This window comes from Sulfitobacter sp. 1A13368, from assembly GCF_043557275.1.
GTDB classification, from domain to species: domain Bacteria; phylum Pseudomonadota; class Alphaproteobacteria; order Rhodobacterales; family Rhodobacteraceae; genus Sulfitobacter; species Sulfitobacter faviae.
Genome location: NZ_JBIFFR010000009.1, coordinates 54,696 through 151,908, shown reverse-complemented (window position 1 = coordinate 151,908; position 97,213 = coordinate 54,696). Strand labels below are relative to the sequence as shown.

The 97,213-nt window shown below is 57.9% G+C and carries 96 protein-coding genes and 8 pseudogenes (1 of these 104 running past the window's edge); 52 read left to right on the top strand and 52 right to left on the bottom strand.

From position 1 onward, the window contains the following. Both ACGYK4_RS16885 and ACGYK4_RS16880 read left to right on the top strand, forming a co-directional pair. The coding region (locus ACGYK4_RS16885) for a hypothetical protein (protein WP_394377333.1) at window positions 1–210 on the top strand (210 nt) is incomplete at its 5' end. A gap of 81 nt (window positions 211–291) precedes the next feature. Further along, entirely contained in the window at window positions 292–2,382 is a 2,091-nt protein-coding gene (locus tag ACGYK4_RS16880; RefSeq protein ID WP_394457485.1) for a protein-disulfide reductase DsbD family protein, read from the top strand. A 2-nt stretch (window positions 2,383–2,384) separates the two neighbouring features. Here the strand turns inward: ACGYK4_RS16880 and ACGYK4_RS16875 are convergent. From ACGYK4_RS16875 to ACGYK4_RS16860, 4 genes and pseudogenes are all read right to left on the bottom strand, one after another. Further along, window positions 2,385–3,105, bottom strand: a pseudogene (locus ACGYK4_RS16875) (MauE/DoxX family redox-associated membrane protein). A gap of 68 nt (window positions 3,106–3,173) precedes the next feature. After that, window positions 3,174–4,124, bottom strand: a complete 951-nt coding sequence (locus ACGYK4_RS16870; RefSeq protein WP_050686576.1) for a DUF305 domain-containing protein — start codon at window positions 4,122–4,124, stop codon at window positions 3,174–3,176. A gap of 119 nt (window positions 4,125–4,243) precedes the next feature. Beyond that, the gene (gene cueR / locus ACGYK4_RS16865) at window positions 4,244–4,633 is read right to left on the bottom strand and encodes a Cu(I)-responsive transcriptional regulator (protein WP_005619161.1); all 390 of its coding nucleotides are present in this window, start codon (window positions 4,631–4,633) and stop codon (window positions 4,244–4,246) included. 9 nt (window positions 4,634–4,642) lie between these two features. Beyond that, on the bottom strand, window positions 4,643–7,153 hold the full coding sequence (locus tag ACGYK4_RS16860) for a heavy metal translocating P-type ATPase (protein WP_043847201.1): 2,511 nt from the start codon (window positions 7,151–7,153) through the stop codon (window positions 4,643–4,645). A 134-nt stretch (window positions 7,154–7,287) separates the two neighbouring features. On the opposite strand from ACGYK4_RS16860, the gene ACGYK4_RS16855 reads away from it, so the two are divergent. Beyond that, window positions 7,288–7,494 (top strand): heavy-metal-associated domain-containing protein, encoded by a 207-nt coding sequence (locus ACGYK4_RS16855; protein ID WP_081285560.1) that lies wholly within the window; start codon window positions 7,288–7,290, stop codon window positions 7,492–7,494. 8 nt (window positions 7,495–7,502) lie between these two features. Here the strand turns inward: ACGYK4_RS16855 and ACGYK4_RS16850 are convergent, their stop codons facing one another. The 10 genes from ACGYK4_RS16850 to ACGYK4_RS16805 form a co-directional block, all read right to left on the bottom strand. After that, window positions 7,503–8,222, bottom strand: a complete 720-nt coding sequence (locus ACGYK4_RS16850) for a DsbA family protein (protein ID WP_043847202.1) — start codon at window positions 8,220–8,222, stop codon at window positions 7,503–7,505. Then, window positions 8,222–8,716 carry a cytochrome c gene (locus tag ACGYK4_RS16845; RefSeq protein WP_005619169.1) on the bottom strand — a complete coding sequence of 165 codons (495 nt, stop codon included), beginning with the start codon at window positions 8,714–8,716 and terminating at the stop codon, window positions 8,222–8,224. Before ACGYK4_RS16845 ends, ACGYK4_RS16850 begins: the two co-directional genes overlap by 1 nt. After that, window positions 8,713–10,101 carry a multicopper oxidase family protein gene (locus ACGYK4_RS16840; protein WP_050686572.1) on the bottom strand — a complete coding sequence of 463 codons (1,389 nt, stop codon included), beginning with the start codon at window positions 10,099–10,101 and terminating at the stop codon, window positions 8,713–8,715. Before ACGYK4_RS16840 ends, ACGYK4_RS16845 begins: the two co-directional genes overlap by 4 nt. 16 nt (window positions 10,102–10,117) lie before the next feature. After that, window positions 10,118–11,008 carry a cytochrome c gene (locus ACGYK4_RS16835; protein ID WP_009824485.1) on the bottom strand — a complete coding sequence of 297 codons (891 nt, stop codon included), beginning with the start codon at window positions 11,006–11,008 and terminating at the stop codon, window positions 10,118–10,120. Window positions 11,009–11,012: 4 nt separating this feature from the next. After that, window positions 11,013–11,612: a cytochrome c gene (locus ACGYK4_RS16830; protein WP_009824484.1), complete on the bottom strand. Its 600-nt coding sequence runs from the start codon at window positions 11,610–11,612 to the stop codon at window positions 11,013–11,015. A gap of 5 nt (window positions 11,613–11,617) precedes the next feature. Continuing rightward, the gene (locus ACGYK4_RS16825; protein ID WP_394457481.1) at window positions 11,618–12,076 is read right to left on the bottom strand and encodes a c-type cytochrome; all 459 of its coding nucleotides are present in this window, start codon (window positions 12,074–12,076) and stop codon (window positions 11,618–11,620) included. Next, window positions 12,076–12,648 (bottom strand): L,D-transpeptidase, encoded by a 573-nt coding sequence (locus ACGYK4_RS16820; protein ID WP_043847205.1) that lies wholly within the window; start codon window positions 12,646–12,648, stop codon window positions 12,076–12,078. Before ACGYK4_RS16820 ends, ACGYK4_RS16825 begins: the two co-directional genes overlap by 1 nt. A 128-nt stretch (window positions 12,649–12,776) precedes the next feature. Next, window positions 12,777–13,370: a L,D-transpeptidase gene (locus ACGYK4_RS16815; protein ID WP_005619183.1), complete on the bottom strand. Its 594-nt coding sequence runs from the start codon at window positions 13,368–13,370 to the stop codon at window positions 12,777–12,779. Window positions 13,371–13,387: 17 nt separating this feature from the next. Further along, window positions 13,388–14,830, bottom strand: a complete 1,443-nt coding sequence (locus ACGYK4_RS16810; RefSeq protein ID WP_050672446.1) for an ATP-binding protein — start codon at window positions 14,828–14,830, stop codon at window positions 13,388–13,390. After that, window positions 14,827–15,546: a response regulator gene (locus ACGYK4_RS16805; protein WP_050672447.1), complete on the bottom strand. Its 720-nt coding sequence runs from the start codon at window positions 15,544–15,546 to the stop codon at window positions 14,827–14,829. Before ACGYK4_RS16805 ends, ACGYK4_RS16810 begins: the two co-directional genes overlap by 4 nt. A gap of 125 nt (window positions 15,547–15,671) precedes the next feature. Between ACGYK4_RS16805 and ACGYK4_RS16800 the strand changes: the two genes are divergently transcribed. From ACGYK4_RS16800 to ACGYK4_RS16790, 3 genes are all read left to right on the top strand, one after another. Continuing rightward, window positions 15,672–16,118 (top strand): DUF411 domain-containing protein, encoded by a 447-nt coding sequence (locus ACGYK4_RS16800; RefSeq protein WP_043847208.1) that lies wholly within the window; start codon window positions 15,672–15,674, stop codon window positions 16,116–16,118. Between the two features lie 97 nt (window positions 16,119–16,215). Beyond that, entirely contained in the window at window positions 16,216–16,758 is a 543-nt protein-coding gene (locus tag ACGYK4_RS16795) for a hypothetical protein (protein WP_050672448.1), read from the top strand. A gap of 119 nt (window positions 16,759–16,877) precedes the next feature. Further along, on the top strand, window positions 16,878–17,189 hold the full coding sequence (locus ACGYK4_RS16790; RefSeq protein WP_037953520.1) for a DUF2933 domain-containing protein: 312 nt from the start codon (window positions 16,878–16,880) through the stop codon (window positions 17,187–17,189). Between the two features lie 280 nt (window positions 17,190–17,469). Here ACGYK4_RS16790 and ccmI read toward each other — a convergent pair whose 3' ends face one another. Genes ccmI through ACGYK4_RS16770 form a run of 4 tightly spaced genes read right to left on the bottom strand, consistent with a single transcriptional unit; the run spans window position 17,470 to window position 21,660 of the window. Continuing rightward, complete coding sequence (gene ccmI / locus ACGYK4_RS16785; RefSeq protein ID WP_043847209.1) at window positions 17,470–18,627, bottom strand: c-type cytochrome biogenesis protein CcmI; 1,158 nt, start codon at window positions 18,625–18,627, stop codon at window positions 17,470–17,472. After that, entirely contained in the window at window positions 18,624–19,094 is a 471-nt protein-coding gene (locus tag ACGYK4_RS16780; RefSeq protein WP_009824475.1) for a cytochrome c-type biogenesis protein, read from the bottom strand. Before ACGYK4_RS16780 ends, ccmI begins: the two co-directional genes overlap by 4 nt. Then, window positions 19,091–19,657, bottom strand: coding sequence for a DsbE family thiol:disulfide interchange protein (locus ACGYK4_RS16775; protein ID WP_009824474.1), 567 nt, complete (start codon window positions 19,655–19,657; stop codon window positions 19,091–19,093). The genes ACGYK4_RS16780 and ACGYK4_RS16775 overlap by 4 nt, the downstream gene beginning before the upstream one ends. 2 nt (window positions 19,658–19,659) lie before the next feature. Next, window positions 19,660–21,660 (bottom strand): heme lyase CcmF/NrfE family subunit, encoded by a 2,001-nt coding sequence (locus ACGYK4_RS16770; protein WP_043847210.1) that lies wholly within the window; start codon window positions 21,658–21,660, stop codon window positions 19,660–19,662. Window positions 21,661–21,856: 196 nt separating this feature from the next. On the opposite strand from ACGYK4_RS16770, the gene ACGYK4_RS16765 reads away from it, so the two are divergent. The 8 genes from ACGYK4_RS16765 (at window position 21,857) to ACGYK4_RS16730 (ending at window position 29,301) form a co-directional block, all read left to right on the top strand. Beyond that, entirely contained in the window at window positions 21,857–22,402 is a 546-nt protein-coding gene (locus tag ACGYK4_RS16765) for a calcium-binding protein (protein ID WP_043847211.1), read from the top strand. Window positions 22,403–22,441: 39 nt separating this feature from the next. Beyond that, complete coding sequence (locus tag ACGYK4_RS16760) at window positions 22,442–22,909, top strand: rhodanese-like domain-containing protein (RefSeq protein WP_043847215.1); 468 nt, start codon at window positions 22,442–22,444, stop codon at window positions 22,907–22,909. Window position 22,910: 1 nt separating this feature from the next. Next, window positions 22,911–24,362, top strand: a complete 1,452-nt coding sequence (locus ACGYK4_RS16755; protein ID WP_043847217.1) for a multicopper oxidase family protein — start codon at window positions 22,911–22,913, stop codon at window positions 24,360–24,362. 70 nt (window positions 24,363–24,432) lie between these two features. Beyond that, window positions 24,433–24,576 (top strand): hypothetical protein, encoded by a 144-nt coding sequence (locus ACGYK4_RS16750; protein WP_009824469.1) that lies wholly within the window; start codon window positions 24,433–24,435, stop codon window positions 24,574–24,576. After that, window positions 24,566–25,240 carry a TVP38/TMEM64 family protein gene (locus ACGYK4_RS16745; protein ID WP_043847219.1) on the top strand — a complete coding sequence of 225 codons (675 nt, stop codon included), beginning with the start codon at window positions 24,566–24,568 and terminating at the stop codon, window positions 25,238–25,240. Before ACGYK4_RS16750 ends, ACGYK4_RS16745 begins: the two co-directional genes overlap by 11 nt. 87 nt (window positions 25,241–25,327) lie before the next feature. After that, complete coding sequence (gene petA, locus ACGYK4_RS16740) at window positions 25,328–25,885, top strand: ubiquinol-cytochrome c reductase iron-sulfur subunit (protein ID WP_009824465.1); 558 nt, start codon at window positions 25,328–25,330, stop codon at window positions 25,883–25,885. A gap of 121 nt (window positions 25,886–26,006) precedes the next feature. Beyond that, window positions 26,007–28,352 carry a heavy metal translocating P-type ATPase gene (locus tag ACGYK4_RS16735; protein WP_394457480.1) on the top strand — a complete coding sequence of 782 codons (2,346 nt, stop codon included), beginning with the start codon at window positions 26,007–26,009 and terminating at the stop codon, window positions 28,350–28,352. Between the two features lie 85 nt (window positions 28,353–28,437). After that, a complete protein-coding gene (locus ACGYK4_RS16730; RefSeq protein ID WP_227512169.1) occupies window positions 28,438–29,301 on the top strand; it encodes a cation diffusion facilitator family transporter in 864 nt (287 codons plus the stop codon). Between the two features lie 117 nt (window positions 29,302–29,418). Here ACGYK4_RS16730 and ACGYK4_RS16725 read toward each other — a convergent pair whose 3' ends face one another. Next, window positions 29,419–30,060, bottom strand: a complete 642-nt coding sequence (locus tag ACGYK4_RS16725; protein ID WP_108895363.1) for a Crp/Fnr family transcriptional regulator — start codon at window positions 30,058–30,060, stop codon at window positions 29,419–29,421. A 137-nt stretch (window positions 30,061–30,197) separates the two neighbouring features. Between ACGYK4_RS16725 and ACGYK4_RS16720 the strand changes: the two genes are divergently transcribed. Next, window positions 30,198–30,581 carry a hypothetical protein gene (locus tag ACGYK4_RS16720; RefSeq protein ID WP_009824461.1) on the top strand — a complete coding sequence of 128 codons (384 nt, stop codon included), beginning with the start codon at window positions 30,198–30,200 and terminating at the stop codon, window positions 30,579–30,581. Window positions 30,582–30,650: 69 nt separating this feature from the next. On the opposite strand, the gene lgt is transcribed toward ACGYK4_RS16720, so the two are convergent. Next, on the bottom strand, window positions 30,651–31,580 hold the full coding sequence (lgt, locus tag ACGYK4_RS16715; protein ID WP_050672452.1) for a prolipoprotein diacylglyceryl transferase: 930 nt from the start codon (window positions 31,578–31,580) through the stop codon (window positions 30,651–30,653). A gap of 357 nt (window positions 31,581–31,937) precedes the next feature. Between lgt and ACGYK4_RS16710 the strand changes: the two genes are divergently transcribed. The 4 genes and pseudogenes from ACGYK4_RS16710 to ACGYK4_RS16695 all read left to right on the top strand — a co-directional run bounded on the left by ACGYK4_RS16710 (window position 31,938) and on the right by ACGYK4_RS16695 (window position 34,427). Next, window positions 31,938–32,705, top strand: a complete 768-nt coding sequence (locus ACGYK4_RS16710; protein ID WP_231886351.1) for a DUF3047 domain-containing protein — start codon at window positions 31,938–31,940, stop codon at window positions 32,703–32,705. A 255-nt stretch (window positions 32,706–32,960) separates the two neighbouring features. Then, window positions 32,961–33,116: pseudogene (locus ACGYK4_RS16705) on the top strand (multicopper oxidase domain-containing protein); the annotation flags it as partial. A gap of 7 nt (window positions 33,117–33,123) precedes the next feature. Further along, window positions 33,124–33,252 (top strand): multicopper oxidase domain-containing protein, encoded by a 129-nt coding sequence (locus ACGYK4_RS16700; protein ID WP_306419543.1) that lies wholly within the window; start codon window positions 33,124–33,126, stop codon window positions 33,250–33,252. 89 nt (window positions 33,253–33,341) lie between these two features. Next, a complete protein-coding gene (locus ACGYK4_RS16695; protein WP_317406871.1) occupies window positions 33,342–34,427 on the top strand; it encodes a multicopper oxidase domain-containing protein in 1,086 nt (361 codons plus the stop codon). Between the two features lie 151 nt (window positions 34,428–34,578). Here the strand turns inward: ACGYK4_RS16695 and ACGYK4_RS16690 are convergent. The 7 genes and pseudogenes from ACGYK4_RS16690 to ACGYK4_RS16660 form a co-directional block, all read right to left on the bottom strand. Next, window positions 34,579–35,535: pseudogene (locus tag ACGYK4_RS16690) on the bottom strand (cation diffusion facilitator family transporter). Further along, window positions 35,525–36,280 (bottom strand): transglutaminase family protein, encoded by a 756-nt coding sequence (locus ACGYK4_RS16685; protein ID WP_100161091.1) that lies wholly within the window; start codon window positions 36,278–36,280, stop codon window positions 35,525–35,527. Before ACGYK4_RS16685 ends, ACGYK4_RS16690 begins: the two are co-directional and overlap by 11 nt. A 51-nt stretch (window positions 36,281–36,331) precedes the next feature. Continuing rightward, window positions 36,332–37,882: an IS66 family transposase gene (gene tnpC / locus ACGYK4_RS16680; RefSeq protein ID WP_271690355.1), complete on the bottom strand. Its 1,551-nt coding sequence runs from the start codon at window positions 37,880–37,882 to the stop codon at window positions 36,332–36,334. Window positions 37,883–37,936: 54 nt separating this feature from the next. Continuing rightward, the gene (tnpB, locus tag ACGYK4_RS16675) at window positions 37,937–38,290 is read right to left on the bottom strand and encodes an IS66 family insertion sequence element accessory protein TnpB (RefSeq protein ID WP_271690354.1); all 354 of its coding nucleotides are present in this window, start codon (window positions 38,288–38,290) and stop codon (window positions 37,937–37,939) included. Window positions 38,291–38,357: 67 nt separating this feature from the next. Beyond that, complete coding sequence (locus tag ACGYK4_RS16670; protein ID WP_271690353.1) at window positions 38,358–38,705, bottom strand: transposase; 348 nt, start codon at window positions 38,703–38,705, stop codon at window positions 38,358–38,360. 153 nt (window positions 38,706–38,858) lie between these two features. Beyond that, entirely contained in the window at window positions 38,859–39,437 is a 579-nt protein-coding gene (locus ACGYK4_RS16665; RefSeq protein WP_271690428.1) for a cation transporter, read from the bottom strand. A 103-nt stretch (window positions 39,438–39,540) separates the two neighbouring features. Continuing rightward, complete coding sequence (locus ACGYK4_RS16660) at window positions 39,541–39,969, bottom strand: helix-turn-helix domain-containing protein (protein WP_013959865.1); 429 nt, start codon at window positions 39,967–39,969, stop codon at window positions 39,541–39,543. 207 nt (window positions 39,970–40,176) lie between these two features. Between ACGYK4_RS16660 and ACGYK4_RS16655 the strand changes: the two genes are divergently transcribed. From ACGYK4_RS16655 to ACGYK4_RS16595, 13 genes are read left to right on the top strand one after another with little or no spacing between them, the layout of a single operon-like run. Further along, entirely contained in the window at window positions 40,177–40,743 is a 567-nt protein-coding gene (locus ACGYK4_RS16655) for an SCO family protein (protein ID WP_088635930.1), read from the top strand. A gap of 5 nt (window positions 40,744–40,748) precedes the next feature. Continuing rightward, entirely contained in the window at window positions 40,749–41,171 is a 423-nt protein-coding gene (locus ACGYK4_RS16650; protein ID WP_088635910.1) for a disulfide bond formation protein B, read from the top strand. Beyond that, entirely contained in the window at window positions 41,168–41,821 is a 654-nt protein-coding gene (locus ACGYK4_RS16645) for a thioredoxin domain-containing protein (protein WP_088635911.1), read from the top strand. The genes ACGYK4_RS16650 and ACGYK4_RS16645 overlap by 4 nt, the downstream gene beginning before the upstream one ends. A gap of 29 nt (window positions 41,822–41,850) precedes the next feature. Continuing rightward, window positions 41,851–42,318 carry a copper chaperone PCu(A)C gene (locus ACGYK4_RS16640; protein ID WP_088635912.1) on the top strand — a complete coding sequence of 156 codons (468 nt, stop codon included), beginning with the start codon at window positions 41,851–41,853 and terminating at the stop codon, window positions 42,316–42,318. Next, window positions 42,318–42,944, top strand: a complete 627-nt coding sequence (locus ACGYK4_RS16635; protein WP_088635913.1) for an SCO family protein — start codon at window positions 42,318–42,320, stop codon at window positions 42,942–42,944. Before ACGYK4_RS16640 ends, ACGYK4_RS16635 begins: the two co-directional genes overlap by 1 nt. Then, window positions 42,941–44,314, top strand: coding sequence for a M23 family metallopeptidase (locus ACGYK4_RS16630; protein WP_271690352.1), 1,374 nt, complete (start codon window positions 42,941–42,943; stop codon window positions 44,312–44,314). Before ACGYK4_RS16635 ends, ACGYK4_RS16630 begins: the two co-directional genes overlap by 4 nt. Before the next feature lie 3 nt (window positions 44,315–44,317). Next, window positions 44,318–44,773: a DUF411 domain-containing protein gene (locus tag ACGYK4_RS16625; RefSeq protein WP_043772538.1), complete on the top strand. Its 456-nt coding sequence runs from the start codon at window positions 44,318–44,320 to the stop codon at window positions 44,771–44,773. A 12-nt stretch (window positions 44,774–44,785) separates the two neighbouring features. Then, window positions 44,786–45,568: a ZIP family metal transporter gene (locus ACGYK4_RS16620; RefSeq protein WP_088635914.1), complete on the top strand. Its 783-nt coding sequence runs from the start codon at window positions 44,786–44,788 to the stop codon at window positions 45,566–45,568. Further along, window positions 45,552–46,055, top strand: coding sequence for a signal peptidase II (lspA, locus tag ACGYK4_RS16615; RefSeq protein WP_369824853.1), 504 nt, complete (start codon window positions 45,552–45,554; stop codon window positions 46,053–46,055). The genes ACGYK4_RS16620 and lspA overlap by 17 nt, the downstream gene beginning before the upstream one ends. Further along, window positions 46,022–47,635, top strand: coding sequence for an apolipoprotein N-acyltransferase (lnt, locus tag ACGYK4_RS16610; RefSeq protein WP_088635916.1), 1,614 nt, complete (start codon window positions 46,022–46,024; stop codon window positions 47,633–47,635). Before lspA ends, lnt begins: the two co-directional genes overlap by 34 nt. Continuing rightward, window positions 47,626–47,793, top strand: coding sequence for a hypothetical protein (locus ACGYK4_RS16605; RefSeq protein WP_009815492.1), 168 nt, complete (start codon window positions 47,626–47,628; stop codon window positions 47,791–47,793). The genes lnt and ACGYK4_RS16605 overlap by 10 nt, the downstream gene beginning before the upstream one ends. Before the next feature lie 24 nt (window positions 47,794–47,817). Then, on the top strand, window positions 47,818–49,755 hold the full coding sequence (locus ACGYK4_RS16600) for a penicillin acylase family protein (RefSeq protein WP_088635917.1): 1,938 nt from the start codon (window positions 47,818–47,820) through the stop codon (window positions 49,753–49,755). Beyond that, window positions 49,752–50,753 carry a cytochrome c oxidase assembly protein gene (locus ACGYK4_RS16595; protein WP_088635918.1) on the top strand — a complete coding sequence of 334 codons (1,002 nt, stop codon included), beginning with the start codon at window positions 49,752–49,754 and terminating at the stop codon, window positions 50,751–50,753. Before ACGYK4_RS16600 ends, ACGYK4_RS16595 begins: the two co-directional genes overlap by 4 nt. A 219-nt stretch (window positions 50,754–50,972) precedes the next feature. Here ACGYK4_RS16595 and ACGYK4_RS16590 read toward each other — a convergent pair whose 3' ends face one another. The 3 genes from ACGYK4_RS16590 to ACGYK4_RS16580 all read right to left on the bottom strand — a co-directional run bounded on the left by ACGYK4_RS16590 (window position 50,973) and on the right by ACGYK4_RS16580 (window position 54,344). Further along, the gene (locus ACGYK4_RS16590; RefSeq protein WP_035367119.1) at window positions 50,973–51,485 is read right to left on the bottom strand and encodes a murein L,D-transpeptidase family protein; all 513 of its coding nucleotides are present in this window, start codon (window positions 51,483–51,485) and stop codon (window positions 50,973–50,975) included. A gap of 182 nt (window positions 51,486–51,667) precedes the next feature. Continuing rightward, window positions 51,668–51,955, bottom strand: coding sequence for a zf-TFIIB domain-containing protein (locus ACGYK4_RS16585; protein ID WP_071974146.1), 288 nt, complete (start codon window positions 51,953–51,955; stop codon window positions 51,668–51,670). Window positions 51,956–51,989: 34 nt separating this feature from the next. Further along, entirely contained in the window at window positions 51,990–54,344 is a 2,355-nt protein-coding gene (locus ACGYK4_RS16580; protein ID WP_271690351.1) for a cation-translocating P-type ATPase, read from the bottom strand. Between the two features lie 182 nt (window positions 54,345–54,526). Here ACGYK4_RS16580 and ACGYK4_RS16575 point away from each other — a divergent pair, with 182 nt between their 5' ends. Beyond that, complete coding sequence (locus ACGYK4_RS16575; protein WP_088635920.1) at window positions 54,527–54,811, top strand: hypothetical protein; 285 nt, start codon at window positions 54,527–54,529, stop codon at window positions 54,809–54,811. Between the two features lie 25 nt (window positions 54,812–54,836). On the opposite strand, the gene ACGYK4_RS16570 is transcribed toward ACGYK4_RS16575, so the two are convergent. From ACGYK4_RS16570 to ACGYK4_RS16550, 5 genes and pseudogenes are all read right to left on the bottom strand, one after another. Next, a complete protein-coding gene (locus ACGYK4_RS16570; RefSeq protein WP_088635921.1) occupies window positions 54,837–55,502 on the bottom strand; it encodes a L,D-transpeptidase in 666 nt (221 codons plus the stop codon). 212 nt (window positions 55,503–55,714) lie between these two features. Beyond that, window positions 55,715–56,472, bottom strand: a protein-coding gene (locus ACGYK4_RS16565) for an IS5 family transposase (protein WP_088635922.1) whose coding sequence is annotated in 2 segments (ribosomal slippage) — window positions 55,715–56,148 and window positions 56,148–56,472 — 759 coding nt in all. Because the reading frame shifts where the segments join, the coding sequence is not laid out codon by codon here. A 63-nt stretch (window positions 56,473–56,535) separates the two neighbouring features. Further along, window positions 56,536–57,114, bottom strand: a complete 579-nt coding sequence (locus ACGYK4_RS16560; RefSeq protein ID WP_009815505.1) for a L,D-transpeptidase — start codon at window positions 57,112–57,114, stop codon at window positions 56,536–56,538. Between the two features lie 83 nt (window positions 57,115–57,197). Continuing rightward, window positions 57,198–57,788, bottom strand: a complete 591-nt coding sequence (locus ACGYK4_RS16555) for a L,D-transpeptidase (RefSeq protein WP_088635923.1) — start codon at window positions 57,786–57,788, stop codon at window positions 57,198–57,200. Window positions 57,789–58,003: 215 nt separating this feature from the next. After that, a pseudogene (locus tag ACGYK4_RS16550) lies at window positions 58,004–58,792 on the bottom strand (hypothetical protein); the annotation flags it as partial. Window positions 58,793–58,955: 163 nt separating this feature from the next. Between ACGYK4_RS16550 and ACGYK4_RS16545 the strand changes: the two are divergent. Genes ACGYK4_RS16545 through ACGYK4_RS16535 form a run of 3 tightly spaced genes read left to right on the top strand, consistent with a single transcriptional unit; the run spans window position 58,956 to window position 62,480 of the window. Beyond that, window positions 58,956–60,590, top strand: coding sequence for a Mu transposase C-terminal domain-containing protein (locus tag ACGYK4_RS16545; protein WP_067627162.1), 1,635 nt, complete (start codon window positions 58,956–58,958; stop codon window positions 60,588–60,590). Window positions 60,591–60,606: 16 nt separating this feature from the next. After that, a complete protein-coding gene (locus ACGYK4_RS16540; protein ID WP_009573528.1) occupies window positions 60,607–61,473 on the top strand; it encodes a TniB family NTP-binding protein in 867 nt (288 codons plus the stop codon). Beyond that, a complete protein-coding gene (locus tag ACGYK4_RS16535) occupies window positions 61,470–62,480 on the top strand; it encodes a TniQ family protein (protein WP_394457478.1) in 1,011 nt (336 codons plus the stop codon). The genes ACGYK4_RS16540 and ACGYK4_RS16535 overlap by 4 nt, the downstream gene beginning before the upstream one ends. A 16-nt stretch (window positions 62,481–62,496) precedes the next feature. Here ACGYK4_RS16535 and ACGYK4_RS16530 read toward each other — a convergent pair whose 3' ends face one another. Beyond that, window positions 62,497–63,108, bottom strand: coding sequence for an SMC-Scp complex subunit ScpB (locus tag ACGYK4_RS16530; RefSeq protein ID WP_148380060.1), 612 nt, complete (start codon window positions 63,106–63,108; stop codon window positions 62,497–62,499). Window positions 63,109–63,155: 47 nt separating this feature from the next. Then, window positions 63,156–64,040, bottom strand: a complete 885-nt coding sequence (locus ACGYK4_RS16525) for a DUF1403 family protein (RefSeq protein WP_394457477.1) — start codon at window positions 64,038–64,040, stop codon at window positions 63,156–63,158. A gap of 126 nt (window positions 64,041–64,166) precedes the next feature. Between ACGYK4_RS16525 and ACGYK4_RS16520 the strand changes: the two genes are divergently transcribed. Continuing rightward, window positions 64,167–65,306 (top strand): tyrosine-type recombinase/integrase, encoded by a 1,140-nt coding sequence (locus tag ACGYK4_RS16520; RefSeq protein WP_231582182.1) that lies wholly within the window; start codon window positions 64,167–64,169, stop codon window positions 65,304–65,306. Between the two features lie 101 nt (window positions 65,307–65,407). On the opposite strand, the pseudogene ACGYK4_RS16515 reads toward ACGYK4_RS16520, so the two are convergent. Continuing rightward, window positions 65,408–65,695: pseudogene (locus tag ACGYK4_RS16515) on the bottom strand (hypothetical protein); the annotation flags it as partial. 381 nt (window positions 65,696–66,076) lie between these two features. Beyond that, window positions 66,077–66,733: pseudogene (locus tag ACGYK4_RS16510) on the bottom strand (IS6 family transposase). A 3-nt stretch (window positions 66,734–66,736) separates the two neighbouring features. Between ACGYK4_RS16510 and ACGYK4_RS16505 the strand changes: the two are divergent. Together ACGYK4_RS16505 and ACGYK4_RS16500 are read left to right on the top strand one after the other, a co-directional pair. Beyond that, window positions 66,737–67,000, top strand: a complete 264-nt coding sequence (locus tag ACGYK4_RS16505; RefSeq protein ID WP_394457476.1) for a LysR family transcriptional regulator — start codon at window positions 66,737–66,739, stop codon at window positions 66,998–67,000. Between the two features lie 45 nt (window positions 67,001–67,045). After that, entirely contained in the window at window positions 67,046–67,450 is a 405-nt protein-coding gene (locus ACGYK4_RS16500) for a LysR family transcriptional regulator substrate-binding protein (protein WP_394457484.1), read from the top strand. 51 nt (window positions 67,451–67,501) lie between these two features. Here the strand turns inward: ACGYK4_RS16500 and ACGYK4_RS16495 are convergent, their stop codons facing one another. Both ACGYK4_RS16495 and ACGYK4_RS16490 read right to left on the bottom strand, forming a co-directional pair. Beyond that, complete coding sequence (locus tag ACGYK4_RS16495) at window positions 67,502–68,629, bottom strand: ParB/RepB/Spo0J family partition protein (protein WP_394457475.1); 1,128 nt, start codon at window positions 68,627–68,629, stop codon at window positions 67,502–67,504. A 3-nt stretch (window positions 68,630–68,632) separates the two neighbouring features. After that, a complete protein-coding gene (locus ACGYK4_RS16490) occupies window positions 68,633–69,928 on the bottom strand; it encodes an AAA family ATPase (protein ID WP_394457474.1) in 1,296 nt (431 codons plus the stop codon). Between the two features lie 514 nt (window positions 69,929–70,442). Between ACGYK4_RS16490 and ACGYK4_RS16485 the strand changes: the two genes are divergently transcribed. After that, a complete protein-coding gene (locus ACGYK4_RS16485; protein ID WP_394457473.1) occupies window positions 70,443–71,123 on the top strand; it encodes a hypothetical protein in 681 nt (226 codons plus the stop codon). 121 nt (window positions 71,124–71,244) lie between these two features. Further along, window positions 71,245–71,651, top strand: a pseudogene (locus tag ACGYK4_RS16480) (IS5 family transposase); the annotation flags it as partial. Window positions 71,652–72,067: 416 nt separating this feature from the next. On the opposite strand, the gene ACGYK4_RS16475 reads toward ACGYK4_RS16480, so the two are convergent. The 3 genes from ACGYK4_RS16475 to ACGYK4_RS16465 all read right to left on the bottom strand — a co-directional run bounded on the left by ACGYK4_RS16475 (window position 72,068) and on the right by ACGYK4_RS16465 (window position 76,119). Beyond that, window positions 72,068–72,316 carry a hypothetical protein gene (locus tag ACGYK4_RS16475; protein ID WP_394457472.1) on the bottom strand — a complete coding sequence of 83 codons (249 nt, stop codon included), beginning with the start codon at window positions 72,314–72,316 and terminating at the stop codon, window positions 72,068–72,070. A gap of 484 nt (window positions 72,317–72,800) precedes the next feature. Continuing rightward, window positions 72,801–73,040 (bottom strand): transposase, encoded by a 240-nt coding sequence (locus tag ACGYK4_RS16470; RefSeq protein WP_394457471.1) that lies wholly within the window; start codon window positions 73,038–73,040, stop codon window positions 72,801–72,803. A 955-nt stretch (window positions 73,041–73,995) separates the two neighbouring features. After that, window positions 73,996–76,119, bottom strand: coding sequence for a GumC family protein (locus ACGYK4_RS16465; protein ID WP_394457469.1), 2,124 nt, complete (start codon window positions 76,117–76,119; stop codon window positions 73,996–73,998). Between the two features lie 592 nt (window positions 76,120–76,711). On the opposite strand from ACGYK4_RS16465, the gene ACGYK4_RS16460 reads away from it, so the two are divergent. Next, the gene (locus ACGYK4_RS16460; RefSeq protein ID WP_394457468.1) at window positions 76,712–78,013 is read left to right on the top strand and encodes a glycosyltransferase family 4 protein; all 1,302 of its coding nucleotides are present in this window, start codon (window positions 76,712–76,714) and stop codon (window positions 78,011–78,013) included. A 15-nt stretch (window positions 78,014–78,028) separates the two neighbouring features. Here ACGYK4_RS16460 and ACGYK4_RS16455 read toward each other — a convergent pair whose 3' ends face one another. From ACGYK4_RS16455 to ACGYK4_RS16440, 4 genes are all read right to left on the bottom strand, one after another. Continuing rightward, window positions 78,029–78,547, bottom strand: a complete 519-nt coding sequence (locus ACGYK4_RS16455; RefSeq protein WP_394457467.1) for a transcription termination/antitermination protein NusG — start codon at window positions 78,545–78,547, stop codon at window positions 78,029–78,031. Window positions 78,548–78,657: 110 nt separating this feature from the next. After that, window positions 78,658–80,007, bottom strand: coding sequence for a polysaccharide biosynthesis/export family protein (locus ACGYK4_RS16450; RefSeq protein WP_394457466.1), 1,350 nt, complete (start codon window positions 80,005–80,007; stop codon window positions 78,658–78,660). Between the two features lie 97 nt (window positions 80,008–80,104). Then, window positions 80,105–80,584: a YjbF family lipoprotein gene (locus ACGYK4_RS16445; RefSeq protein ID WP_394457465.1), complete on the bottom strand. Its 480-nt coding sequence runs from the start codon at window positions 80,582–80,584 to the stop codon at window positions 80,105–80,107. 137 nt (window positions 80,585–80,721) lie between these two features. Next, window positions 80,722–82,860 (bottom strand): YjbH domain-containing protein, encoded by a 2,139-nt coding sequence (locus ACGYK4_RS16440; protein ID WP_394457464.1) that lies wholly within the window; start codon window positions 82,858–82,860, stop codon window positions 80,722–80,724. A gap of 173 nt (window positions 82,861–83,033) precedes the next feature. Here ACGYK4_RS16440 and ACGYK4_RS16435 point away from each other — a divergent pair, with 173 nt between their 5' ends. The 9 genes and pseudogenes from ACGYK4_RS16435 to ACGYK4_RS16395 all read left to right on the top strand — a co-directional run bounded on the left by ACGYK4_RS16435 (window position 83,034) and on the right by ACGYK4_RS16395 (window position 93,829). Next, window positions 83,034–83,813 carry a metallophosphoesterase family protein gene (locus ACGYK4_RS16435; RefSeq protein WP_394457463.1) on the top strand — a complete coding sequence of 260 codons (780 nt, stop codon included), beginning with the start codon at window positions 83,034–83,036 and terminating at the stop codon, window positions 83,811–83,813. A gap of 149 nt (window positions 83,814–83,962) precedes the next feature. Further along, window positions 83,963–84,328: a MarR family EPS-associated transcriptional regulator gene (locus ACGYK4_RS16430; RefSeq protein WP_394457462.1), complete on the top strand. Its 366-nt coding sequence runs from the start codon at window positions 83,963–83,965 to the stop codon at window positions 84,326–84,328. A 115-nt stretch (window positions 84,329–84,443) separates the two neighbouring features. Next, window positions 84,444–86,180, top strand: a complete 1,737-nt coding sequence (locus ACGYK4_RS16425) for a bifunctional sulfate adenylyltransferase/adenylylsulfate kinase (protein WP_394457461.1) — start codon at window positions 84,444–84,446, stop codon at window positions 86,178–86,180. A gap of 259 nt (window positions 86,181–86,439) precedes the next feature. Continuing rightward, window positions 86,440–87,339, top strand: coding sequence for a glycosyltransferase family 4 protein (locus ACGYK4_RS16420; protein WP_394457460.1), 900 nt, complete (start codon window positions 86,440–86,442; stop codon window positions 87,337–87,339). Beyond that, entirely contained in the window at window positions 87,330–87,962 is a 633-nt protein-coding gene (locus tag ACGYK4_RS16415; RefSeq protein WP_394457459.1) for a sulfotransferase domain-containing protein, read from the top strand. Before ACGYK4_RS16420 ends, ACGYK4_RS16415 begins: the two co-directional genes overlap by 10 nt. 542 nt (window positions 87,963–88,504) lie before the next feature. Continuing rightward, window positions 88,505–89,647, top strand: a complete 1,143-nt coding sequence (locus ACGYK4_RS16410; protein ID WP_394457458.1) for a hypothetical protein — start codon at window positions 88,505–88,507, stop codon at window positions 89,645–89,647. 1,700 nt (window positions 89,648–91,347) lie between these two features. After that, window positions 91,348–91,788 carry a glycosyltransferase gene (locus ACGYK4_RS16405; protein WP_394457457.1) on the top strand — a complete coding sequence of 147 codons (441 nt, stop codon included), beginning with the start codon at window positions 91,348–91,350 and terminating at the stop codon, window positions 91,786–91,788. Between the two features lie 279 nt (window positions 91,789–92,067). Continuing rightward, window positions 92,068–92,568: pseudogene (locus ACGYK4_RS16400) on the top strand (cupin domain-containing protein); the annotation flags it as partial. Window positions 92,569–92,653: 85 nt separating this feature from the next. Then, complete coding sequence (locus ACGYK4_RS16395) at window positions 92,654–93,829, top strand: nucleotide sugar dehydrogenase (RefSeq protein ID WP_394457456.1); 1,176 nt, start codon at window positions 92,654–92,656, stop codon at window positions 93,827–93,829. A 126-nt stretch (window positions 93,830–93,955) separates the two neighbouring features. On the opposite strand, the gene ACGYK4_RS16390 is transcribed toward ACGYK4_RS16395, so the two are convergent. Beyond that, window positions 93,956–94,879 carry a tyrosine-type recombinase/integrase gene (locus ACGYK4_RS16390; protein WP_394457455.1) on the bottom strand — a complete coding sequence of 308 codons (924 nt, stop codon included), beginning with the start codon at window positions 94,877–94,879 and terminating at the stop codon, window positions 93,956–93,958. A 280-nt stretch (window positions 94,880–95,159) separates the two neighbouring features. On the opposite strand from ACGYK4_RS16390, the gene ACGYK4_RS16385 reads away from it, so the two are divergent. Beyond that, window positions 95,160–95,573 (top strand): VanZ family protein, encoded by a 414-nt coding sequence (locus tag ACGYK4_RS16385; RefSeq protein ID WP_394457454.1) that lies wholly within the window; start codon window positions 95,160–95,162, stop codon window positions 95,571–95,573. Window positions 95,574–95,684: 111 nt separating this feature from the next. On the opposite strand, the gene ACGYK4_RS16380 is transcribed toward ACGYK4_RS16385, so the two are convergent. From ACGYK4_RS16380 to ACGYK4_RS16370, 3 genes are all read right to left on the bottom strand, one after another. Continuing rightward, window positions 95,685–95,918, bottom strand: a complete 234-nt coding sequence (locus ACGYK4_RS16380) for an HGGxSTG domain-containing protein (RefSeq protein ID WP_394457483.1) — start codon at window positions 95,916–95,918, stop codon at window positions 95,685–95,687. 33 nt (window positions 95,919–95,951) lie between these two features. Beyond that, window positions 95,952–96,542 carry a hypothetical protein gene (locus tag ACGYK4_RS16375; protein ID WP_394457453.1) on the bottom strand — a complete coding sequence of 197 codons (591 nt, stop codon included), beginning with the start codon at window positions 96,540–96,542 and terminating at the stop codon, window positions 95,952–95,954. A gap of 171 nt (window positions 96,543–96,713) precedes the next feature. Further along, window positions 96,714–97,213, bottom strand: a protein-coding gene (locus ACGYK4_RS16370; protein WP_394457451.1) for an IS3 family transposase; it runs 588 nt beyond the window's last position. Within the gene, window positions 96,714–97,213 belong to an annotated coding region that runs on past the window's edge; the region does not span the whole gene.

Genomic DNA, 97,213 nt, shown 5'->3' with positions numbered 1-97,213 from the left:
TCTTCTTCCTTCTCTCAATTGCTAAGCGTTCAACTAAGTCATCCGCATTTGGTTTCAATTTCCAGCGCTGGAAGGTTGGAGGCCGCGGTTGCGATTGAAATGTTCAATGAAGAAAAAAGCTTCTATTGGCCTTCCTGCTACGAACGCGGACTTCGTCGCGTTATTCTCGCAGCGGGATGGCTTCACAAACGACATTGTATCCGTTTGTAAAGTTGACCAACCGGGAGATGCAGCCATAGAGGTGCTTCGGATTTCGATCTCGGGACAAGGGTGGAAGCGAGCCAAAAGATGATGCGAACCACGTTGCGCCTATTCTTCCTTCTCATGGCTTGCCTTTGGGCCTCCATGGGCTTTGCTGCATCGAGCGATACCTACGAGAATTCAACAATCACGGCCCGGCTCATCTCCGTTGAAAATGGGGTCGTGGAAACCTCCAGAACCCTTTCCCTTGGCCTGGATGTCGAGCTGGCCGAGGGCTGGAAAGCCTATTGGCGTTCGCCCGGCGAGGTGGGTCTGCCGCCTGAAATTTCATGGGATGGATCGGAAAATCTGGTGAGCGCACAGATGCTCTGGCCCGCGCCTGAGCGCTTCACGGCATTCGGCATCGAGAATTTTGGCTACAAGACCCGTGTCGTCCTGCCCATTCAGGCAGTTCTCGAAACTGCGGGCCAGTCCGCAACATTGCAGGCGCGTGTTTCATTGCTGGCGTGCTCGACTGTCTGTGTGCCGCATGATTTCGATCTCGCACTGACAATTCCGGCGGGCACCGGGATTGACGCGAAGGCGGCGGGCCTGATTTCGGAGTATGCCCAGCGGGTGCCGCTTGGTCCCGAAGAGAGCGACATCATTGTCGAAACGGCGGTGATCGCGGATGATGCGCTTTATGTGACGGCGCGCAGTGCGAATGCCTTTGTGAAGCCGGATATCTTTCCGGAACTGGGGCCGGAATTCACCTTTGGCAAACCGGACATCCGAACCGATGATGCGGGAACAGCCCTTTGGGCCAAGCTGCCTCTTCTCGCGCAAGGGGAGGATCCGCCGCCCCTGCAACTGACTTTGACCGATGGATCACGCGCGGTGACAGCGCAGCCCGCTTGGTCAGACCGCATCCCGGGTGCACCATTCGAGGTTATGGCGAACCTGCCGGATCTGACGCAAATCCTGGCGATTGCGGCCTTTGCCTTTCTTGGCGGTCTGATCCTGAATGTCATGCCCTGTGTTCTGCCTGTCCTGTCCATCAAGCTGACATCGGTTCTCAATCATGGAAACAAGCCAGCGCACGAGGTCCGGAATGGGTTCCTGATGTCGGCGCTTGGCGTTCTGGTGTTCATGTGGGCCCTCGCCGCAATCATTCTGGTTCTGCAATCCGTCGGCGTCACCGTTGGGTGGGGCCTGCAATTCCAAAGCCCTGTTTTCCTGACCGTCATGTTTCTGGTGCTTGCCGTGTTCTCTGCCAATCTGTTCGGGGTGTTCGAAGTTTCATTGCCCTCCGGGTTGCAGTCACGGCTGGCCAGATCAAGCGGTCGCGACGGGTATGGCGGAGATTTTGCAACAGGCGCCTTCGCGGCGGTGCTGGCCACGCCCTGCTCGGCCCCGTTTTTGGGGACAGCGGTTGCCTTTGCCCTGTCCGGGCGCCCGATTGATGTCATTCTCGTTTTCACGGCTCTGGGGCTTGGGCTCTCCCTGCCCTATCTGGTTCTGGCGGGGAAGCCTGGTCTGGTCCGGTTGTTGCCCAGGCCGGGACGTTGGATGGTTGTCGTCAAATGGGTGCTTGCCGGTCTTCTGGCCGGGACCGCGATCTGGCTGCTCTGGGTACTGATAGGGGTGGCGGGTGGCCGGGTGGCCATGACCGTGCTGCTTATGACGAGCCTTTTCATTCTTCTCGCAACAATACGTTTGCCGGGCAGATTGACGCGCCCGACAGCGCTGGTGGTGGTTGCTGTTCTCAGCCTTCTGGTGCCGACGGCGCTGACAATCCCGCCGCAGACGAGAGCGGTGGGCCAGGACTGGGTCGCGTTCGATCGCTCCGAGATACCGAAACTGGTGTCGCAGGGAAAAACCGTCTTTGTCGACGTGACCGCAGACTGGTGCCTGACGTGCAAGGCCAACAAGACGCTGGTGCTGGACCGTGCGCCCGTGGTCGACCAACTGCGGGGTGATAATGTCGTTGCGATGCGGGCAGACTGGACTAGGTCCAGCACTGACATTTCCCGGTATCTGGAAAGCCACAACAGGTTTGGCATCCCGTTCAACATCGTCTACGGGCCAAACGCGCCAGACGGGATCATCCTGTCCGAGGTTCTGACGTCCGAAGCCGTTCTCGACGCGCTGAGCAGGGCTGCACTTGGCGACCCTGTGACCGCTTTGAAAACGGATGGTTAGGCCTAAAAGAGGCCCATCGCACGCGCCGACATCCAGACGCCCATGAATATCATCATCAGGTTTTCGGTCAGGGACACGAAACCCAGCGGCACGTTTGAACCGCCGCCCACGCAGGCGCACTTGATCTCGCGCTTATCGATGTAGACGGCCTTGAAAACTGAAGCCGCTCCGACCGTACCGATGAACAGTGCAACAGGCGCGCTGATCCAGACCAAGGCACCGGCGACCATGAGAATACCGGCAAGTGCTTCGCCGAAGGGATAGACATAGCCATAGCGCACCCATTTCTGGGCAAGCAGATCGTAGTTCAGAAACATCGTGGAAAACGTCTCGACGTCCTGCAGTTTTTGAACAGCAAGAAAGCTCATCGAGATCGCGATGAACCACTCGAATGCCCGCAGCGTCAGGATCGAACCGTAAAACGCCCAACTGAGACCAAGCGCCATAAGGAATGCGACCGCGAATATCGCAATGACGGGTTGATAAGTCGTCTCGTCGTCATCCTTTACGTCCTGGCCGAAAAATTCCCTCAGCGCGTCATAGCCACCAATTCTTTCATTGCCGATAAAGGTCTGCGGAGTCGTTTCGACACCGTGTTCTTCCATGAAAGCATCCGTTTCCTCGCGGGTGTTCAGAGGCCGGTCCTCAATCGAATACCCCTCCCGCTCAAGCAGGTCCTTCGATTTTCAGCCCATAGGGACAAACATGCTCCTCCATCACCATTCGGTACAAAACCGCCGTCTTCGGGGTGGATTTTGCCTCTCTCGTCATGACGCGTTCCTTTAAATCCTTTAACCGTTGCAGGTCCAATACCCGGTAAATCCGACAGTCAGAGGCGTCTCTCCCGTCAATTCAAACAGCAGGGTGGCGTCTTCACCGTCCGCGTCACCCGGCGCCAGCGTGAATTGGCCACCATCGGCAGACAGGACGCCACCGGACGTCACTGTGTCTTGCGACGTGAAGTTGACCAGCGATCCGGATATCTTGGCGACGCCGTTCCCCGCCCCGTCCGTGACCAGAATGGGATCGGCGTTCACGGCGCGAATGAAACGGCATTGTCCGTCGGACCCCAGTGCGCGTGTTATTTCTTCGGCTTTGAGCGGTGCAGGACGGATTCCGGCAATCACCGGGGTTGCAATCGCTTCTTGAAGCCCCTCCATTTCAGCCGGACCGTCCGCTTCACCAAGTGGCCATTCAGGACCGGCTTCGCCATTTGCCTCAATGTCATCTATGAGGAAACGCATTTCGGAAATTTCGCGGTTTTGCGCCGTCACAATTTCCGAAGCCAGCGCCTCGACCCTTGGATCTGTCAGCTCGGCCCGTTCGCTTGTCATGATCGCAATGGAGTGGTGCGGAATCATCGCGCTCATCCAGCTTTCGTCCTGAATGGTCTCCTGGCTTCTCACGAGCCAGAGCGCGCCGGCGAACATCACGACAGACCCGAGAATGATCGCGGCGTTGACGCCCTTGTTCTTGTACATGTTCAACATGAAAAGGAGCATCACGGTCGCCATCGTCGCGCCCATGATGAACGTCATGTAAAATCGGGTTTCGCTCCAGTAGACATGTTCGAAGGAGTACGAGTTGATGTACATCAGGCCGAACATGATCGCAGTCGATGTGCCGACCATCGCCAGAAACCGGCCATAGGATGAACCTGAATGGCCTCCCGAATGTGCTGCACCTTCACTTGAACGGGTATCGGACCCGCCACGAGATTTCCCGATCGCATCTTCAGACATCTGATCTCTCCATCATGGATTCTATTTGTGGAGGAACAACATTCCAGCGCTGGAGGGTTTCAAGACGATATATCGAAACGGCATGAAACCCCATAAATGTCTGGCCCAGGCATCGTGCGTTACGGGTCTTTGGCCAGATCTTTCAGGATTGGACAATCGGGGCGGTGATCGCCCTGGCAGGCGTCAACGAGGTGAGCCAGGGTCTCTCGCATCGACTTGAGCTGGGCGATTTTTTCGTCAACGGCGGCCAGATGCTCTTGAGCGACAGCCTTGACCTGTGCACTTTCCCGCGTCTCATCTTCATAGAGATCAAGCAGCGTGCGGCAGTCTTCGATCGAGAACCCGAACGTCCTGGCGCGACCGAGAAATGCGAGCTTGTGGATGTCGCTGTCGCGAAAGGCGCGATAGCCGTTGTCGCTGCGCAAAGGCCGGACAAGGCCGATGTCTTCGTAGTAGCGGATTGTCTTCGCTGGCAAACCCGCGCGTTCTGATACTTCTCCGATGTTCACACCTGTCTCCTATTCTGCGGGCTGCGTTGCGAATTTCGTCTCCGCGTCGTGGGGCGGATCCTGTTCCGACATCGTCGCCTTGATCCGTCGCAGCCGCAGCGCGTTGGTCAGAACCGACACGGAGGACAGCGCCATGGCCCCGGCGGCAAACACCGGCGACAGGAGCAATCCAAAGGCCGGGTAAAGCGCGCCCGCCGCCACAGGGATCAGCGCGACGTTATAGCCAAAGGCCCAGATAAGGTTCTGCCGTATGTTGCGCATGGTCTTGCGCGACACGTCGATGGCATTCACCACGCCGCGCAGGTCGCCCGACATCAACACCACGTCGGCGCTTTCGATTGCGACATCCGTGCCGGTTCCGATGGCGATGCCGACATCGGCATGGGCCAGCGCTGGCGCGTCGTTGATGCCGTCTCCGACAAAGGCGATCTTGCTGTTCCCTTGCCGCAATTCGTCCAGGGCGGCGACTTTTCCATCCGGCAACACCCCTGCAATGACATGGTCGATCCCGACCTCGCGGGCGATGGCATCTGCCGTGGCCTTCTTGTCTCCGGTGATCATCGCGACCTTGATCCCTCGATCATGCAGAGCTGCGATCACTTCGGCGCTGGAGGATTTGACCGGGTCTGCCACGGCAATCACGGCCGCCAGGGATCCGTCCACCGCAGCATAAAGCGCGGTGCGTCCCTTTTCGGCCAAGGCCCTTTCGCGGTCTTCCAGCGGGCTGGTGTCAATGCCCTGCTGCACCATGAAGCGATCCGCACCGACATGAACCTTGCGGCCCTGGACAAGCGCCTCGACACCGTAGCCGGTCACGGACCGGAATTCCGTCGCATCGGGCCAGGACAGGCCTTCGCTCTTTGCGGACTGCACAATGGCCTCTGCCACCGGGTGCTCAGACTGCGCCTCGACAGATGCGATGAGGGCGAGTGTCTCTGCCCGGTCAAAGCCGTCGGCCGTGATGAGGTCTGTCAAACTGGGTTGCCCTTGCGTGACCGTCCCGGTCTTGTCCAATGCGACAACGCCAACTTCATCCAGATGTTGCAGCGCATCTCCCTTGCGGAAGAACACCCCCATCTCAGCCGCGCGTCCTGTCCCCACCATGATCGAGGTGGGCGTGGCCAACCCCATGGCGCAGGGGCACGCAATGATCAGAACGGAGACACCCGCCACAAGCGCAAAGGTCAGAGCCGGATCGGGACCGACCAGCAGCCAGACAACCACAGTCGCAAGCGCCAGAACCAGAACGGCAGGCACGAACCACATGGTCACGCGATCCACTAGGCCTTGGATCGGCAGCTTGGCCCCCTGAGCATCTTCGACCATGCGGATAATCTGCGCCAGCGTGGTATCCGCCCCGACTCGCGTCGCCGTTATGGTCAGGCTCCCGGTGCCGTTCACCGTGCCGCCGGTCACCGGTTCGCCAGCAGCCTTTGGCACGGCGAGGGGTTCACCGGTGATCATGCTTTCATCGACGTTGCTTGATCCTTCTGTGACCTCGCCATCGACAGGCAGCCTTTCACCGGGACGCACGAGGATCTGATCGCCGATCCGCAGTTCCTTGATGTCAACCTCGGTCGCCTGCCCGTCACGCAGGACCCTGGCTGTCTTTGCCTGCAGACCAAGAAGGGCCTGAATGGCTGCACCGGTCTTGCCCTTGGCCCGCGCTTCAAGCCAGCGACCCAACAAGATCAGAACGACAATAACCGCCGCTGCTTCGAAATAGACGGCGCGCACACCGTCAGGCAGCACCTGAGGCAGGAAGGTCGCGACTACGGAATAAGTCCACGCCGCCCCGGTTCCCAGTGCGACAAGGCTGTTCATATCCGGGGCACGCTTGATCAACGCCGGAATGCCCTTCGCAAAGAACCCCCAACCCGGTCCGAAAAGAACCACCGTGGCAAGCGCGAATTGGATCAGCCATGACGTTTGAATGCCGATTGTGCTCTCAATCAGGCCCTCAAAGCCGGGTATGGTATGTTTTCCCATTTCCAGAACGAACACCGGCACGGTCAGGATCGCGGCAAGGATGACACGGCGCGCCAGCGCGTCGGCTTCTTCTGCCTTGCGGTCCGATCGGTCCTCGTGCGCATCGCTCTGCGCAATCTCGGCCGGGTACCCCGCCTCCGTACTGATCCGGGCAATCTTTTCCGGGGTGATGGCATCTGGCAGATACTCTACCACAGCCGTTTCGGTTGCCAGATTGACCGCCGCATTCAATACGCCGGGTGTCCGTACAAGCGCCTTTTCAACCCGACCGACACAGGACGCGCAGGACATGGCGTCTACGTTCAATGTTACGCGCCCCGTCCGTGCCGGGTATCCGGCGTTCGAGAGGGCCGTGACCGCCACGCCCGTGGTGGCCGGATTATCCATCTGAAATTGAGCCGTTTCGTTCACAAGGTTGACACTGACGTTCGAAAGGCCCGGAACCTCGTTCAAAGCCTTCTCAACCCTGCCCACACAAGACGCACAGTTCATGCCGGAAACGGATAGACGTATCGTATTGGGGTCGGTCATGAGGGCCTCCTCGGTTGAACTTACCCTGATATAGGGCTTCCAGTTGCTGGAAGCTCAAGAGAGTATCTAATTTTTTTTGATATTTGCTTGACCTTCCTCCCGATGGAACGACCAAGTCTGAGGTTGTACCAAAAATGGAGGCCTTCATGATTTTTTCCGTCCCGAAAATGAGCTGTGGACACTGCACATCCGCTATAGAAAGCGGCATCAAGGCAAAGGATCCATCAGCCGTTGTCACGGCCGATCTGGACCTTCGCCTTGTCACTGTCCAAAGCACATTGGAACAGGCGACCGTGCGGCAAGCCATCGCTGACGCTGGCTACGACGCTTCAGCCGCGTAGGATTGTCCTTATTCGGCGGCCCGTGCCTGATCGACAAGCTCGATCATCTGGTCCGCCTGGATCAGGCCCGGCGCAAGACTGTCGCCGATCACAAATGAAGGTGTGCCACTGAACCCCAGAGATTGCGCAAGCCGCATGGAAGTCTGTATGTGTTCTTCGATTTCCGGTCCGTTCATGTCGCGACGCAACTGTGCAACATCGAGGCCGATGTCTTCCGCAGTGCGGAGAATCGATGCTTCCTCTGCGCGTTCCTTCAGTTGCATCATGGCCCAATGAAACTCTTCATATTTGCCCTGGTTTCGGGACGCCAGCGCCGCGCGGGCGGCAAAAACCGACCCGTCCCCCAGAATGGGCCATTCCCGGTAAACGACCCTGACGTTGGGATCAGCAGCGAGCAGGGCCTCCATTTCAGGTTTAACCCGGCGGCAATAGGGGCAGTTGTAGTCGAAGAATTCGACAACCGTGATATCGCCATCCGGATTGCCCAGAACGGGCGCATTGGGATCATTTTCAAGCGTGGCTTTTTCCGTATCGAAAACCTGCGCTGCGGCTTGCGCCTGCAACGCCTGCTGTTGCTGTTCGAACAACTGCGCGGCCTCGAACACGATGCCCGGATTCTCGCGGATGGCTTCCAGCACCAGTTCCTTGATCCGGTCTTCGTCCATGCCGTCTGCAATCGCAGCGATCGGAAGCATTAACAGTGCGGTGGTAGCCAAGAATCTTTTCATTATCCGTCTCCTTGTGAGGCAATATCCTGGGCCGTGCGCTCGGCTTGCGTGGCGCGTTCACGCTCCGGCCATGTTGACTTGATGTATGCGAGGATGTCCCAGATTTCCCCGTCGCTCAGTTGGTCGCCGAAACCGGGCATGCCGCTGTTGAAGTCAACGCCTTGCGCCGCGAGAACCTCGGCGCCCCCCAGCTTGGTGTAGGCGAACAGCATGCTGTCCGCGTGGTGCCAAGTGTGGCCGCTTGCATCATGCGGCGGTGCGGGCAGGCTTCCGTCATCACGCGGACTGCGCCAGTTTTCTTCACCTTCCAGATTTGCGCCATGGCACGCGGCGCAATTTTCGGCATAGAGGACTTCGCCCGCGGCCACATCGGCTGAGGAGTTGATGAGGTTTTCCGCCGTATGGTCGGTTCCGCCGGACCGGGTCCACAGGAATATGGTAGCCACCGCAACGGTAACTACGCCCAACGCAAGATAGACGGATCGCGGGGTCATCCAACGACGATCTTGGTCATCATGCCCGAAGCCGCATGCGACAGCATGTGGCAATGTAGCAGCCATTGGCCCGGGTTGTCCGCCACAAAGGCAATCTCGCGCGTCTGACCCCGTTCAAGAAGGGTCGTGTCACGCAGCGGTCCGAGGGTGCCGTTTTCGGCGACCTCGTGGAAGTGAATGCCATGCAGGTGCATCGCGTGCGGAAACGCCGTGTCGTTCACGATCTTCAATCGTACATTCTGGCCGCGGTCCAGCCGCGCAAGGGGATCACCGTTGATCCCGTCCACTTTGCCGTTGAACGACCAGAAATACCCGGCCTCGACGATCTCGCCGATCGGCTTGAGTTCGCCCCCAAGGGAAGCGGACCTCATCCGCCCCATGGCACCGCCTTCCATACTCAGGCTGAGCATCGTGGCTTCACTCAAGTCGACCATCCTGTGGTCGTTCGGCGGCAAGGCCAAAGGCGCGTCTCGACGATTTTTCGAGCCCCACTCAACGACCTCGAATGTAACCTGGCTGAAGGCCTCTTCCCGGCCGAACTGAAGAATATGAGCCGTTTCACCAACATCCGCGACCACATCGACGATCAGGTCGATCCGTTGAGCCGGAGCGAGGATCATCGGCTCCGTCACCTTAATGGGTGCAGCCAGGGGCATGCCGTCCAAAGCAACCGCCCAACCGTCAAGGCCTTCCAGCCCCAGTTGGAAATTGCGCGCATTGGCAGCATTGATCAGCCGCAAGCGCAGTCTTTCGTTCTTGCGTGCACTCAGGCCCAGATTGAAGGTTCCATTGGTCGTCAGCAGGTTGCCGATGCGCCCTGCGTGGCTGAGATCATGAGGCGCTCCGAAGTCGTCTTTGATCTGCGCGGTTTCGGGGTCAATAAGCCAATCATCCAGGATCAGGACTTCCTCGCGATCAATGTCGAGAGGCTCGGCCTCTTCCACGATCAGTGCACCGTAAAGCCCTCTGCCCACCTGCTCAAACGACCTATTATGGGCATGGTACCAATAGGTCCCGGCATCCGGGACAGTAAAGTCATAGTCGAATGTTTCCTCCGGCTGGACCACATCCTGTGTCAGGCCGGAAACGCCATCCATCGCATTGTCGATGCGGATGCCGTGCCAATGCGTCGACGTTCCCTGAGAAAACCGGTTGACCAATCTGCGCTGGACACGCCCCCCCTGCGCCACGCGAATCTCCGGACCGGGTGAGCCGCCGTCAAAGCACCAAAGCGATGTCTTGCCATAGTTGCCGGGCAGCAGCTGCACGTCGCTTTGCTGGGCTGTCAGGGTCGCGAATGGCGTGCCCGCAAATCCAGTGCTGGCCGACAGACCACTGAACGCAGCAGATGTTGCCAGAAATTGGCGGCGATTGAGCGTGATCATTCGTGGGTTCCCAAGATTATGATTTGTTGTCCAGCAGGTAGGTGGCCATCGCATTCAGGTCTGCGTCGCTCAGAAAGCCCGTGCCATAGCGCACGACTTCGGCCATTGATCCACCAAATACGTCGCCAGACGGCGTTATGCCAGATCGCAATGCATAAGCCATATCGTCTGTTGTCCAGCCTTCGGACACAAGATCGCGCGTCCGGATCGAAGGTGCTTTGCCACCTCCCGGCAAGGCGTCGTTGCCGGAAAACCTCTTCGATACTATGCGTGCGCCTGCAAAGTTCCGCGTTGTGTGGCAGGCAGCACAATGTGCCGCCCCGTTGACCAGCAGCTTGCCCCTGTTCCAAGCATCGCTTCGGTCCGCCTCTGGTGCGGTGTCAGGCTTTGTCAGAAAAGCCGCCCGCCAAAGTTTCATCCCCCATCGCTGATCGAACGGAAAAGGCACCTCATGGGACGGGGTCGGCACATTCACGGCTGGCACGGTCTGGAACGCGGCCCACAGATCGGCAATGTCCTGATCCGTGTAATTTGCATAAAACGGGTAGGTGAAGGTGGGATAATAGGGGTCTCCGTCCGGGGAAATTCCCTGCCTTACCGCTTTTGCAAACTCTTCTACTGTCCAGCCGCCAATCCCGAATTCGACATCGGTGGTCAGATTTGGCGGATAGAATGTCCCGAAATCGGTCCGGAGTGGCGCTCCTCCTGCCAATGGCGCCCCGCCAGCTTCAAAGTTGGTGTGGCACGCAATGCATCCACTGGCGCGCGCCAGATACGACCCCCGCTGGGCATCGCCTTGCAGGGTCAGGTCCGAGACTGGCGCACCGATCGGCCAGGCTATCGTTGCCGCGACAACGCCGATGCCGCCGACGACCCCCGCACCGATGATCCAACGCCACCACCGCATCTGATCACTTGTCCTCTTTGCGGAACTTCTGGTGGCAGGCCGAACAGGTCTGGGCGACCATCGCGAACGCACGGTCGGTCGGCATGTCCGCAAACATCTCGGTCGTCATGGGAAGGTCCGATCCCATCATGCCCCCTCCCATTGCAGGCGCGGACCCGCCACCCATCATCCCGTCAGTGGCGCCGCCCATCATTGATTCGCTACCGTTGCCCTGTGCTGCGGCCAACCCATTGCCTGCGCTCAACTTCAATCCTTCGGCGGCTGTTCTCAACTCTTGCGCAAGGGCCGCGAACTCTTCGCTGTTTTCCCAGACCGACGGCAACGCCTTGGACACTCCGCCACCCGAGCCTTCAGGAAACAGTCGCGTCATTTGCTCACCGGCATGGCCGATCATCGCGCCAGCTTCCCTGCGGACGACATCGGCGTCATAAGGTACCTGACCCCGCATCATGGGTGATAGCGTCTTGAGTGTTTTGGCCATCGCGGACATGCCCTGCATCCGCTCCAGCACCACGCCGGTTGCTCCGGAATGCGCCAAGGCAGCAACGCCGGTCGTCCCGATCGCAATGGCAGTAATCCATATCTTCATGTTCAAGTTGGTCATTCCTGTCAATTGATCCCGTTGGCGCGCTGAAGTTCCCGCACATATGCAACAACCATCTTCACATCGCCGGGCGTGACGCCTTCAACTGGCGGCATATTGCCAAACTTCCAATGGTGCGCTCTGACACCTTGTTTCGCGGCAAGCAAAAAAGCGGCGTCACCGTGATGGCTCGGTTCATAGATCTTGTGGACAAGCGGCGGTGCCACGCCATTCTGTCCGGCAGCATTCGCACCGTGACAAGCGGCGCAAGCGCCATCGAAAACACGCTTTCCCAATTGGGCATTTGCTGAGAATTCAGCAGGCACAACCACGTCTGCAATCGGCGCGCCCTCTTCCGTCTGCGAAAGATCAGGCGTTGTCATTGTGTGGCCGGGCATCGAAGACGATGGCTTCAATTGCTGCCAGATCACAACCGCGCCACCGACGACAAAAAACGCCGCAATCAGGATGCCGGACTTCGACATCAGATTAATCGTACCTGCGTGCCGACCGGTGTCCTTTCGAACACCTCGATGATTTGCTCGTTGTAGAGACCGATACACCCGCTTGAAGAGCGTCTTCCGATCTTGCGCGTATCATGGGTGCCGTGAATCCTGTAGTACGTCCAACTCAGGTGCAGGGCACGGACGCCCAACGGGTTATCCGGCCCGGGCGGCATATAGGCTGGCAAAGACGGGTCACGTTCGCGCATGGAGGGTGTAGGGGTCCAGTCAGGTTCGGGGTCCTTGAACGTGACTGTCGTGTAGCCGCGCTTTGTCAGCTCGTCAGACAAGGGAACCGATGTCGGATAAATGCGCATTTCGCCATCGGCCGTCCAGTGTTGCATCACGCGGGTAACGGTGTCTGCGATGATGATACCCTTGTCCAAAGCGTCAAAGTGGTCTTGCCAAGCGTGTGTACGAAACGATGAGATATTCCTTCGGACACTGGTTTGATCCACCTGCGCACGCAGGATGGACGGGGCCGCGAAAGCTGCCGATGCGGCACCTGCCGTGAATGCTCGACGCGTTACACGTGTTTGCTTGCGGGTCATCATATGGCCTCATGTTGTTGTCTGCCTATCCACTAGACTACCCGCCTGGTCGCATTTCATGAACAGTCCGGGGCCTGATATTATGTAACGATATGTATCCCGGCCAACGGACACGTCTTCGCGCTGCTGCCTCAAACCTCGATGGGTTTCAGGACAACACGCGTGTCGAGCGGGACCTTCTCATAGAGTTCGATGATCTGATTATTGGTAAGCCTTGCACAGCCGTTTGAGACACGTCGACCAATCGTCTTCGGATCCGTTGTGCCGTGAATTCTCAGGTAGGTGTCCCCACGCCCTGGCTGGTAAAGATACAAGGCGCGGGCACCGAGTGGATTGTTCAGCCCACCGGGCACACCGCCCGCAAAACGAAGATATCGGTCAGGATCTCTGGCTATCATGGCGGGTGTGGGCGTCCACCGCGGCCACTTTTGCTTGCGCGCGACATAGAACTCGCCGGATTCATAGAGCCCCTCCCGGCCAATTCCGACGGTATACCTGATTGCCCGATTGTTCGGCAAAGTCCAAAATAAAGCGAACTGGTTCGGATCGACATGTATTTCTCCCGGTTTGTCTGCCTCGGTGAACGGAACCTGGCGCGGCAACTGCTCCGGGGGCACCACAGATGGCCCGACGCGCCGGTCGTGCTCTGCGTCACTATGCGCGAATGCTGTTTTTCCACTCACCGAAAGAGCTGCAACAGAAGTCAGGAAATATCTTCGTTTCATATACTTGCCTCACTAAACTAGTCGGGTTTGAGGTGACGAACAACCCGCGCCATATGTGGCGAGCCTTCCTCTTTCGGGGCTGACTCGGCGCTTTGTTTGACGGGCAGCGTGATTTCAGCGCGCAGACCCCCATCAGTGCGGTTTTTCAGTTCGATAGAACCACCGTGCTCAAGGATGATGCTGCGCGCAATCGACAGCCCCAGGCCATGACCGCCGGTATCCTGTGATCGCGACGTCTCGAGCCTGACATAGGGTCCGAAAACAGCCTCCAGCTGATTGTCGGGAATACCGGGCCCCTGATCGTCGATGGCGACCACTACCTCACTGCCCATGCGTTGCCACGAAACCCTGGCCTCACTCCCGTAGCGGATCGCGTTCTCAATCAGGTTTCTCAACGCGCGCCCCATCGCGCTTGGTTTCACGGATACGATGAGTGGACCTTGGCTGGTCACCTGAACCTTGTCCAAGCCCATACCAGTGATCAGATCGTGCAAATCAACCGATTGGACCTCTTCATGCTGTCCGACGCCCTTCGCGAAATCGAGGGTCGCATCGACCATCCGTTGCATCTCTTCACTTGACGCCACCAAGGACGTGCGCGTGTCTTCGTCGTCCACCATTTCGGCCCGCACCCTAAGCGCCGTCAAAGGCGAGCGCAGATCATGCGCAAGCGCTGCAAGCATCTGGGTCCGGTCACTGACAAATCGCGTCAGGCGATCCTGCATGATGTTGAATGATCGGGTCAGATCCCGAACTTCCTTCGGCCCTACGACCGGCAGATCGCCCTTGGCGGCGCCGCGACCCAGACGTTCGGACGCAGTCGCGAGATCGTTGAGTGGTCCGGTCAATCGGGACAGGAGAAACCAGAAACTTGCAACCAGCAGAAGTCCCGCAGTCAGTGCAAAGGATATGTTGGACGCCAGCGACCTTTGCAGAGGCGGCCGTTCGAACCGCGTCTCGATGTTGAGCCAATTCCCACCGGACAGCGCAATGGACAGCTCCATCTCGATGGCCGCAAGGCTGCCCTGCATCATTTCGGCGTGCATTTGCGCCATTTCCGGTGACAGGTTCGGAAGGGGCAGCAGACCTCCCTCGATTTCATGAACCTCAACCCGGATATCCCGGCTGTAGCTTTCCTGAAGCAGTGCCCGTATCCGCGCTTCGACCGCTCCACCGTCATCGTGTTGTCCGTGTGCAACCGACGGCTCGTCTGTAAGGTCGAACCGTACGAGCGGAGACGTTGCCGCGCGGACGATCTGGGCATGCAATTCCGGGGGTGCGCCTTCAATCAACTGTGCGACATTTGCGGCCCTTCCGGCGGCTTCGGCACCGATGGCGGCCTGAATGGCTAACGAGCGTTCATCAACGAAAAACCAAAGACTCAGAGCTTGCGCGAGGATCAAGACACCGAGGACCAGAAGGGCAATCTGTGCACGCAACGTCCGCGGAAGCAGCTTCATTCGCAAATCTCGACATCGCAGGAAAGACTATACCCCCCATGCCGGACAGTCGCGATGATCTTCGGGCGCAAAACGTCCTCTTCCATCTTCCGGCGCAACCGGCTCACCTGATTGTCGATGGTTCGGTCCAATGGACCGGCGACCCGGCCGGTGCTCAATTTGAGCAGCTCGTCGCGGCCAATGACCGTCCTTGGCCTTTGCAGGAACAGGGTCAGGAGTTTGAGTTCACCGGATGTAAGTTGCGTACGCGAACCGCCTTGGTCAATCAGTGTGCGGCCATCGAAATCCAGCTTTAGGTGTGCAAACTTCAACGTTTTCCCCGCAAAACCATTCGGTTTTGGGATCAGCTGCGTCCGACGCAATATCGCGTTGATCCGCGCCACCAGTTCCTTGGGATTAAACGGCTTGGCGAGATAATCGTCTGCCCCGCCATCCAGACCCGCGATGCGGTCTTCGTCGTCACCCAATGCGGTCAGCATCAGGATCGGAATATGCCCTTCCTTGCGCAATCGCCTGCACGCGGACAGCCCGTCTTCCCCCGGCATCATCACATCGAGGACAATCAGATCGAAATGCGCTTCCGCCAGCCTTGCGTCCATCTCAACTGCATTTTCCGCCGCTGAAGCACGCATGCCGTTGCGTTCCAGATAACTGGTGACGGATTTCCGAATCTCTGAATGGTCATCGACGACAAGGATGCGTGGCAGATCGCTCATGCCGCCAACATAGTCATTTTCACCAAGGGACGCCCATCCCGTGTTTGTAGCCAAATGTAACAGCGCGGGCAGTCGACTTCGGGATACCGAGCAACTATTTAAGGAAGAACATCGAGGAGTTTTAAGTGAACCGACGTGAATTTGGCCTTACGGCACTCAGCCTGGCCTTGGCCGGGCCTGCTTTGTCGCAAACCGCCGCACCCACGTTGCAGGTGACAAAGACACCGACCTGCGGCTGCTGCGGCGCTTGGGTAAATGAGATGATCGCTGCCGGTTTCAAGGCATCGGTCGAGGACGTGGATTACGACACGCTTCAGGTTCTGAAGCAGAAACACGGCATCGCGCCGGAACTGGCAGGATGTCACACTACGTCCGTGGGCGGATATTTCGTCGAGGGTCACGTGCCTGCGGCTGACATCGGGCGGTTGCTGAGCGAAAAACCTGTCGCGCGCGGACTGACAGCACCGGGAATGCCCATGGGTTCGCCCGGCATGGGCCCCCAAGGTGATCCCTATGATGTGCTGCTTGTACTGATGGATGGGTCGACGCAAGTCTTCGCAACCCACGGCTGACGTGTTTGCCCGCGATACGTTCCGACAAAGTTTTTCGCCGACCTTACCATTCGGCAGATTTTGTTGGAACGTATCCGTTCTGAGCTTGGCAAGCATATTGCCGTTCCTGCTTGTCTACATCCTCGCAACGCCTGGTTTTGCGACGCTGCTGCTGACGAATGGGACCGCGCTCTCGCGCTTCCTCCGGCAGGTCTTTACCAATGGGTTTGTGGTCGTTTTCCTCGTGAATTACTTGGGGTTCGTTTCCGCATCGGTCGCGCTGAAGCAGTACCAGCATCGGCCGATTGTTTACCTGGTTTTAGATGGCCTGCTGCGGAGTGTCGCATTCATTGGGGTTCACATTGCCGTCTATGTGATGTCGGCCGATCTGTTCGGCTCGTTCAACGGCAGCCGTGCAACAGCTTTGAGCGTGGTCGGACCAACGCTCGAGCGGTCGTTCATGTTTGGGAACATCTCGGGCGTATATCTCTATGCCCTGGCGCCCGGCACCTTCATCGCGCTTCTGGTGGTTCTGACAGAACCTTCTGGCGAGGCATCGAAGCCTACCATGTTCAGGACAATGAGCATGGCCTTGCTGTTCAGCCTGACCCCGATCCCCCTCGTCACATTCCTGTCCTATGCGTTGGATCTGGCAACCTGACGGGCCAACTTGGTCAACGACCCGCAGGCTGTCATCTGATCAAATTGTATCCGAATGTACCCTTGACCTTGCCTCACTGGAATGTCGCAGAAGAACACGAGCATATTCTGGAGAGCTACATGTCTGACAATCAAAGTCAAAAATCCACCGGTTCATCGAAACTGATGCAGTATGGTATGATGGCCTGTTGTGCCGTTATGTTGTTTCCAGTCGCCGCATTCTTTATTGCAGGCGGCACGATCGCGGGTCTGTGGGGCAACGTCGGCCTTTTTGCGCCGCTCGCACTTTGTCTTGGTGCGCATGTCGTCATGCACAGGATGATGGGAAAGTCGTGTCACGGGTCAAGAGTTGAACAGGCGAACGAGGCGACTGTGGATGCAGAATTTGAAGATGGCCAAGCTCCCGAACGAGAACTGGTACGCGCCCGCTAGAACGCGGCTGACAATCGGAATTCCGATTGCAGGTATTCTGGCCCTCGGCGGTTGTGCCCAGTCGGCCTCGGGCAAGCTTTGCCCACTTGAGCCCCCTTCCGTGACACGGGATGCGGCACACGACGTCATGCTTCCCGTAGGATGTCGCTTGGTCGGTCAGTCTGAAGGTACTACCCACGAAATAGTCTGTGACGACGGCCGGACCGGATGGGCTTTCGATTAAGCGCCAAACCTTGATCCTGCCTCACATTCACCTGCACAGCGACGGTCGCCCACGCCACTACGGGCGCAACCGTTCCAACGCGCTTTGCACGGCTTGACGGCGCGGGTCATCTCCCGGCACCTCCGACAACAGGATTTCAGCGTGTTCAAACGCCGCGATTGCCGGCGCGGTATCACCCAGAACCGAATAGGCATTGCCAAGCCGCATCCATCCATCAAGATCGTCAGGCTCATCTTCCAGCCGCGTGGCCAGCCGTTCGACCATCGAGCGGATGAAATCCTGTCGTTCCTCCACACTCATGTCCTGCGCGTTTTCGATGTCTTCCTGTGTCGGGCCGGACGCACTGGTCTTCGGGGCATAGTCGGCCAGCGAGATCGGAGCCTTGCCGATCTTCGCGCCAATCCGGTTGGCTTCGCCAACAAAGCTTTCCATCCACGGGAAAAACCTATCCGCATCGTCCAGCCGGGCCACCAGCGTTTCGTGAGCCCGAGCCTCATCGCCCTTCTGCTCGAGCGAGACTGCCTTGAAAAAGGCAGCACCGGGATTGGAAGGATCCAGTTCGTACGCCCGATCAATCGCGGTGTCCGCTTCAGGTGTCACCACACCTTGCTCTGCGTAGATCAGAACCTCGGCCAACATGGAGAAGACGGCGGAATCGGCCTCCGGTCGTTGTGCGACAACTCTATATGCATCGGCTGCATCCGCATACCGGCCCATTTTCGAATAGGTTTGCCCCAGCAGCATCCAGCCTTCCGAAGGCCCGCCTTCGGGGTCTGAACTGAGCCGGACGTACAGACGATCTGTCAATTCGGCGATTTCCGCCGCTTCCTGCCGTTCAGTGGCACGTTCGGCAAAGGCGACACCTGGGATCTCTGGCGAGCCCATTGCGGAGTAATATCCAAAAGCGAAGACCGGCACGAACACTGCGCTCAGAACGACCATCAAGCGGCCCCCTGCCGCCGGTTTCCCATCTGACAGAACGGACCGGCGCGACTGCACGAGGATCCGTCTCTTGATCTCCTGCTCCGCCGCCGTGGCCTCGGTGTCGGAAATGACACCGCGCTCAAGATCCCGCCGAACCTCATCCAACTGATCCATGAGGACCGCATCCGTGGCGTCAGCCGGGACGGGTGTCCGCGACGACCGATGGCGCAGCGGCAGGCCCATGAAAAGCAGACCTACAACGGATAACAGGGCGAAAACCAACCAGATCATGAACCGTCCTTTGAAGCGTTCTCTTCAATGAAACGCGCAATTTCCGCTTTTTCGTCATCGGAAAATCCCGTTGCGGCAGCCCTGCGCCGGCTTCTCGAAATGACGGTCCAGCCGACAAGCAGCGAAACAAGCGCAAACACGAAGGGCGCCATCCAGAGCGCGAGAGTGGCGCGATTCAGGGGCGGGCGCATCAGGACATAATCGCCATACCGGGCGTGGATGTACGCGATGACCTCCTTGTCGCTGTCACCGGCAACAAGCCTTTCGCGCACCAGTATGCGCAGGTCCCGCGCAACCCCGGCGTTGGAGCTGTCGATGTCCTGATTCTGGCAGACAACGCAGCGCAGTTCCCGTGATATTTCACGGGCGCGTTGCTCCAGTACAGGATCCTGCAACATCTCGTCTGGCTCGACCGCCAAGGCCGTCACCGGAAGCAGCAGGAGGAAAGCAAATGCGATATACCTCATCCGTTCTGGCCCCTTGCTAACGCGCCAGCCTGGATCAATGCTTCCCTGAATGTGGAAATCGCCGTTTCGCCCACGACGGGGCCGACATATCTGAACAACACCGTCCCGTCAGAGCCGACAATGAATGTTTCAGGTACGCCCGAAAGGCCCCATTCAATCCCCACTCTGCCGCTCAGATCAGACCCGATCCTTTCGTAGGGATTGCCAAGCTCAGCAAGCCATTTAGTCGCATCCTCCGGCTTGTCCTTGTAATTGATCCCGAACAACGTCAGCCCGTCCTTTTCGACCATCTGGGTCAGAACCCCGTGTTCGGCCCGGCAGGGCACGCACCACGAGGCAAACACGTTCACGATGACCGGTCGCGGGTTCCCGACCAGATCGGCGCGGGAAAGCCCTGGCGTCTCCAACCCGTCGACAGCGGCCAGATCGAATTCGGGTGCCGGCTGCGAGATCAGAACCGAAGGAATGTTGTTCGGGTCCCGGTCCGGGTTCAAGCCCCACAGAAAAAACCCCCCGAAAATGGCCGCGATTGCCAGCGGAATGAATGCCAGTATACGTCCCATGCCTACTCCGCAGGAAGTGCTGCGGGCGCTGTCGCCTTGCGACGGGGTGCCCCGACGCGCAACCGCCGGTCAGACAGCGAAAGACCCCCACCAAGCACAAGCATCGCCGATCCGATCCAGATAAAGTTGACCAGAGGTTCATACAGGATGCGCAGGGTCCAAGCCCCTTGCGTGCTCTCGTCCTCGGCGGCCGGATTTGCGATGGACGCATAGAGATCACCGGCCATTGTCGATCTGATGGCGCTCTCTGTGGTGGTGGTTTGCGCGACCGGATAGGTACGCCGCTCCGGGAAGAGATCGGTGACATAGTTCCCCTCCCGGGCCACACGAAGCGTGCCACGATCCGCGAAGTAATTTGGCCCACGCACACGTTCGGCCCCCTCAAAGGTGACATCGAACCCACCAATGCTGACCTCTGTACCGGGCCGGACAAAGATGATTTCCTCGGATTTCCAGACCGTCGAGCCGATAAATCCGAACATCGCCATCGCGAGCCCCGCATGAGCCAGTGTCATCCCATGAGAGGATCTGGGCAGGTTGCGTGCACGGCGCACCGATTCCGGGAACGGTGCCTCAAACAGCTTTATGCGCATCGCCCATTCCCGCAGGGTTGAGAAAAACAGCCAGAATGCAAGCATCAGCGACAGATACCCCAACACCGGACCGCCCTCGGCGAGATACCAGGTCACCAATGTCGCGAGCACGGCCAGAACGACCACGAAACGCAACCGCTGCAGAACGCCCGCCAGATCGGCACGTTTCCAGGACAGGTAAGGCCCCAGCCCCATCGCAAAGACGAGCGGCAGCATCACGGGAATAAAGGACGCATTGAAGAAGGGCGGCCCCACCGACAGTTTTTCACCGCCCGTCGCGGCTTCGTAGAAGAGCGGGTACAAGGTGCCGAACAGCACAATGCCGGTGGCCGTGGCCAGCAGCAGGTTGTTCACCAATAGCCCCGCTTCCCGGCTGATCGGCTTAAACAGGCCGCCGGGCTCCATTGTCGGCGCGCGCCAGGCAAACAGAGCAAGGGAACCGCCGATCGAAACGGCCAGCAATCCAAGGATATAAAGTCCCCTTTCCGGGTCGACCGCGAATGCATGCACAGAGGTCAGCAGGCCCGATCGGACAATGAACGTGCCCAAGAGCGATAGGGAAAAAGTCAGGATCGCCAGAAGGATTGTCCAGCTTTTGAACGCATCCCGTTTCTCCGTCACGATTGCGGAATGCAGCAGTGCCGTGCCCATCAGCCATGGCATGAAACTGACGTTCTCAACGGGATCCCAGAACCACCAGCCGCCCCAGCCAAGCTCATAATAGGCCCACCAGGATCCCAGCGCGATGCCTGCGGTCAGGCTCATCCAGGCAGCCAGCGTCCACGGACGTACCCACCGTGCCCAGGCCGCGTCCACCCGCCCTTCGATCAGGGCGGCAACCGCGAACGAAAAGACAATCGAGAACCCGACATACCCGAAGTAGAGAAGCGGCGGGTGCATGGCGAGACCGACATCCTGCAATAATGGGTTGAGGTCCTGACCGTCGTCTGCCGGAGGGAAAACGCGGTCGAAGGGATTGGACGTCAGCAGCATGAAAGTCAGGAAACCGACACTGATCCAGGCCTGCACCGACAGCGTTCTTGCCTTCAGCGACAGAGGAATGTTCGATCCGAAGAGGGCGACCGCCGCACCAAACACCGTCAGGATAAGGGTCCACAGCAACAGGGATCCTTCGTGACTGCCCCAGGTGCCTGCCACCTTGAACAGCATCGGTTTGAGTGAATTGGAATTCTCCACCACGTTCTTGACCGTGAAGTCGCTTGTGACGAAGGCTTGCATCAGCGCCAGAAACGCGATGCCGACAAAGAAAACCTGACCGAACGAGGACCATCTGGCAGACTGCATCCACAGGATGTTTCCGCGCCCCGCACCGAGGATGGGCAGCACACTTTGAACAAGCGCCATGGCCAAGGCCAGTGCCAGCGCGAAATGACCGATTTCAGGTGTCAAAGGATCATCAGCCTCTTCAATGAATTCACTGGATCGACGTCTGTCTAGCAAATCGTCCGGCGAACTGTGAGTGGTTGCTTTGTCACCGTTTGTAACAGGATGCTGTGACAAATGATTACAAAACGGCCCGCGCTTGGCCTTTAATCAAAGCGCTATAACGCCAATGTATCTAGGGTAAGTCTGAAAGGAATGAGAAATGAAAAAACAAGAAATTATTGCGCTTGGCGTGGTGATCGCGGTTGGCATGGCGCAAACAGCATTTGCGGAATCCGACGGGGCTGCCGACAGCAAGCCTGACAGCGGGAATATGTCCGGCATGGCGATGGGCGATGGCGACAATCAGATGGGCATGATGGGCGGGGACATGATGCCGATGATGCGAAAAATGATGAAGATGCATGCCGCTATGATGGGTGGCCAGGGCAACATGATGGGAATGATGGATCGGGACATGATGTCGACAATGATGTCCGGTGGACAGCCTCATGAAATGGCCGCGCAGATGTCCGAAAAAATGCGGGAGTTCGATGCGAATTCCGATGGAGCGTTGACACTTGACGAGTTCGAAGCCTTGCATATGGACGCAATGCGCGCGCGCATGGTAGATCGCTTTCAGCATCTCGATGCGGACGGTAACGGCCAGATCTCTCAGGACGAGATGGAAGATGCCGGTACACGGATGAGCAAAATGAACGGTACTTCCACCGGAACGGACATGGAAGGTCATCATGACAGCGAATAAGGGTCAAGCCTGCGGCACTCAGCTTGATGGGGGCAAATTATGGCCTTCTTTCTGACGCGCCGCGGCGCAAGCCTTGCGATGTTGGCCAGTTCCGTTGCACCTTTCTCGGCTGTCGCCCAGACCGCCGAGGTCTGGTCGGCGGACATGGCAGCAGATGCGCTGCAACAGGACCTGATCCGGATGATCGACGTTCGGTCGCGACCGGAATGGACCGACACCGGCGTTGCCGACGGTACCTGGCCCATCAGCCTGCATGAGGACCGTTTCGCCGAGCGGCTTTTTGCCGCCCGGGAACGGGCCGAAGGGCGGCCTGTCGCGCTCATCTGTGCGACAGGCGGGCGGTCTGGCCGCGTCATGCGAAGTCTTCGGCAGGCTGGCTACAGCGGCTTTCTTGACGTATCCGAAGGCATGCTCGGTTCTGCCGCCGGACCGGGCTGGATCGCGGGCGGTTATCCGGTCGTCAGTGTCGATATGGCTCTGGCGGCGCTGCCAGAGGAATTGAGTTGAAGTGAAACTGTTGAACCGTCGAGAACTGTTGGGCCATGCCGCAGGCTTTGGGGCTGCATTTGCCCTGCCATCGGCTGCATTCGCGGCATCGGACAAGAGGCTCGCGTATCCTCCCCTTCTCGATGCGACGACATCCCGGCTTTTTCAGCTGGAAGCCCGCACGGGCGAGACCCGTTTTGACGACGGTGCCGCCAGCGAAACGTTCGGCTACAACCAGGGATACCTTGGCCCGACGATCCGGGTGCAGGCCGGGGTCGAGACACGGGCAGAGGTGCACAACACGCTTGGCGAGCCGATGTCGGCGCATTGGCACGGGTTGGTTGTTGCCGGTGAGTTCGATGGCGGACCACATCAGGCCATCGCACCGGGAGACACCTGGAAGCCGGTGCTGGACCTTGACCAGCCCCCGGCAACGGCCTGGTATCACAGCCACATTCACGGCGCGACGGCACGGCAGGTCATGCTGGGGCTGGCGGGTGTTCTGCAGGTGACGGATGACGCGGATGACGCCCGTGGATTGCCATCCGCCTACGGGGTCGATGATCTGACCCTTGTATTGCAGGACCGTCAGTTCAACTGGCGCGGACGCCTGAAATACGATCCCGGCATGCACCAGTCCATGAACGGGTTTCAGGGCGACACAATGGTTGTGAACGGTCAAATCGGCGCGTCGGCAGCGGTTCCGAAGGGGATCGTGCGGTGCCGTGTCGTCAACGGCTCGAATGCGCGGGTTTACCGCCTGTCCATGTCTGACAGCCGGTCGCTTCATCTCATCGCGACAGATGCCGGATTTCTGGATCGACCGATTGCGCTGAACCGCCTGACCCTTGCACCAGGAGAGCGCGCAGAAGTGCTTGTGGATTTCACAAGCGGGCGGGACAGTGTTTTGAAGTCCGACGATATCATTAATTCGGCCATGGGCGGAATGATGGGCGGCGGCGGTTCCGGCAGTCCATTCACCGTGCTGCCTTTCGCTGTCGACACAACCCTTCCGGTTCGCATCGACGCCCTGCCCGGCTCTCTGGACGGGCAGTTGCCTGATCTTGCGGTCAAGGACGCGCCAGTCCGACGTCTGTCACTGGATATGTCGATGGGCATGGGGATGATGTTCTCGCGGTCCGGTAACCGATTTTCGATCAACGGCGCGTCATACGATTCGGGAACGCTCAATTTTTCCACCAAACTCAACAGCATCGAGCGTTGGATTGTGCGTGGGGCCATGATGATGCACCCGTTCCATGTTCACGGCGTCCGGTTTCAGGTCCTGTCGGAAAACGGTACGGCACCGCGTGCAGAGAACAGGGGTTGGAAGGATACGGTACTGGTGGATGGTGAAGTGGAGCTTGCGATGAAATTCGAAAAACCTGCCTCAGCGGCTGCGCCCTACATGTATCACTGCCACATTCTGGAACACGAAGACGGCGGCATGATGGGGCAATTCAGTGTTGCTTAGCGCAGAAATCCCTTTACCCTCCGCTGACAGGAACCTTTAGGGGAATCCTATTCCTCGATAGAGGTTTGAGATGAAAACCGAATTGCACATCAAGCGGCTGACCCTCGCCGGCGGGCTGTTGATCGTCATCTCTGCGCCTATGCATTTCATCTTGCCCGAGCAAAGGCCAATTGTCTTCGCAGCTCTCTTTCTTTTGGTGCTCCATGCCGCTTAGCAAACCGCGCCTGCATCGGGTTGGGCTATGGTTGGTGGTTGCGCTTGGCGTACTTTTGATAGCCATATGGGCAATGGGATATGGCCCGGCGATAGCCCGCGAGACTATCGAGGTCTGGATAGAGCGGGCCGGCGCTTTGGGACCGTTGCTCATCATCGTGCTCATGATGGTTTCGATCGTGGCAAGCCCCATTCCAAGTGCACCGGTCGCACTGGTGGCAGGCGCGGCGTATGGTCATGTTGCCGGAGCTGTCTATGTCGCCATCGGGTCGGAACTGGGTGCACTCGTGGCATTCATCATCGCCCGCTATATCGGGCGCGACCACGTTGAGCGCTGGCTTGGGGATAAGGCCGGTTTCGGGTTATTGGGCTCTCAAAATCTGTTGATGTTGACGGTGTTCGCGTCTCGCCTCTTGCCCTTCATCTCGTTTGACGCAATGAGCTACGCTGCCGGTCTCAGCCGCCTGCGCCTTTGGCGGTTCCTGATCGCAACTCTGGCAGGCATTCTTCCAGCCAGTTTCCTGCTCGCGCATTTCGGAGCAGAGGCCATGTCGGGAGATTTCGGCACTGCTGAGTGGATCATCATCGGTCTTGGATTGATGACTGCCGCACCGTTGCTGGTCGCAGCGCTCTGGCGAACAAATCGGTCAACCAACGCTTCCTAAGTCTGAGTATGTCAGCAAAAATGAAAACCGTGATTGCCTACTTTACCATTGACCTTCCCCCACAGGAAGCTGCGACCGTGAATCGCTATGGATACACAAACACCACAACTCCGCCGGGATTTCCTGTACTACGCCACCGCCGGAACGGGCGCGGTTGCCGTAGGGGCTGCGGTCTGGCCATTGCTCAATCAGATGAACCCATCCGCCGATGTCCGCGCGCTGTCCCAGATCCGCGTCGATATCTCCGGTGTGGAACCCGGAACGCAATTGACTGTCAGTTTTCTCGGCAAGCCGGTGTTCATCCGGCACAGGACCGACGCGGAAATCGCGCAGGCCCGTTCGGAAGATGTGCTTTCCCTTCCTGATACCGTCGCCAGAAATCCCAACATATCCGGAGATGACCTGGCCACCGATGCAAACAGGGCAGTGGCGGGAAATGAGAATTTCTTGGTCATGATAGGCGTTTGCACGCATCTGGGATGTGTACCACTTGGTGACGGAGCCGGCGATTTTGGTGGTTGGTTCTGTCCCTGTCATGGCTCCCATTATGATACAGCAGGACGCATTCGAAAGGGTCCGGCACCGGAGAACCTGCATATTCCCACGATGTCCGTTTCGGAAGACATGATACTGACCCTGGGCTGACAGGAGCTTCGCGCATCGCGAAGGCCCATAAAATTCATACGCAGCGTTGTCGGAAGAGTCTTGACCCTCCAGTAACTGGAAGGGTTATGTGTTCAATTGTCTTGAAAACGGGAATTAGAAGATGGCCACGGACCAAGAACATCATCACGACATGACGCGCACCTCGACCGCATCAGACCCAGATACAGCGACCGACCCGGTGTGCGGCATGACCGTCGAGATAGACGAAGACACGCGCAGTGCCGAGTATGATGGAGAGGTCTTTCATTTCTGCTCGGAAAACTGCGAAACCAAGTTTGGCAAAGACCCATTTTACTATGCGTCGGGAAACGCCCAAAAGACACCAGCACATGGCGAGGCCGGTACGCAATGGACCTGCCCGATGCATCCGCAAATCCTGAAGGATGAGCCCGGGTCCTGTCCGATCTGCGGCATGGCGCTTGAACCGATGCTTCCATCGGACGAGCCGTCAGAAGAGTTGTCCGATTTCACAACACGCATGTGGATCAGCGCGGCAGCCGCCGTTCCGCTGGTTATCATGACGATGGGTGAACTGGTCGGCCTACCTGTGCGGGAATGGATCGGACATCAGACGGCTGTCTACATCGAATTCGTCCTCGCAACCCCGATCATTCTCTGGGCGGCTCTTCCCTTCTTCAAAAGGGGGTGGGAATCGATCAGGAATATATCGCCGAACATGTGGACCCTGATCGCGCTTGGCGTCGGGGCTGCCTATATCTATTCGCTTGCCGCAACATTCCTGCCCGGCATTTTCCCCGAAGCGTATCGAAACGGCCAAAGCGTCGGGACATATTACGAAGCTGCGGTTGTGATCGTTGCGCTGATCTTTGTCGGTCAGGTGCTCGAGTTGCGCGCCCGCGAACGGACGGGTGATGCCATCCGTGCATTGCTCGATCTCGCACCAAAAACGGCGCGGCGGATCCTGCCGGACGGGACGGAATATGACGCACCTCTCGAACACATTGTTGAGGGTGACAGGTTGCGGGTACGCCCCGGCGACAGCATACCCGTCGATGCCGAGGTCCTCGAAGGGCATTCATCTATCGACGAAAGTATGATCACCGGAGAGCCGTTGCCGGTCGAGAAAACACAAGGCGACCGGGTCACAGGCGGCACGATCAACAAGAACGGCACATTGGCGATCCGGGCCACACAGGTCGGTGCGGACACGGTCCTGTCCCAGATCGTGGACATGGTGGCAGGTGCAAAGCGGTCGCGCGCGCCGATTCAGGATCTGGCGGACCGGGTATCGTCCGTCTTTGTTCCGACGGTTGTCGTCATTGCGATCATATCCTTCGTTGTCTGGCTGTTCTTAGGGCCCGATCCCGCGCTCGCCTTCGCTGTTACTGCAGCCGTATCCGTTCTTATCATTGCTTGCCCCTGTGCCTTGGGCCTTGCGACGCCCATTTCGATCACAACGGCGGCGGGCCGCGGGGCACAGGCTGGCGTTCTGATCAAAGACGCCGAAGCACTGGAACGCATGGCGCGTGTCGATACCGTCATCGTTGACAAGACCGGAACACTCACCGAAGGGCGCCCCAAGCTGACAGACGTGGTGCCCACGGGGGACAAGGCTGAAAATGACCTGCTGACAATGGCTGCGGCCCTCGAACGGGGCTCCGAACATCCGCTGGCCGAAGCAATAGTCGAGGGTGCGCTGGCACGGGGGCTGACGCTTCCGAACGCAACGGAATTCGAAGCCGTGACTGGCAAGGGCGTGAAAGGCATGGTCGATGGCCAGGTCGTGGCACTTGGGAATCCCGCCATGATGGCAGAGATCAACGTTGACGCTTCGATTGCGGAATTTGCTGCGGACGACCTTCGTGAATCTGGAAAGACAGCAATGCTTGTGGCGATAGATGGCACTTTTGCCGGCATTGTCGCTGTTGCCGATCCCATCAAGGAGTCCACGGCAGACGCCATCGATGACCTTCATCGCCTCGGTCTCAGGGTCATAATGGCAACCGGTGACAATCAGAAAACCGCCGAAGCCGTCGCCGCAAAGCTGGGTATTGATGAAGTCCACGCAGGCGTCTTGCCCGAAGACAAGAAGGCATTGGTGGACTCCCTCAGACAAGAAGGGGCCCGGATCGCCATGGCAGGAGACGGCGTGAACGATGCCCCTGCCCTGGCGGCGGCTGATGTGGGCATTGCGATGGGCACCGGTGCCGACGTTGCCGTGGAAAGCGCAGGCATCACCCTTCTGGGTGGTGATCTTGTCGGCATCGTGCGTGCGCGCCGATTGGCAAAGGCAACGGTGCGAAACATCAAGCAGAACCTGTTTTTTGCCTTCGCCTACAATACCGCAGGTGTGCCCATCGCGGCTGGTATTCTCTACCCGTTTTTCGGCCTTCTTCTGTCGCCGATGATCGCCGCCGCCGCGATGAGCCTGTCTTCGGTCTCCGTCATTAGCAATGCACTGCGGCTGCGACGGGTACGGCTTTAGTCGCAAACTAAGGAGATAGATGATGGCAGGCGGACATCAGGGGCATATGCCGTCCGGCGGCAAGGGGCTGGCGATATCAGCCTAGTTGACCGGCATCTATTTTGTGATTGAACTGGCGATTGGCCTATGGACAGGGTCAATCGCGGTCATCTCCGACGCGTTCCATACCTTTTCGGCCGTGGGCGGTGTGCTGGTCGCCATTGTCGCGGCGCGTATGGCGTTGCGTCCGGCGGATGAAGAGCGGAGCTTTGGCTGGGCGCGCGCCGAAATCATCGGCGCCCTTGTGAATGGCGGCTTCTTGCTGGCCATGGCGGTTGTTGTCATCGCGATGGCTGCCATGCGCATGTCTGCGCCAATTGATCTTCCAACGGGTCCGATGCTGATTGCGGCTGCCGGGGGGCTCTTTACGGAGTTCATTTCGCTTGCGCTGATCTGGAAGCAAAGCAAGGAAGATCTGAACACGAAGGGAGCGTTCTGGCATATCATCCAGACCTTTGTTGGCAGTCTGTTGATCATCGTGACCGCCCTCGCAATCGAATTCACCGGGTTTCTGCTGATCGACCCGCTGCTTGGCATGGCGTTCGGGTTTGTCCTGCTATGGGCGAGCTGGGGATTGCTGAAAGAAGCGGCGCATCTTTTGATGGAAGGCACGCCTCCCGAAGTGAGTCTGCCTGAAATCAAACGTACCCTTGAAGAACTGCACGAGGTTTCCGATGTTCACCATATTCATGCCTGGGCGCTGACAAGTGGCAAGCATGTCTTCTCCGCGCATCTGCGTGTCACAGATCAAGAAGAGGTCCTGCAAACCGCCTACGACATGCTGCGTAAGGACTTCGGGTTCTTTTTCGCAACCCTGCAGATCGAAACACGGTGCTTCGACGAAAGCGGCGCTGAGGCAATCGACCTTTCAGCGGCGAGCAGTAAGACAGGGCATAACGGCGATCTTTGAAAACAGGTCATCGTCGCGGGCAGCAATTCTCATTGTTATCGGGCAAGCGAAATACCCGCCAAGCTTTGCTACCGCACCTTTTGTTATCTCGAACCGGGCATGGTCCGGCTGATCCATTCAGGGGCGCAAATGATACGTTCCCCGGGTCGGATTTGCGATCCGGCCATCATTCACAAGCTTTCGCAAGGCCCGATAGGTGGCCTCGTGCGAAAGGTGCAGCGCGCTGGCAAAATCGACAACGGAGCTTTCAAGCAGGCCCGCCACCATACCGGCATAGACCCGTTCTTCTGCGCGGCGGATGCCTACGATCTCAAGCGCCTGACGTTGCGCTTGTATCTGCTGTGCCGCTTGCCGCGCATAGGCGCGTGCAAAATCCGGATCTGCAAAGGCAGACAAGACCGCCGCTTTGTCGATCTGTACAAACGCCCCAGCCTCCGCCACGACCGCATCGCAGTGGTATCTATCCGAAAACACCGATGCTTCGGCAAGGCTCATCCCGGGCTCGGCACGGTAGATGATAAATCGTTCGCCATCCGGGCCGACACGCTCAAGATGAACGCGCCCGCACTTAACAACATAAAGGCCGCAGGTCCGCGCGCCCTGACGAAAGACCGTATCCCCTGCGGCCCTCGTCAGCGGACGCAAGGCGGAGGGCGGTATGAGATTATAGGGTTCAGGCATCATATGATCCAAATCATATTTCAGGGTCCGATCAGGTACTAGGCTGAATCCGAATACACTCAGGAAAGGCTGGTCCATGCGACTGATACCCGTTCTCTTCGCTGTCTTGCTTGCGACACCCGTTACGCCGCAACAAATGCATTCATCCATGGGTCACGCGTCCGACGCCCCAGGAAACCGGCCAGTCCGCCTTCGCCGCATTGGCCGAAATAGTTGTGCTGCTCCAGGCCGATCCCGAAACCGATTGGGGCGCCGTCAATATCGACAAACTGAGGGACCATCTGGTCGATATGGACCTTTTGACACGAAAGGCAGAGGTCACCCGCATTCTGCGGCCCGACGGGGCACGGTTCGAAGTGCGTGGCAGCCCGCGTGTCCTGTCGGCCATCAACACAATGGTTCCCGCCCATGCACCGTTCCTTGCCGGTGAAACAGGCTGGAGTGTTGCGTCAGAAGAAATGGAGGATGGTGTCGCACTGATCGTGGGTGGCGATGGTGAACAAATACAGGGCCTTGGTTTCTTTGGTCTGATGACAATCGGTGTACATCATCAAGAGCACCATCTGATGATTGCGAAAGGACGCAAGCCGCATCATTGAGCACGCGCCCAAGGCTCATATGCGGACCCAGGCCGCAATGGTCACTTCGCCAACACTACGCTCGGATATTCACAAAGAATCTGATGTCGACACCAGATCCGCAGAATTAACCGTCACACGCCTGCGGGACCATACGATCAGGGCCGCGCCAAGGATAATCATCGGCAACGACAGCAGTTGGCCCATTGTCAGCCCATAGCCCGCCCAATGAACCGCATGTCCAATCGGGTTGTCCTGCGTGACGAACTGCATATCAGGCTGCCGGAAGAACTCGACAAGGAACCTTGCGCTTCCGTATCCCGCCAGGAACAGGCCAGTAAGGCTTCCGGGAAAGCGCAGCCAACCGCGTTTCCAGGCCAGAAAGATCAGGACCGAGCCAAGCAGGATACCCTCCAGAAGAGCCTCATAAAGCTGGGACGGATGGCGGCCACACAGGCCCACGACGCCCGCACAGGACTGGGCCGCCTCGCCGGGGAATGCCACCGCCCAGGGCACATCGGTCGGACGGCCCCAAAGCTCGTTATTGGTGAAGTTGGCCAGCCGACCGAGGAAAAGACCCGGTGGTGTTGCAACAGCGAGCAGATCCGCCGTTGATAGAACGGGTGCGCCGTTGCGATAGCAAAAAAGCAAGGTGGCCACGACCACGCCGAAAAAGCCGCCATGAAATGACATACCACCCTGCCAGACCATGAAGATTTCGACGGGGTTCTGAAAATAGTACTGAGGTTGATAGAAAAGCACGAACCCCAGCCTGCCCCCCACGATCACGCCCAGAATGATCCATGTCAGCAGGTCTTCCAGTTGCTTGGGTTGCAGCGGCGGCGCCCCGGCCCCCCAGACTGACGAAGAGCGGACCAATGCGACACAGATGCGCCAGCCGATAAGGAGGCCAACAATATAGGCCAGCGCATACCAACGCAGGGCAAAGCGGAACGATCCGATATCAACGGCAAAAATCTCTGTTCCGATGTCAGGAAATTGGATAATCGAAGTCAGCATTCTTTGTTACCTTTGCCTGTTTCACACAAGGCCACATTTTGTTTCCCGCAACGGACGTTGGCGCGTTCAACCCTGTTGTCCCCAGCCCAAAGCGCTGTGGTGAATGTGCCATCCTTGCGTGCGGGAGTCGGTTCCGTTGAACCAGAGATGACGCACATCGGCACCCGCGTCCATGTGTTCAGGCGCTTGTATCCCATGAGTTTTGTACTTGTTTGTAACGGTTGGAAGCTCCGCCGCCTACTGGATCCGTCCGTCGCGGGAAATCAGCCGATCAAGGTCGCGCTCCATGATCTGAATTCGCTCCCGCGTCCTGCAACGACCATTGCGCAACCACATCTATGATCACGGATATGTTCATTGAAGTTGCGCGCGCCCGGCACAATTCAACGGATCATGACGGCACATAATGGTGATAACCGGGATCAAAGCAGGACCAGCGGCATCGCAAAAGGAGTTCAGATGTTTATACGGTCCCTCGCAGCGACACTTTTCATCGCTTTTGTTGCATTAGCTGCAAACGCCCCGCCCCTCTATGCGCAAGGAAAGACAATTCCATTCGATGGAAGCTGGAAAGAACAGGGCCTCTTGCGGCTCTTTTCGAACGAGTACGGCCTGCAAGGTCGGCGGCTGGACGTGATTTCCGATGGCACGGTTTCGGTTCTCTGGCGTCCGGTCAGCGCAGCCCTTGGCACCGCAAAGGCAGCAATGTGGGAATGGTCCGTCACGCAGGGTGTTAAGGGAACCGACCTCACACGGCGCGGCGGCGATGATCGCAATCTTGCTTTGTACTTCATATTCGTCGATCCGCAGACCGCAAGCACGCTTGGCCGAACAACGGCGCGCAAATTGCTGCGTGATCCCAATACGCGGGCGCTGGTTTATGTCTGGGGTGGCAATCATGCGAAAGGCGCATTGCTGAACAGCCCCTACTCGACGGGTCTCAAATCGAAAATTCTGCAAACGGCACAAACCGGCAACTTCACCGAGAATGTGAACCTGGATCGCGATTTCGTGCGTGCGTTCGGGGACATGCCAAAGGTTCTGGTCGGTCTTGCGGTGACAGCCGACAGCGATGATACCGACGGAAAGATCCTTGCGGCCATTCAGGACCTGCAGATACGTTAGGTGCTCTCCGGTATTCCGCCAAACCTGGGCGCCGATCTGCAATGTATCAATATATCTCGCCGGGACGCCCTTCCGCAACGGTGGGGGATGTGGGTTGCAGGCCCCAGAAACGGAATACACGGAAACCCATGCTTAAGCGTCTTCAGATGATGGTTGCGCTTGGCGCAGCCACGCTCCCCCTGCCCCTGAGTGCGGCTTCGGTGCCTGTCACCCTGACGCCCGGCCTTCACCCGGATCGGGTCGCGGGACATTGCAATGCTTGGATTCAATGGCACCTGTCCCGGCCCCGAAATCAGACAGCGCCAGAACGATATTCTGCGGGCGCGGGTGGAAAACGGGCTGGAGGACGGGACCCTCGTACACTGGCATGGCATTCGGTTGCCCAACGCGATGGACGGCGTAAACGTGCTGACACAGGATGTCATCATCCCGAATGAGGGTTACGAGTACCGGTTTCCGGTTTCCGGTTCCCGATGCCGGAACCTACTGGTATCACTCCCACTACCTTTCCTACGAACAGGTCGCCCGCGGACTGTTCGGCCCCTGATCGTCGAAGAACCTGCCCCGCCAGACGTGGATCAGGACATCACGGCCATCCTCTTCGACATTCGGCTTGATGACACCGGCCAGTTCGACATGGAATTCGACCGCGCTGATTTCATAACAGCAGGTAGGCTGGGGAACTTGATGACCACCTTCCTGTCGTCTGAGCAGGCGCGGCTGGGGGATCACATCCGGTTGCGTCTGATCAATCCGACACCGGATCGCATTTTCGAGATACGTATCGACGGGCTGACGGGCTTTTGTGTGGCCTATGACGGGATGCCGCTGCCCGAGCTGGTTTCGCTGGGCAATCTAAAACTCGCACCGGCGCAGCGCATCGACATCATCGCAGATGTGACGGGTGATGTGATCCTAAGAGAAACCGTGCCTTCGGGTGGCGAGGAACTGGGGGGCATTATGTTGAACGGTCAGCGACAAATCCGGTCTGCGCCGATAGCTCCCCTCCCCGCGAACCTCGTGCCCGCGCCCGGAGAGATCACGCAAACGGCAGATCTCTTCATGCAAGGCGGTGCCGGGGACGGCGCGCACGGCGGGTTCGGGGGCTGGGCCTTCAACGACGTGAGCGGTCTGCCGAACAAACCGCTGATTTCGGCAAGACGTGATGAAGCAGTGCAGGTGCGGATGGTGAACGACACTGCTTTTCCGCACGGTATCCACCTGCATGGCCACCATTTCTGGGAAACCGATCAGAATGGTGCGCGAACCCACCTTCGCGACACGACCCTCGTAGCGCCGGGCGAGACGATGACGATTCAGACAGGCAGTTTGGGAGGGAATGGATCAAGCGACGGATTCGTGCCGAGTGAGATCAGAGGTTCGGCACCCCGGACGGCAGTACCAAAAGGCCTCGTGAGCCGCGCTGACGGCATCTTGGCAAGGAGGCCAGAAGTACCGCTGGAGGCGCAAGGAACAGGACACCCACCTTCACAGGCAGTGCCCTCAGCAAATCCGGTGGGATCGCACCCGCCGCAACGGCCATCCGCGCTTTCGGTGGGTTCCATCTGCGCCATAGCCGTGATTGACATACTGGCCGACGACATATCCGGCGCAGTCACTGCACCGAAGGTCAGCATGAGAATCAAAACAAGGCGAAAAACGCAGGTCATACAGTTACTGCTACAACCTTCCAGCAAGGGGAGGTCAAGTGACATTCTGTAACTTGGACGTGATACCCCTGTAGTGTATCCGCCTCAGACCTTCCCTACTGCCCTTCGCAGCCAGTTGCTCATGCAAAGGTTCATCAGTCCACTTGACGTTGGTCGACGTCAACTTGCCGTCGCAAATGAGGAAATGATATCCTCATGCTCGGTCAGCTTTTTTCGTGAGTATGAGTTTCCTCCCCATCTCTCGAATTACCGTGACCATAGAGATCGGCGTTCTGATGAGCGCGATCCTCGTGCTCGAATTCGAGGCTGGAATGGCTGATGCCGAATTCTCCCTTCAGCCGCTTCTTGATCGCGCTCTTGATCTCTTCAATCTTCGACCACCCCTCGGCTGCCACGACGACATGGCAGTCGAGCGCAGCCTCGTGCTCTTGCATTTGCCAGAGATGGACGTGGTGGACGTCGGCGACGCCTTCGACTTTCCGCATCGCTTCGACGACGGCCTCGTTGTCGATGTCCGGCGGGCTCCCGAGCATCAGGGTTCGGATTGGGCCGCCTATTTCAGTGAAAGACAGATACAGGATGTAGATGGCGATGCCGATGGTGATGGCAGGATCGACCCAACGCATGTCGTAAAGGATGATCAGCGACCCAGCGACGATAACCGCGACCGAAGCAAGCGCGTCCGACAGGTTATGCAGGAAAAGCGCGCGGATGTTCACGCTGCCCTTCTGCATCGAATAGGTCAGCATTGCGGTCAGCGTGTCGACCACAAGCGCAATTCCACCGAGAATGACGACGGTCCAACCCATGACTTCGGGTGGATCAATCATGCGCATGCCACCTTCGTAGATCAGTTAGAAGCCGATCAAAATCAGGGTGGTGTAGTTAACCAGGGCTGCGACGATTTCGACCCGACCATAGCCGAAGGTCATGCGCTCATCGGCTGGGCGGCGCGCGATCTTGCGTGCGGCGAAGGCAATGACAAGCGAAGCCATATCGGAAAAGTTGTGCAGCGCATCGGCGATCAGTGCCAGGCTGCCCGACAATATGCCCCCGACGATTTGCGCAACGGTAAGAAGCCCGTTCGCCCAGATCGCGATGGCAACCCGCCGATCGCCAGAATCCGGATCGATATGCGCGTGCCCGTGGTCATGTAGCATTGGCAGGCTCCTCATGCGCGTGTGTCGCGCGTCGGTCAGTCTTGAGGCGGTCGCTGCGGAAACCACGAACGCGCGCATTCATCCAGTGGCGTATGATATGACGGTAAAGGGCACCACGCAGCCATCCAAAGGATTGCTCATGGGAAAAATAGAAGGCGTCCGGCGTATCAAACACGCCGAAATCCTGCACGATGCCGGTTTTCTGAATGTAGGTATCTTCTCCGTTCCAGGCGACGGGAGGCGCGCCAAGGCAATCCGTGCCCGCGCCATAACCGCAGAGACTGTCCGTGTCCGAGAAAGACGTTTGCAGGACTTTGAGGAAAGCGTCATCCAGGATGAAGCCTTCAAGGTTGATCCAGGCACCTTGAAATTCGATCTCGACCCATGAGTGGAGAATTTCCTGCGGAGCAAGCGGATACACCAGCTCAGGTACAACACCGCGCTGCAAGCCTTTATGGATCGTAAACCCATGCAACCGGCAACGAATGCCGACACCACGCAGCAGCGCCATCAAGAGCGTGCCTTTGGTATTGCACTGCCCGTAGCCGTCGGAAAGCACTTCCGATGCGGGGATGTCGTCAGCTCGATTGTATCCGAACGCGATTTCATTCCGAACGAAATCATAGGCAGCTCCGATCCGATCGTATTCGGATAAGCCGCGCCAGCTGCGGTTCTCAATTAGATGCGCAAGAGGCGCGGCATCAAAATCCAGTAGTTTGGTGGGTACAAGTAGGGGGTCGGTCATATGCAACGGGTCGCTCCTCGAATGTAAGCGCTGTCTGCGCCCCACGCGGGATCAGCTTGACGTGGTGAAGTTCCAGGGCATCAGCTCGTCGATCCTGCTGGCGGGGTGACCGGCGGTGATCGCTTCGAGGGTCGCCTCGAGGTAGGCGAAGGGCTCCACGCCGTTGATCTTCGCGGTGGCGATCAGGGAGGCGATGCGGGCCCAGGTGCGGCCGCCCTCGTCGTGGCCGGCGAAGAGTGCGTTCTTTCTTGTCAGGGCGATCGGGCGGATCAGGTTTTCGACGGCGTTGGAGTCCATCTCGACGCGGCCGTCGTGGAGGAAGGTCTGCAGGCCGCCCCACTGGCGGTGGATGTAGGTCAGTTTCTCGCCGAGGCGCGACTTAACCGAGATACGCAGACGCTGTGCCTGCAGCCAATCACCGAACTCGGCCACGAGGGGCGCGCTGCGGGCCTGACGGGCCGACAGACGTTGGCCCGGGCCCATGCCCCGGATCTCGAGCTCGATGCGGTAGAGCTCAGCGATCCGGCGCAGGCCCTCGGCGGCGATTTCCGAGCCGTCGCGGTCGAAGACCTCCTTCAGCTTGCGCCGCGCATGCGCCCAGCAGTGGGCCACCGTGATCGGCGCGCCGCCCTTGCGGGAGGGGCGCGTCAGTCGATCGTAACCGGTATAGCCATCCAGTTGCAGGATGCCGTCGAAGCCCTGCAGGATCTGCTCGGCATGGGCGCCAGCACGGCTTGGACGATAGGTGAAGACCACGCCGGGCGGGTCATCGCCGCCCCATCCACGATCATCCCGGGCAAGCGCCCAGAGGTAGCCGGTCTTGGTTCGGCCACGGCCCGGATCCAACACCGGGGCGGTCGTCTCGTCCATGAACAACTTGCCGGAGGACTTGAGATGCTCGGTTAGCCTGTCGACCACGGGGCCGAGGTGGAAGGCCGCTGTGCCAGCCCAGTCCGCCAAGGTGCTGCGATCGATCTGGATGCCGGAGCGGGCAAGGATCTGGCTCTGTCTGTAAAACGGCAGGTGGTCCGCGAACTTGGACACCAGGACATGTGCGATGGACCCTTCGGTCGGCAGCCCGCCTTCAATCAGCCGGGGTGCGGCGACAGCCTGAATGACCCCATCCGAGCAGATGCCGCAGGCATACTTCGGCCGGATGTCGACCAGCACCCGAAGCTGCGCGGGCACGATGTCCAGCCGCTCGGTCCGATCCTCGCCGATCCGGTGCATGCGGCCGCACCCACACGGGCACTCAAGGCTCGCCGGTTCGATGACACGTTCGATGCGCGGCAGATCAGCGGGCAGATGGCCGAGATTGCGCTGCCGTCTCCGGCGCGGCGTCGTGGTGGATGGCGCGGCCTGCTCCTTGCGGGCCTCGACCTCCGTGACGGCGGTTTCCAGGTCTTCGAAGGCCAGCTGCCGGTCGTCTTCGCTCAGCTTCTCGGACCGTTTGCCATGCACGACATGGTTCAACTCGGCGACGAGATGCTCGAGGCGCCGGTTTGCGTCCTTCAGCGCACCATTCTCCTGCAGCAGCGCCAGAACGGCGGCGCGCTGGCTCTCGGGGATCGCGGACAGGTCGATGGGCGGGGCGTTGGACATGCGCAGATTATACCGCGCCAAATGCGTCGATGCCCTATCATTCCCTGGGGCGAGTCACTCTGCCACAGCTGGTCTGCGCACCTCCAGCGATCGCACACGGCGCCAGTCCAGGCCGGCAAACAGGGCCTCGAACTGTGCCCGGTTCAGCGTCATGGCCCCATCCCTGATCGCAGGCCAGGTGAAAGTGCTTTCTTCCAGCCGCTTGTAGGCCATCACGAGCCCGCTGCCGTCCCAGAATAGGATCTTCATTCGGTCGGCGCGCTTCGAGCGGAAGACGAAGACCGTTCCGGTAAACGGATCTTCCGCCAGAGTAGACTGGACCAGGGCCGCGAGGCCGTCATGGCTTTTGCGGAAGTCGACCGGCTTCGTCGCCACCAGAATCCGCACACCCTGCGAGGGCATCAGCATGGATGCGCCTCGAGCGCGTGGACGATCTCAGCGACCCGGGCGACGGGCATGTCATGCGCCAGTTCGATCACAACAGCCCCCGAATGATCCTGATCGGGGCCGCCTGCGATGTTACCTCCGGACGCGCTTCCTCCTCGGCGACCTCGCAGACGACGAGCGGCGCAAAGACAGGTTCCTCGACTTCGGCTGCAGGCAGCACCAGCTTGCCCTGTTTGGCCTCTCGTCGCCACGCCGAAAGTTGATTGGGCAGAATGCCAAACCGCTCCGCTACGGCATTTACAGTCGCTCCAGCTTCCAGGGTCATCGAGACGGCCAAGGCCTTTGCTTCATCCGGCCACCGACGATGACCCGACGCGTAGATCTCGACGCCCAGCGATTTGAGAAACGAATTTGTAGCGCACATTGCGAAACGCACTCCCCATCATGAGATGGAGATCACTTCGCAGCCGAAGCCATCAGCAGCAACGTGGGGTCGAGACGACGCTTACCCTCGAATCGTCTTGGAACAAAACTAATTTCTATAGTCACTGTAGCTTCAATCCTTTCTTTCAGAAAGAATCTCCCGCAACTATTTGTCCGTGTGAACCGCTTTGTGGTGTTCGCCGTGTGCGTCGCGCAGAATGTCGATACCTCCCCAGGCCGCGATCTCGGCGACAATCACGCCGACGACGAGGTCCGGCCAGTTGGTTCCTAGCCAGGCGACGAGGCCACCGGCCACGACGATCCCAAGGTTCGCGGCGAAATCGTTGTAACTGAAGGTGTTGGCCGCGCGGATGTTGACGTCCGGATTTTTGAGCTTAGCGAGCAGCCAGACGCAGACCGCGTTGATGGCTGCTGCGATCAGGGCCATGGCGATCATGATCGTCCCGAGCGGATCTGACCCACCGATGTAGCGGCGCCACGCATCGTAGAGGATGCCTGCAGCGAACAGGATCAGCAGCCCGCCGGAAACGTTCGCCGCCCCGCGTTTCCATTTGGCGGATCGGGACAAAGCGAAAAGGCTGATCGCGTAGACGAAGCTGTCGGAGAGGTTATCGAGCCCGTTGGCGATCAGGGCACTTGAGTCGCCGAAGGCGCCTGTTGCGAAAAAGGCCACGGCCAAACCAATATTGAGCGCCAGAACGATCCAAAGCGTCCGTCTCTCCATTGAATCTTGTCTAGCGGCCATTTTGTGGTTCCAGCTTGTGTTGTACGACACATTAACTTCTGCGGCTGATCTGCGTTCCAGCCGGATTGTTGGCTGAATTCCTTCAGGCCCCGATTTCCTCGTGTTCGGTCAAGCATTCCGAATGGTCCCGCAACACCTCAAGCACCTTGCAATCTCCCGTCCGCCCGCCGCTGCATTCGTGAACCATGCGTTTCAGTTCCGTGCGCAGCGCCTTCAGGCGGGCCATGCGCTGCTCCACCTGTTTGAGCTGGCGACGCGCGATGGCATCAGCCTCATCACAGGGCCGGTTGGGATGGTCGCTGAGGTCGAGCAGCTCGCGGATCGCATCGAGCGAGAAACCGAGTTGTCGCGAGTGGCGGATGAAGGACAGTCGATCAAGCTGTGCATTGTCGTAGCGCCTCTGTCCGCCTTCGGTCCTGCCAGGTTCGGGCATGAGTCCGATCTGTTCGTAGTACCGGATGGTCTGCACTTTTGTGCCAGTCTTCTTTGACAGAGTACCGATCGTGAGCATTTTCGCCTCCATGAAAAAGATACAGTCTGTGTAGGTTTTGCCGTCGGAATAAACAAGTGTCGGATTCACAGACGCGTGAGTTCAAGCTATACCATGATTTCGTGCTTGAACCTCTAGCGGCTAGAGGATGTATCCGCACAGGCAATAAGAATCAAAATCAGGCGAACAGGATTGTCCCTTACATCGGCACAGAAGTTTCTTTGGGTTTTGGCAGGCGTGGCAGCGCTTGCCTTCGTGTGGCTTCTGCTCTGGTCCGACTATCGTTCCGATAGCGCCCGAACCGACGCCGAACCGCCTTTTTTCGCTGAGTTCGAACTGACGGACCACCAGGGTATGGTTCGAACCGAGGAGGACTTTGCGGGGCGCTGGATGCTGGTTTTTTTCGGCTTTACCAACTGCCCCGACGTCTGCCCGACGACCCTATCCGAGGTCGCGGCGGTGATGGACGGTCTGGGCGACGATGCCGCCAAGGTCCAGCCGATTTTCATAACAATCGACCCTGAACGAGACACGCCCGCAGCACTCGCCGAATACGTCCCGCTGTTCGATGCGGGCATCATCGGGCTGACCGGCATGCCGGAACAGATCGCCGCCACATCCGAGACCTTTCCGATCTTCTTCGAACGCGTCGAAGAGGCTGCGGCGCCGGATGGTTACACGATGGGCCACACGTCGCATCTGTTCCTCTTCGATCCCGACGCGGGCTTCGCCGACTCGTGGCCCTACGGCACCTCCGCCGAAGAGATCCTCGCCGACCTGGAAGAGAGGATCTGACCGACATGAACCGTATGTCCGGAGAAACAGCCCTCGGGCTGGCGTGGATCATCGCGCTCGTCGCCTCGCTTGCCGTGCTTTTCATCGGCGAGGTGCTGGGGCAGACGCCCTGTGTGCTGTGCTGGTTCCAGCGCGCCTTCATGTTCCCCTTGGCCATTATCCTCGGGCTGGGCCTTTGGTGGCGGGACGGCCGCGTGGGGCGCTATGGCATCGCATTGGCGCTTGGCGGCGGCGCAGTCGCCCTGTGGCACATGGGACTGTACGTCGGTCTTGTTCCCGAACGCATCCAGCCCTGCACGGCGACCGGCCCCTCTTGCACCGATGACAACCAACTGGTCTTAGGCATCCCTATCCCGCTGATGGCGCTCGCCGCCTTCGCGCTGATCGGGGCGCTTTCGGCCCTTTCATTGAAGGACACACGAACATGAACCGACGCGGCCTGATCCTGTCCGTTCTCGCCCTCGGCGTCGCCGGTTTCGGCGGAGCCACCTGGTTTGCAACCCGCCCCGGCCCGGTGGCCGAAGCGGAGCCTGTTGCGCCGGAACTCGCGGACGCGATGATCCGCCCCTACTCGCCCATCCTCGGGCCTGCGGAAGCGCCCGTCACGATCGTCGAATTCTTCGATCCGGCCTGCGAGGCCTGTCGCGCCTTTCATCCCATCGTGAAGGACATCATGGCCGAGCATGGGGATGCTGTCCGCGTCGTGATCCGCTACACGCCCTTCCACGGCGCGGCATCCGAGGAAGCGATCCGCGTGCTCGAGGCGGCGCGCATGCAGGACATTTACGTGCCGGTGCTCGAGGCCGTTTTGCGGGAACAGCCGAGATGGGCGTCGCACGGTGCCCCGGAGCCTGGTCTGATCCTTCAAATCGCCGCCACGGCCGGACTCGATGCCGAGGCCGCGCGCACGCAAATGCTGGCACCCGATGTCGTGGCGATCCTGAACCAGGATCGTGCTGACGTCGAGACCGTGGGAATTCGCCAGACGCCCACATTCTTCGTGAACGGCAAGCCGCTCGATCCGTTCGGGGAGGCAGAACTGCGGCGATTGGTGGCTGCCGAAGTCGCTGCCGCGTAAAGCTGAATGGAAAGGGCAGGATCAGAACGATGAAAAAGTATATTTTGACCGGCACACTGGCCGTGCTTTTGACCTTTGGAGGGCTCTCAGTGCCCGCGCTGGCCGGACCAGAGGATGTTGTCGTCGAGAACGCGTGGTCCCGCGCCTCCATCGGGATGAACCGCCCCGGGGCCGCCTACATGGCGATCCGCAACACTGGCGACGAACCGGTGACGCTGATCGGCCTTACAACACCGCTCGCGATGATGCCCGAAATTCACGAGACGAAGACCAATGCCGAAGGTGTGAGTTCCATGAGCCCGGCGGGGGAGATCGCGATCGCCCCTGGCGAAAGCGTCGCGCTCGAGCCGGGCGGCCTGCACGCGATGCTGATGCGGCTGAAAGAACCGATGACGGAAGGGGACACCTTTCCGCTGACCCTGCTTTTCGACGACGGAGGCGAAGTGACGGTCCATGTGCCGATCCTCGGCATCGCCGCGCGAGGGCCGGAGGACTGATGCGGCGACGGGCGATCCTGGGGTACGGCGCGGCTGGTGTCGGGGCGGTCGCCCTGATGCTCTTCGTCGGTTGGTGGCAGGTCGATGGACCCGGTGGACCCGAACCTGTCGGGCAGCGGCCTATGGCCCTGACCGAGATGGATTTCCGTCTGACGGATCATGAGGGCAACGCGGTCGGGCCGGAAACCCTGATCGGTCGCCCGACGATGGTGTTCTTCGGCTTCACCTACTGTCCCGATGTCTGCCCGACCACGCTCTCGGACATTTCGGGATGGCTCGACGATCTGGGAGACGAGGCCGACGAGATGAACGTGGTCTTCATTACGGTCGACCCCGAGCGCGATACCGTCGAGGCGATGGCGGAATATGTCGGCTACTTCCATCCTGGGATACGTGGCTGGACGGGACCGGAAGAGCAGATAGCGCGCGTCGCGGACGGCTTCCGCGCCACCTACGAGCGAGTACCGGCGGAGAGCGGCGATTACACGATGAACCACACCGCGAGCGTCTTCCTGTTCGCAGCCTCTGGGCGATTCGTCACCATGATCGACTATCACGAGCCCAAAGAATTCGCGGTGCCGAAGATCCGCCGCGCGCTGGAAGAAGAAATGGAGGGGGCGACATGAGGCTCAGATCTTTGGCGGCTTGTGTCGCAATTGCGGGGACGGTTTCGGGAGCGGCTATCGCCATCTCTGATTCCATGTCGAAAGAACCCGTGCCGCCGGAACTTGCCCAGGCAGGTAGCTGGATGCCCCAAGGTCCTGAAGCCCCCCAGAACGTTGACATCCCCGTGACGTTGCCCGCGGCGGCATGGGCAGACGATGCACCCGACCTCAGCCCGCTGCCCCTTCTGCAGGCCGCGTTTGCCGACAGGCCGGTGCAAGCGATCGAGCCACCCCTGTCGACGTGGTCGCGCGACATTGCTCCGGGCGAAACGCTCGATTTCTTGCTGTCAGAGGCCGGTCTTGCGGCACCTGACAGAGCCGAAGTTGCCCTCGCGCTTGGTGCGGAATACGATCTGCGACGGCTGCGGCCGGGGCACTCGGTCACTGTCGCTTCGACCGTGGACGGCAGCCCCCGCACCGTCTCACTCGCCGTCGAGGACGGGGTTCGGATCGAGGTGGTTTTCGGCGAGCAGTTGTCCACACAGGTCGTGGCTCCGGATCCGGAGATCGTAACCCTTGCCGGCGAAGCCGTGATCGACAGCTCGATCTTCGCGGCACTCGACGAAGCCGGCATACCCGCCCGTTTTTCCGTGGACCTTGCGCAGATGCTGGGTGGGACCGTGGATTTCCGCCGCGAGATGGCCGGTGGCGAAACACTAAGGCTTCTCTGGCGTGAGGCGCGGGTCGGAGAGGACAGGATCGGACAGCCCGAACTCGCCTTCGCCGCACTGGAGGTCGGCGGTTCGCTTTACGAGATCGTATGGCCGGACGACGGCAGCGGTCAGGCGACGATCTACGTCGATGGCGAGGTGCTGCGCGTCTTCGCACAGCCGGTCGAGGGTGCGCGCCTCAGCTCGGTGTTCGGACGCCGCACGCATCCGGTCTTTGGCAACGTCCGGATGCACACCGGCGTCGATTTCGCAGCGGCACGTGGGACACCGGTTCAATCGACGGCACCGGGGCGGGTTAGTTTCATTGGCTGGCGCGGTGGCTATGGCCGTGTGGTCGAAATCTCGCACGGCTCCGACACCATGACGCGCTACGCGCATCTGAGCGCCGTGCCGGAAGACCTGGCACAAGGCCAACGCGTTGCGGCGGGAGATGTGATCGGCCGCGTCGGCGCGACTGGCACGGCGACAGGTCCGAACCTGCACTACGAAGTCCTCGTGGATGGGCGCCCGACTGACCCCCTCACTGACGACCGGCTCGCCGAAGCAGCCGAGAGCGAAGCGGATGATACCGCCGCGCTCTCGCGTCTGGCCGAGGCGCGCGCGCTTCTGAATGAAAACCTCGGCAGCGAGATTGCCAAAACGACAACCGAAAGGCTCTGACCCATGAAACGCATGACCCAAGCTCTCGCCATCACGCTCGCCCTGTTCCCAGCGGCCCAGGCCCTCGCAGAGGCAACGGCGATCGACGTCCGCAAGACCAACGGATGCGGCTGCTGCCTCTCGTGGATGAAACATCTCGAAGAGAACGGGTTTGTGCCGACCGGCCAGGACATGTTCGGCGGGCTTCTCGTGCGCTTCAAGCTAGACAACGGCGTGCCGCAGCGCATGGTCTCCTGCCACACCGCGCTCATTGACGGCTACGTGATCGAGGGCCATGTACCGGCCGCTGACATCCGCCGCCTTCTCGAGGAGCGCCCGGACGCCGTCGGCCTCGCTGTTCCGGGGATGCCCTATGGCTCGCCCGGCATGGGGCCAGAAGACGACCGTGAAGCCTATGATGTCTTCCTCATCCGCAAGGACGGGTCGACGGAAGTCTTTTCGAGCTACGCCGAAGGATAATCTGGCCCGCCCATGGGAAATCTGTCTCCGATAATGCTCGGCTTTCTCGGAAGTCTTGCCGCCGGATCGCTCACAGCAGTCGGAGCAGTTCCCGTGCTGTTCGGGCGCATCCCGTCTCGGGCCACACGCGCTCTGTCGCTCGGCTTCGCTGCCGGTGTGATGCTCGCCGCTTCTTTCTTTTCGCTGATCATCCCGGCATTGGATGCGGCGGAGCCGATGTTCGAAAACGGCGCGATGCCTGCGGCCATCGTATGCGTTTCGATTCTTCTGGGCATGGGGGCTGTCGCCCTGATGAACGAAAAGCTGCCGCACGAGCACTTCAAGATGGGACGCGAAGGGCCCGAAGCGGCGTCTTTGCGGCGGGTCTGGTTGTTCATCATTGCGATCACGATCCACAACTTCCCCGAAGGCCTTGCCGTGGGGGTCGGCTTCGGATCCGGAGGTATGGAGGGCGGTTTGCCGCTTGCTGTCGGCATCGGGCTTCAGAATGCGCCCGAAGGATTGGCCGTCGCTGTATCTCTGCTGGGCGAGGGATATCCGAAGCTGCGCGCCTGGGGCATCGCGGCGCTGACGGGCATGGTCGAGCCGATTGGCGGCCTGCTCGGGGCCGGGATCATCACACTGTCGGAACCGCTGCTGCCATGGGGACTGGCCTTTGCCGCGGGCGCAATGCTCTACGTCATCAGCCACGAAATCATCCCCGAAACCCATCGCAGCGGCCATCAGAACAGGGCGACGCTCGGTCTCGCAGTCGGGCTCGTTCTGATGCTGTTTCTCGATGTCTGGTTGGGATGAGGCAATGTCACTAAACAAGGTATCTCCGGTGATCGGCGTCTTCGCGGCGCTTGCTGCGTTCGCGATTGATCAGATCACCAAAGCCATTGTTGTTGCGGATGCCGCCACTTTAAGCGCCGGGATTTCCGTGTTTCCGGGATTCAACCTCGTCTTTTATCGTAATGACGGCGTGACTTTCGGGATGCTGGGCGGCGCTCCGTGGTGGAGCCTAATCGCTCTCGCTCTTGCCATCTGTGTTTGGCTAGGGGTTATGCTGTTTCGCGCCGACAATGCGGTGGAAATGCTTGCCTACGGTGCGATCATTGGCGGAGCCCTGGGCAATGTCATCGATCGTGTGCGGTATCGGGCTGTAACAGACTTTCTCGATTTCTACATTGGCACAACACATTGGCCTGCCTTCAACTTGGCCGATGTATTTGTCGTCAGTGGCGTGGGGCTCTTGCTCGCCGCGCCATGGATCAGCGCGCGGCGTTCGATCAAGTCGTGAAGCCGGAAATTCTGAACCGCATCGCTCTGCGCCACCGTTTTCTTTCGCGGATGACGCTTGGTTTCGCCGCCGGGGCGATGACCGTTCTGACTTTCCCGCCTCTTTCGATTCTCCTGCTTGTTCCCGTTGCCTATTCCGCGTTGTTTGTCGGGCTTCGCGATCTCTCCTTCGGGCGTGCTTTCCTCGTCGGCTGGGCGTTTGGTCTCGGCCAGTTCGGTTTCGGGATTTGGTGGATCGCGGAAAGTTTCTACGTCGAGGCCGAGCGGTTTGGGACGATGGCGATTCCGGCGGTCGCGGGATTGTCCGCAGGTCTCGCGATTTTCCCAGCCATTGCCGCTGCGCTTTTTGCCGAAATCGCGCGGCGCGGAGCCATGGGCAGTCTCTTGGCCTGCCTCCTGTTCGCGACCTCCTGGACCGTGGCCGAGTGGTTGCGTGGTCACGTTCTGACAGGGTTTCCCTGGAATCTGGCCGGTTACGCACTTGTAGACTACGCCGCCCTTCGCCAGACCGCCGCCTGGGTCGGAAGCTATGGGCTAAGCTTTCTCACCGTGTTCGTCGCGGTACTCCCTGGCGCGGCTGCTATGGCGTCCGGGCGGCAACGATTGACCGTTTCGCTCATGGCGCTGGCCGGAATCGCGACGATGTGGGCTGTCGGCACGCTGCGCCTCCAGTCGGATGCACAACAGCCACCCGGTGTCGACCTGCGCATCGTCCAGGGCAACATTCCACAAGAGGAGAAATGGGCGCCCGAGAACCGCGAGGCGACATTCGCGCGCTATCTTGAGCTTTCAACCCGGCGCGGCGATTTCGACGTGCTTCTCTGGCCGGAAACCGCCTTTCCGGGTTTCCTCGACGAGGATACGGAGGCGCAGGCCCGCATTGCCGCTGCGCTCACAGAGGGCAGGGTGCTGCTCACCGGTGTGCCGGACCGTGTACCGAGCGAGGATGGCACCCGATATTTCAACACGGTCCAGGCTTTTGGCGCGACCGGCAGAATCCTGACCGGATACGCGAAACACCATCTCGTACCCTTCGGCGAATATGTGCCATTCCGTGGCTGGTTGCCCATCGAGCGGCTCACGGCGGGTCTGGGCGACTTTACGCCCGGACCGGGCCCGCGAACGCTTGCGCTTCCGGGTGTGCCGCTGGTCGCCGTGGCGATCTGCTATGAGATCATCTTCCCAAGCCATGTGGTCGACGATCTGTTCCGGCCGGACTGGATTTTCAATGCGACCAACGATGCTTGGTTCGGAACCAGCATTGGACCGGAGCAGCACCTCGCGTCCGCACGCATGCGCGCTGTCGAGGAAGGGCTTCCCATCGTCCGGGCCGCAAACACAGGGATCTCCGCGATCATCGACGCAAACGGTGACCTCGTCGCGCGGCTCGGCAACGGAGAAACCGGTGTCATAGATGCGGCTCTGCCCTCTGCTCATCCGTCAACGCTCTATGCGCGCTTCGGTGACTGGGCGCTGCTGGCTCTCATCTTCACTACTTGGGCCGTCGGACTGGCTGCAGGTCTGGTCGGCACACACCGGTGCAACAAGAGAACAAGAACGGAGAAAAAGTCATGCTGGTAATCGCGGGCATTGTCGCGGGTGCGATCTGGGGTGGATATCTGGCGCGACGCCGAAAAGGAAACCGGCTGGATATCCTCCAGTATGCGGCGAGTTCGGCGATCGCCTTCGGTCTTCTCACCTATTTCATATCGGTGGTCCTCTTGCGCATCTTTTTTTAAGAAGGGTTTCGAAACAGCACCGACATGAGACGGCTTTTCAACATATTGCTGTACGGGTTTCTGGCAATCTGCATCACGGTATCGGTTGGTTCCGGGTTGGTCTATTTTCTGCTGAGCGCATCCGTTCCCGACTACGACGAGGACTTCACGGTCGCAGGCTTAGGCGGACCGGTCGACATTCTGCGAGATTCTTCGGCAGTCCCGCACATCTCCGCGACTTCCGCTGCAGATGTCTACTTCGCGATCGGCTTCGTTCACGCCCAAGACAGGCTCGGTCAACTGTTAAGGGCAAGGCGAAAAGCGGAAGCTTCGTGGCCAGCCGATGGGACATTGTCCGTTGCGCCAGCGGTCTCAGACGCGCTCGCGTCCTATGCCGCGGGCGTCAATGCGTGGCTCGAGCTTGTGTCGGAAGGCGGGCGTGGCAGAGGCTCTCCGGAGCTGCTGATCGCAGACGAACGGTCGATCGCGGCCTGGACACCCGGCGATAGCCTGAGGATTGCCCGGTCTTTCCTGAATGGCCTGCGACCGGGAAGCGCACGGGAAGGAATGCCGAGTATATCAGGTGCCATTATACCGACGGATCGCCCGAGAGCGCCCGAACTACTGGCGACTGATCCGCAGCAGCGCCTCAATGCGTGGGCGATGGACGGTGACCGAACCGCTACCGGGACGCCAATTCTCGCCGCCGAAATCAGCGGTTCCCTGTCGCTTCCCTCGGAATGGTATCTCGCTGATCTTCAATTTTCGACGGGGCCGGCCATAGGGGCCACAATGCCGGGCGTACCTTTCGTTATTGTTGGTCGCAACGCGCGCGTCGCCTGGGCCTTCCGGTCACTTCCCGTGCCAGACGAGGAGGCGCCAGGGGGGCCATCACCCATGCAGACGGCAGGTTTCCTGACGATGCTGGAGCTGTTTGCGCGTTCAGCCGACGCGAACGATGCCACTAGAGTTGCCGCAGACATGTTGCCGAAGGGCATGGAGGCATTGGTAATTGATCGAGAGACCGTTGACCGTTGGCCAAAAGAGGAAGCCGTACGGGCGTCGTCATTTCGCGACATTCGACTGGCGGAGCTTGAAACGCGGCAATCGATCTTCTCGACAGAAGGCGTCATGGGTGTTCAAAGGGACACCGTAAGTTCCGTGGCGCGAACCCTCCTGCCCCTAATGGCGAAAGAGCTTTGGTTCGTGCAGTCCAGAGACAGCATCGAAGGCACCGATACGGACGACCTTCGTCGTGAGCTACTGGACAGGCTTGCGTCGTGGAATGGCGAAATGGATCGATATGCGCCGGAACCTCTGCTGTTTTGGACCTGGGTCTGGGCTTTGCAGCAGCGCATTTTGAAAGACGAGTTTCCGACAGCGAAGCAACTCTGGACCCGTCCGAACCCGGACTTTCTTTATGCGGTACTCAGCGATCGTCGCGGCAGCGCGATCTGGTGCGACATCCGTCCATCGTCACCTCGAGAGACATGTGAGGAGCAGGTTCGCGTGGCCTTGGATGATGCCCTTGGCTGGCTGGTCGATCGATATGGGCGCGATCTTTCGACCTGGACCTGGGGGGAGGAGCATACATTGGACATGCAGTGGTCGCCGATCAGTTCACGTGGGTTGCTGACCGACCTGCTGTCCCTTCAAGCGCCGATCTCAGGCGATCCCTTTACGCAATTCTTGACGTCATTTGGTGTTGAAGAAGACCGTCCATTCCTTGTAAGTGCCGGAAGCAATTTTCAGGCGGTCATGTCGATATCGGGAGCAGCGGGATCATACTACATCTCGCCCGCCGGACAGTCGGGACATCCGCTATCTCGATTCTACGACAATCTTTTTCCCTCGTGGATACAAGGCGAATACCTCGCCATGTCGACCGATCTGTCACTAGCCCGTGGCGGCGCTTCCGGGATATCGCGGCTCACACCGGCTACCTCCGACAACCCTCGGATGAGCGAGGGCCAGAGCGAATGATCACGAACTTCTTCTTCCTTTACGACCCTTTCGGCTATGTGCTGTCACCGGTGTCGCTCATTGTTGTCGGTCTTACAGCATGGCTGTTTTTGCGTGGGCTCAAAATACACGCTCGCTGTCTCGGAAGGGTTTCTGGCTGGCGTCGAGCCGTCTTCTTTGTCGGCCTCGCGGCCGTCCTCGTCGCGACGAATGGGCCGCTCCCGCCATTGGGGCACAGTCTGTTTTCGGTACACCAGGCCGAGCATCTTCTTCTGCGACTGGCAGGACCCATTCTCATTGCGGTTTCTCAACCCTGGCTTGTCCTTCAAGCCGGATTGAAAAGGGAATGGCGCCGACGCCTTGCCGCGATTGGGCGTGCGCGCATCCCGCGATTCTTGGCGCTTCCTGCATCTGCCACCTCCTTGTTGATTGGTGCGCTTTTCGTCTGGCAGATCCCGATGATCTACGCCCTTACACAACGTATTGCGGCGATGGAAGCGCTAGCACATCTGTCTATGGTGCTGGCTGGGCTTTGGTACTTTGCTATGCTGTTCGATCTGCGTGATCCGCCTGAAGGAGCGCGGCGCGGTGCTCGGCTGATGTCAGGGTTCGTGGTGATCGTTTCCAACATCTTTCTGGGCTCCCTGACAACGCTCAAAGAGGTGCCTCTCTATGGATCAGAAATCATCGCAGCGAGCGGTGGCCGACTTCGCGCCCTGGCTGACGAGACAATCGGTGGCTACGTAATCTGGGTCCCGTCGTCGATGGTTCTCATCGCGGCAATCATTCTGGTGCTGAACGGCTGGAACGCGGCGGAGGAACGGCGCTGGACGTCCCGCTACGACCTGATGCGCCAATCGAATGCGGCGGCGCTCGAGTTTCCGGAAACCGCGGAGGAACTGCGTCTGAAAGTAGGGAAGCCGAACCGAGACATGGGCCGTACGCTCGCCCTTGGCGCATTCTCCATGTTCATGGTTGTCATGGTTACCGTCGTGACCATCGTCTATGCCCTCGGATAGATTGAATTCGACATGAGACCAGACGTATTCTTCTCCGCTAGGGCCCGCCTGTCTCGCCACTGCCACGGCTGGACACATATTGTAGTGTCCTTACGCGTACCGGGTGCTTGCGCTGGCCCACGGCGGCAAGTGTCACTTTGGCCGTGATCGCCATCGAAGCGATCAACGTGGCCCTGTGCCGACGATTTGCCTGATCTGACGGAAGATCATCTCCTCCCATCAGGCGTAGATGTCGATCGGTGTTCCGTCTTTCACCATTGCATAGATGTCCTCGATCTGCCGATCTGTGACCGCGATGCAGCCAGCTGTCCAGTCGCGGACGTCCGTTGGGTCGATGCCTGGGCGTGGACCACCATGGATGAAGATGTCGCCGCCGGGGGAAAGGCCCTGCGCTTCAGCAAAGGCGATGTCGGCCTCATTCGGATAGGAGATGCCAACCGAAAGATGATACGTACTGTCGGGGTTGCGCTTATCGACTACGTAAGCGCCCTCAGGGGTCCGGCCGTCTCCCTCGAATTGCTTGTGACCCTCAGGAGCGAAACCCAGCCCGACCGGATAGGTTTGCAATACGCGATCGGCTCCGTCCAGAACAAGCAAACGCTGCCCCTTGTAAAGCCGAACACGGGTCACTTCGGGTCCGCCATAGCTGCGGAACTTGCTGGCACAGCCAGACAAAAACGCTGCCAATCCGCCCAACAGGACGGCGCGGCGGGGAAATCGGATGGTTTTCACTGCTCGATGCCTCTTTCGTGAGGTCTGATATGGACATTACGTTACCTTGCAAATGCTGCGTGATCAATGTCCGTGGGCAAGCGCGGCCTTTGCCATCTCTGGACCAACCTGCTCACCGCTGAATGCCTTGCGGGCCTACCGCAGCGCCTTGAGGGCGACCGGCAGGGAGACCACGGCAAGCCTTAATCGAACAACTCGTGAAGCCAGGATTTGCGTCGATAGCCGTGCTTGCGGTCGCCGCCGCCGTGCTTTCCGCGCCGGTAGCCGCGATCATCGTCGTAGCCGCGCGGCTCAGGCACCCGCTGAGGCGCCACATCGGGTGCCGAACGCTCGATGATCTTGTCCAGTTCACCCCGGTCGAGCCAGACACCCCGGCAATCGGGACAGAAGTCGATCTCGATCCCCTGGCGGTCGGTCATGCTCAAGGGCACCTCGCAAACCGGACACATCATCCTGCCCTTCACGCTCATGTCTCGTCTCGGCTCCTTTCCGGGTTCTCCCAGTTCAATGACCATGTGCCAGCGCTCCTTTGGCCAAGCCTTCGCCAACCTGTTCACCGCCAGACGGCGGCGCCTTGGCCTCTTGGCTGTTCAGCAGGCGCAGGGCGTTGGCCACCACCAGCAATGACACTCCTACATCGGCTGCAATAGCGCCCCACATCGATGCCACTCCGAAAGCGGTAGCGACAACGAAAACGCCCTTGGTCGCCAAGGAAATACCGATGTTCTGATGGATAATCGACATTGTCCGGCGCGAATGACCGATCAGCCAAGGCACCTTCCCGAGGTCGTCTGTCATCAGGGCAATATCCGCCGTCTCGATTGCCGCGTCCGAACCAACGGCACCCATTGCGATGGCGTAATGCGCGCGCGCCATGGCCGGGGCGTCGTTGACCCCGTCGCCGATCATGGCCACCATGTCATGCGTTTCGACCAGTTCTTCGATAGCTGTCACCTTGTCTTCGGGCAGAAGCTCGGCACGGACCTCGTCGATGCCGACCTCGGCTGCAACAGCGCGCGCTGTCCGCTCGTTGTCGCCCGTCAGCATGACGATGGTCTTCACGCCCTGCGCGTGGAGCTGTGCCACGATGCCCTTGGCATCGGGGCGGATACGGTCGCGCAATTCCAGGATGCCGGTGACGCCGGTGTCGTCGCCCACGGCAACAAGGGTGCTGCCGGCCCCTTCGATGCGGTCGCGCAGATCCTTCGGAATGGCGTCGCCGAAACCCTTCTCCTCGGCAAACCGGTCGGACCCTAGCCAGATCGACCGGCCGTCTGTGCGTCCTTCAAGTCCCCTACCTGGAACGGTTCGGGTATCTTGCGCGGCGGACACATTGATGCCTTCGGCTTCTGCCCGCGCGAGAATGGCGCGCGCCAAGGGATGCGAGGAACGTGCCTCCAGCCCAGCGGCGAGGGTCATCAGATCTTGCGCCGATGCTTTGCCCAGCGGATGCACCGCCGCCACCTCCGGCTCGCCCATGGTGATCGTGCCGGTCTTGTCCATGGCCAGTGCAGTGGTCTTGCCCGGTGCCTCAACATATGCACCGCCCTTGATCAGCACCCCAGCCCGCGCTGAGGCGGTGAGTGCGGCGACGATGGAGACCGGTGTCGAGATGACCAGAGCACACGGGCAGGCGATCACCAGCAGCACGAGTGCATTGTAGAACCAATAATCCCAGGCCCCACCGAAAATGAGCGGCGGCAGCAGGGCAATTGCAATGGCGAGAGCCATGACGATAGGCGTGTAGATGCGGGCGAACTTCGCCACCCACTGCTCCACCGGCGCACGGCGGGCATGGGCGTCGCCGACCATGCGGATAATCTTGGCCAACACGGTGTCCGAGGCGGCCTTCGTGGCGCGCACCGTCAGTGTGCCTTCGCCGTTGATCGTACCGGCATAGACTTCGTCGCCCCGTTCCTTTGGGACCAGCGCACTCTCTCCGGTGATTGGCGCCTGATCGACGGCCCCTGCCCCATCGACAACCTCACCATCCAATGGGATGCGATCTCCGCCGCGCACGACGAAACGTGCGTTGATAGCAACCGCGGAAGCCGGTACGTCCGCTTCCGAACCGTCATCATAAAGAATTCTTGCCGTCGGCGGCGCCAGGTCCAGCAGAGCTGAAACCGCATTCCTCGCACGCCCGACGCTCCAGCTTTCGAGGAAAAGCGAGAGCGAGAAGAAGAACGCAACCGTCGCCGCCTCGAAAAATTCGCCGAGGCCAATTGCACCCGCGACTGCGACGACCATGAGCAGGTTCATGTCGGGCGACAGCCGCCGTGCGGACGACCATGCCTTGGGCGCCACGAGCCAAACACCGAACAGGATCGCGACCGCGAATAGCCCTGCCTCGACCAGTGGCATCGGCGCTTCGCCGTGCCCTGCGAAGAGGCCAAGTGCCCCCCCCATGCCGGTCTCGATGATGTGCCACAGAAATCCCGCGGCCCAGAAGCCACCACTGAGCGCCGTAAACAGCCGCTGGCGTGCAAGATGGGCCGCCTGGTCGACCGACGCGTTTTCGGCATCCCAGGGCTTGGCGGTCATGCCGGTGCTTGCGACCAGTTCTGCAATTTCGCCGTCCGATACACTCTTGGCGCTGTCGAGGATAGTCATCCGTCCATTGATCACGTCGAACGCAAGATGTTCGGCCCCGCCGATCTTCGGGCCGACCACCTTGTTCAGGATTGCTACCTCCTCGGCGCAATCGAGGCCGGACACCTGAAAACTGCGCCCGCCCGCTGGCGCGGGGGTCGCCGGAACGATGTCGCCGCACGTTCCGGCGCTCCCGCAGCAGCTGCCGCCGCTTGTCTGGGCATCTTCGGCGTGATCGTGGTCGTGACGATGGGTGTCGGACGGCATGAATGGACCTCTGGATTCGGGTGCTTTACCATGACATAGCCCCTACAGTGGCTAGAGCTTCAAGAGCAAAATACGGTGGTATTTCAGATTGTTTTATTGCTAGAGGATGCGGTGACTGGCTCTATCACGCCTTGAGGCATGAACAGCCGCTGCAAAGAAAAACAGTCACGAAAGGAAACTTAATGCGGGTTTTGATTCTGAAGCAAAAAATGATGGTTGCAGTGGCGCTGTCGCTCACGGCCGGGTGCGCAGTCCAGCCGACTGGACCGGGCGACGTGGCAAAACAGGGGGGCAACGTTCCCGAAGCCGTGATTGCAATGGCTGCCCCGGATCAGGATGTTGCAACTGCGCGCTTGGTACCGGAAGACGGGTGCTACTGGTACAAACACAGCGGCCCCGTAGAAACAACCTTGCTGCCGCTGCGCACGGCGAACGGCAATCGTATCTGCACCCCTCGCGAAACTTAATTGCGTTTGCCGTCCGCTGCTTGGCTTAGCTGCGGGCAGTCACGCTGTCCTCCGCCGAGTAAAGATAGGCCGTAGAGCCGGTCTCGACGTTCGGGTAAAGATCATTGATATGAGCCATGACCATCCGTACGCAGCCCGAACTTGCGCGGCCACCGATACTCCGTGGGCTCGGAGTGCCATGGATGCGCAAAAGGGTATCGCGATCCCCGACGTAGAGATACAGCGCCCTCGATCCAAGCGCGTTTTCCGGTCCCGGTTCCATGCCATCGGCAATGTCAGCATAAAGTTCGGGGTCGCGATTGATCATGCTCTGTGTCGGTTGCCAGTGCGGCCACCTGACCTTGCGCTTGATGGTATAGACACCCGGCTCGTAGAGGTTCCCCCGCGCGATGGCCACGCCGTAGCGCATCGCGGTTCCACCCTCTTCAATGTGGTAAAGATATCGTGCGACCGCGTCGACATGGATATCTCCCGGCACGAGACCGGCCTTCGCAAGGACTCGTTGCGGCAGGAACCGCGGGTGCAAATCCCAGGGATTGGAGGTTTCGGGGACATAATTTGGAGGCGTCACCTGTGCGTCCCATTCAGCCTTCTGCGCCTCGGTGGGCCAGCTATCGGCAAACGTCACGCCGGGAACGGTCGCAGAAAATAGCGCCGTTGTTGTTTGAATGAAGTGTCGTCTTGTCAGCATGTCGTACCCTTTCGGTTCCCACCGGCGATTGATGGCAAGAACGGTATGTGTTCTCCTTGAACAGATAGGACTTCTAGTGGCTAGAGGTTCAAGGGCAAATTTTCGTGAGTAAACATGCGATCCTTGCAGTTTCCAGTTTGCTTGGGAGGAGAAAACTGCTCGCACGATACCTGGTCCGAAGTTGCGCAGCGACAATTCGTTAGGGTCAGGATTCATAACCAGTAGATGACGGTTGCTGCGAGCGCGATGGCTGAGAGAAAGACCTTTGGACAGCGGTCATAGCGGGTTGCCACGCGCCTCCAGTCCTTGAGGCGCCCGAACATGATCTCGATGCGGTTTCGCCGCTTGTAGCGGCGCTTGTCGTATTTGACCTGGGTCTTGCGTTGCTTTCGGCCGGGAATGCAGGCGCGTATCCCCTTGTCTTGCAATGCTTCTCGGAACCAATCAGCGTCGTAGCCCCGATCCCCGAGCAGCCATTCGACATTTGGAAGGCTGCTGAGCAGCGCCCGTGCGCCGATGTAGTCGCTGACCTGTCCGGCGGTGACGAACAGGTTGAGCGGTCGTCCTTGGCTGTCGCAGATGGCATGCAGTTTTGTGTTCATGCCGCCCTTGGTTCGACCGATCAGGCGACCGCGCCCCCCTTTTTGGCGGCCATGCTGGTCGCGGTACGGTGTGCTTTCAGATAGGTCGCGTCGATCATCACGGTTTTTTCTTCGCGGTGTCCGGTAGCCAGGCCGACCATCATCCTGGCGAAGATGCCTTTCTCGCTCCAGCGCTTCCACCGGCTGTACAGCGTCTTATGCGGTCCATAGGCTTCAGGCGCGTCGCGCCAGCGCAAGCCATTGCGATTGATGAAGATTATCCCGCTCAAGACGCGTTTGTCGTCGACCCGAGGCTTGCCGTGGGACTTGGGAAAGAAAGGGGAAAGCTTGGCCATCTGCTCGTCGGTCAGCCAGAAAAGGTCGCTCATGTCACCGCTCCGTTTTCCGGGCCGTGAATCACGCAGCGCTTTGAAAATCAATGCATCCTGACCCTAGAAAGTTGCGGGGTACAGGATCACACGCGTGTCCAGCGGAACCATATCATACAACTGGACAATCTGATCGTTAACCAATCTGGCGCATCCGTTTGAAACGGCACTGCCAATAGTGCTTGGGTCATTTGTGCCATGCACACGTAAAAAGGTATCCCCGCGTCCCGGTTGAAAAAGGTAGAGGGCCCGCGCACCTAGAGGGTTGCTCAGACCGCCAGGCATTCCATTCCGAAACGGTCCATACTTTTTCGGTTCACGACGCAACATGCCCGGGGTCGGTGTCCAGCTGGGCCACTCCTTCTTTGCCCCCACATAGAATTCGCCTGCCTCGTAAAGGCCCGGGCGACCGATCCCGACAGCGTAGCGAATTGCAGTGTTATCGGGTTGGGTCCAGAACAGGGCAAACTGGCTTGGAACAACATGGATTTCGTATGGAGCGGAGCCCTCTGGAATGCTCACTACTTGAGGTAAATACTCCGGCGGTAAATCATACTTTGGCAGCACTACATGGGCTGAAACTGGCTGACTGGCCAAAGTGCCAACAGCCCCGGCGGCAAGGAGGAATTTTCTTCGATTCATGAAGCTGTGGCTTTCGAACGGTGAACGTTGAATGAACGCCGGTACACGAAAAAAGACTTTAACAAGTCATGCTAGGTGCGCGATCAGAACAATTTCACTTGTGTTCCTACCTCAGCCAAAGCGAACAGTTCTTTGATATGTTCGTTGTAAAGGCCGATGCATCCGTTCGACGATTGGCGGCCAATTTTCCGCGTGTCGCCCGTTCCGTGGACGCGGTAATATTGCCATGAAAGGTAGAGGGCGTGTGTACCCAAGGGGTTGTCTGGACCGGGTGGAAAATAGTCTGGCCAATCCGGATTGCGGATCTTCATCGAAGGCGTGGGGCGCCAGCTTGGTCCTTCCACTTTCTTGATAACGCTAGTGTATCCGCGTTTTGTCAGTTCTTCGGATTCCGGAACGCTCGACGGATACAGCTTATAAACACTTTCATCCTCTGACCAATATTGCACCGCTCGGGAATCAATGTCGCACAGGATTGCACCGTGGTTTAGATTATCGAAGTGATCCCGCCAGTTTGAGGTGCTGAAGGATGAAATATTGCGGCGCACTGGTGGCGTAGCAAGTGGTGCTGTGGTTTGCGCTGTTGCAACGCCTGCTCCTAGGAACACGCCACTTGCGGCCGCACCGAGCAGCGCTCCGCGACGTGAGATAAATGAGTCTTTAATTAGCTTCATGATCAATCCTTCGGTCGTGCCTCTTTCGCCTGGTTACAACCTTCACCCACTGGAGCTTCAAGCGATCAATTGTCACAAAAACGTGAGACGAATGGCTAACGAACGCTTTGGGCTGGAAAAGCCTTGTCGCATTCGAACGGAAAGTGGCTTAAACGATCATCTGGGGCGGCACTAAAGCGTGCCAGGTCAAGCCGGTGTCAGCCTCGACAAATGACCTATATTAGGTCAGCTTTCCACATGCGATACCTCCCGTGCCCCGTCACCTCGCGGATCAAACCGCTTGCCTCCATCCATGCGAGATTGCGCTGAACGGCGGCGCGGCTGGCTCCGGTCATGGCCTCAGCCATCGGGGCGGAGACCAAGGGCCATTCCGTGAAAACCTTTCGCAAGGCAACCGGCGTGCGGCCAGATAATTGCGCCATGACGTTTTCTGCCCGCCCGATCCACACTTCAATATCATCAAGTGTTCGCATCGCCGTTAGAATTGCGCTGTTCATCCCATCCAACCAGCGGGCCAAACGCTCGGGTGGCAAGCCCGAAACGCGCAGCCCCCCGGCCCCGGCCATAGCGAGCGGCGCGAAGATGGCACCGCTTCCATCGCTGGTCGCGATCCTGGACGCGGTGACGGCAGCTTCGATCTGGTCGCCGTGGCGTCCGAGGCCCGCCAAGCTCCACAGGTGATACCCCATGCACGCCCGCGTGATCGGGTGGAGACCCTTTGCGGCTGCCATGACGTCCAGCCACCCACCCGCGCGATCCTCGAAACGCTCAGCGCTGTCTTCAATGTTCTCGGGATCGCGGCGATCCAGGAAGGCGGCCAAGTCAGCTTTCGGTCCAGGACCGCCTGTTAGGCGCCGAACAGCCCATCCAACTCTTGCCAGTGCATTTGGGTCATCCTGTGCACCTGACAGCCGCATCGATATCCAGAGCGCCAGACGATCAGAACTCACGCGATCCCCTGCGAACCAGCTGAGATCCGCTGCCTCGATAAGAGCGAGGTGTCGCATTTTCTTCACCATTTCAGCACATGATTATTACGTGATTTCTGGAAGATACCGCGATATTGCACATCATTTTTCAGCTTAAGGTTTCAATTTTGGTTCCGTATTTCAGCAAGTGGCCGCCCTGTTGGCGCATGACCCAGCCGGTCTCGGAAGTTTCATATCGATGACGTCCGGCGAAGCGCATGCCTCGGATGAAGCGTGGGCCAAGGCGACGCGTACCGCGCGCGAGTTGGACCGGATTCTTGACGGAGCGGCGCCGGTGCGTGAGGCCGTGATGCGCGCGGCATCCGAGCTGCGGCTCTCGACACGCCAAGTCTACAACTATCTGGCGCGGTATCGGGAAGAGCGCAGGGTATCGTCCCTTCTGCCGCGAAGGAGTGGAACAAGACAACCAAGGATCAACCCCGCAGTCGAGAACATCATCGCGGTGACCCTGCGGGAGATGTGGTTGCGCCCGGAGCAGCCGGACCTTGCACCGATCGTTGAAGAGATCCGCACCCGCTGCGCAGAGGAAGGGCACACTCCACCCGCCTATGTCACTGTCGCCCGGCGGATCCCCATTCTGTTCGCCCCGGAAGAAATTGCCCGCCGCCGCCTGTCGGATGGTAAACACCTGCACCGGCTGAAGCCGCGACCGGGCTACATCCGGGCTAACCACGCGCTCGACGTTGTCCAGATCGATCACACGCCGGCAGACATCCAATTTGTTGAGGTGATTGATGACCACGGTGTCTTCGTTGGTCGTCCCTATCTGACCATCGCTGCAGATGTGGCCACGAGCGCGATCATCGGCTTCTGCCTGACCCTCGAGCGGCCGTCACGACTGTCTGTCGCGCTTTGTCTGGCGCACGCGATGTGCTGCAAGATTGACTGGCTGGCAGAACGCGGTATCGATCATGCCTGGCCGATGCACGGTCGCCCGAAGCAAATCGTCGTCGATTCCGCCAAGGAGTTCCAGAGCAGCACCTTCAGCAGAGGATGCGCGGACTATGGCATCGCCATACGCATGCGGAACAAGGGCACCGTGCATCGGGGCGGAGTCGTGGAACGCCTGCTTGGGAAAGTGAACACCGCGCTACGCGCCTTGCCCGGCAAGACGGGGCGTTCCATCGCGGATCGGGGCGACTATGCCTCGGAAGCGCGGGCACGGCTCAGCTTCGCGGATCTTGAACGCTGCATCGCGCTCGCGATCATCGACCACAACCTGAGCCAGAATGCGCGCAGGCTGACCGTTCCGGCGAAAGAGTGGGAAGATCGGTTCCAGCCGAAGGACCGGCCTATCGATGCGCCTGTCGATGTGCTGCTGAATTTCCTGCCACGCAAGACGCGGAAAATTTCACCTCAGGGCTTCAGTCTCTTCGCCATCGACTATTTCGAGCCCTGGCTTGGCCCGCTGGTTGCGCGTCGTGACCGGCTGGAGCCGCTCGATCTGTGCTATGATCCTCGCGACATCAGCCATGTCTACGTCAAGGATCCGGATACGCAGGCCTGGCGGCCGGTCAGGCGACGGGACGGACTGGCCGAGCCGATCACGCTTTGGCAGCACCAGGCGGATCGACAGCAGCGGCGTGAAATCCAGCGGCGCCCTGTGCAGGAGGCATCAGCCATCCGACGCGAAATCGCCGCAACTGTTGCCGCCGCCAAAACCCCCAAAAGCCGTTTGAAGGAGATGACCCGCGCCCGGCATGCCACCGAGGCAAAGAAGCCTTATGCCGACTTCGCTACGCCTTCCGCCTCGGCCCAGGCAAAGCTCGACCCGGATCGTCCGCGGCGGGTCTTCCCAATCGAGGATTGGTAAGGTGCCGGACCACCTCATGTCCGCCACCGTCCCACTCTTGCAGGCCGATGACGCAGTGCGGATCGCCCATGTGCGCGCGCCGCGCTGGATCAGCCATCCGGCGGCCGGCGCGGCGCATGACGCGATGCGACTGCTGCTTGAGCGACCGCCATCCCTGCGCCCACGCGGTTTGCTGCTTGCCGGTCCCTACCATAACGGCAAGACCATGATCGCCGAACGCTTCGCCGTCGAACATCTGCGTGTTGCCGAGCAGCAAAAGGTGTGGGTGATTCAGACCCGGGAAGGTGCAGGGCTGTCGCATTTCTATGCCAGCATCCTGTCCGGATTGCGCGCGCCACAAGCCGCTGGCTGGCGCAGCCTGGCCCGCGCCGGCGATCAGGTCGATCATCTTCTGGAGCGCCTGAAGCCGCGCCTTTTGATCTTCGACGAGTTCCACAGCGCGTTGCGCGGGCGGCGCGAGGATGTGAAGGCCATCTTCTCGTTCTTGCGGCGGATCGCACGAGTGCATGACATCTCACCCGTCCTTGTCGGCGAAATCGCGATCTACGATGCGGTGCATGACACGGACGAAATGGGCTCACGCTTCGATACGATCCCCATTCCACGCTGGGCGTATGACGAGGATTTCGCGACACTTCTGGACAGCCTTGAGGTAAGTCTGCCGCTAGCCAATGCCTCCGATCTGTCGCGCGAACCCTTGGCAAAGATCATCCACGATCTGTCAGAGGGGCTGATCGGCGAGGTTATCGAGATAGTCACCAGGGCGGCAGTTGCGGCAATCTCGCGCGGTGAGGACCGGATCACGGGCGCAACCCTGTCGGACCTTGGCTATGTGCCTCTCTCGAGGCGCCGCAATTCCGCTTTGCGTCACGAGATGACATGAGGTTTGGGCCGACCGGGATCTCCGTGACGCCTGCAGAGCGGTATGAAAGTGTGGCGGGAAACCGTTGGCCCATGAGCATTATGCCCGCACCAGGTGAACTTCTGTCGAGCTGGCTGCACCGCCTCGCTTACGCAAACGGCATACCTCCGCACTATTTTGGTGCGCTTCTCGGAGCGCCAGGTCAGAACTGGTCGGCACGTCTTGATCGAGCGATGCCAGATCGCATTCTGCAGTTTCTGGGAGAACATACCCACATACCCTTGGAAGACATCGCGGCTCTGACCATTGCTCCTGACCCCTTGGCCCGGTTGCGTTTGCCCCTGCGGGCATCGCCTCAGCAGAGTTGCGCACCAAAGACGCAGGCGACCTGGCTGCAATTCTGCCCGGCCTGTCTGGCGGAAGACGAAACGCCCTATTTTCGCCGAGGCTGGAGCCTGGCGACACGCGTTTCTTGCTTTCACCACGGTTGTCGGCTTCGGGACAGGTGCCCATCTTGCGGGGGCGGATTGGCTCCGTTCAGCCAGAAGCGTCTTGTGCCGCATCAGATCTGCGCCCGGTGCGGCGCGGCCCTCTGCAAACGCACCCGTCCTGCCACCAATGGGGTTCGGCGTCTTGAGCGTCTGATCGACGATCTGCTTCGTCTGCAGGCAGCAGGGCATAGAATGGCAGAAGGACGATCACTGCCGGACCTTCTTGGATCGGCTTGCTTTCAATTTGGTAAACAGAGTGTATCCTTCGTGCGCCTCCCCCATCGGGATCGCTATCAGCTGTTTCAGAAATTGGCGGAAGGGCGGTCGACGCCGTTCGAAAAGAGAAGAAGTTCCGCGATTATCTATTGGAAACGCGTCGTTCAGGCTGCGCCAGCTTGGAGCGGACTGGTCACATCTTTCAGCGTTGCCGTCCTGCCTCGGCCCAAAGCTGGGCCTTGCTCTACCACCGCTGGCCCGCATTTGGCGGATCTCGTTCAGGCGGCCGCGCGGCTCGATCAGCAGCGGCAAGCGCTGTAAAAATTCCCGGTGAGTTTCAGGCGCGCGCGGCCAGCCCGGCATCATTCAGCTGTTCAGCGTCTGGCAGGTCGCGCAAGCTCTCCAGCCCGAAAGCTGCGAGGAACGCGTCTGTGGTCACGAAGGTATAGGGGGCACCACGACGCGGCGCGCGCGGCCCAGTTCCAATCAGACCCTGCGCATGCAGCCTTCCGATCAGGTCCCGGTTGATCTCTTTGCCAAAGATGTCTTTGAGCCCATCGCGGGTGATCGGCTGGTGGTAGGCGATGGCCGCCAAAATCGCGACGTCGAACTCGTTCAGGTCCAGCAACTGGTCTCCGACATCCGCTGCGGCGCGGATCGCAGGCGCGTAAACAGGCCGCGTCCGGAACATCCACCCCCCTGCGACCATGGCAATCTCGAACGCCCGCCCTTCCAGATCAGCGGCAAGGTCTTCCAACAGCAGATCAACCGAAGTCCCCTGCCCCACTATGCGCGCCAGATCCTCGCGCGGTACAGGCGAGGCAGAGGCAAACAGCACGGCCTCGATCCGGCGCATCCATTCCCGCCAGCGCAACTCCGGTGGCAGGTCGAGCAACTCGCGATCAAGCTCAGCTTCTGGTCGATCCTTCGACTTCCTTTCTGGTCGCATGTCCGAACCGCGAAACCGGTTCCCACTTTCGCTGTCCATGCTCATGGCTACACCCCGTAGAGCCGGAATGTGTCGCGCCCGGTTAGCTCACGGACCGCGCCGAGATCGACAAGCCGGTCACAGAGCCGCCGCGCCGCGCGGTCCGGCAAAGGCAGGGCACTGGGCGCCACGGCGTCCTGCGTCAGGAATATTTTCACCGCCGCCCCTGCCCCCTTGGCCCGAAGCTTTGGTGCAACTCCTTTCAAAAGCGAAGCCCGACGCGCGAGATCGACAGCCAGACGCGCGGCCTCGACCGCGGATGCGGTCACTGCGCGATGACAGGCTAGGCGCAAATCGTCACCCCGCTTGCGCAGGTCTGTGCGTTTCAAACCCGCGGCCAGCAGCGGCACGACATGATCCCAACCAAGCGCCTGAGCGAGGGCGGCGTCCGCGAGGATCAACGCCGGGACTTCGGCACGGGGTGCCTCCGTCAGGACAGCATCCAGCGCCATCGCGGCACGGGTCACCGGCGCTCCCTTCCCCGTATCGAGCCATGTAGCAATCTGGCCCAACTCCAAGATCGGCAAGGCTCGGCCCAGAGCCTTGATCGACACCGGCCGCTCCACCGCGCGACGCCAGGCAAGGTAAGTTTCCCCCGCGGGACCAGGTAGATCGCCAGGGCGCAGAAGATGAATCGCGTCGCGCAGCTCTGGGGCTCTTTCCGGACGACCAGAAAACCCGACACATGCCTCGGCCGCTCGCAGCGCCAGCCGATCCCGCAACAAGGCTTTGGGGACCTCTTCGCGTCCCAACACAAGATGCAGGTGGTTCAGCGCCGCGCCCGATAAAAACGCCACATCTTCAAAGGCTTCAGGACGTGCCGAGGTGACCCATGCGGGCATCCGGGGTAGAGTGTCTGTGTCGATGGAGTGTTCCGGTCGGGCAAATGTCATGACTGAAGCCTAAACCATCGCGGCGCTTTGCTCCAGAAAATAGCACAGAAAACGCCTCGCTCTATCTTTTGCCATGATGTCCGATAATCTTGCATTATCGGGCGTAAAAATGATATGCTCGAAAACATGAGCAGTCCTACGAATAACAGCACCAAAATCGAGGATTCCGACGCGTCTGGCGCAGAGATTTCGAGCTCAGCGTCCTATGACTCGTTGAACGGTGACGAACACGACAAGAGAACCTCTCGGGACCGAGCCTCAATCGCCCTGCCCGCCAATGTGGCCGGCTCCGGCGCACTCGACCGGCTGATCGATACCGCCCGTGGCTACGCCGAGGCCTCGACAGCCGGGAACACGAACAAGGCCTATGCGGCCGACTGGAAACACTTCAGCCGCTGGTGCCGGTTGAAAGGCACGGAACCTCTGCCCCCCGCGCCCGAGATGATTGGACTTTATGTGGCTGATCTGGCTGCACCAACCGGGAAGGCCCCTACCCTTTCGGTCTCCACGATCGAGCGCCGTCTCTCGGGGCTTGCCTGGAACTACAGACAGCGCGGGTTCACTCTTGATCGCAAGGACCGGCATATCGCCACCGTTCTGGCCGGGATCAAACGCAAGCATGCGCGCCCGCCGGTCCAGAAGGAAGCGATCCTGCCTGAGGACATCCAGGCCATGGTGGCCACCCTTTCCTACGATCTCCGCGGGCTCCGAGACCGGGCGATCTTGCTTTTGGGCTATGCAGGTGGCCTGCGCCGGTCGGAGGTGGTCTGCCTCGATGTGCATAAGGACGATACACCGGACTCCGGCGGCTGGGTCGAAGTCTTCGACGGCGGCGCCCTGCTCACCCTCAATGCCAAGACCGGATGGCGCGAGGTTGAGGTCGGGCGTGGCTCAAGCGGCCAGACCTGTCCCGTCCACGCGCTTGAGCAATGGCTACACTTTGCGAAGATCGACTTTGGGCCGGTCTTCGTGCGCACCTCGCGGGACGGCAAGCGTGCCCTCGAGTCCCGCCTTTCCGACAAGCACATAGCGCGACTGATCAAGGCAACCGTTATGAAGAGTGGCATCAGATCCGATTTGCCGGAAGCCAAACGGTTGGCAATGTTCTCGGGGCATTCCTTGCGTGCCGGGCTCGCCTCGTCGGCAGAGGTTGATGAGCGCTATGTTCAAAAGCAACTCGGACATGCGTCGGCCGAGATGACCCGGCGCTATCAGCGCAGGCGCGACAGGTTCCGGGTGAACCTGACCAAAGCCGCAGGGCTGTGAAGCTCAGGATTCTTGACCCATTGGTGAAGCGCTAAGGTGAAATTCCAGCGCTTCAGTTTCAGCTTACTGCTTCAATTGAAATCGGGAACTAAACGCGACACGAGGCGATGCCGCCAGCCTTCCGGGCCACGCAGCAGCCGGTCATCCAGAGCTCCCAGGCGTCCAGCCACTCTTGCCAGTCGCGCAGCGTGAACGCCTTCTGCTTTTGCCCAGTCTTCGACGACAGCAGTGTCGGGCGGTTCCGCCCGTGGCCCTGGAGGCAAATCATCCGGTTCTTCTTCAAGTGACCTAGGTAGAAACCAGAGATCGTCTTCGTGAGCCTCTTCATCCTCCTCGATGGTGATAAGGAGGTCGCCGTAATCATCAGTCAAAGAAGAGGCTTGCGTCATCTTGTGTGCAAAATACTGATTTTTTGCACATTGCCCAGGCGTTTTCGTGGCCGCTGCCTGCGCCATTTATATAGTACGCGCGCGCGACTGCAGGTGAAACCTCTCAGATCGCTTTCAGCGCAAGGAAACCAAAGGTTTTTGGACGAGCACGACGAGAGAGCACCTACTTGCATTTGGTTACAAACGGTCGTTTAGTAACGGTATATGAAATTGCAATCGGCCTCGTTTTCACGTCCCTGATAGGCTGTGCCCGCGTTTCCACAGAGGATCAGCCCCCCTGCCCCAGTCCAAGGCGCTGCAATCTGCGGGCTGTGCCGAGTTTTATGAAGGGTGTTGTCACGTTAACTCGCCGACTTTTCAAGTTGGCATGCCGAACGTTGATCAAGGGGCAATTGCCGTGGATTTCCACGCCTCGAAAGCCTCGAGCCGATGGTAGCGGATGGTGTGAGCGGACCGACGGCAGGCTGGGACAGAGAAATGATTGCGGGTTGCGGACTGCATTACTCGCTCTCGTTTTCGGAAAGGCAAATGGCTGTTCTCGGCACGGTTATTGAGCCCCTTATGTGACCAATGATCAAGGCCGGGAGTCACCTCACGTTTGGCGGCACCATAGTAGCGCAGTTTGTCCGTAATGATCCTGTCGGGCACGAAACCCCAGCGTTTTATCAGGTTGAGCAAAAGCCGCTTTGCGGCGCGCTTGTCTCTTCTCGATTGAAGGATTTCCTCAAGAACGACGCCATGTTGATCAACCGCGCGTCACAGCCAGTATGACCGGCCCGCGATCTTCACAACGACCTCGTCCAGATGACAGACATCGCCAGGGCGCGGCTGCCGTCACCGTATAACGTGGGCAATCAGGGGGCCGAACTTGACGGTCCAGCGTCGGATCGTTTCATACGAAACGTCCACGCCACGTTCCAGCAACATCTCCTCGACCTCGCGCAGGCTCAAATTGAACCGGACATAGAGCGAGACAACATAAGCAATAATCTGGGGCGAAAACCGGTGGCGCTTATAGTTGATTTTCAATGCCTGCATCGAATGCCGCCTACGCCTAGATCAATGAACCAGCAACCTCACGCCGTTAACGTGACAACATCGGCCCGCAACATGCAGTTTCGTCAGATGGAGGCGTTCCGCTTTGTCATAATCAGCGGCACGATCACCGGCGCGGCCAAGATAATGGCTGTTTCGCAGCCCGCTGCCAGCCGCTTGATCGGCAATTTGGAGGCGTCCTTGGGGTTCACCCTGTTTAATCATGTGCGGGGCCGCCTGCTCCCAAGTGAAGCGGCTGGCCGCTTCTGACAGGGGGTCGAAAAACTTCATGTTGGCCTCGATCAGCTTGACCGCATCGCCGAACAGATCAGGACCGTCAAACCCGCCGTCCGCCAGTTTCAAACGCTCTTCCCGTCAGCCGATCTGGTTATCAACAGCTTCTCCTCTTCCGAGATCGTAAACCGCTTGCGCAGCCATCTCACCCATCTCGCGGTGACACTGGCCTTCCCCGAAACGCCGGGTGTCGTGCAGGAGCTACTGGTCACAGCCTCTCATGTCTGTGCTGTCCATGAGAGCCATCCACTTGTGCAAAAAGAGGTCATCATGCCGCCGGATTTCCTTGGGGAACGGGTACTAAGAATCCTGCCCAGCGGGCTAACCAACTGGAACCTTGTCGCTAAGGCGCTGACGGATGCGGGGTGGATTACGCCCAAGGAATCGGCATCCAGACGTCGCACACGGGCTACAGTTGATTGCTGAAAACCTTACTATGTCCGACGGAGGTTCCCCGAAGTGCCGGGAACCTCCCTTTTATTCATTCGCATCAAGCGCTGCCAAGAACGCCTCGATGCCTTGCTGAAGCCGCGCCTTTGGAATGGCCGAGAAGTCACGCTCCAAGCGCAACTCGACTTTCCCATCCAGAGCGGTCACCCGCGCCTCACCTTCCGGACGGCCCATCCTCAGGGAGGTTTTGGATACCGATTTGCCCCCCTTTGAGCCTGCCTTTTTTGGCAAAATCAGCGCCTCCCGGAGCATTCCCAATTCGGCATCCTTGTCCCTCTCGGGATGCCCATTCAAGCGGTCAGCGATATCCTTTACCAGATCGGGACGCCCCTCGATCAGCTTATAAAGGTCCAGCCCCAAGGCCCTGGGAATTGCTTCGGGGTAGCGCACGGCACCCTCAAGAGCCTCCAAGACTCGGGCGAACTGCCTGATATAGGTCCGCTTTTGTTTTAGGGCTGAAGCATACAGCGATGAGACCGCCTCTGCCGCACCAATCCCCTCGTCGCGTGCATAAGACAGCGCAAGGTGCGCCATCTCGCCAAAGGACAGATCTTTGCGGATCAGGTTCTCGTCGACCATTTTGCGGTAGAGGCCAACAAGCGGTTCCCCGCGGGGAACCATCGCGGCGGGGATACGGCTGTACCGGGGGTCGCCTGTCTCCTCGGCCAACTGCCGAAAGGCCGACAGACGGCGGTAACCCTGAATAAGTTCAAAGCCGTGTTCTGTTTTCTCTACCCGGATCGGGTTTGAGAGCCCAACGTCCTTGATAGAGTCTTTCAGCTCATCCAATTCAGGGTCTGCATTGGCGGATCTGTCACGGGTTAGCTTGGAGGTCAGCACTTCGGACGTCTGGATCAGATCCGTGATCAAGCCAAGTTTTTTAAGCCGAACATGTTCATGCGCCAGCGCGTCGTTCTCGGCCCGGATCGCCGCTTCGGCATTGGCGCGGGCATGGGTCGCCTCGGCGGTTTCCGCAATCGCGCTGGCCATGGGTCCGCGCCGTATCGGGGCCGGTTCTTGATTTTGAGGCGGGTGCCCCTGCACATTATAGGCTTTGATCCCCAAGGCTGGCTGGTTCCCCGCGGGGAACGCTGCGGCGTCCTCTTCCGCGTCGAGTTCAAAGTTGATGTCGAAGACAGAACGTTTCTTGACCATCTTTTAATCCTCCAGTTCTTCCCACGCATTCACGAGCGTGGTTTGGAATTCATCATAGGCGCGGTCGAAAGACATACGCGCCCGCCGCCATGTTTCCCGAGTCATTTGCCTGTAATCCATTTCATAGATCGACGACAAAAACCGTCCCGACTGTTCAACAGCGCGGGTCATTTCGATCGGGTACTCTGCTACATGTGGCTTGAAAACCTGATGAAAAGCTGACTGCATCGCACGGTGCAGATCGTTATTCGGCTCAAACCGGGTGAGTAGAAACCGAATGTCAGCAAAAACCTTGTCAGGGTTGGTCCCCGACGGCAGCCGCCCCCGAAAGCGGCTGAGATCCCCCAAGGCCTCCGAAAGCTGACCGATAAAGCTCGTAGTGCTGTCGTATTCCCAATAGCCAGGGCCGGAGGGGACATAGAGCACGTCCGCCGCGAACACCGCGTTCATCGATTGATAGCCGATTGCGGGCGGGCAATCAAAGACGATCAAGTCATAAGCGTCGTCGGGCAACTGGTCGAGGTAGCGCGACACTGCCGCAAAGAATGACCATTCAGGATTGAGGTGCCGATACTGCGCACTGGCAAATTCGACAAAGGCCGCGTTGGCGCAACTTGGAATGATATCGATGGTGGGCCAGCTTGTCGGCTTAATGAAATCGGTCGCCCGCAGGTCGTTCAACCCCATGCCCGTGACCGACGGCGGCAGCTTGCGGTAGGGCAGGGCGGTCCCGCTCTCAGCACCGCCCGCCGTCGCGTTCATGCGCTCCGTCTCGCGAATAAGGTCACGGGCCATGACGCCCCAGACGGTGACCTCTTCCGAGACATCCGACAGGCCCATCGAGTGGCTCAGCGTCGCCTGCGGATCAAAGTCAACTGCCAGCACGCGGTAGCCGTCGAGGGCCGCAGCATGGGCGAAGTGTAGCGCGACGGTGCTTTTTCCCGCGCCCCCTTTGAAGTTCGCAATGGCCGCGCGGATGGCCCGCTTGCCGGCAGGGCGGGTCGGCATCAGGGAACGGCCTTTGATCTTGAGCTTACGCCGCAGCTCATTGATCTCTTCCAACGTGTACCATCGCTGCCGACCCTCTTCCTCGACCAGCCCTTCGGGCAAGGACGGGTCCGCCGCGAGGCGGCCGCGGAAGGTGGAGGGATTGATCTTGAGGATCAGCTCAGCCACTTCCCAACTTGAAAAGCGGCGCAGAGTCTTTTCCATTTCCGGTGAGTAGGTCTGCTGCCGAATGAACCCCTGCATCTTAAGGGATTGGGCCTGCAATTTCGTCAGGTCTGCGTAGGTGTACATGATCGCCCCTCATCTTTGTCTCCGCTACCGTTCCTCGCGTTCCCCGCGGGGAACCATATGAGAGAACTTCGGAACGCTAATCACTGATCTTTCCTAATTTACGCTGAAGTTGCCTTTATTGAAAAGCCCTATAATTTATGGACAGCCCGTATGGTTAGCCGCCATTTCTGCTAGTTGAACCCGATTCTCCCCGCCTGCATGTCAGCGCATCTGGGGGCACCGGGTGCCGTATATGGGGGGACACCACGGATCCCCGAGCTAGATATTGGGTGACAAAGTTGGGACATTGAGGGACACCCTTGATGACCCCCAATACCTTTATACCTGAAAATCATTAGTCTTAGACTGGGTTTTGCTGCGCGGCAAAATCAGCCTCTTGACAGAATCGATGGTTTGGACGCAAATCAGGGGGGAGGTCGGAAGGGCGTTGTGTCTTTCACTGCAACCTAGGATCCGGCAAGAGATCCAATCTGAGGCACAGAGCGTCTGCGCAGCGCGCAGACAGAGGGCAATCATGCAATTGGTCAAACCAGCAGGTCAGCGCGACGCTGCGCGCAAATATGACATCCTGACTGCTTTAGGTGCATACGCCTTGGCGCGCAATAAGCACGACCAGCGTTTGGTGCTGCGGATGATCACGCTGATGACGGCGCGCTACAACTGGGCACGCGATGAACTGGCTGTTGGCCAGCGGGAGATTGCCCGTCTGTGGTCTGTCGACGAACGGACAGTGAAGCGTGAGATGGCCAAGCTGCGCGGGTTGGGTTGGCTGGTGGTGAAGCGCCAAGGCGCGCGGGGGCGGGTAACGGAATATGGGCTCGACCTAGAGCGCATTCTAAGCATGACACAGGCGGAGTGGCCGAATGTTGGACCGGATTTCGATCTACGCATGAGCGGGAAACCCGAAGAAAGCCCGGTTGTGCCTTTGCCAGTAAAAGGCCATGTGCCGGAGCCTGATGTGAGCGATGGCACGGAGTGGGCCTTGGCGCAGGCGATCCTTTATGCCGAAGCGCCAGACGTCTATGGAAGTTGGCTGCGCAATTTGATCCGGGTTGGGCGGGCAGGGGGGCGGCTGACGCTGCGAGCGCCAAGCCGGTTTCACGGGTCTTACGTACAAACCCATCTTACGGCCAAAGCGCTCGCCGCCTGTCAAGCGGTGGACGCGGATGTCACTGAGGTCGTGATTGTTGTCTAGTATTCTGTTCCGCCTTACCCTTCCCGGGAATGCCGCTCGCCAATACAATTGCAAGCTGCATAGGGTCAGGATGCATTGATTTCGATCGCCCATATCACCGCTCGGAAAATGGAGCGGTGATATGGGCGATCTATTTTGGCTGACCGACGCGCAGATGGCCCGTTTGGCTCCCTTCTTTCCCAAGTCACATGGGAAGCCCCGGGTGGATGACAAGAGGGCGCTGAGCGGGATTATCTTCGTCAATCGCAATGGCTAGCGGTGGCGCGATGCGCGTGCTGCCTATGGTCTTCACAAGACGCTCTAGAGCCGGTGGAAGCGGTGGAGCAAGAAAAGGCATCTTCGCGCGGATGATGGCCGGGCTGGCGGCAGACCACGGCGAGAAGACGACCGTGATGATCGATGCGACGTACCTCAAAGTCCACCGAGCGGCGACCAGCATGGCCGCCAACAAAGGGGCGTGGTCGCCTGATCGGTCGAACTAAGGGCGGCATGAACACCAAGCTGCACGCCATCTGCGACAGTCAGGGATGACCGATCGACCTGTTCGTCACAGCCGGACAGGTCAGTGATTACATCGTTTGATATCTCACCCCACGCGGCTAATTCAGGACTATTTGGTTGGAGCGAAGCCGCCGCGGGATTTACCCTCTTAAAAACGTAGCGGTAGTATGCTTGATCGTGTCTGAATGAGTGTCCATCAGCAAGCAATTTTGGGACCGATTCAGTTTCTATGGCGTATTCCACGCTGAATGCTGAAGGCGGGCCAAGAGCAGGTCGACACCCGCGGCACCGTACATCGGTCGTTTCAGCATTCTCAGCCGGTTGATCCGGCCCTCTGTCTGACCGTTGGACCAGGGCTCACGATGCGCCGCCTCGACGGGTCCGAAATCCGCAGAGAGACCGCGAGGCAAAGCCGCCACTCCAGACGCCTTTGCCGTAACTAACTAGTCAGCCAGCCCGTCTTCCACGCCGTTACGGACCATGGAAGTGAAGGCCTCAAGAAACCGGCGATCCTGCGCCAATTGAGGGAGAGCGTGTTCAACCTGATCGGCGAAGATGCTGTCAGCTTTCGAGAGATGTTGCCGACCAGAAGTTATCATGCGTGCGATCTTGCGACTTGGAGGGCATTTGCCTGCGCCCTGCAGAATGGCAGCTTCAGCTCGTCGCTGGCGTGTGGCCCATTCGCCGATCACGCGGAGACTTCCTTGGAAACCGTCCGCTCGCAGCCGGCGCGGAAGTTCGGCGCCATTGCGACATCCGTCTTGCCAATACTGTTGGAGCAGCGGGAACCAAGGGGTCAGGCTGCTTTGCCGCAGCGTGAAGACGTCGTCCCGTTCAACGCTCAGGACACGCCGAACCAGACCTCAGCTTAGACCCGTGACCCGGACGATCCGCTTGACGGGCACGCCTTCCGCTCCCATCCGCTGGATCAGCACATTGGTTTTCTGACGCCATTGAAAGCCTTCGAATTGTAGGCGTTCCGCCGCCGTCAGAATACCGGGAGCCAGCTCGGCGCGGCAGACAGTTCTTCGTATGTCCGACATCGCTCGACGGACGCTGCCAGAAACGCATCGCTCGCATTGTGCATGAGATGCCAACGGTCAGCAACTTGGGTCGCATCAGAAGTGCTTCACAAATCGCCTGTCAGTATCCGCCATTCCGATCTCGCGCGACGATTTAGGTCTGCGGATGCTGGCGCAGCCAGGCGGCGACGGTCGCAGGCTCGCGATCCGGCAGCAGGTCGATGACGGCACGGCGTTCGAGATCGCAAATCAGCGCTCCATAGCGCTGTCCTTTGCGCCAAGCCCAGTCATCGATCCCGATGATGCGCGGTTCATTGCCATGGTCCGCACGCCTGACGCTGCCCCGCGGAGGAAGGTATCCGTGCTCACACACATAACCGAAGACAGCGTCCAAGTGCCTGAGCAGGCCGACCGCCCCTTCGCGCGACCGAGGTAGGGAACGAGGTCCTGAAATCGACCGGTCCGACGACCATGACGACTCGCAAGGTGGCGCGAAGCCCTTCAGGCAACAGGCTGGTGTCAAAACGCATTGTCGTGGTGATCATCTTCTTGAGCGTCTACGCAAAATGTAGGAGTGGGGCCGTCAAACTTCACACAATGTGCGCCAGAGCAACTATTGCATGCTTGTTCACACAAACGGCCACGGCTATACGCATCTGCCGTGATATCATGCAGCGCTACTTCAGTTAGTAAGAGGCCCTTCTCCTGCGACAGACGAAGTGCTTTTTCAACCGTTGTATTCCTGTCCATTTTCCTTGCGCAGATGTTATAGCAGGGGACTTTACGCCTCTGCATCCGCCGCCACGTGCGAAATTGGCGTCCGAGTATTAATCCGGGAGGTTTCGCGCGCGAAACCCTCTTCGTTCTTCTTACGTGCCTGTGCCGAGGGGGACGGGGGGATTACCGCTTAAGCAAGCAGTTAGGCGCATAGACCGCGGTGCCAATGGCTTGGCTACCAAGAAAACGCGGCAAGCCTATCTGATGGTGATCTTTAGCTTGCGACCGATCCTTCTTGGACCGACAGCGCGAATCCTCGCCAAACGGGCCGATGTGGCCGTTCTCATTATTCAGTCTGACCGCACTTGCCGCGCAATGGTCGAGAAAGTCGTTCGAGTATTACAGAATTTTTTCCAGGGCATCCGTGGGGCTGTGTCGCGTCAGATTTAGCGTCGGCGCGGGCAAGGTAGCAGTCGGAGAACGGAAACATTGGAGCTACTGTATAGCTTATTAGGCAAGCTAAGGCCGATCTGCTGCGATTGATACCTGAAGCTGAGATGCTTCAAGTTTGTGGTCTTGCCTCTACAGCTTCTTTGCTGTAGGGGCATGGGCCCTCATCCTCGCTCAGGTTATTATGTGTCATAGTAACTTGAATAGTCGCCGTAGCTATCGGCGTAGCCGTAGCGCTTCATTTTGTTGCCGTCGATCTGGCTTAGCACCAAACCACTCACCCGCACATTGACGCTTTGAAGGGACTTCAACCCATCAAGAACCTGGCGCTGAGGTGTGGTATCCCAGTGTACGGTGTAGATCACGGCATCGACAAGCTGTCCGATCACGCGGGCGTCAGGCACGGCGAGGACAGGTGGCGTGTCGATGATGATATGGTCGTAGTGCTCTCGAAGCCCTTTGATGAAGTCAGCGAAAGTGTTCGATGAAAACAAGTCGGCGGCGTTAATGTTCGATTTTTCACCGTACAAAATGTCGGCTTTGAGCGTTTCGTCATGCACGATGGCTTTTTCAAGCGGGACTTCACCAGAAATCACCGAGAGGAAGCCGCGCTCTTGATCGTGATTGAAATACTCATCCAACACGCGCCTTCTGATGTCGCCTTCAATCAATAGTACTTTGGCGCCGAGACCGGCAAAGTTCTGAGCAAGCGTAAGGGATTGAGTGGTCTTACCCTCGCCGGGAACCGAAGAGGTCGACATGATCACCTTTGGTTGTTTATCCAGGTTTGCGAGAAGCAACGAAGTGCGCAGGTTACGGACGGACTCGGCCGCAGCCGAATTAGGTTTCTGCGAGATGTATTCCAAAACGTTCCGGCGATGTTTGGCCGGAATTTTGGGAATCTGCCCGATGACGGAATGGCCAGTTTTCTCTTCAAGATCCTCCGGGGTGCGGAAGGTATTCTGTGCCATCTCGCGTAGTAGTACGGCACCGGCCCCGACCATAAGCCCCAAGATCAGTGAAAGGGCCAAAACCCGAGATTTACGGGGGGCGGAGGGCGTGGATGGCACCACGGCCCGGCTTAGCATCCTGCTGTCCGCCTGCTGGATCCCCTGTTGGATACTGGTCTCCTTGAGGCGGCTCAAAAAGGCTTCGTAGAGCAGTCGGCTTGCTTCGACTTCCCGCTGGAGCTGTTCGAGAATGACGAGCTCTTCGGACTGATTGTCAATCCGGGTGGTTACCTCAAAGATTGAGGCTTCGATCGCGTTGAGTTGAGAGGCGGCGCGGGTCGCTTCGAGCTCTGCCCGCGTAATCAAGGCTTCGGCCCGGGTCTCGAAGGCTGTTTCTGCTCCTACGCTCCCATCTTGGAGGCGCCGGTAGACCTGATTAAGGGCTGGATCATTTGCAACATCCACAAACGCGGCAGGACCGGAGGCTCGGGCTTCCTGCAACATTTGCAACCTGCCTTCTGTCGTTTCGGCCTGACCGATAAGCGTGGCGCGGCGGTCGCGCAGGTCTTTTAGCTGCCGGTTGAGAGCGGCAAGGGTTTCCGCGTTTACAAGCTGGGTATTCGTCGAGAAATCTTTGAGCTTCGCTTGCGCGGTTTCCAGTTCGATCTGGAGGCCGCTTACGCGTTCGCTCAACCAAGTCGTCGCCTGTTCGGTCTTCTCGAACTTTACGGAAATCTGATCTTGGATGTAGAGTTCGGCTAGCCGGTTCGCCATCGCGGCAGATTTATCGGGGTCTTGGGTGGTCACCGTGATTTCGAAGACAAAGCTCTGCCGCAGGTTGGAAGCCGAGATGGAATCGAGGACCTGGTTGATAGTAGAATCAAGAATAGCCCGTTCTGTTATCGGTCGCGTTTCCTGTGGCTCGGAGACGAGGCTGCGCACAAAATCGACGACCTGACCGATGGAAAAGCTGGGGGCGGGCTGTAGGAGGGTGTTGAACTCGGGGTCCTCAAGAAGATCCATGTCCATGACCAAATCTTCGATGAGACCGCGCGACCGCAGCACTTCAACTTCAGTATTGATTGTCGATTGGTCCCCACCAAGCCCTGTCACGACGCTCTCAATGTCCATCACCTGTTCTTGCCGGCTTTCAAGCGCGATCGCGGCCTTGGCAGTATAGACAGGGACGGCAAGACCGTAGGCATAGTAGCCCCCTAGGAGCAGGGCTATCAGCCCACAAAGCGCGATCCACGGTTTGCCGCGCCAAAGGGTGCGGAGCAGGCTAGAAAGATCAATTTCGTCATCGGTATCACGGTCCTGAAGGGTGCCTTCAGCAAATACTTGTCGCTGTTTCATGAAATACTATTCTCACGCAAATCGCTTGGTTGACCGTTAACTACACCGGTATGTCTGGTAATGCTATGAAAGATCGGTAAAAAGCTGTCCATGCATTGCCAGGGTGTGCCATTTGGTAGGCGATAGGAACTTCGGTTTTTGTTTGTCATACCACTGGTGCCGGCGTTACCCTACCTTATGAGGTAGAACTGCAGGTGAGATTTTAATCTTTCAGCCATTTCTTAAGGCGCGCGAATCGCGGAGATAGTCAAAGGGCCATTTTAGCTTGCATTTTATTTAGCCTGTGTCAGCCCTGTACGGCTTTCTAAAGTCTCAAATGGCAATGGGATACGCTGCCTACACTTGCCTTTCAGGCTCAGTTTAGGAAGCGAAAATTTGGGGATTTTCTTTTACTTTTAAAGACTTATGCCGTAATATGACCGTGAAGACCATGTCGAAGTTCTGTGGAAACGCTGGTGTATGGTGGTAGACTTCCACGCTTGACGGGGAGCCCACCAGTGCATCCTTTTTAGGGTGTATGACAAGATCGTTTTACGATATTACGCGTATTATTTTGTAGGGGTATCTAGTTTTGTTCGAACCGTGGATTTTGTTGGCGACCTTTCTGACCAGTTTGGCTATTGGTCTGCTTTTCATTGCATGGCCCGGCTTACTGATGAGCCAGGAGCACATGGAGCGTGACCTGGGGGCGCGGCAAGCGACTCATACGCGTCCCACGCCCCGGGTGGGCGGCATCGGTATCATTGTCGCGCTTGTTTTTGGGTGCTTCTATTATGCAGACCAGTTGAGCAGCGATCTGCTTTTGTCGCTGGCGGCGGCGCTGATCGTCTTTTTCGTTGGCTTGCGGGAGGATGTCTATCGGAACGTAAGCCCGCGCGCGCGACTTTTGGCCGCTTTTGCTGCGGCCGGGCTGGCGATTGCGCTGACGCGTACTGTTGTTCCGGACCTGGGATTGGTGGATAACTCGCTGGCCTATTTTGTCTTCCCCGCTATCGCCATCACGCTCCTGTGGTCGGCTGGTACTTGCCACGCGCTCAATCTGATCGATGGGCTTAACGGCCTTTCTTCGCTTTATAGTATGAGCGCAGCGGTAGGGTTTTTCACGATCGCGAGTTTCACTGGCGATGTGGATGTGCAGATCGTGGCGGGTTTGTTGGTTTCGGCAATGCTCGGGTTTTTCGTGCTGAACTGGCCCTTTGGGCGCATCTTTTTGGGCGATGCTGGGGCTTATGGGATCGGCCATGTTCTGGCGTGGCTGGGCATCGTATTGGTCGCGCGGAACCCTTCGGTCGCGGGGATGGCGGTTCTGCTTTTGCTGTTCTGGCCGGTGTGTGACACGCTCTTCTCGATCCTGCGGCGTCGGATGACGCGCAAGGCGACCGACCAGCCGGACCGGTTGCATTTCCATCATCTCGCGGTGCGCGCCTTGCCCCTACTGCGGAAACGCAGCCGGCGTAGCCAGTTCGACAACCCTTTGGCGAGCCTTCTTCTGTTGCCGTTTCTCGGTGCGCCAATCCTCACAGGGGTCCTGCTCTGGGATCAACCTATCGCGGCGAGTTTCGCGCTTGCGCTTTATATTTCCCTTTTCGCGCTCGGCTATGTCGTTGCTATGAAATATTTTACGTCGCATCGTTTCCGCCAGCCGCGCCGCTTCGTGCCGCTGTCGCTGAGCCGTAAGATAGAGGGGCGGCAGAACTCGCCTCTGTCGGGGACATATACGCGGGACGGGGAGAACTTTGATGTGTTGATCTACCGCGACAGTCCGACTGTTTATTGGACTTTGCAAGCGAAAGCAGCGGGCACGGGTGCGCTGATTCTCTATGGGAAGTTTCGCAACGATGTCATCGCTTATGAGCACTTTCTGCGGGATGCGGGAAGCGCCCAAGCAGCGTGAGCGCTGAGCGAAAGGTCACTCTGTGACCTTCGCCACATGAGCGCGGGGCAGGGAGGAGCGTACTTCCCTGCCCATCAAATCGATCAGCACGCCGACGCGCTCTGCGCTTGGCAAGGCTTCGATCCTTGTCACGAGTTCGGCAAACGGTCCGGTGAGGACGCGCACGCGATCTCCGACTTCCAGATCATCAGCACCTTTGTAAGCCTCTTCGGGATCGCAACGGTTCTGTAAGGCGCGGATCAGTTCTTCTGGAAGTGGTCTGGGGCGGCGGAGATCGTTCAAAATGAGGCGTGAAACGCCTCGCGTGCTGTTGATGGCGGTCCAGCCAGTTTGGCTGGGATCGAAGTTTACGAAGAGATAACCAGGGAAAAGCGGGCGCTCGGCGCTGCTCTTGTTTGGTCGGTTGTGAGGGCTTTGCAAAAGGACGGGCGAGAATGTCTCAAACCCCTGTCGTTTAAGATGAACCCGTGCTTGGGCGAGGCCATGCGGGCGCAGTTGGGCGACGAACCATCCTGATCTAATAGTATCGGACATCTATAGCTCTCTGGTCTTTTCTTGCGCTGACAATTGAAAGCGCGCGCCGATGGCGCGCGCAAACTGTTGGAAGGAGGCTCAGAGGTCGGCAGGGCTAGCCCACCACCAGCTTAGTTAACTGAGCTGGCCACACTGGAAATAATAGAGGGGGTGATCTGCGTGATGACCCGGTTCCAACGTGTGACTGGCTGCTCGGCGACGAAAATGATATCGTTCGGACGCAGCTCCATCCTCGTGGCCAGAATTAGGTTGGTCGCATTGCGGGCGTCGAGGTTCCATGCGGTCACTGCGCCGAATTCACGTGGGTCATTCGAGCCGCGCAAAACGTAGATTTGCGAGGGGTTCCCGGTCATCGTGTCGATTCCGCCTTCGGAGTAAAGCGCATCCGCGAGGGTGGATTTTCGGCCGAAAGGCAGGGTGAAGCGACCGGACTTGGTCACTTCGCCGGCGAGATAGGCGTAGTCCCGATCTACCGCGTCATTGGCGAGCTGTGCTTCGAAGTTTGCCCGGCCTTCTTGCAGTGAGGCACGGCGAAGGTTCACGACGGATGTGAGCTCGGCTAGCGCCTGGGAGCGCGCTTGTTGGCGAAATTGCTGGAGGGTGATCTGCTCCGCGAAATATGCCTGCGCCCGATCGAGCTGGTACTCGGTGTCGACAAACACGCTGTCCCCTGCGATGAGGCGGGTTTTCTGAAGGTCGGGCCGACGTAGGTACTGTTCAAGCGGGATTTGATAGAGGTCACCGTCCCGGTACAGGCGGATCGAAGCGTATTCGAGATCAGGGGTTTGGATACCGCCTGCGCCCGCGACGGCTTGGTCCAACGTAAGCTGTGTCAAAGTAATCGGGATCACGGTGGGGTTGCCGACAGCACCGCCGACAGAAACCCGTTTGGAATTGAACTCAGCAATCTCAAGGCTGAAGGAGGGGTCGATCTGCGCTTCAAGCAAGCGTTGGAAGAGTGCCGCTTCGGCTTCTTCCAATGTCAGATCTGAGACTTTGACGCGGCCGACATCGGGAATGGCGATCGCCCCGTCATCCTGAACGGTGTAGCCTTGCCGCCGGTTTTGCGCGGCGAGCAGGCCGCTGAGCTCTTCGACCGTGCTGCTGCCACTGCGCGTCGCCAGCAAAAGCACATCCCCGACGCCGATATGATAGGTCGTGTTAGGCGGGGTGTTGGGGACGCGAAGCGCGAGGTTGCCGGGCTTCGTCTGAATTTGGGAAACAGGCGAAGGCGTCGGCCCCGCGCCGCGCAAGCCGCCTGCGCCGCCGGCGGTCTGGAAGAACACAGCCGGGAGCTGTTTGGGTTCATAGGTTGATCTATTCGCAGCCAGAACGGTTTCCGAGGTCAAAGGTACGATACGGACCTTGCTGCCAGCATCGGTGACTTTCGGAGAGACATAGGCCACCCCGCAACCGCTGAGGAGTATCAGAGTTGAAGCAGCGATAAGACGTTTAAACATTAAGGAACCTCGGAATAAAAACGAACGGCAGCGTGTGAACGCAAGAAGGGCCTAGGAACTAAAACTCGCAAATCGGCATGGACCTGTTTGCACGGCATTAAACATCCTCCAACCGGATGTAGCCAAGATCCGGGCCAATCCATTGCCGGGACGCGACGACTTTGCCCCCAGACATTTGATAGCTGTTCTTAAAGCTGTGATCTTTGCCATAGCAGGTTTCTGTGATCTGCGCATTTCCGCTATAGTTGCAGATGTAGCTCTTGATCACAATCTGATCTTCGCCATCGAGATAGCGATGAACGCGGACGGCTTGGCCGCCATGGCGCAAGCCCTCGAGCACTTCGGCGACATCGCCGCTCATCAAGTCAAAGCCAAGGCCGCGGGTGCCGACAAGCACCCCTTCTTTGAGGCTCAGTGAGATATTGTCGGGGGTGAAATAGGTTTCGACATTGCGATTCACTCCCTTACGCACGAGGATTGAGGCCCGTTCATTTTGCTCGAGCTGAGCGATCATCAAAGACGTGTGCTGAAACCGTTGACGCACCTCAGGGGTCACCTGCCGCCGAATGTCTGCCATGCTGGAGGGTTTCGAGGCGGGTTGCGTAAAGCCGAGAAGGGCCTGACCGATGGGGCCGAGGATGCTCTGCTGCGTTTGGCCCGACCCGCAGGCGGTCAATAGCCCCAGAAGGGACAAGACGGCGATAGATTTAAATTTCATTTCCAGAACCTGCCCCAGCTGTCTTTCAATTCGGGTGTATGATAGCCTCGCACGCTTTCGTAGAGACGGTTTCTGACCTTCAGCCTTGCACCCCCGTCGCGTGTCAGCGGTTGGATCACAGCCTTATAGGTTTTGTCCGAAGGTTCGCCCAATACATGCGACAGCGGCACGGTAAAGCGCAGACCTTTGTCAAAAGACCCTTCGCCGAAATCGTCAAATGAGACATCGGTGAAGGTGGCGTAGGCGCCGATGCTCCAGCCATTTGCGAAGACGCGGTCGAGGGTAAAGGTCGCGCCGTAGTCGCCCGCCAGATAGCGGCCCGCGTCCACTTGGCCAAGGTAGCCGTTTCCAAAGTCGTAATAGGCAGAGAGGTGACCTGTCGCGATTTCGTAGTCCCGGAAGCCGAACCTTTGGTCGAAATCGCGCTGCACTGCGTAATTCACCTCTGCACCCAAAGCCAAACGGCTGGCGACGGGTTTCCAAAGCAATTCACTTGAAACGCCCCCGAATTGCGATTCGAGGTAGCCTGCGGTGACCCGGGCGTAGAGATCTTTGCCGGGTCGGAAGTAATGCGCGAGTGTCAGATGCTCTAAAGCGGTTTCCCCCTCGCGCGCGTAGATCGCGGATTCGGACCGAACCCGCGGCAGCACGGAATTAGACCCGCGGGCCGCGTCACCGATATTTCCCGCCAGCCGCTGTTCAATGCTGCCTGAAAGGAACCAGCCCGGCGCAATGTCGTAACGCCCTTGCAGCCGCAGGCCGGTGTCAAGGCGTACCGGCTCGTCCGGATCGAAGTAGCTCGCGTTTAGGTAGGGGCCGACGGACCAAGTCAGTTTAGGGTAGTGGTCGCCATGATAGGTTGCACCATCCAAGCTACCTGCGGCATCCTCAATATCCGCGCGGGCGTAGGTCTGCCATGATCCGTCTGCCTCATGCTCCAAATCCTCGATGTCCGACCGGTGCAATGTGGTGGCGGAGAGCGGAATGCCGTTCTCAAGCGGGACCACGGTAAAGCTTTCCACCGATGCTGGCATGACCTGCGTCAGGATGCGCGCCGTGCGCCCGATGGCTTCGGGGCGGGCAAGATAACGCTCGTTACGAATGTGGACCGTCACGGCATTCGGGCTGATTTTCATTGCCTCCAGCGCCATACCGTCGCTGGCAAGCAGCGTGCCAGTTTGCTCGCGCAGGCTGGAGTCGATGCCAACGGCCTGTGTCCAACCAAGATCGGACGCCGCCCCCGGCGCGCGCCGCTTTACTGGCAAGGGTGCCGGACCCTTACCACCGTTTACGAGGGGGTGCCTAGGGTTGTTCCGGAGGTTCAGCGAGAAGCCGAATGTTGAGCCGTAAAGGTAATGCGCCTGCAGGTGGATGTTGTCGCGGATCTCGTAGTCGAGGCCAAAGTTGAACGGCGACTTATGCTCGAACGAGCCGTATCGGGTTTCAATTGCATAGTCGTCCGAGGAATACTCAGCCTTCAACGTGAGCTTGTCCGTCGCCTGCCAAGCCACCCCGCCAAAGAACGCGGCATCCCCCCGGAACCAGCCTGCCGCTTCGATCTCCCCGCCGCGGCCAAAGTCTCGGTCCGGTCTGGTGTCGAAGCGGTCGTTGATGACGCCAAGCGGGTTGGAGAAGCCGTTGTAGCTGCCAAGCCGCCCCCACCCGATGCCCCCCGTGAAGGTCAGGCGGGGGGTGACGCTTTTCGTGGCGACAATATATTCCGCCGTGTAAACGCCCGTGCCGATAAAGTCCTGCAAACCAACTGCGATCGCCGGCCGGCTGCTGGTTTCATCCACAAAGCGATACCGCAGGTCGAAGGAGCGGTCGAAAAGAACGCCGCCCCCAGCCGAGAAATCGTCGATCTTGCTGTAGCGGAAGCTGCCGGAAAGTCGCGGGGTGATCTGAAAGCTCAGCGTGGTACGGGCGGTATTGGCGAACTGGCTATATGTCGCCGTCAACTCAGCATCTTCCGCGCTCTGCGCCGTGGGCATGTCGACTAGCCCAACGGTGCCATAGGTCGTATAAGAATAGCCTTCCGTCTGCGCCGCGGCGGGCAACAAGAGCAGACCGACCCCCACCATCGCGCGTGGCGTCCGGCGGCGTGATGCAGGCTTTGCGCGAGGCTTGTGGGTCATATGTCTCTCCGTTCCTTGAAGGAAGGGATACTTGTTCAGCCGCGGCAGGGCAATCGCTGTGCGAGTCTCTCCGGCTTTCGAGAGCCTTGAGAAGTTTGATGTGGCCTATCGGTCGCAGTCGCGTTAACCGAAGGGTTCGCAGGACCATAACAAAGTAGGACTCGGGGGGCGGTATGCGCAGGGGGATCACATCGTGGTTGAAAAGCTGGAAGAAGCACGGCCGCGTGGAGGTGGAAGGCGTTCCTGACGATTTCGCGCCTGAGATACCGTTTTTCGCCGTTGGTGACATCCATGGTTGCGCGGGGCTTCTGGATGCCATGTTGCTACAGTTAGGGGCTGCGGCATCCGGCGAAGAAACGCGCGTATTCCTCGGGGACTACATTGATCGGGGGCCGGACTCTCGGGATGTTCTCATGCGGTTATGGGGCCTCTCACAAGGGCATCCAGATAAAGTGGTCTGCTTGATGGGCAATCACGAGCGCATGATGCTCGACTTTATTGATGACCCGGCAGGCACGGGTGCGGAATGGCTGAGGTTCGGGGGCGTGGAAACCCTTCGTAGTTTTGGGATTCCGGCTGAAAAGAAGACACTAGACAGTGCCGCATCAATCGACCTCGCCAACGCTCTAGAGGCCGCGCTGCCGGCCGGCATGCAGGAATGGCTGCGGGGTCTGCCGCTCCAATGGTCGAGCGGTAATATGCACTGCGTCCATGCGGCGATGTCCCCGAAGCGTCACCCCAAGGCGCAGCGCGAGGAGGCGCTTTTGTGGGGGCACCCGAAGTTCTTTAGCGAGCCCCGTGAGGACGGGGTGTTTGTCGTTCACGGGCACACGATTGTCGAGATCGCGAGCATATCGGCGAGCCGGGTGTCTTTAGATACAGGGGCCTATAAAACGGGCCGGTTGACAGCGGCTCGTGTCTCGGAAAGCACCTGCGATTTCTTCCAAGCTTAGTTCTGACTTGCAATAATTTTGCCATCTAAATTGAATTCACCTTTCCTCAAGGATCAATTGAAGGTATGCGTTCATCTATGAACGGAGTGCCGTTCGTTTCGGAGGCTGTCTTAGCGACCTCTGGTGCGGTAGCTATGTCCTGAAAGCTTATGGCAAAGCCAGTCAATGAAGATATCCGATTCCGAGTAATGCGGGCGCTTGAGGCTGATCCGAAGCTGTCTCAGCGAGATCTAGCCAAATCTTTGGGGATTAGCCTTGGTGTCGTGAATTATTGCCTGAAGGGTCTGATCGAAAAGGGCCAAGTTAAAGTTGGAAACTTCCGGTCGTCTGGGAATAAGCTGCGCTATACATATGTCCTGACGCCGCGCGGTGTGTTAGCGAAGGCGAGGCTGACGACGGCCTTTTTGAAGCGTCGTATGGCTGAGCACGAGGCCTTGATTGCTGAGATCGAGGCGCTGCAGCGTGAGATTGATCCTGAAGTGGTTGGGCAGGGCGCTTCGAAGAGCATCCGATAGTTTACGTTATTGGCGGTTTGCGAAAACGACTACCCTGAATAGGACCGGAGTAGATTCCTCGGTTTCTCCATAAGCCCCAACAGGCAACATTTTAGTGGACAAGAAAGAACACCACATGAACGAGCGAAATTCATCAGCTAGCACTCAAGGGAACCTCGCTCCCATCTCGGAACTCTACGTCTCCTACGAGTCCGCGCAAAAGTTGAAGGTGGAGGCCGGCAATCTGGTCAGTCTCGATCTGACACCGCGTCAGATTTGCGATCTGGAACTTCTGATGAATGGCGGCTTCAACCCGCTCAAAGGGTTCTTGATCGAAGAGGACTATGACGGCGTTGTTGAAAACATGCGTCTGGCAGATGGTTCACTCTGGCCCATGCCGATTAACCTCGACGTCAGCGAAGCCTTTGCCGAAAAGCTGAAACTAGGTCAGGACATCGCCCTGCGCGATCAAGAAGGCGTGATCCTTGCGACCATGACCGTCACCGACCGCTGGACGCCGAACAAAGCGCGTGAGGCTGAGAAGGTCTTTGGCGCCGACGATGACGCGCACCCGGCGGTGAACTACCTGCACAATCAGGCGGGCAATGTGTATCTCGGCGGCCCCGTGACCGGCATCCAGCAGCCCGTGCACTATGATTTCCGAGGCCGCCGCGATACGCCGAACGAGTTGCGCGCCTATTTCCGCAAGCTGGGCTGGCGCCGCGTCGTGGCCTTTCAAACCCGGAACCCGCTGCACCGCGCGCATCAGGAACTCACCTTCCGCGCCGCGCGTGAGGCGCAGGCCAACCTGCTGATCCATCCGGTCGTGGGCCTGACCAAACCGGGCGATGTTGATCACTTCACCCGCGTGCGCTGCTATGAGGCTGTGCTCGACAAATACCCGGCGGCCACCACCTCCATGAGCTTGCTGAACCTCGCCATGCGCATGGCTGGCCCGCGTGAGGCTGTTTGGCACGGCCTGATCCGCAAGAACCACGGCTGTACCCATTTCATCGTTGGCCGCGACCACGCTGGTCCCGGCAAGAATTCCGCCGGGGAAGACTTCTATGGCCCCTATGACGCGCAGGAACTCTTCCGAGCGCATCAGGAGGAGATGGGCATCGAAATGGTCGACTTCAAACACATGGTCTATGTGCAGGAGCGCGCCCAGTACGAACCCAATGACGAGATCGAAGACCGCGACAACGTTACCATTCTCAATATATCCGGCACCGAGCTGCGTCGTCGCCTGCGTGAAGGTCTTGAGATCCCTGAGTGGTTCTCCTTCCCGGAGGTGGTCAAAGAGCTGCGTCGCACCTCGCCACCGCGTTCCAAGCAAGGTTTTACCGTCTTCTTCACTGGCTTCTCCGGCTCCGGTAAATCCACCATCGCGAACGCCTTGATGGTCAAGCTGATGGAGATGGGCGGCCGCCCGGTGACGCTGCTGGACGGTGACATCGTGCGGAAAAACCTCAGCTCCGAGCTGGGCTTCTCGAAAGAGCACCGCGACCTGAACATCCGCCGCATCGGCTATGTCGCGTCTGAGATCACCAAGAACGGCGGCATCGCCATCTGCGCCCCAATCGCGCCCTATGCCACCACCCGTCGCGCCGTGCGTGAGGATGTGGAAGGCTTTGGCGCGTTTGTCGAAGTGCATGTTGCGACCTCTATCGAGGAATGCGAACGCCGTGACCGCAAAGGCCTTTATAAGCTGGCGCGCGAAGGCAAGATCAAAGAGTTCACCGGCATCTCCGACCCCTACGATGTGCCGCAGAACGCCGAACTGGTGCTTGAGACTGAGAATGTCGATGTCGACAACTGCGCGCATCAGGTGCTGCTAAAGCTTGAAAACATGGGGCTGATCGCCGGTTAGATCAAACCGACATCTACAATATATCTGTAGTAAGCACTCACCCCCAGGTTGCGTTATCGGCACTTTAATTGAATCTAAAGACAATGATATGCAAGCGAGAAGAACTGAAAGCCGCGAGTCTAGTGAAGCTGAGCTAAATCAATTGCGATAGGTTGTTGATGTGGAAAGCATAGCAGTCGCTCAGGTGTGGTAAAGCTCAACAAAATCGATCGTCTCGACTTAATTGAACTAACCAATAAAATGAAATGGACCAATCACTATGATAGATATTGTAACTCCTAGTTTTGATCCATTGGACGGCGGAATTCAAGCACTTAGCAAAACTATACGCGATAATGAGCCTGCGGAGTCCTGCGCTAATACCCTGCTAATGAACTGGAAATATTTCTACCGAGCGCCCCGGAAAAATTATACGCTCTATATACACGGGCTCGAATTATTTCCGAACAAACCTTTGCAGAAGGCATGCCTTCGGGCATTAATTGCTTTAGCGCCGCCCAGTAAGATTATATATGTAAGCCAGCTAACTAAGAACCTGGTTGAAGAGCGGTATAATCCGTTAAGGAATATAAACTCACGGATCATTCATAATCCTATACCGGAGACATACTTTGATGGTCATCAGCACGCAGTGAAGGACAAGCTGGTGTTAACAGTTTGCCGCGCGGTTCCAAGGAAGAATCTTAAGAACGCATTTACAGCTTTCCGAAATTTAAAACTTGGTGAGAAAGGGTGGAAGTACGTATACATTGGAGACGGCCCGCTCCGTGAGTCTCTGGAGAAAGAGTTTCCAGAAGTAGAATTTTGGGGGCGCACCTCGGAGAAAGATAAACAAGAACTACTGAAAAGGGCCAGCATATTCTTACATCCACAAATTAGACTGGGAACTGATTTTGAAGGATTTGGTCTCGCGCCGGTTGAAGCGATTGCGGAGGGTGCTATACCGATCATAGGTGAGATTTGTGGCTTGGCAGAGCTGATTACCGAAAAGTCCTTCCTGACGAGCGGATCTGTAGGATGTATTGAGCGGAAACTTTGTGACGCTCTTGCCAATCAGCAACTATTGTCAAAGAAGGCTGAAAAGGTTGCGACGCGCCTGCAGGTGGAGCTGAACGCGCGCGAAAGAGTTGAAGAAATTGTGAGATTCGTATGCGAATAAACGCAGACATCGGGTTCATCCACATCCCCAAGACCGGCGGGCAGTCAATAGAAAAATGCCTATTGTTTGAGGTTGCAGGCACACGAGAGCAAGCTCTTCTACGACCTAACAATGACCCTAGCATGGGACCGCCGCGGTTGGCGCACCTAACGCAGAGCGAGTATGCGAAGTACTATGACTACAGGCCGAGAAAATGGTTCTCACTCATTCGCAACCCGGCCGATCGCTTCGTTTCGGAGGTGAAATTCCGTGGACTTTCCACGTCGGAAGCTGAAGTTTATCTAAATAAGATAATCTTCAATCTGCTGGAGGATGACTACGTTGCCGGAGAGGATTATCTGCGCCACGTTATCCCGCAGGTGAATTATATCCAAGACAGGAGCCAAGTGTTGCTAATGAGGTTCGAGGATTTCTTTCTTGATCCCGAAAGACACCTATCATCAGTATTAGGGCGGACATTGAACGCGAAGGTCCCACACATAAGGCCCAGAGCCACACAGCGTAAAATTGACAAAATTAAAATAACAAGAACATCTTTGCGGAAACTAGAGGAACATTATGCGGCAGATTTCGAGCTATGGAAGAAATGCGCTCCGCAGTCTTGGACATATTGGGCTACTTAAGCTCAATGGTGGGGTGTTTGTCGATAGGCGGACGGTTTTCGTTCATGTTCCGAAGACCGGTGGTTCAAATCTGAGAGAAAATAGAAGAACCCACCTAACCCTCGAGGAAGTCGCCCGTATCTCACCGAACGTTTTGGCTTGTTGCGAAGTTGTTGCAATTTATAGAGATCCAGTGGAAAGATTCCAGTCCTTGACAAACTACTACATATCAGGTGGAAATAAGCGGACCTCCGGACTCTTTCCTGATCAAATGATGTTAGAGTTCGTAAAACGTCTTGTCACTCTTGATGATAAGAGCTTCCGAAATTTGCTCACGCATCTCATAGATTCGAATCGAATGTTCTGGAGGCAATCGCGGTTCTTGATGATCAACGGTAGATTTGCGGCGACAACGTATGTTTCATTGGGATCGAACTACGCCCAAACTATCTTGGGCGCCAAGCAGGCTAACAAGTCTGTATGCAAGACATATATATCCGATAACAAATTGAAAATCGTAGCAGAGCTGTACGAAGAAGACTACGATTTGCAGGCTTACCTTAGTGAGTAAGGTTGCTACAGCAATGGTTAGGATTGTTCCGCCGCTTATCGGGGTAGCATTTTCCTTTATTATGTCGAGCGTCGCGCCAGTACATTATATCTTTGCGGAACAGATTATCTATGCGACCCTTGTCCTCTCTACCTTTTATTCGTCGAGCATACGTCAGCGCATTATCAAGTTCCAGAGCTTTCACCTAACTGCCTCAGATGTATTAATCCTTATTGTGGCGGCATTAGTTTCCGCTTTCCTCGCAGCAATTGAAGTCGTTTCCATTCCATTCTTAATGACTCTGATTATGGCATTCATATGGAGAATTCAGTTCGTATTTCTTGCGGCTTTTTTCATTCAGAAAGGGTACTTGTTTACTGCGGCTTTATTTCAATACTCCCCGATACTATTGTTTCAGATCGTTTTCTTCGCCTACTTCATAATTATTTCTCCAGAAGAAGCTGCTCAGGCTTCCTTTGTATACATACTGGGGGTAATATGTTTGGCAACCTTAGTGATGTTCACAGTAATTATTCGCCCAATATGGAGAGCGAGCTCGGAAACTATATACGGGAATGTCTCCGTGCGTCTTTCTGTTCTGCTCCATCAGTCCGGGAAAAGGGCGGACGTATTATTATTTTCTCTGCTTCCTAATGAGATTTCCATTCCGTACCTCCTGTCTAAGCGGATATTCGGCGTGTGCGACATTATAGCCGACTACTTTCGGCTTTTAGCTGAGCGTACTATCGCTGCAAAGGCGTTTATGAGTTTCGATCATCGTCAGAGAAGGAGATCACTGTTGAATTTTCGTTATGGTGTAGGGTTAAGCTGCCTTATTTCATCAGCACTTGTATTTCTCTACTTATCGTGGGTTGGAAGCGCGCACCTTTCTTGGTATATTCCATTGCTCTCGGCCGAATTTCTTGGACTTACCATATTTGGTCCAATCGGAATGGTGATGAATTATCATAACCTTGCCCATGTGCGGTTTTGGTATATGTTATTCTCCCAGGGGGCAAAGATTGGCCTTCTCTTTGCTTTAGTAGCACTGCATCCTGAATATAAGTATATTCTAGCATCTACTTTTTTGGTGATTGAGATATCTACTATGTATGCGCTTGATAAAGTTGTTAAGTTCGCGGCTGCGAAAGGATGACTTGGCATCGACTTAGTCAGTTGATCCTCGGGTCGCAAATTGTTCTCCTTATCAGTTTGCTAATTACAACTCTTCACGTCGCTTTTTTACTTAGTCTTTTTTCAACGGTATTAATTGTCGGGAGAGATTTGCGGTACTCTTTTGTTAGGTTGGTAGTGGCGTCTCACGTTTCCTTTTTCGCGATTGGTTATTATCTGTTTGAACGTATGGGTTATCAGTATTCAACTGAGCTTTTGTACCTTAATTGCATATCCATTCTTATAATGAGCGCATTCTTTTTGTTCTACATAAGGTTGGGCAAGCCGATTAATATCGTTCAACCTTCCTACATGTCGGGCTTGAATGGTTTCGTAGTCTCTGTGGCCGGAATTTTGGTATTGCTGTATTTTCCGTTCTTGCAAACTGATACGAGTCGTATTTCTTACCAGTCTGGAAATGGCGCGTTGAATCTTCTTTCGCAAGCAGTAGGGGCTCTTTGTATCATTTCTTCATACCATTTAGTGTTCCGGCGAAAGCTACTTAGTCTGATATTGGCGTGCCTTCTTTTCGTAGCGTTTTCCCTTAGCCGTTCGTCCGCCATGATACCCTTAGTCTTTTTCACGTTTTTCAACTACCCTTATCTTATTCCTAAGGCTGTCGTCGTAGGCGCAGGTACAGGGCTATTTGGGGTGTTCACCTATATAGCTGCAGCTCGCGCTTTAGGGAGTTCGTTCACGGCAAGTTTCTTTCACGCGGTTTCTGATCCCATTGCGTCTCATAGGTACTTTTCTCAGTTCCAGAATTCCGCACATCTACACGGAGAGTATATTATCTCGTATTTTTCTCGTCTAGTTCCTAGGTCTATCTGGCCTGAAAAGCCGGAGGTAATAGGGTTTGGACGTGAAGTAATTCTGAACGAGCAAACCCGCACACCTGGTTTAGTCGTCGAAGGTTTCGCGAATTTTGACTATCTTGGTAGTCTGGTATTTCCGATCCTCGCAGGGTTCGCGTTTCTCTTTTTTTTCGAGAAATTTTGGCGTGCTAAGCGACTCACTGTCAAGGTTTTCTCAGCTTTATTCTGCTTCGACTTCTTGACATTTGGAAGGACAATCGCGGCGAAGATTCCCTATGTGCTTGTTGAGAATCTAATCATTACAATTATGGCGCTGGCAGTTGTCGGCGTTTGGGCTGTGCTGCGACGATACTTCTTCACCACTAGTAAGTTTAAACTCTCTTGGATATAGAGATAATATGAATGCCAATACCCCAAAGGTTGTGGTGTGCGCGGGATCTGGTGGGCACACTGCTCAGGCCAAAATCCTTGCGGACATGCTTTCCGATTTCTGTGCTGTAGAGCTCCTTACTGAGAACCAATTTTTTGTTCCGTCAGTTTCCGCTATATCCAAGCGAGGCGGAGCACAGAGGGCTCTCGCGTTTATACTTCTGTTCTTTTTCACTATTCCTCTTCTAGCTTTATTCCCAATCTTCTTTTGGGGCCGAACTTTCGTCTTCTTCGGGCCCGCATCCTGTTTCCCACTGATGTTTTGTGCCTATATCTATCGGTCGCCTGCATTCTTCTGCGAAAGTTGGTCACGCTTCCAAACTCACTCTCTGACATACAAGGTTGCAAAACTTCTCGGATTTGCGCTTATAGTGCAGAATGCTGATCTAGGAGACAGGGGTAACTTTTATTTTGGGCGGCTCGGCTAGTGCGGTATTTGGTGACGGTAGGCACAGGCTCATTCGAGGGCTTGACCCAGTGGGCGGATAACTCAGATATTGACTGCACCATTCAGTTTGGGCGCGGTTCCGCACCAACCCGTAAGAAAGCATTCGCCTTTACAGAAGACTTTGAAGATTATTGCGGTAATTTTGACTTCATCATTACCCATGCCGGTGCAGGAACTGTTTACAAGCTCCTTGCCGCAGGCCGAAACCTTATCGTTGTTCCGAACGTTGATAGAATTGATCTCCATCAACTTGAGATCTTTCGTTACTTGCGCGCCAACAGTTTTGCATTATGCTTTACTCTTCAAGAATTATCCTCTCTTACGAGGCCGCTGGACTTCTACTGTAATGATTTCTTGTCAAGAAAGATTTCGTACTTTAACGAAGGATTTGATGTAAGTGGGTTTGTAAACCTTATCTGCCCAGAAAATTGACGGATTTGGTTCTGAGCGCTCAATCTATATACTCCTAGTATATAGAATTGCGGAAGAGGTAGCAAATGGACTTACGGCTTCGGACTACGGTCTAATACTATAGAATCTTGAACGCTAGAGCGCCAAATTACCGTGGAGTTTCAATTTTTCTTGGGAAAGGCCGTGTCGTCCTTCAGCAGCTTTCTACGGCTGGCGTTCCCTTGAGTATTGTGCGAACCGCTATTGATCTAGTTTCTTCTGAAGATAGTATATATGACCCATATTGTCCACCCGATGCAGCAACAGTTGGTCGGTATCGGTCTGAGTGAGATTATTGCAGTGGCCATGCCTGACGCGGTTCTGGTGGCCCATAAAGATCGCGCGCAAGATGTGAAAAAGGCCGTCGGGGCCCTCAAGGCCAAGGGCGCTACTCAGGCTGAAACCCTGCCGCGCGATTATCGACCCTGGGGTTGGTTCGAAAGCCTCGTAGTCGGATCGCGCTTTCAAGTGAAGCGGATCGTCGTCCACCCTGGGGTGGCGCTTAGCCTACAAAGCCATCACCACCGATCCGAACACCGGATCGTAGTGGAGGGAACAGCTCGAGTAACCGTCGGTGACGAGTTAAAGCTCGTGACAGAAAACCAGTCGGTCTATATCTCCCTCAGCGCCACGCACCGAATGGAGAACCCGGGCAAGGTGCCAATGGTGCTCATTGAAGTGCAGACCGGCAGCTAACTGGGTGAGGATGATATTATTCGTTACGAAGATGTTTATGCGCGAGGGCAAGGCGCTAATGGGTAAACATCCCAGTGCCGCCTTTCGGAATGACTTCCAGAGATAGACAAAAGTGAGCCGAGGTATCTCCGGCTCCGGGTAGGAAATACACATGTCAGATACTAAGATCGCTGTCGCAGGCATCGGATATGTAGGGCTGTCCAATGCGGTCTTACTGGCTCAAAATAATCAGGTCACGGCGGTTGATTTAGACCCTGAACGGGTCGCGCAGGTAAATGCAGGAGAATCCCCCATCGTAGATGCCGAGCTCGAAGGTTACCTGCGCGATAGAACGCTTCGGCTGACTGCGACCACCGATGCTGCGCAGGCCTATGCGGGGGCGGATTTCGTGGTGGTGGCCACGCCGACCAATTACGATCCTGTCGAGAATTACTTCGACACCTCCAGCGTTGAGGCGGTGATCCGCGCCGTGGTGGCGGTTAACGACCACGCAACTATCGTGATCAAATCCACTGTCCCGGTTGGCTATACCGCACGGATTTCGGCGCAAATCGGCGGAGACCGGGTCATCTTTAGCCCGGAATTCCTGCGCGAGGGCAAAGCGCTGCACGATAACCTGTATCCTTCGCGGATTATCGTCGGGGAGCGCTCGGTCCGGGCCGAGACCTTTGCCCAGCTCTTAGCTGAAGGGGCGCTGCGAGAAGACATACCGGTTCTCTACACGAATGCCTCCGAGGCCGAGGCGATCAAGCTCTTTGCCAACACATACCTTGCAATGCGCGTGGCTTATTTCAACGAACTCGACAGCTATGCGATGAGCCACGGCATGGACAGCCGCCAGATCATCGAGGGGGTCAGCCTCGATCCACGGATCGGCGCGCATTACAACAACCCCTCCTTCGGCTACGGTGGCTATTGCCTGCCGAAAGACAGCAAGCAGCTCTTGGCGAATTACTCCGAAGTGCCTCAAAACATGATCCGCGCCATCGTCGATGCCAACCGCACCCGCAAGGATTTCATTGCTGAAAAAATCCTTGCTTTGAGCCCGCGCCGCGTGGGGGTCTATAGGTTGGTCATGAAAGCGGGTTCCGACAATTTCAGGCAGAGCTCGATTCAAGGCGTGATGAAGCGTATCAAGGCTAAAGGGGTTGAAATTTTGGTTTACGAACCGGAGATGGAGGAAAGGAAATTCTTCGGCTCAGAGGTCACCCATGACCTTGCCACTTTCAAGAATGATTGTGACGTCATATTGGCGAACCGGCGGACGAACGATCTTGATGACGTCCCGAACAAGGTCTTTACCCGTGATCTTTTTGGCTCTGATTGATCGAACTCAGCGACCTTGTGGGAGTGGATCAATCGGAATTATCAAAAGCGGCTGCGCCATGGCAGCACTTGAGCATCAGTGATAAACATGGTGATCCGGTCGGCGCGCAGTTTGCTGTGCTAGAGACTATAGCCAGACGTTACACTCCGCATTCTCTAAATACCGCGTAAGGACGTTGATCGACTTCCACCCCCCTGCGCGCATGATCGCAGCGGTATCGTGACCTGCTTTTAACAAGTCTTGGGCTGCGCCAACGCGCATCGAATGCCCGCTAAAATCGTTCGCTTCGTCTGGATCGAGGCCAGCACCCTTAGCGGCTGACTTGATAAGATGCTTTACAGACGTATCGCTTAAGTGGCGATCCACTACATGACCGTGGTAGATCGGATTGAACAGCGGCTGAAAATCTTGGCTCCGCCAATCAAGCCAATCGGCCATTAGCTGCCCCGTCCGTTTTGACGTGAACGCAACGCGCCCATAGCCCTCAGGATCTGTTTTGCTGCGTCGGATCAGAACACGAAGCGTTCCATCACAAAGAAACTCAACGTCGTTGACAGTGAGGGCAACCAACTCGGACCGCCGAGCGAGAAGGTCATAGCCAAGTGAAAGCATGGCCTTGTTTATCAAGCCCCAAGGGTTATCCGGTTGAACAGCAAGGAACTGATCAAGATAATTCTTTGTCATTCCCTTCGCCTGTCGCGGCCGCGACGCTTTGCTGCGACGGATACGGCGAAAGGTGAGGTTGATGTCCTCGTCATGCGTTGGATCAGGCAGACACAACAGCTGGTGAACCTTCCGAATGGCGTATATACGTCGGCGAACTGTCGAGGGGGTAAACTCCGGCCCCTGATCTACGAGAAATGCGCAGACTGTATCCACGCTGCCGGGAAAGGGCGTCCGTCCGGTTTGTGCGCACCACTGGGTATAAATCTCTATGTCGGTGTAATAGGCACGCATCGTCGAGGGCGCATACGCACCTTCGAGGCGCTTGAATTCCAAGCGCCAGTTGTGTTCAGTCTTATAACGACGAGATGGATCAAAAAGTGCCATATGGCACTATTAGGGGCAAAAGAGAGGCTTGTCAATGATTACCGGCGCCCAAATTAGATCCGCACGTCACGCGTTGAAAGTGACCGTCGAATCCCTTTCCCAGCAGAGTTCGGTTAGCGTTCGCACGATTAAGAGAATGGAAGCGGAGGACGGCATACCAAGTAGTACAAACGCAAATATATCTGCGGTTAAGAGTGCCCTTGAAGCTGCTGGTATTGAATTCATCGGCACGCCCGACGACGGCCCTGGCATTCGCATTCACCCCCCGAAACGATAGGTTATGTCTACGCTTCGCGCGATTGCCTTAAGCAGAAAGCGCCGTCGAGCGATTTCGATATGGCTCACAGTCGGGCTAGCGCTTTGTATCGGCGCGCTAACTCTCATTCCCCTAAGCGCCCCCTCCGCTGTTCCAGGAACTGATAAGGCCCATCATGTTCTGGCCTTTGCGATCTTAACCATGCCGTGTGCGGCTCTTTATCCAAAAGGGCTTTTTCGGGTTATGTTTGCCGCTGCCGTTTATGGGGGCTTGATAGAAGTCATTCAGCCCTATGTCGGGCGTCATGGCGAGACGGCGGACGTACTCGCAGATTTGCTAGGCGTGGGCATTGGGGCGGCGTTTGGCCTTCTCCTGCACTTTATTTTCAAATGTCGCATTGCACGAAGGGCGGCGAGTTCTTCAAATAGTTTTTTCTAGCCGCTACGTTAATCCCGGCTTAGAGGAGCTAAACGGCGCGAACAGGCTACGGTATGGGCTGAGCGGCGACCGAATCTTCTGCCGCTTTACAGCTGCCGAAGTGCGACACCGCTAGAATTTCTCGATAAGTTCTTTGCCGCTCCGTAACAACTCGCGCATATGTTTTCTGAGCGCCGATGCTTCCTTGGTATAGAGACCATGTTTCAGCGCGTTCTGATTGCCTTTCGGGGCGCCGGAGCCCGCTGCGCCGCCGTGCATGCGGCAGCGGGCCTTGCCGGAGAGGGCAGGGGCCTGACACGGTGTTCCCTTGCGGGTCTTGGCACCGCAGCGCGGGCTTGTTCGCATGGGTCCGGTATTCCGTTTGTGTGTCATCGCCGCCTAATCTCGCCGCTTACTTTTGGTCGGCTTCCGCTGCTTAGCTTTGGAAGAAGAAACGCTCTCCACATTTTCGATGGCGTCCGTCTTACTTAAAGCTTGTCCATTGCGCTTTCCCATCTCTACATTGCCGACAACAGCTTGGCCGCCTGCATGAACATTGACATGCTCAACAGTGACCTTCTGCTGGCCCTTGCCACGGTGTTTGTTCAATGCCGCTACCTGCTGAGTATAGAGTGCCATGAGTTTCTGCGCGTGCTTCAGGTTCATGTCCCGGCCCGCGAAAGTCTGTCCCGGAACTGCCGCCATGCGAAGGCATTCAAGCGCGGCGTGATGCGTACCAACCATTTGCGTTGCAAGCATGCCTTCCAGTCCGTCTGTTGGGGCTAGGCTTTCATAGAGATCGAGGGCTCTAGCAAGCCGGGCGTTTTGTGCTGCTTTTGACAGGCCGTCTGGTAAGCGGACCAGTTGGGCTATCTCGTTCATTTTCTGGGTTTCGAGATCAACCTCGTTTACGTCCAAATACGCGCGTATCGGCAGTATCTCGTGGGAAGGCAGTGCCGCAGAGTCGGGTTTAGAGGATTTCTTTGCCATCTCGCCTCTACCAGGTTGTCGCGTTATGGATGAGCCTAGCACATCAGAGGCTTCGGGTGGATGTCTAATAGTATGGATATCACACTGTGCATGGGGTTGAATTGAATTTTTCAGATATCACCTCCCTCCCCCGGTAATCCCCCCATTTTTAATGGGGTCCAGCCGTAGAATTCACGCAGCCGTTTTCAGTTTCATTGCGGGTGTCATGCCGCCGATGCCCATGTTGGGTCGCTCGTTGTTGTAAGTCCAGAGCCATTGTGTTGCTTGGTCTTGTGCCTCCTCAATGGTTTCGAAGATGTATTGCCCTAGCCATTCGCCACGAACGGTGCGGTTGTAGCGCTCGATATAGGCATTCTGTTGGGGCTTACCGGGCTGGATATATTCGAGCCGCACATTGCGTTTCTCAGCCCATTCCATGAGCTTCCCGCTGACGTATTCCGGTCCGTTGTCCACACGAATAGCTTGGGGCTTTCCGCGCCACTCAATGATCTGGTTCAGCGCACGCACGACACGTTCAGCAGGCAGCGAGAAGTCGACCTCAATAGCCAGCCCTTCGCGATTGAAGTCATCCAAGACGTTTAACGTCCTGATCGACCGGCCATCCGCCAACTGATCCGCCATGAAGTCCATGGACCAAGTTTCATTTGGTCTTTCAGGCACAGCCAGTGGCT

Excerpts from the sequence above, each read along its gene's own strand:
- ACGYK4_RS16395 (WP_394457456.1), top strand. The coding sequence starts at position 92,654 with ATGTCAGATACTAAGATCGCTGTCGCAGGCATCGGATATGTAGGGCTG.
- ACGYK4_RS16880 (WP_394457485.1), top strand. The coding sequence starts at position 292 with ATGCGAACCACGTTGCGCCTATTCTTCCTTCTCATGGCTTGCCTTTGG.
- ACGYK4_RS16845 (WP_005619169.1), bottom strand. The coding sequence starts at position 8,716 with ATGACCCCGCGATCCGTCTATCTTGCGTTGGGCGTAGTTACCGTTGCG.
- ACGYK4_RS16530 (WP_148380060.1), bottom strand. The coding sequence starts at position 63,108 with ATGCGACCAGAAAGGAAGTCGAAGGATCGACCAGAAGCTGAGCTTGAT.
- ACGYK4_RS16765 (WP_043847211.1), top strand. The coding sequence starts at position 21,857 with ATGAAAAAACAAGAAATTATTGCGCTTGGCGTGGTGATCGCGGTTGGC.
- ACGYK4_RS16570 (WP_088635921.1), bottom strand. The coding sequence starts at position 55,502 with ATGCTGACAAGACGACACTTCATTCAAACAACAACGGCGCTATTTTCT.
- ACGYK4_RS16665 (WP_271690428.1), bottom strand. The coding sequence starts at position 39,437 with ATGGAGAGACGGACGCTTTGGATCGTTCTGGCGCTCAATATTGGTTTG.
- ACGYK4_RS16820 (WP_043847205.1), bottom strand. The coding sequence starts at position 12,648 with ATGATGACCCGCAAGCAAACACGTGTAACGCGTCGAGCATTCACGGCA.
- ACGYK4_RS16535 (WP_394457478.1), top strand. The coding sequence starts at position 61,470 with ATGAGGTTTGGGCCGACCGGGATCTCCGTGACGCCTGCAGAGCGGTAT.
- ACGYK4_RS16440 (WP_394457464.1), bottom strand. The coding sequence starts at position 82,860 with ATGACCCACAAGCCTCGCGCAAAGCCTGCATCACGCCGCCGGACGCCA.
- ACGYK4_RS16520 (WP_231582182.1), top strand. The coding sequence starts at position 64,167 with ATGAGCAGTCCTACGAATAACAGCACCAAAATCGAGGATTCCGACGCG.
- ACGYK4_RS16385 (WP_394457454.1), top strand. The coding sequence starts at position 95,160 with ATGTCTACGCTTCGCGCGATTGCCTTAAGCAGAAAGCGCCGTCGAGCG.
- ACGYK4_RS16825 (WP_394457481.1), bottom strand. The coding sequence starts at position 12,076 with ATGTCGAAGTCCGGCATCCTGATTGCGGCGTTTTTTGTCGTCGGTGGC.
- ACGYK4_RS16840 (WP_050686572.1), bottom strand. The coding sequence starts at position 10,101 with ATGATCACGCTCAATCGCCGCCAATTTCTGGCAACATCTGCTGCGTTC.
- ACGYK4_RS16580 (WP_271690351.1), bottom strand. The coding sequence starts at position 54,344 with ATGCCGTCCGACACCCATCGTCACGACCACGATCACGCCGAAGATGCC.
- ACGYK4_RS16545 (WP_067627162.1), top strand. The coding sequence starts at position 58,956 with ATGACGTCCGGCGAAGCGCATGCCTCGGATGAAGCGTGGGCCAAGGCG.
- ACGYK4_RS16445 (WP_394457465.1), bottom strand. The coding sequence starts at position 80,584 with ATGGCAGACATTCGGCGGCAGGTGACCCCTGAGGTGCGTCAACGGTTT.
- ACGYK4_RS16430 (WP_394457462.1), top strand. The coding sequence starts at position 83,963 with ATGGCAAAGCCAGTCAATGAAGATATCCGATTCCGAGTAATGCGGGCG.
- ACGYK4_RS16455 (WP_394457467.1), bottom strand. The coding sequence starts at position 78,547 with ATGTCCGATACTATTAGATCAGGATGGTTCGTCGCCCAACTGCGCCCG.
- ACGYK4_RS16505 (WP_394457476.1), top strand. The coding sequence starts at position 66,737 with ATGCCGCCTACGCCTAGATCAATGAACCAGCAACCTCACGCCGTTAAC.
- ACGYK4_RS16750 (WP_009824469.1), top strand. The coding sequence starts at position 24,433 with ATGAAAACCGAATTGCACATCAAGCGGCTGACCCTCGCCGGCGGGCTG.
- ACGYK4_RS16575 (WP_088635920.1), top strand. The coding sequence starts at position 54,527 with ATGCGGGTTTTGATTCTGAAGCAAAAAATGATGGTTGCAGTGGCGCTG.
- ACGYK4_RS16560 (WP_009815505.1), bottom strand. The coding sequence starts at position 57,114 with ATGAATCGAAGAAAATTCCTCCTTGCCGCCGGGGCTGTTGGCACTTTG.
- ACGYK4_RS16435 (WP_394457463.1), top strand. The coding sequence starts at position 83,034 with ATGCGCAGGGGGATCACATCGTGGTTGAAAAGCTGGAAGAAGCACGGC.
- ACGYK4_RS16685 (WP_100161091.1), bottom strand. The coding sequence starts at position 36,280 with ATGACCGACCCCCTACTTGTACCCACCAAACTACTGGATTTTGATGCC.
- ACGYK4_RS16855 (WP_081285560.1), top strand. The coding sequence starts at position 7,288 with ATGGAGGCCTTCATGATTTTTTCCGTCCCGAAAATGAGCTGTGGACAC.
- ACGYK4_RS16640 (WP_088635912.1), top strand. The coding sequence starts at position 41,851 with ATGAAAAAGTATATTTTGACCGGCACACTGGCCGTGCTTTTGACCTTT.
- ACGYK4_RS16780 (WP_009824475.1), bottom strand. The coding sequence starts at position 19,094 with ATGAGGTATATCGCATTTGCTTTCCTCCTGCTGCTTCCGGTGACGGCC.
- ACGYK4_RS16870 (WP_050686576.1), bottom strand. The coding sequence starts at position 4,124 with ATGTCTGAAGATGCGATCGGGAAATCTCGTGGCGGGTCCGATACCCGT.
- ACGYK4_RS16420 (WP_394457460.1), top strand. The coding sequence starts at position 86,440 with ATGATAGATATTGTAACTCCTAGTTTTGATCCATTGGACGGCGGAATT.
- ACGYK4_RS16450 (WP_394457466.1), bottom strand. The coding sequence starts at position 80,007 with ATGTTTAAACGTCTTATCGCTGCTTCAACTCTGATACTCCTCAGCGGT.
- ACGYK4_RS16835 (WP_009824485.1), bottom strand. The coding sequence starts at position 11,008 with ATGCGGTGGTGGCGTTGGATCATCGGTGCGGGGGTCGTCGGCGGCATC.
- ACGYK4_RS16425 (WP_394457461.1), top strand. The coding sequence starts at position 84,444 with ATGAACGAGCGAAATTCATCAGCTAGCACTCAAGGGAACCTCGCTCCC.
- ACGYK4_RS16635 (WP_088635913.1), top strand. The coding sequence starts at position 42,318 with ATGCGGCGACGGGCGATCCTGGGGTACGGCGCGGCTGGTGTCGGGGCG.
- ACGYK4_RS16485 (WP_394457473.1), top strand. The coding sequence starts at position 70,443 with ATGCAATTGGTCAAACCAGCAGGTCAGCGCGACGCTGCGCGCAAATAT.
- ACGYK4_RS16850 (WP_043847202.1), bottom strand. The coding sequence starts at position 8,222 with ATGAAAAGATTCTTGGCTACCACCGCACTGTTAATGCTTCCGATCGCT.
- ACGYK4_RS16815 (WP_005619183.1), bottom strand. The coding sequence starts at position 13,370 with ATGAAACGAAGATATTTCCTGACTTCTGTTGCAGCTCTTTCGGTGAGT.
- ACGYK4_RS16605 (WP_009815492.1), top strand. The coding sequence starts at position 47,626 with ATGCTGGTAATCGCGGGCATTGTCGCGGGTGCGATCTGGGGTGGATAT.
- ACGYK4_RS16790 (WP_037953520.1), top strand. The coding sequence starts at position 16,878 with ATGTCTGACAATCAAAGTCAAAAATCCACCGGTTCATCGAAACTGATG.
- ACGYK4_RS16735 (WP_394457480.1), top strand. The coding sequence starts at position 26,007 with ATGGCCACGGACCAAGAACATCATCACGACATGACGCGCACCTCGACC.
- ACGYK4_RS16650 (WP_088635910.1), top strand. The coding sequence starts at position 40,749 with ATGAACCGTATGTCCGGAGAAACAGCCCTCGGGCTGGCGTGGATCATC.
- ACGYK4_RS16390 (WP_394457455.1), bottom strand. The coding sequence starts at position 94,879 with ATGGCACTTTTTGATCCATCTCGTCGTTATAAGACTGAACACAACTGG.
- ACGYK4_RS16695 (WP_317406871.1), top strand. The coding sequence starts at position 33,342 with ATGGAATTCGACCGCGCTGATTTCATAACAGCAGGTAGGCTGGGGAAC.
- ACGYK4_RS16540 (WP_009573528.1), top strand. The coding sequence starts at position 60,607 with ATGTCCGCCACCGTCCCACTCTTGCAGGCCGATGACGCAGTGCGGATC.
- ACGYK4_RS16810 (WP_050672446.1), bottom strand. The coding sequence starts at position 14,830 with ATGAAGCTGCTTCCGCGGACGTTGCGTGCACAGATTGCCCTTCTGGTC.
- ccmI (WP_043847209.1), bottom strand. The coding sequence starts at position 18,627 with ATGATCTGGTTGGTTTTCGCCCTGTTATCCGTTGTAGGTCTGCTTTTC.
- ACGYK4_RS16645 (WP_088635911.1), top strand. The coding sequence starts at position 41,168 with ATGAACCGACGCGGCCTGATCCTGTCCGTTCTCGCCCTCGGCGTCGCC.
- ACGYK4_RS16490 (WP_394457474.1), bottom strand. The coding sequence starts at position 69,928 with ATGTACACCTACGCAGACCTGACGAAATTGCAGGCCCAATCCCTTAAG.
- tnpC (WP_271690355.1), bottom strand. The coding sequence starts at position 37,882 with ATGTCCAACGCCCCGCCCATCGACCTGTCCGCGATCCCCGAGAGCCAG.
- ACGYK4_RS16625 (WP_043772538.1), top strand. The coding sequence starts at position 44,318 with ATGAAACGCATGACCCAAGCTCTCGCCATCACGCTCGCCCTGTTCCCA.
- lspA (WP_369824853.1), top strand. The coding sequence starts at position 45,552 with ATGTCTGGTTGGGATGAGGCAATGTCACTAAACAAGGTATCTCCGGTG.
- lnt (WP_088635916.1), top strand. The coding sequence starts at position 46,022 with ATGGATCAGCGCGCGGCGTTCGATCAAGTCGTGAAGCCGGAAATTCTG.
- ACGYK4_RS16595 (WP_088635918.1), top strand. The coding sequence starts at position 49,752 with ATGATCACGAACTTCTTCTTCCTTTACGACCCTTTCGGCTATGTGCTG.
- ACGYK4_RS16805 (WP_050672447.1), bottom strand. The coding sequence starts at position 15,546 with ATGAGCGATCTGCCACGCATCCTTGTCGTCGATGACCATTCAGAGATT.
- tnpB (WP_271690354.1), bottom strand. The coding sequence starts at position 38,290 with ATGCTGATGCCCTCGCAGGGTGTGCGGATTCTGGTGGCGACGAAGCCG.
- ACGYK4_RS16725 (WP_108895363.1), bottom strand. The coding sequence starts at position 30,060 with ATGGACCAGCCTTTCCTGAGTGTATTCGGATTCAGCCTAGTACCTGAT.
- petA (WP_009824465.1), top strand. The coding sequence starts at position 25,328 with ATGGATACACAAACACCACAACTCCGCCGGGATTTCCTGTACTACGCC.
- ACGYK4_RS16620 (WP_088635914.1), top strand. The coding sequence starts at position 44,786 with ATGGGAAATCTGTCTCCGATAATGCTCGGCTTTCTCGGAAGTCTTGCC.
- ACGYK4_RS16465 (WP_394457469.1), bottom strand. The coding sequence starts at position 76,119 with ATGAAACAGCGACAAGTATTTGCTGAAGGCACCCTTCAGGACCGTGAT.
- ACGYK4_RS16600 (WP_088635917.1), top strand. The coding sequence starts at position 47,818 with ATGAGACGGCTTTTCAACATATTGCTGTACGGGTTTCTGGCAATCTGC.
- ACGYK4_RS16775 (WP_009824474.1), bottom strand. The coding sequence starts at position 19,657 with ATGGGACGTATACTGGCATTCATTCCGCTGGCAATCGCGGCCATTTTC.
- ACGYK4_RS16860 (WP_043847201.1), bottom strand. The coding sequence starts at position 7,153 with ATGACCGACCCCAATACGATACGTCTATCCGTTTCCGGCATGAACTGT.
- ACGYK4_RS16415 (WP_394457459.1), top strand. The coding sequence starts at position 87,330 with ATGCGAATAAACGCAGACATCGGGTTCATCCACATCCCCAAGACCGGC.
- ACGYK4_RS16745 (WP_043847219.1), top strand. The coding sequence starts at position 24,566 with ATGCCGCTTAGCAAACCGCGCCTGCATCGGGTTGGGCTATGGTTGGTG.
- ACGYK4_RS16630 (WP_271690352.1), top strand. The coding sequence starts at position 42,941 with ATGAGGCTCAGATCTTTGGCGGCTTGTGTCGCAATTGCGGGGACGGTT.
- ACGYK4_RS16525 (WP_394457477.1), bottom strand. The coding sequence starts at position 64,040 with ATGACATTTGCCCGACCGGAACACTCCATCGACACAGACACTCTACCC.
- ACGYK4_RS16700 (WP_306419543.1), top strand. The coding sequence starts at position 33,124 with ATGTCATCATCCCGAATGAGGGTTACGAGTACCGGTTTCCGGTTTCCG.
- ACGYK4_RS16660 (WP_013959865.1), bottom strand. The coding sequence starts at position 39,969 with ATGCTCACGATCGGTACTCTGTCAAAGAAGACTGGCACAAAAGTGCAG.
- ACGYK4_RS16830 (WP_009824484.1), bottom strand. The coding sequence starts at position 11,612 with ATGACCAACTTGAACATGAAGATATGGATTACTGCCATTGCGATCGGG.
- ACGYK4_RS16585 (WP_071974146.1), bottom strand. The coding sequence starts at position 51,955 with ATGAGCGTGAAGGGCAGGATGATGTGTCCGGTTTGCGAGGTGCCCTTG.
- ACGYK4_RS16555 (WP_088635923.1), bottom strand. The coding sequence starts at position 57,788 with ATGAAGCTAATTAAAGACTCATTTATCTCACGTCGCGGAGCGCTGCTC.
- ACGYK4_RS16495 (WP_394457475.1), bottom strand. The coding sequence starts at position 68,629 with ATGGTCAAGAAACGTTCTGTCTTCGACATCAACTTTGAACTCGACGCG.
- ACGYK4_RS16380 (WP_394457483.1), bottom strand. The coding sequence starts at position 95,918 with ATGCGAACAAGCCCGCGCTGCGGTGCCAAGACCCGCAAGGGAACACCG.
- ACGYK4_RS16760 (WP_043847215.1), top strand. The coding sequence starts at position 22,442 with ATGGCCTTCTTTCTGACGCGCCGCGGCGCAAGCCTTGCGATGTTGGCC.
- lgt (WP_050672452.1), bottom strand. The coding sequence starts at position 31,580 with ATGCTGACTTCGATTATCCAATTTCCTGACATCGGAACAGAGATTTTT.
- ACGYK4_RS16375 (WP_394457453.1), bottom strand. The coding sequence starts at position 96,542 with ATGGCAAAGAAATCCTCTAAACCCGACTCTGCGGCACTGCCTTCCCAC.